We start from the raw sequence: 115,343 nt of genomic DNA, 5'->3' as shown, positions 1-115,343 counted from the left end.
CGATGGACGTTGTGGGTGAGATGGTCAAGATAGAACAGGCCGGCGCCATGCGGCTTGGGATCGCGCGCGCCCAGCCATTCAAACTCGGCGTCATAGGCCGAGCCCTTGGCACCGTAACGATCGACCAGATAAAGCAGGCTGCCGCCGATGCCCTTGATCGCGGGCACATCGAGCGTCTTCTGCGCCGACGACACATCGGCCGGCTCGGCGCCGAGCGCAATCGCGCGGTCATAGGCCGCCTTGGCATCGACGACGCGAAAGGCCATGGACGGCGCACAAGGGCCGTGGGCGGCGACGAACTCATAGCCGTGCGTGCCGGGCTCCTCGTTGACGAGATAGTTGATGTCGCCCTGGCGATAGACCGTGATCTTCTTGGTTCTGTGGCGCGCGACCGGCGCATAGCCCATCAGCTTGAACAAAGCGTGCAAGTCTTGCGGATTGGGATGGGCGTATTCGACGAACTCGAAGCCGTCGGTGCCCATCGGGTTGTCGGCAGTGATCGTGGCCGGCGGTGCATCGTGCGGAAACGGTCCCATGGTGTTCTCCCGAATGGCTGCTGACAGGGAACTATCCTTCATGGGCCATGCAATGAGCGTGCAAACGAGACGGGCTTTGGCTATTCTATGCACGATCCGCGCATGAAACGGATGAAAGACGCATGATTTCTGTTGACGCCTTCGACCTCAGGATTCTCGGCGCGCTCCAGGACGATGGCCGCCTCACCAACCAGGAGCTCGCCGAGCTCGCGGGCCTGTCAGCCTCGCAATGCTCGCGGCGGCGGATGCGGCTGGAGGAGGAGAAGGTGATCGCGGGCTACCACGCCGACCTCTCCAGCGAGGCGCTCGGCTTCGGCGTGATCGCCTTCATCCAGGTGGGACTGGCGACACATTCGCCGGACAATTCCAAGCGTTTTCGCGCGCTGGTGAACCGGATCGATGAGATCCAGGAGGCGTATTCGCTGACGGGCGATGCCGACTATGTGCTCAAGGCCGTGCTGCGCGATCTCAAGGGCCTGTCCAACCTCGTCAATGACGTGCTGATGCCGCACCAGAGCGTGGCGCATGTGCGCTCCTCGATCGTGCTTGATAGGCTGAAGGAGAGCTCGAAGCTGCCGCTGAAGGAGATCAAGCCCGGCTGAAATCGAGGGAACTATGGCATTCGCGCTGGCAACGCGATCTGCGATGATCGCAGCTCCAGTTGCGGAGATTCAACATGGCGCTCCAGCTGCGACCGAACTGCGAATATTGCGATTGCGACCTGCCGCCCGACGCGACCAATGCGCGGATCTGCTCCTATGAATGCACGTTCTGCGCGGACTGCGTCGAGACTAAGCTGTTCAATGTCTGCCCGAATTGCGGCGGCGGCTTCGCTCCGCGGCCGATCAGGCCGGCGCAGGAATGGCGGCCGGGCGTATGCATCACCAAGCAGGCGCCGTCCGACAAGCGGGTGCATCTGAAGTACAGCGTCGAGGATGTCGCGGCGCATTGCGCGCGGCTGCGCGACGTGCCGCCGGAGAAACGGTGATTTGGCCCGCTACTCCGCCGCCAATATCGTTCCTTCGACCTCGCCGAACCCGACGCGATAGCCGTTGCCCTTGCACCAGCCGCGCATGACGAGGCTGTCGCCGTCCTCCAGAAACGAGCGCCTGGCGCCGCCGGGCAGTTCGACCGGCTCGGTGCCGTTCCAGCTGATCTCGAGCAGGCTGCCGCGCTGGTTCTTCTCCGGGCCGGAGATGGTGCCGCTCCCTAAGAGATCGCCGACATTCATGGCGCAGCCCGAGGAGGCGTGGTGCATCAATTGCTGCACCGACGACCAGTACATGTACTTGAAATTGGTGCGGCTGATGCTGGCGGGCGCATTGGCACCCGCAGCGCGCAAGGAGACGTCGAGCTCGACATCGTAGTTCTGCGGCTTGGTCTGCTTGAGATAATCGAGCGGCACCGGCTGCTGCTCCGGCCCATTCAGGCGGAACGGCTCCAGCGCCTCGCGCGTCACCACCCAGGGGCTGATCGAGGTCGCGAACGCCTTTGCAAGGAACGGACCGAGCGGCACATATTCCCATTGCTGGATATCGCGCGCGCTCCAGTCGTTGAGCAGCACGAAGCCGAAGATCATCTCCTCGGCCTGTTGCTCGCTCAGCATGCCGCCCATCGGCGACGGCTGACCGATGACGACACCCATCTCCAGCTCGAAATCGAGCCGCTTGCACGGCGCAAAGCTCGGCAGCTCCACGTTCGGCGGCTTCAGCTGCCCGCGCGGCCGCTTCACCCTGGTGCCGGAGACCACGACGGTGGAGGCGCGGCCGTTATACGCGATCGGCATATGCAGCCAGTTCGGCTGCAGCGCATTGTCCTTGCCGCGGAACATCACGCCGACATTGGTGGCGTGCTCCTTCGACGAATAGAAATCGGTGTAGCCGGAGACGGCGAAGGGCAGGTGGAGCTTCGCGTCGCGCATGAGAACGAAAGCGCGCGAGCGCAACTGCTCGTTATCGCGAAGCTCCGGATTGTCGTGCCGCAAGAGCTCGCTGATGCGCGCGCGGGTTTTCGACCAAACCTTTGGACCCAGATGCATCAGGGCGTTCAGTCCTCCTGCAAATGTGCCCGGATCGCCCGCACTGATCAGGCCATCTTGCTCGAGCTCCCAGAGATCGAGCACGTAGTCGCCGATCGCTACGCCGAGGCGCGGGGCACGGCCATCCTTGGTCGAGAACACGCCATAGGGCAGATTTTGGATCGGGAAGTCCGAGGCCGGATCGACGGCGATGAAGGAGCGGAGGCTGGGGTCGTTGGGGTGGGGCATTGGTTCCTACCGAATGTTTATTCACAGTTTCTCCGCCGTCATTCCGGGGCGCGCGGAGCGCGAGCCCGGAATCCATATTCACAATCGTGGTTATGGATTCCGGGCCTGCGCCTTCGGCGCATCCCGGAATGACCAAGTAACTACGGCTTGCCCGGATCGAACCGCTTCTCCAACCCCTTCCAACAATCCGCGTAATCGGCCTGGAGTGTGGCGGCGTTCGCCGCGTGTGCCGTGACGCGCTGCGGGTAGCGGGTCTCGAACATGAAGGCCATGGTGCCGGTCAGCTTCACCGGCTTCAATTCGCCGTTGCTGGCGTGCTCGAAGGCGTCGCGGTCGGGGCCGTGCGGCAGCATGCAATTGTGCAAGGAGATGCCGCCGGGGACGAAGCCCTGCGGCTTGGCGTCGTAGACGCCGTAGATCAGGCCCATGAACTCGCTCATGATGTTCATGTGATACCAGGGCGGCCGGAAGGTATTTTCCGCGACCATCCAGCGTTCGGGAAAGATGACGAAATCGATATTCGCGGTGCCCGCCGTCTCCGACGGCGAGGTCAACACCGTGAAGATCGAGGGATCGGGATGGTCGAAGCCGATCGCGCCGACGGGAGAGAAGGTACGCAGATCATACTTGTACGGCGCGTAATTGCCGTGCCAGGCCACGACGTCGATCGGCGAATGCGGCAACGTGGTCTTGAACAGCGAGCCGCCCCATTTCACGTAGAGCTCGGTCGGCGTGTCCTTGTCCTCGTAGTTTGCCACCGGCGTCAGGAAGTCACGCGCATTGGCGAGGCAATTGGCGCCAATCGGCCCGCGCTCCGGCAGCGTGAAGGCGCCGCCATAATTTTCGCAGAGATAGCCGCGCGCCGGGCCGTTCGGAATCTCGACGCGGAACTTGACGCCGCGCGGGATCACCACGATCTCGCCAGGCTCGGCATCGATACGGCCGAACTCAGTGACAAGGCGCAGATTGCCCTGCTGCAGCACGAACATCAGCTCGCCGTCGGCATCGTAGAAATGCTGATCCACCATCGACTTGGTGATGAGGTAGACATGCGCGGCCATGCCGGCCTGCGTATTCACATCCCCCGCCGTCGTCATGGTCTGCACGCCCTGAATGAAGGTGACATCCTCCTTCGGCAGCGGTGTCGGATCCCAGCGCAGCTGCGCGATCGGCAGGTCGTACTCATGGCACGGCGCCGAACGCCACAAGCCGGCATCGACCTTCTCGAAGCGGCCGGAATGCTTCACTGAAGGCCGGATGCGATAGAGCCAGGAGCGCTCATTGCTGCCGCGCGGCGCGGTGAAGGGCGAGCCCGAGAGCTGCTCGGCATAGAGCCCGTAGGCGCAGCGCTGCGGCGAGTTGCGCCCGATCGGCAACGCGCCCGGCAGCGCCTCGGTCTCGAAAGAGTTGCCGAAGCCGGACATGTAACCCGGCGTCACCTGGGCCGAACTGCGGATGATCTGGTCAGGCGAGGTATTGATGTTCATGACTATCCTCCTCCTTGCAAGGCGGCCCACATTTCCTGATCGCGCTTGTCGGTCCAGATCACGGGGTCGTCGATACCGGACGCTTCGTCGTAAGCGCGCGACACGTTGAACGGCAGACAGTGCTCGTAAATGGCAAAGCTCGAGAATTTCGGATCCATCACCTCGCGCGTCGCCGCCATCGATTCCTTTAAGCTGCGGCCCTTGGCGACCGAGATTTCGGCGGCACCATAGAGCGAGGTGACGAAGTCGCGCGTCATCGCGATGGCCTCGCGCACCGTGGCGGTGCCCTTCAGCGCATCGCCGCGGCCCGGCGCGATCGCCTTCGGATTGAAGTTGCGGATCTCGTTCAGCGTCATCGGCCATTCGCGCAAATGCGCATCGCCGCAATAGCAGGCCGAGTGATATTCGATGAGGTCGCCCGAGAACATCACCTCCGCATCCGGCACCCAGCCGACGATGTCGCCCGAGGTGTGGCCGGCGCCCAGCTGCATCAGGCGCACCTCGCGCTTGCCGAGATAGATCGTCATCTCGCCTTCGAAGGTCAGCGTCGGCCAGGTCAGGCCGGGAATGCTCTGCGCATCCTGGAACAGGCGCGGAAAGCGGCCGTACTCGGAATCCCAATCCTGCTGGCCGCGCTCCGCAATCAGCCGATGAGTTTCCTGCGAGGCGACGATACCTTGGGCGTGATAGGCGGAGGCGCCCAGCACGCGCACGGCGTGATAATGCGACAGCACGACATATTTGATCGGCTTGTCGGTCACCGTGCGGACCCGCTCGATCACCTTGTTCGCCATGGCCGGCGTCGCCTGCGCGTCGAACACGAGGCAGCCATCGTCGCCGACGATCACGCCGGTGTTGGGATCGCCCTCGGCGGTGAAGGCATAGAGATCGGTGCCGATCTCGGAGAAGGTGATCTTCTTCTCGGAGAGATCGCCGGTGGATGCGAAGTTCTTCGCCATCAATTCGTCCTTCAGGTCAGGGTTATTGTTGTTGCTGTTGCTGCTGCTGGCCGTCGATCATGCGGCGCTTGGCGAGTCCGATCGCCTCCCGCAGCACGTCGATGTCGCCGATATGGTTGGCGAGGATGAGCACCAGAGCCGCGTCGAAATCGGCGCTCTGCTCCTCGGTCAGGCCGCGATGCGCCTCGACGATGGCGCGGAAGGCATCGTCAGGGCGCGCGAAGTTCGAACTGGTGGAGAGCGGCATGCCAGACCTCAATACAAACCTTCGGCTCGCGCCAGCGCCGCCGCGATCGCCGAACGCGTCGGATGACGGAAGCGCGCCGCGACATAACCGTCGGGCCTCAGCAGGTAGGCGGCACCCGGCACGGCGCCGTAGCGCTTTGCGATTAGGCCCGAGGGATCGGCAAATTCACCGTCGCCGCCAATGCGGATGCCCTTGATACCATCAGGCGCATCGATCGGCGCGCCATTGCTGAACGACAGCAAGGTGAAATCCGTTCCACCCTTGCGGAAGGCATCCGTCAGATAGATCGGCTCGCCGGCGGACGTTGCGGCGGGCGCGTCGAGCATCGAACCGCCGGGCGGCGGTCCACCCCGCCACGTATCCGCATCAAGCGAGGACAGCGGCGTATCGTAGCTGCACGGCACCGACAGCCGACCGCCATTGACCATGCGCTTGCCGAACTCGGTTTCCTTGGCCAGCGACAGCACCGCCTTGCGCAACCGCGCCTCCTGATGCGAGTTCGGTGCCATGAAGTCGGTCGAGCGGGTGGATTCGCGGATGTTCTCGTCGGCCGCCATGCTGCGCTCGAGATGGTAGCTCTCCAGCAGGCTCGCAGGCGATTTGCCGCGCAGCACGCGATCGAGCTTCCAGGACAGATTCTCCGCGTCTTCGAGTCCCGAGTTCGCGCCACGCGCACCGAAGGGCGAGACCTGGTGCGCGGAATCGCCGGCAAAAATGACGCGGCCATGGATGAAGCGGTCCATCCGCCGGCACTGGAATTTGTAGAGCGAAATCCACTCGAACTCGAACTTGTCATGGCCGAGCATGCGCGCGATCCGCGGCCGCACGTTTTCCGGCTTCTTCTCGAGCACCGGATCGGCATAGCGATTGAGCTGGAGATCGATGCGCCAGACATCGTCGGGCTGCCGGTGTAGCAGCGCCGAACGCCCGGCATGGAACGGCGGATCGAACCAGAACCAGCGCTCGGTCGGAAATTCCGCGGTCATCTTGACGTCGGCGATCAGGAACTGATCCTCGAAGACCTGGCCGGCGAATTCCGCCCCGACCATCTGCCGCAGCGAGGAGCGCGCGCCGTCGCAGGCGACGACATAGCGCGCATTCAGGCGGTAGGCGCCCTCGGGCGTCTCGATCGTCAGCAGCGCGGATTCGTTGCGCTGCTCGAGCGCTGTCACCTTGTTGCGCCAGCGCAGGTCAATCTCCGGCAGCTCGTTGATGCGATCAACCAGATAGGCCTCGGCGTAATATTGCTGGAGATTGATGAAGGCCGGCCGCTTGTGACCGTCTTCGGGCAGGAGATTGAACTGGTAGAGCTGCGACTCGCCATGGAAGATCCGCCCCACACTCCACACCACGCCCTTCTCGACCATGCGGTCGCCGACGCCGAGCCGGTCCCAATATTCCAGCGACCGTTTCGAGAAGCAGATCGCGCGCGAGCCCTCGCCGATGCGGTCGGCATCATCCAGCAGCACGACGCGCTGGCCGCGCTGGGCAAGATCGATCGCCAGCGACAGCCCGACCGGGCCCGCGCCGACGATCACGACCGGATGCGCCGCGGGGCTCGAGCCGGGGCGGTCCTGATCGGGGTGACGGCGATAGCCGAACTGGGTCTTGGCTTGAGCGGTCTTGGCGTTCAGGGTTTTGGCGTGAGGGGTATTGGCCGGCGCCATACACGAACCTCGGCTCTGGTCAGGACAGGATCGATCTGCTAGATAGTCTCACGTGCAACTATTTTGGACCGGAGCCGGCCGGCCGTCAACTGGAATTCGGAGGCGCTCTCCTTGGCGAGGACATCCAGCGACATCGCGCTCAAAGCGCGCGCGGCCGACGAGGCGTCGGCGGGGCCAAAGCTGCGGCTCGATCTGTTCAAGTTCGTGCCGTTCCGCCTCAATCGGCTCGCCGCGGAGGTCAGTTCCGCGCTGTCGGTCGAGTATCAGGAACGCCACGGCCTCGACATTCCGGCCTGGCGCGTCATCGCCACGCTCGGCTTCCGCAATGATGCCTGCAGCGCGCAATACATTTCGCAATGCACCCGCACGCACAAATCCACCATCAGCCGCGCAGTGACGGCGCTGCTCAGCGACGGCCTGATCGAGCGGGTCGAGAACGAAGCCGACCGCCGCGAATTCCGCCTGCAACTGACCAGGAAGGGCCGCGCGCTCTACGAGGAGCTGTTCCCGCAATTGCTGCGGCGAGAGGACGAGATCCTCGCCTGCCTCTCGGCGCAGGAGCGCAAGCAGCTCTCGGCCCTGCTCGGCAAGATCGAGCAGAGCCTCGATCTGATCCAGACCAGCGAAGAGGCGGATGCGAAGCAGGCGTATTAGGGCGCCCCCCATAAGGCGCAGACGTCAGCTTTTGGGAGCCCGGTTGAGAAAGCTTGGTAGGACCGTGACGGCAGCGAGGTATATAGCGATGCTCCTTGTGGCGTTTGCCGCAACTCGCGCATACGCCGCTGACATAGGTTATCTGGCTCCCCCTGGAGTCGCGGCAAACGAGTTTCCCTCACCGCAGCGTCCTGTCGCACGGATCGTCAGCCCGCGCCGCTCCGCCGAAGAGCGCCGCGACGCCCTGGATGAGGCCGGTCAAATCGCACGCGCTCTTGAACTGAAACCAGGGATGACTGTCGGCGACATTGGAGCAGGCAGTGGCTATCACACGGTCAGGCTCTCGCACCTCGTCGGATCCGCCGGCTCTGTCGTTGCCCAGGACGTCACGCGGGACTATCTCGTCGAACTCGCCAGGCGAACAAAACTTCTGAAGTTGACAAACGTGCAATTCGCGCTCGGCGAACCACACGACCCGCGTCTGCCCGCTTCCTCGCTGGACGCCGCAATCCTTGTGCATATGTATCACGAGATAGCCCAACCCTATGCCTTTCTCTACAATCTTGCGTCCGCCTTGAAGCAAGGTGCGCGGGTCGGAATTGTCGATCTTGAGCTTCCGACGTCGAAGCATGGCACGCCAATTGAGCTCTTGCGCTGCGAGTTGACCGCCGTCGACTATCGCGAGATAGCCACATATAAGCTCGCAGGGGGCGGAGGATACCTGGCGGTATTCTCTCCTCCGGAGCTAGCGGCTCGAAAATCTCCCCACGATATCGTTGCTTGCGGGGATCCTGCCGGTGCTCGTTGACATCGCGCCCGCCTCCCGTCTCAACCCATCCGACGAACTCTACGAGGAGCTGTTCCCGCAATTGCTGCGGCGAGAGGACGAGATCCTCGCCTGCCTCTCGGCGCAGGAGCGCAAGCAGCTCTCGGCCCTGCTCGGCAAGATCGAGCAGAGCCTCGATCTGATCCAGACCAGCGAAGAGGCGGATGCGAAGCAGGCGTATTAGCCACCGCTGTCATTCCGGGGCGCCGCGCAGCGGTGAGCCCGGAATCCATCGCGACATCAGCTGCGTCGACAGATGGATTCCGGGTTCGCGCTTCGCGCGCCCCGGAATGACGCTACGGTGTCACTTTACAAACGACCGCGTCGGCGGCAGATGCAGCGCCCAGGCATCGACCTCATCGCTGGCGCGCGGATAGATCTCGGTCACGATCGGATCGTGGCCGGGGATGAACCTGTCGGGATGGCCGGCGAGGCGCTCGATCGTGTCCCAGCCTTGCGCCATGTCGCCGACATTATAAACGATCGGGAACGGGCTCTTGCGCTGCAGATTGGCGTAATAATGCGCGGCATCGGAGGCCAGCACCACGGCGCCGCGCGCGGTCTCGACCTTCACCACCTGCAAGCCGTCGGAATGGCCGCCGACGCGGTGCACGGTCACGCCGGGAGCAACCTCGCCATCGCCGGAATAGAAGGTGACGCGCTCGCCATAGACGTGGCGCACCATCAGCGTCACATGCTCGACCGAGAACGGATGGCGCAGCAGGCCGTTGCACATGCAGCGCCCGGTCGCGTAGGCCATCTCGCGCTCCTGCAGATGGAAGCGCGCGTTGGGAAAGCGGTCGAGATTGCCGGCATGGTCGTAATGCAGATGTGTCACGATGACGTCACGAATGGCTGACGCCGAAACGCCGAAACGCTCCAGCGCATCGACAGGATTGAGCGTGAGCTTGCGCGCCCGCGCGCTCGCCTCCTCGGCGTTGAAGCCGGTATCGACCAGAATGTCGCGGCCGTGCCCTCGAATCAGCCAGACGAAATAATCGAGGTCCTGCGCCGCGCTGTCATGCGGGTCGGGCACGAGGAAGTTCATGTGGGGGGTGCGCGGCGACATCGTCGCATAGCGCAGGGCGTAGATCTCGTAGACGTTTCCCATGGGGCTCGCTTTTTTTAGAGTTGGATCTTGGACGATCGCGCACACCAAGCCACCACCGGCAGGAAAGGTCAAACCCGGAGGCGAGGCTGCAATGTGAGATCGATCACGTCTTCACCCGCCCTGGCTGCGCTAAGGTCCGCCGGACAGCATCGAGGTACCGAGGACCGTCATGATAACCCCATCCATTCCTCTCGCGGCATGCCCATCCGCTGCGGTCCATCATCGGGATAAGGTCGAATCTCCAAGCGGTTGACGCCCTCCGTCCCCGGTTTGATAATGAGGTAAGCGTAAGTTAAGGTCGCCGCGGCGCAAGCTGGAACGGCGCCTTTTGGCTGGACCGCGCTGATTATGAAAATTCGCTTCTTTTTTCTTCTGCCCTTGCTGATCTCGCTCGTCCCGACGGCCCCCTCGCTTGCGGCCGGCGACCGTTTTGCGCTGGTCATCGGCAACGCCAAATATCCGGATGCGGATGCCCCGCTGAAGGAACCGATCAACGATGCGCGCGCCGTCGCCGACGAGCTCAAGCGCGACGGCTTTTCGGTCGAACTCGGCGAGAATCTGACCGGCGACGCCATGCGCCGCGCCTTCGACAAGCTCTACGGCAAGATCAAGCCGGGCTCGGTCGCGCTGGTGTTCTTCTCGGGTTTCGGCATCCAGTCCGCGCGCCAGAGCTACCTGCTGCCGGTGGATGCGCAGATCTGGACCGAGTCCGACGTGCGCCGCGATGGTTTCAGCCTCGAGACGGTCCTCGGCGAGCTCAACACCCGCGGCGCCGGCGTCAAGATCGCGCTGGTCGATGCGTCCAGGCGCAACCCGTTCGAGCGCCGGTTCCGCAGCTTCTCAGCGGGCCTGACCCCGGTGATCGCCCCGAACGGCACGCTGGTGATGTACTCGGCGGCGCTGGCCTCGGTGGTTTCGGACGCCGGCGGCGACCGCAGCCTGTTCGTCCAGGAGCTGCTGAAGGAAATCCGCGTTCCCGACCTGATGGCCGAGGAGACGCTGAACCGCACCAAGATGGGCGTCACCCGCGCCTCGCGCGGCGAGCAGGTGCCGTGGATTTCCTCGTCATTGGCCGAAGATTTCTCGTTCATTCCGGGCGCCGGCGGATCGCGTCCGGCAACGCCGCCGCCCGCGCCTCCCGCCGCGCCGGCCGTCGTCGCCAACAACCCGCCGCCCGCCCCTCCCGCACCGCCGACACCACCGCCGCCGCCGAAGCCGGCCGACAGCGCGGCTGCAGCTCCCGCTCCTGCGCCTCCGCCACCTGCGGCTCCAGTCGCGGCGCCGGCACCGGCGCCCGCGCCTGCTCCCACCCCGAGGCCGCAGATCGAGGCCGCCCTGCCCCCGCCGCCACCGCCGGTGAAGCCGGTTGATCCCGTTCCTGCGCCGAGCACGGACGGTGGGCCGAGCGCTGCCGCCCTGGCTGACGATCCCACGATCAAGAGCCTGACTGCCAAGATTGCCGCCAACCCTGACGACGTGAACGCGCTGTACCGCCGCGGCCAGGTTTATGCCAGCAAGGGCGCCTACAGCCTCGCCATCAAGGATTTCGACGACACCCTCCGGATCAATTCGAAGGACGTCGAGGCCCTCAACAACCGCTGCTGGACCCGCACCGTGGTCGGCGACCTCCAGGCCGCGCTGAAGGATTGCAACGAGGCGCTGCGGCTGCGGCCGAACTTCGTCGATGCACTGGACAGCCGCGGGCTCGTCAATCTGAAGTCAGGCGCGGTGAAGAATGCGATCGCCGATTTCGACGCGGCCCTGAAGATCAACCCGCGCCTGACGTCCTCGCTCTACGGACGCGGCCTTGCCAAGCAACGCAACGGCTCGGCCCAGGAGGGGGCGCTGGACATCGCCAATGCCAAGGCGATGGATCCGAACATCGTTCAGGAATTCGCAAGCTACGGAGTGCGCTAGTATTTTTTTGAGTCGGACCCCCGTCCAAGGCTCGAACCTTGAACAGCCCTGGGAAGACCAATGGGCGGATGCCGCAACAGGCTTTTTCGGGGGCGTGTTGCTTGAATTTTGAGAGCACGTGAGCTGGCTGCGCAGGAGGGACTGGGAATGAGATCGGCTGCAAATTGGCTTACCGCGATTCTGTCCATCATCACCGTCGGCGCCGCGCTGTCGCTGCCGACCTCGGCCGCATATGCGGGCGATGACGGCAACAGCAAGAATATCACCGAGGACGAGATCGTCCGCGCGCTGGCGCCGGCGCCGAAGAAGCCCTTGACGCGCGGCCTCTCGATCGGTCCGCAGACCGCCCCTGCACCGAGCGCGACCGACTCCAAGCTGATCCAGTCGGTGCGCGGCCGCTCGACGCGTTCGCTGTCGTCGACCGAGCGCGAGGAAATCGCCTTGGCCGCCAAGGACAAGCCGAACATCGATCTCGAGATCACGTTCGACTACAACTCCGCCAATATCAGCGCCAAGTCGCTGCCCTCGGTGCAGGCGCTCGGCCGCGCCTTGACCAGCCCGGACCTGAAGGGCTCGACCTTCGTGGTCGCCGGTCATACCGACGCCGCCGGCGGCGAAGCCTACAACCAGGACCTCTCGGAGCGTCGCGCCGATTCGATCAAGCGCTACCTGGTCGAGAAGTACAGCATCTCCGCGACCGATCTCGTCACCGTCGGCTACGGCAAGAGCAAGCTCAAGGACCCGAACCAGCCGCTGGCGGAGGCCAACCGGCGCGTGCAGGTCGTCAACATGGAAAACAAGACCACCGCATCGAAGTGAGCACGACGAATCCATTGCCAGTGACAAGTCGTGATGTCGTGTAAGGTCTCGTTTCCAAAGCGCGTCCCGCAGCCTTGCGGGACGCCGCTTCATGTCAAAAAAGCGCTCCGTTTGGGCCTCGCGCCGATGGCCGTGAGCCAGGTCAGGATGATCCGGCGATGAATTTGACTGAATACCTCAAGCCGGCCGGAACCGTGCTGTTCGTCGCCGCGCTCGGCATCGGCTATTATCTGTTCGAGCATCGCAAGCGTCCCGAGCCGAAGGAGACGCAAAGCGAGGCGCTCGTCATCGTGACGAAGTCAACCAATGCCTGCTTCTCCGATCTGGTGCGGGTGACCGGCTTCTTCGTACCGCGCCGCGAGGCGGTGGTCGTTGCCGATCAGGAAGGCTCCAGGGTCACCGACCTCCTGGTCACCGAGGGCACGATCGTCGCCGACAATCAGGAGCTAGCGCGCCTGACCGCGCCGCCGCAGATTCCGGGCCAGCCGCAGCGGCCCGGCCCGCAAGGCCCGATCTCGCTGAAAGCCCCCGCGCCGGGCCTTGTCACCGAAGTCCGCACCATCGTCGGCGCGCCGGCCTCGCCGCAGGCCGGTCCGATGTTCCGCATCGCCGTCAACAACGAGATCGAGCTCGACGCCCAGGTTCCGGCGGTGCACATGTCCAAGCTCACCTCCGGCGCCACCGTGCGGATCAGCCGCGACGATGCGCCCGACCTGATCGGGCGGGTCCGGCTGGTTGCACCCGAGATCGACCGCGCCACGCAACTCGGGCGGGTCCGCATCAGCGTCGCCAACAACCCCTCGCTCAAGGTCGGCGTGTTCGCTCGCGCCTCGATCGACGCCAAGCGAAGCTGCGGCGTCTCGATCCCGAAGACCGCGATCGATCACCTCACGGTGCAGGTCGTCAAGGGCAATGTCGTCGAGACACGCAAGGTGCGGGTCGGATTGTCGTCCGACAGCGCGACGGAAATCCTGGAAGGGCTGCAGGTCGGCGAAATCGTCGTGGCCGACGCCGGCTCTTCGCTCCATGACGGCGACCAGATCAAGACCATGTTCGCCGATGAACTCGATCGCACGCGGGTACGCTGATGGCTCTCAATATCTCGGCATGGTCGATCCGTAATCCGCTGCCGTCGGTCGTCTTCTCCATCATCCTGCTGGTGCTGGGTTGGGTGTCCTTCACCAAGCTTGCGATCACACGGCTGCCCTCGGCCGACATCCCCGTGATCTCGGTGGCGGTGTCGCAGTTCGGCGCCGCACCGGCCGAACTGGAATCCCAGGTCACCAAGACGGTTGAAGACGCGGTCTCCGGCGTCGAGGGCGTCAGGCACATCACCTCGTCGATCACCGATGGCCTGTCGGTCACCACGATCCAGTTCGCGCTCGAGACCAACACCGATCGCGCGCTAAACGACGTCAAGGACGCGGTGACGCGCGTGCGCTCCAACCTGCCGCAGAACGTCACCGAGCCGCTGATCCAGCGCGTCGACGTCATCGGCCTGCCGATCGTGACTTATGCCGCGATCTCGCCCGGCAAGACGCCGGAGCAGCTCTCCTATTTCGTCGACGACGTGGTCAAGCGCGCGCTGCAGGGCGTGCGCGGCGTCGCCCAGGTCGAGCGCATCGGCGGCGTCGAGCGCGAGATCCTGGTCTCGCTGGATCCCGATCGCCTGCAGGCGATGGGCCTGACCGCGGTCAATGTCAGCCAGAGCCTGCGCGGCACCAATGTCGACGTCGCCGGCGGCCGCGCCGAGATCGGCAAGAACGATCAGGCGATCCGCACGCTCGCCGGCGCCAAGACGCTTGGCGATCTCGCCGGCACCATGATCCCGCTGTTCGGCGGCGGCGAGGTCCGGCTCGACGATCTCGGCACCGTCACCGACACCATCGCCGACCGCCGCACCTTCGCCCGCTTCAACGGCGAGCCGGTGGTCGCGCTCGGCATCAAGCGCTCCAAGGGCGCCAGCGACGTGAAGGTGGCCGAGGCCGTGCAGAAGCGCATCGATGCGCTGAAAGCCGCCTATCCCGACGTCGACCTGAAGGTGATCGACACCTCGGTCGAATACACCAACGGCAATTACCACGCGGCGATCTCGACCCTGTTCGAAGGCGCGATCCTCGCCGTGATCATCGTGCTCTTGTTCCTGCGCGACCTGCGCGCCACCATCATCGCCGCGATCTCGCTGCCGCTGTCGATCTTCCCGGCGTTCTGGGCGATGGACCTGCTCGGCTTCTCGCTGAACCTCGTCAGCTTCCTCGCCATCACGCTCTCGACCGGCATTCTTGTCGACGATGCCATCGTCGAGATCGAGAACATCGTCCGGCACATGAACATGGGCAAGTCGCCCTACCGGGCCGCGCTCGAGGCCGCCGACGAGATCGGCCTCGCCGTCATCGCGATCTCGCTGACCATCATCGCCATCTTCGCGCCTGCGAGCTTCATGTCGGGCATTGCCGGACAGTTCTTCAAGCAGTTCGGCATCACCGTCTCGGTGCAGGTGTTCTTCTCGCTGCTCGCCGCGCGCTTCGTCACGCCGGTGCTGGCCGCCTATTTCCTCAAGCACAGCACGCACGAGGAGCCGCCGCCCGGCCTCATCCTGCGCTCCTATCACCGCATCGTGGCCTGGTCGGTGAAGCACTATTTCGTCACGGTGCTGATCGGCCTCGGCGTCTTCGCCGCCTCGATCTGGAGCATCACGCTGCTGCCGCAGGGCTTCCTGCCGGCCCAGGACAGCGCGCGCTCGCTGCTTGCGCTCGAGCTGCCGCCGGGCACCCAGCTCGCCTACACCGAGAAGGTCACCGAGGACATCGTCGCGCGCCTGCGCAAGCGGCCCGAGGTCAAGAGCATCTTCGTCGACGGCGGCCGCGTCCCGCCGGGCACCCAGGAGGTGCGCCGCGCCGCCCTGATCATCAATTACACGCCCAAGGACAGCCGCGACATCACCCAGCGCGAGCTCGAATTCTCCATCAGCCAGGAGCTGGAGAACGTTCCCGATATCCGCTTCTGGTTCCTGGACGAGAACGGCCTGCGCGCGATCTCGCTGGTGGTGACCGGCGTCGACCCCAACATCGTCAACAACGTCGCGAGCGAGCTTGCGACGCAGATGAAGCGCATTCCCACCATCGCCAACGTCATCTCAGAAACTTCGCTGGAGCGCCCCGAACTGCGCATCGAGCCGCGCGCCGATCTCGCCGCACGGCTCGGCGTCTCCACCGAAAGCCTGTCGCAGACCATCCGTGTCGCCACCATCGGCGACGTCGGACCGGCACTCGCCAAGTTCGACGTCGGCGACCGCCTGGTGCCGATCCGCGTGCAGCTCGAGGACGCCGCCCGCGGCGATCTGAAGACGCTGGAGCAGCTCCGCGTGCCGCTCGGCGAGCGCGGCGAGAAGGGCGGCGTGCCGCTTTCGGTCATCGCCGACGTCAAGCTCGACCAGGGTCCGACCAGCATCGGCCGCTACGATCGCGAACGGCAGGCGACCGTTGCCGCCGACCTCGTCGGCTCCGCCGCGCTCGGCGATGCCACCAAGAAGATCTACGACCTGCCGGTCATGAAGACCCTGCCGAAGGGCGTGAAGGTCTCGCCCTCGGGTGACGCCGAAAGCCTGAACGAATTGTCCGAGGGTTTTGCGACCGCCATCACGGCGGGGCTGATGATGGTCTATGCGGTGCTGGTGCTGCTGTTCGGCACCTTCCTGCAGCCGATCACCATCCTGTTCTCGCTGCCGCTCTCGATCGGCGGCGCGATCGCGGCCCTGCTCGTCACCGGCAAGCAGCTCACCACGCCGGTGTGGATCGGCATCCTGATGCTGATGGGCATCGTCACCAAGAACGCGATCATGCTGGTGGAATTCGCCATCGAGTCCATCAAGGCCGGCACGCCGCGCGAGGAGGCCATGATCGATGCCGGCATGAAGCGCGCCCGTCCGATCGTGATGACCACGATCGCCATGGCCGCGGGCATGATGCCGAGCGCCCTGGCCGTCGGTGCCGGCGGCGAATTCCGCTCGCCGATGGCGCTCGCGGTGATCGGCGGCCTGATCTTCTCGACCCTCCTGTCGCTGGTGTTCGTGCCCGCGATGTTCATGGTGATGGACGATTTCGGCGCCCTGATCTGGCGCTTCGCCAAGCGGCTGATCGTGCACAGCGAGGATGCGGAGACGGACCATCATGGGGCTGCGCCGGCGGAAGCCAGGCCGGCGGCGACGAGCATCGCACGACCCGCGGCGGAGTAGGGTCCACGCCAGCTTGGAAGCCCACGGTGGCGCAAGTCGTTTGCGCCCGCTAGCCTATGGCATGGCCTTCGCGCGCATCACGATGGACCCTGCCGTCTGCACTGGCAAAGCTTGCATTCGCGGGCTGCGTTTTCCGGTTGCGCGGCTGCTCGGCCTGCTGGCGGCCGGCGAGACGCGCGAATCGATCCTCAATGAATATCGGTATTTCGAGCGCGAAGACATCGATGAGGCATTGCGATACGCGGCGTTCCTCGCCGAGGATCTAGCCGTCGATCTGTCTCCACCCGCCGAGCAAGAGTGAAACTGCTCGCCCTACTCGTTTCGCGCGATCGCGGTCAGCTTGGTCATGTTCCGCAGCAGGATCCGGCCGCGCTGGAGATCGAGGATCGCTTCCTTGCGCCAGGCCTGGAGCTGGCGGTTGACGCTTTCGCGGGCGGCGCCGACGAAGACGCCGAGTTGCTCCTGCGAGATATGGACCTCGGAACCGAAATCGGCGGCGAGCGCGCAGAGCCGCCGCGCCAGCCGCACCGGCAGCGGCTGCAGCATGGATTCTTCCATGCGCTCGCTCTGCCAGCGGATGCGCTGGCACAGCAGCGCGATGATTTTGATCGCGACCTTGGGCTCGCGCTCGAGGAAGCCGAGGAAGTCTTCGCGCCGCAGCACGAACAATTCGCTGGCCTCGCCCGCGGTCGCATCCGCCGTCCGGTTCTGGCCGTCCAGCACCGCGACCTCGCCGAACAGGTCGCCCGGCCCCATGAAGTTCAGCGTCAGCCGGCTGCCGTCGGCGGCGCCGGTCTCGATGCGGACCTGGCCGCGGCGCACGCCGAACAGCGCATTGCCGGGATCGCCCTTCTGGAACAGCACCTCGCCGCTGGCCAAATGCTGGGTGTGGCAGAGATTAGACAGCCGCTGGAGCTCGTCTGCGCCAAGATCGGCGAACATCGGATTCATCTTCAGGATGACCGCAAATTCGGCCTGCTTGCTCATGTCAATGTCCTTGTGAACGTCCTGGTCATCGTCTCTTGGCAAATCGTCTTGGCAAATCGCTTGAAACCATCAACTTCAGGATCGCGTAAAACAGCGCCGGAGAAGTGTGTCATAAGTCACATAACTTTGCAGCACCCCCTGACTATTTTTACGCGCTTGGAGCCGCTTCCCGTCCGGGGATAAACTCCGGGCGCAAAGGACGGGTGATCGGCCGGGTTCGGCGCGGATTGTCCGTCGCTGGAAAGTCGACATGAGAGCATTGAAATTCGTCGGCGGGGCTTTGGCCGCCGTCATCGTCGTGATCGCACTTCTGCTCGTGGTCGGGATCCCCTCGGGCTTCCTGACCTCGACGATCGCCTCGCGCCTCGAGAGTGCGACCGGCTATCGGCTGTCGATCGACGGCACCACCAAGATCAGCCTATGGCCGACGCTGAACGTCACGCTGAACGACCTCACGCTGGCCGACCCCAAGGACCGCAGCGGCATCACGCGCCTGACGATCGATCGCGTGCAGGCCGACATGTCGCTCGCGAGCGTGTGGTCCGGCAGGCCCGAGATCAGCGAGCTCGTCGTCACCCGTCCCGTGCTCTACCAGCCGCTGCTCCGCGAACGCCTGCCGAATGCAGCCGCGCCTGCGAAGCCGCTCGCGCTCGACACCAAAGGCGCCACCATCGACCGCATCAAGGTCACCGACGGCGAAGTGGCATTCTCGCGCCTGCGCGACCGTGTCGAGGGCCGCATCAGCGCCATCAACGCCGACGCGACCCTGGACCGCGACCGCAAGGTCAATATCACCGGCACCGCGCGCGTCGGCGATCACCCGACCAAGTTCGACATCAAGGCGGCCTCGCCGGCCGAACGGCCGGCGTTTCATGTGGATTTCGCCATCGATATGCCCAGCGTGCTGAAGTCCCAGCTCACCGGCCAGGCCGAGATGCGGCTGAGCGGCAATGTCGTGATGATCAACGGCGTGAACGGCAGGCTCGGCGATGGCGCCTTCAATGGCTGGGCTTCCGTCGACATCGCGAGCAAGCCGCTGGTCAAGGTCGATCTCGACTTCCAGCGGCTCGCCATGCCGCTGGCGAAATCGCCGGAAAGCGTGTCCGGGCAGCCCTGGAGCAACGCGCCGATCGACGTGGCCGGGCTCAACTATGTCGATGCGCAAGTGCGGATCTCCGCCAACGAGGCCGTGATCGGCGATGCGCGCATTGCGCCGCTGGCGCTCGACGCCAAGCTCGCCGGCGGCGTGCTGAAGGCCGGCACGGCCAATCTCGGCGCCTATGGCGGCCAGGTCTCGGGCGAGGTGATCCTGGACGCGACGACCGGCGCGCCGAGCTTTGCCATGCATTCCGACCTCGTCGGCGTGCGCGCGCTGCCGCTGCTCCAGGGCCTTGCCGAGTTCGATCGCATCGACGGCAAGCTGCAGGCCAAGCTCGCCCTGCGCAGCGCCGGCAACAGCCAGCGCGCGCTGATGGCGAACATGCAAGGGACGGCCTTCGTCAATTTCCAGGACGGCGCGATCCGCGGCATCAATGTCGCGCAGATGATCCGCTCGCTGACGACGAGCACGCTCTCCGGCTGGCAAGGAAACCAGAATGGAAACCAGAACGGAAACCAGGACCCGAGCCAGGAGCAGAGCACGGATCTGTCGCAGCTCTCGGCCTCCTTCCGCATCGACAAGGGTCAGGCGGTGACGACCGATCTCAACCTGATCGGGCCGCTGGTGCGCGTCACCGGCGCCGGCACCATCGCGCTCGACACCAAGATGATGGGCTTTCGCGTCGAGCCGAAGCTCGTGATGACGACCGAAGGCCAGGGCCGCACCTCCGAGCCGGTCGGCTTCGGCATTCCCGTGATGATCCAGGGCTCCTGGTCGCAGCCGCGGATCTATCCCGACATGGCCGGCATGCTGGACAATCCCGACGCCGCCTATGCCAAGCTGCGCGAGATGGGCAAGGGCCTGTTCGGCCCCGACGGCGCCGGGCTCGGCAACATCCTGGGCAGCCTCGGCCTTGGTGGCACCGTCGCGCCGGGCGGCAATGCCAATCCGCAAGGCCAGCAACCGGGGCAGAACAATCTGCTTGGCGGCCCGCTCGGGGAGGCGATCGGCAATCTGATCCAGCAGGGTCTCTCCAGCGGCGCGGGGAGCGGCACTGGCACCGGCACCGGGCGCAACCGCAGCCTGCCGGCAACGCCCTCGACGCCGGCGCCGCAGGCCTCCCCTGCGGCCCCCGCCCTGGAGGATCCGCCGGCCGCGCAGCAGGACAGTCAGCCAATGAACGACGTGCTGCGGCAGCTCTTCAACCGCTAAGCTCCCTCCTTCGAACGGATCGGGCTGCGACCATCGCCGCCCGTCCACCTGCCCAGGAGGCCACAGGGGGTAACCACACCGGCCGGTCCCCGGCCGCGCGACGGCCCTTCGGTCCAAATTGTGGTAGAACGGCTTGGAAGGGCCTGTACGGCCCATAGCGCGCAGCGTCAGTGGCGGCGCGAGAGGATCGGGATGGCAGGAGCGAACGACAAGACACGATCTCTGCGCGAGGGCCTGTTCGCCAAATACGTCGTCTCTCTCGTCGGCCTCGTCGTGTTCGTCCTTGCCGTCAACGGGGCGATGGAGACCTGGATCTCCTACCGCGCGACGCGGACACAGCTGACCGACGGCCTGGAGGACAAGGCGCAGGCGGCCGCCCGGCGCATCGAGCAGGCGATTTCCGAGCTCGACCGCCAGATCAGCTGGGTGACGCGCGCGAGCCAGGACACGCTGGAGAAGCGCCGCGCCGACTATGCCTCTCTGCTGCACCAGGTCTCGGTCGTCAACCAGCTGTTCCAGCTCAACGGCGACGGCCGCGAGGTGCTGCGCGTCTCCAGGCAATCGACCACGACCGGCGGCAATGCCGACCTCTCCCGCGACGTGCGCTTCACCGACGCCGTCGCCCGCGGCGTCACCTACGCGCCGGCCTGGTTCGCCGACCAGACGCCGTTGATGTCGATCTCGGTGGCGCATTCCGGCTTCAATGCCGGCGTCACCGTGGCCGAGATCGACCTCGGTTTCCTCTCCGACTTCCTGTCCGACGCGCAAGTAGGCAAGGCCGCCTTCGCCTATGTCGTCGATCCGCGCGGCCGGGTGCTGGCGACGTCATCGAAAGGGCCCGAGATCGGCAAGGACCTCTCCAAACTGCCGCAGGTGGCGGCCGCGATCGCGCCCGGCCACGAAGCCGAGACGTCGGGCACCGACTTCAACGGCCATGCGGTGATGAGCGCCGCGAGCATCGTGCCGAAGCTCGGCTGGAGCGTGCTGTTCGAGCAGCCGACCACGCAGGCCCTGATGCCGATCCGCGACCAGCTGGTGCGCATCGCGCTTCTGATCGGCATGGGCCTGATGGTCGCGATCCTCGCCGGCACGCTGCTCGCCCGCCGCATGATCATCCCGATCACGGCGCTGCGCGACGGTGCGCATAAGCTCGGCGAAGGCGATTTCAGCCACCGCATCGACGTGCACACCTCCGACGAGCTGGAAGACCTCGCCGGGCAGTTCAACCGCATGGCCGACCAGATCCAGGAGACCTATTCGAACCTGGAGAGCAAGGTCGAGGAGCGCACCCGCGATCTCGCGCAGTCGATCCACGAGCTCAAGGTGCTGGAGGAGGTCGGCCGCGCGGTGGCCTCCTCGCTCGATCTCAACGCGGTGCTTGCAACCATCGCCGCCCGCGCCATCGAGATCACCCGTGCCGACGCGGTGCTGATCTACGGCTTCGACGCCGAAGCGCGCCGCTTCAACCTGGTCGAGGCCAACGGCATCGACAAATCCGCCGAGGGCGCGCATGTCACCATCGCGCAAGGCGGCAACATCCTGAGCGATGCCGCCGACAGCGGCGCGCCGATCGCGCTGGCCGAGCTTGGCGATGCCGCCGAGCAGCCGCTGCGCGAGGCCGCGCTCGCGGCCGGCTTCAACTCGGTGCTGGTGGTGCCGCTGATCGACCAGCAGGGCACGCTGGGCTCGCTCGTGGTGCTGCGCCGCGCCACCGGGGCGTTCGCGCCCAGCATCATCGGCCTGATGCGCACCTTCGCCAACCAGGCCGTGCTGGCGATGCGCAATGCGCAGCTGTTTACCGAGGTCGACCACAAGAGCCACGCGCTGGAGGCGGCGAACACGACCGTGCGCGCGCAAGCCGACAAGCTCCGCGAGCAGACCGAGCAGCTCAAGGACTGGAACAAGTCGCTGGAGGAGCGAGTCAGGACCCAGCTCGGCGAGATCGAGCGCATCCGCAAGCTCGAGCGTTTCCTGGCGCCGCAGGTGGCGCAGCTGATCGCCTCCTCCGACAGCCCCGAGGGGTTGCTCACCAGCCAACGCCGCGAGGTCACGGTGGTGTTCTGCGACCTGCGCGGCTTCACCGCGTTCACGGAAGCGACCGAGCCGGAAGAGGCGATGAACGTGCTGCGCGAATATCACGCCGCGCTCGGCCAGCTGATCTTCAAGTACGAGGGCACGCTCGACAAATATGCCGGCGACGGCGTGATGATCCTGTTCAACGCGCCGATCCAGTTCGAGGACCACACCAAGCGCGCTGTGAAGATGGCGGTGGAGATGCGCGACACGATCGGCCCCCTGACCGAGCGCTGGCGCAACCGCGGTCATAGCCTCGGCTTCGGCATCGGCGTCGCGCTCGGCTATGCCACGCTCGGCCAGGTCGGCTTCGAGCAGCGGCTGGAATATGCCGCGATCGGCAGCGTCACCAACCTCGCCTCCCGCCTCTGCAGCGAAGCCAAGCCCAACCAGATCGTGGTCAGCCGCCGCGTCTACGGCATGGTCGAGCCTTTCGTCGAAGCCCGCGCCCTCGACGATCTCCATCTCAAGGGCTTCAATCACCCCGTGCTGGCGATGGAGATCCTGAGCTGGCGCGAGGAGGTGGAGAACGTGGTGGATGCGGCGGCGGTGCGGCGAAGGGGGTAGCCGCAAACAAAACTGCGAAAACAACCCCATGCACAGTAGGCAGGGGCTTTGGGATCAATGACTTACGGCAGGCCTCGGCCGCGTGCCGCGCAATTTGACACGTCGGGCAAAACACCGACAGATTGGCAGCATCCCAGCCCCCTCTCACGAACCACATCCCTCCTCCCCGCGACCAACCCTCGCCTCAACGGCGAGGCTGATTTCGTGGGAGACACCCCGTGACGCTTGCCCTGCCTTCGCGTGCCTATGATTTGCAGATGCTGGACCGGCCCGCGGATCGCGCGCGTGATCAGGGCTGGGTGTTTGGGCTGCCGCCGGGCATTGCATCCGAGCAATGGCCGCTCGATCCCGTCACCGGCTATCCCTTGATGCACGGCTTCACGCTAAAGCTGCCGGAGGATTACCGGGTGCATGGCGCGGACATCGTCGCGTTGTCGTTCTTCGCCACGGCGCCCGATCACAATGACGGCGGCGCGCCCGACGATCCCGAGATTCGCGAGGCGGTGCTGGCGCGGCCGTCGCATCCGCGCCTGTCGCGCATGACCGACATTCTCGACTACGCCTATGCCGCGCTGCTCTTGACGAAGGCCGAATATGACGGCGCGTTCGCCGCGCCGCCGGCGCCGCTTGCGCTGGCAACGGTGGAGCGGCCGCGCTGGCTCGATGTCGGCGGTGCCAGCGCCTTCTTCGAGGCCGCACCTAGCTACGCCAAGAAGATGTTTGCAGCCCCGCCGCGTGCCGATCTCAGCGAGACGCGCGCGATCGCGCTGTCGCCGCGCGCTGATGATCCCAACGCCGGCAAGGGCCCGCAGGATGAGCACGTGCGCGAAAATCCGCCGACCGGCTATCAGCCATATTACTACTATGTCGGCGGCAAGCCGGGCCGCGACAATTTCCGCCTGCACGACTGGGCCAAGGATCACGCCCACAACCACCTAGGCGGCACCATGCGGCCCTGCCAGGCCGTGCCGGAGATGAGCCCGTTCTATATCGAGTTCGAGGAATATTTCGGCGGCTACAATTTCGGCGGCGGCAACGCGCAGCTCGACTTCAAGGACATGAAGTTCGACTGGGCGTGCGGGTGATCATGGAAGCCGCGCAAGGATCCGGACTTTGCGATGATGCGAGCGTTCACGGAGCCATGCCGAGGAACGGATTGACGATGGTGAGCCCGCCGATGCTGCGGCCGTGCTGAAGGTCCCAGAATCACCGCTGTCAAAGAACGCGATCACCGCTCGTTCGCCTCGTCCCGATCGAATTTGTAGCCGGCGGGCAAGGCCGCCCAATTGCGCGCCTCCATGTTCTCGATCGCACGCCGACGCTGCTCCGCCTTGGTCTCGATTTCGATCGCGCCTTTGCGAGTGGCCACGATATCGATTTCGTCGCCCTCCTTGAGGCCGAGTTCATCAACTAGCGCTTTGGGCAGGCGCACTGCGAGGCTGTTGCCCCATTTGGAAACCAGCACCAGCACCCTCCGTGATGTGCATCCCTATCTGCATATCATAGGGAGATATGATGGCATTCCAAGCTGGCGTCCCCTCACGCCCCTCGCTTTGGCCCGATCGCCTCGAATCCGGCCTTTTGCTCGTCGCTGAGATCGGCCTGGAAATCGTCGAGCGCGTCGGCGATGGCGCCGACGGCTTGCAGCATGGTCTGCAGCCGCGTCTTCACGGCGGCGAGGCGGGCCTGCGGGGTTGCGGCCGGCTCGGTCGGGCAGGCGCTGAGCGTCTGCATGGTGCGGAGCGTGGTGTCCTGCAGCACCTCGAAGCGGGCGCGGGCGACCTCGTCGAGTTGGAGCGTGGTGGCGATGTCGGCGGCGGGCCATTGCTGCTGGAGCAGCTGCTCGTATTGGCGCTGGGCGTTCTCGTCGGAAACAGGATCGTAGTCCGCCTGGCAGGCCTTGGCCGCCTGCGCGTCCTTGGAAGCGTTCTTATCAGCGTTCTTGCTCGCGTTCTTGATATCGTTCTTGTCAGCGTTTTTGGACTGGTAGGACGCCAGCGCGGCGCGACGCTCATTGGCTAAGGCGTTGAGCCGGGCTTTCTGGTCGTCATTGAGCAGGCCGACGAATTTCGACAGCGGCACTTCCATGGTGTCGATGGCCTTGATCATGGCCTCGACACGCTCGCGCATCAGGCCGAGGCGCTCCGCCGCATTCCCTGGCGTTTGCGCCGGGCAGGCGGTGCGGATGGTGTCGCGCGCGGCATTCCAGGCGGATGAGAGCTCGTCGAGCGCGGTGCGCTGAGCTTCGTTCGGTGCAACGGCGCTCGCGATGCGCTCGACCGGCAGGCCGCCGGTGTCGCTGGCCTCGCACAGCGTCTCCGCGGTCGGGACCTTTCGCGCGCGACGGCCTTGCGGCACGGTGTAGGCGGCAAGCTCGGTGGCGGCATAGGGCGTGAACAGCGCGGCATAGATATCGCCGTAGCCGTAGAGCGAGAGGCTGGTGGTGTCGCCGAAGACGATCGCATTGGTGAGATCGTCATGGGCGAACGGCCAGAACACCGGGCCGACCCAGCCATAGCTGCCATCGGGATGACGCCACCAGCCCTGCGGGCGGCGGCCGCCTTGCCAGCCCGCCAGCGCAGCCTGCGCCGTGAGGGCCGCACGCATCACGTAAGGGTTCGACAGCTGGCTGCGGTCGGCCCCGCGCGGGTCCTGCGACCTCAGCGCCGCGGAGCGGTAGCGGCCGCCGCGCACCGCCATGCGGGAATGGCGCAGGCGCGACAGGCCGATCACGTGGCCGACGGCGAAGCGCGCAACCCCGACCGGACCGCCGCGCAAGCCGAACTGCGCCTCGGCTCTGTCAGGCAGCAGCACTGCTGCAACCACCAGGATCGCGCCAGCCAGCGCCAATCCCATGCGTCCCGGCATGATCGTTGACCTGACGACCAATTTGGCCAGGTCTTGTTTGGCCAGGTCTTGTTTGGCCAGGTCTTGTTTGGCCACGTCTTGTTTGGCCACGACTTGTACGGCCACGTCTTGGCCCTCCCACCCGCGCCAAGTGCGCAATGCGTCGCATCACGAAGACGCGCGAGGGAACCGAATGTTCCAGAGAGACACAGGACAATGCGTCGCAACGCGCCGGCCGTGCCGTGTCACTCCGCCTTTTGCGGCATCACGAAGGTCTGGCCGGGATAGATCAAGTTGGGATTCTGGATCTTGTCGCGGTTAGCGTTGAAGATCACGGCGTAGCGGGAACCGTCGCCGTAAGCGAGCCGGCTGAGCGCCCACAGGCTATCGCCGCGGGCGATGATCCGGCTGCCGCCGGCCTCGGCCGGCGCGGCGGTGAGCGCCTCCGCCGGCGAGGCCGATGCAACCACGGTGGCCCTCGGCGCCTGCGCGAAGGCCTTGGGTTTCGGCGCGCCGATCAGTTTCGGCCGGGCCGCTTGCTTCTCAGGCACCGACGCCAGCCGCGGCGAGGCCGACGGCAGCGCGGCGACGACATCCGATTTGTCGTCGGGCTTCTCGGCCGGCTTGGCCTCCTGCTTCGCAACCGGCGGCATGCGCACGGGCGGCGGCGCCGCCGCGGCGATTGTGACCGGCATGGTCCGGCCGGATTCGGTGACCGTGCCGTCCGGCGCCCTGGCGCGGAGCGTCAGGTCATATGAGCCGGCCGGCAGCTGCGGCGGGGTCATCACGAATTGGCCCGAGGCGTCGGCGACCACGCTGTCGAGCGGCTTGCCGTCGCGCAGCAGCTCGACCCGCGCACCCGGCGTGGCGCGGCCGGCAATCACCGCCGCCTCGCCGTGATCGTCGATGCGGGCGACGTCGAAACGGGGGCCGGCATCTGCAGCCGGCGCCGGCGGCTTGACCGGCACGAGGTCACCGAGCGCGGCCACCTGCTTCTGGGTCTCGGCCAGCGCGCCCGCCTTCGGCTCGGGTGCAGGCGGCGCGCTGTCGACGAGCTTCGGCTGTTCCGGCTTCAGCTCTGGCTTGGATTCAGGCTTGAACTCCACCTTGGGCTCGACCTTGGCTTCAAGCTTGGGCTCGACCTTGGCTCCGACCTGGGGTTCGACCTTGGCCTCCGGCTTGGCGGCGACGGTGACCTTCGTCCCATCAGGCAGCAGGCGGCGCAGCTCGGTCGGGCCGATCACCAGCGCGGTGCCGACCAGCGCGAGCAGACAGAAGGCAATGAAGGCCTTGGAGGCGGTGATCATTTGAAAAGGACCTTGGGTGGCAAATCAGCCGAGGCCGGCAAGGTGCGCCGATTTGGCTGCCGCAGCAAGACTGTCGATAGGATTATGCTTCCGTCCAGGCGCGCGGGATGAACCGGCGCGACCACGCGGGTGTCCAAGTATCAAGGCCGCCTGGCGGCATTCTTCAAGGGAATTCCTCCCGTGACCGTATTCTCCCGTGCCGCGGGATCCCTAGCGGTTGCTCTGACGCTGGCCGCTGCACCCGCTTTGGCCGCCTCCGGCCCGCCGCCCGGCTTCACGCTTTCCGACGATGCCGATCTCGCCTTCACCTCGCCCGACGGCGCCACCAGGCTCGAGCAGTATATGAAGGAGGACGAGGATTTCGACATCAAGTGGCAGGTCTGGGCGCGACGCGGCGGGGAGATGCGCGAGTTGAAGCCCGAGCAAGGCTATCCGGCCGGCTTCCGTTTCACGGCCGACTCGCAATGGCTGGTGCGGATGCAGAAGACCGGCTCGGGCGAGCAGGACCTCTTCCTCTATCATTTCGAGAACGGCAGCTTCGTCAACGCGACCAAGACGTCGCTCGGCGATCTGGCCTGGGCCTACTTCCGCAGCCGGCCCGACACCAAGAGCATGAAGCTCGACTATCACATCACGGCGAATCTGGTGAAGGGCACCGAAGATGCGTATCGCTGGCTCGGCGTCGACTGGACCAACAACCGCTATCTCCTGATCTCGCTGTCGGGCGAGACGGACAAGCATCCGAAGAACGTCGCGGTGAAGGGCCTTGCGGATTGGAAATGCCGCTATGATCTCGAGACCGGCAAATTCGATGTGCCGAAGATGTTCGCCAAGGGCAACGCGGAAGCCTTGAAGTGGAAAATCAGGCGCTGAAGGTCCTGCGGTCTCGCCGCGGTCTCCTGTACGATGGAACCAACCCTCTGATTCCATTCCGATTCATATTTTCCTAACCGTCAATGGTAACGGGGTCTTGTCGGTTTTGCTGCATCTTGCATCCCACGGGAGGGCTGGATGGGCGCATCGATCCGATGGACCGCGCGAACGCGCGCGTTGCTCCGCCGTTGGCGCGGAGCGCCGCTGACGTGGCTGATCGCCGGCGGCTTCGTGCTGATGCTTGCGACCGCCATCGGCACCGCGCTCACGGTCGACCGTTTCCGGCAGAATGCCATCGAGAGCGGTCGCGACAGCCTTGAAAACGCCGTCCGCATGCTCGCCCGGCATTTCGACCGGCAGTTCGAGGACTTTGCGGTGCTGCAGAAGAGCATCATCGCCGAGCTCGAGAGCCACGGCATCCAGTCCGCCGAAATCTTCCGCAGCGAGATGGGCACGCTCGCCGTGCATGAGGTGCTGCGCGCGAAAGCCAGCGGCTGGTCCGACGTCGCCGGCGCCAATGTGTTCGATTCCGGGGGCGTGCTGATCAACTCGTCGCGGCAATGGCCGGTCGCCGATATCTCGATCGCCGATCGCGGCTATTTCAACCGTCTCAAGGACGATCCGGCCGCACAGGAGGAGGTGGAGGTCGTGCCCGGCCGGTTCGGCAACGGACCGGCGATCGTGTTCGCGCGGCGCATCTCCGGCCCGCATGGCGAATTCCTCGGGCTGGTCTCGCGCGCGATCACGCCCGAGCAGCTCGAATCCTTCTTCGCCTCGACCGGGCTCGGCGAGGATTCCTCGATCGCGATGCACCACCAGAACGGCCAGCTGCTCGCCCGCATTCCACACGTCGAAGCGATGATCGGGCAGAACTTCCGCACCGGCACGCCGGAGCAAATGGCGGTGTTCGAGCGCACCTTCGTCACCACCCAGCTCGCAAGCCCGATCGACGGCAAGGACCGCATCGTCGCCTCGCGCCTGCTCACCGGCGAGCCGCTGGTCGTGGTCGCGACCAAGTCGCTCGATGCGACGCTGGCGACCTGGCGCACGCAGACGAAATTCTTCGTCACCATTGCCGCGCTGTCGATCGGCCTGTTGGTGCTCACGCTGTTTCTGATCTTCCGCCAGGTGACGCACCGCCTGTCGCTCGAGAAGCAGCGGCTCGACATCGCGATGAACACGATGACGCAGGGCCTGTTGATGTTCGATCAGGACGAGCGGCTGATCGTCTGCAACCGCCGCTACATCGAGATGTATGGGCTCTCGGTCGCCGTGGTGAAGCCCGGCGTCCACTTCCGCGACGTGATCCGGCACCGCCGGGACACCGGCTCGTTCGAGGGCGACATCGATGCCTATTGCGACGACATCCTGAGCAATGTCGGCCGCACCAAGAGCGCGATCGTCGAAACCGCCGACGGCCGCCTGATCGAGATCAAGAACCAGCCGGCCGCTGCCGGCGGCTGGCTCGCCACCCATGACGACGTCACCGAGCGTATCCGCGCCGACGAGCGCATCGCCCATCTGGCGCATTACGACGCCCTCACCGACCTGCCCAACCGCGTGCTGCTGCGCGGACATCTGGAACGCCGCGTCGCCGAGCTCGCGCAAGGCAAGCCGTTCGCGATCCTCTATATCGACGTCGACGAGTTCAAGGGTGTCAACGATTCGCTCGGACACGAGGTCGGCGACGAACTGCTGCGCCAGGTGGCGAACCGCCTGCGCGCCTGCGTCAGCGGCAACGACATGGTCGCGCGGCTGGGCGGCGACGAATTCGCCATCGTCAAGGCCGGCACCTCCGATCCGGCCGAGCTGACGGCACTGGCGGAAACCATCCTCAAGGCGTTGCGCGCACCGGTGGATTGCAGGGGGCACGAGGTTCCGACCGATGCCAGCATCGGCATCGCCGTCGCGCCCGATCACGGCGACAATCTCGACGATCTGCTCAAGCGCGCCGATCTGGCGATGTATGCGGCGAAGTCGGAAGGCCGCCGCACCTTCCGCCTGTTCGTGCCCGAATACGACGCCAAGGCGCGGCAGCGCCGCCAGCTCGAGCTCGATCTGCGCCAGGCGCTCGCACGCGGCGAGTTCGAGGTGCACTACCAGCCGCTGGTCGACCTCACCGCCAATGTCGTCACCGGCTGCGAGGCCTTGCTGCGCTGGCGCCATCCCGAGCGCGGCATGGTTTCGCCGGCGGAGTTCATCCCGGTCGCCGAAGACACCGGCCTGATCGGCGAGATCGGCGAATGGGTGCTGAAGCAGGCCTGCGTCGAGGCTGCCTCGTGGCCGGGCCGGATTCACATCGCGGTCAACGTGTCGCCGGTCCAGTTCCGCTCGCGCACGCTGGCGCTCAAGGTCGCCGCCGCCCTCGCGGAGTCCGGGCTCGCGCCGGGCCGGCTCGAGCTCGAGATCACCGAGACGGTGCTGATCCGCGACGACGAGGAGGCGCTGGCGATCCTGCAGCAGCTGCGCGAGCTCGGCGTGCGCATCGCGCTCGACGATTTCGGCACCGGCTATTCCTCGCTCAGCTATCTGCACCGCTTCCCGTTCGACAAGATCAAGATCGACCGCAGCTTCATCAGCGACATCGGTCAGTCCGAGGACTCCTCGCCGATCGTGCAGGCCGTGGTGCGCATGGCCGCCGCGCGCCATATGGCGACCACCGCCGAAGGCGTCGAGACCGAAGCGCAAGCCGAGGTGCTGCGCCAGCTCGGCTGCAGCCAGATGCAGGGCTGGCTGTTCAGCCCGGCGGTACCGGCGGCGAAGCTGAAGCAGCTGCTGGCGGCGCAGGCGGTCGCGGCCTAGCCGGCGACGCCACGTCTGGCCCGGATGTCCGCTGCCAGGAAAGCGGCGCCGCTGAGTGTTTGGTTCGAGGTCGTGCGGCGATTTGACAATCAGCGACCGACAGCTATCAATTCATTGAATTCTGCGCACCTGGCTCGTCGAAATGGTGAGCCGCCGATCCGCCTCATTTTCGGGACGCGGGCAAGAAACGCTCCAAATGCCGATGATTTGCCTCCATTGGCCGCCGCAACGAAGAGTCGCATCGAGTCCCATCCAAGCGCAAACCACAGGCATTTCCGAGCCGCTCGGCGCAATTTGAACCAGGGATTTCCGCATGCCGAATGATGAGTCGAGGACGGGGACGGAGCGTCTGAGACACTGGCTTGAAAGCGTTGGGCTCAGCCAATACACGGACCTCTTCGTCCGCCATCGCATCGATCTCGACATCCTGCCCCACCTGACCGAACCGGATCTGGCACAGATTGGACTGCCGCTCGGAGACCGCAAGCGGCTTCAGCGTGCAACGGCGTCCCTTTCCGGAATGGCCGCGCCAGCCGCGGGCCACACATTGCCCGCTACGGCAATCGTTGCGGAACGTCGCCAGCTCACCACGATGTTCTGCGACATGGTCGATTCCACCGCGCTCTCCGCACAGTTCGATCCCGAGGACGTGCGTGACATGATCGCGAGCTTTCGCGAAACCTGCGTGGGTGTGGTCAAACACTATGAAGGATTTGCCGCCCGCTTCGTCGGCGACGGCATCCTGGTCTATTTCGGCTACCCGAAGGCGCATGAGGACGATGCCGAGCGAGCGGTGCGGGCTGGTCTCGAGATCGTGCGGACATTGTCGACCGCGCCTGCGATCGAGCCGCTGGGTGCACTCAGCCATGCGCCCGCCGTCCGGATCGGCATCGCGACGGGACTGGTGGTCGTGGGCGACTTGGTCGGCCAGGGGACCGAGGAGCGCGATTCCGCGGTCGGCGGGACCGTCAATCTGGCGGCGCGATTGCAGGGCCTGGCGCCGCCGAACGGGGTGGTCATCTCGTCGTCGACGCAGTCGCTGTTGAAGGGAAAGTTCGACTATCGCAATCTCGGGGTCCATGCACTCAAGGGCATAGCCGGGAGAACACAGGCGTGGCATGTGGTTCGGCCGTCGCGCGTGGAGACCCGCTTTGCCGCAGCCATCGGCTCCCGGCTGACGCCACTCGTCAATCGCGACGACGAGATCACGGTTCTGCTCGGCCGCTGGGAGCAGGCCAAGGCGGGCGACGGCCAGGTCGTGGTGCTGTTCGGGGAGCCGGGCATTGGCAAGTCGCGCATCGTCCAGGAAATCTTCGTGCGGATTGCGGGGGATCGGCACGGGCATGTCTCGTTCCAGTGTTCGCCCTACTACAGCTCGACGGCGTTCCATCCCTTCATCGAGCAGCTCAAATTTTCCCTGGGCCTCGACCGCGACGATGCTTCGGCCTCGTCTCTGTCGAGTCTCGAGCGGACCGTTGCGGCCGCGCACGGCGACATCGAGCGGATGACGCCGCTCTTTGCGGCGCTGCTGTCGATCCCGACCGGAGGTCGCTATCCTCGGCTCGATCTGTCGCCGCAGCAGCAAAAGGACGCCATCGTCTCCGCCCTCATCAATCATCTCCTGGGCCTCGCGCACGATCAGCCGCTGGTGATCGCCTTCGAGGACGCCCATTGGATCGATCCGACATCCCGGGAGGTCATCGATCTGCTGGTGGAGCGGGTCCAGTACACGCCCATTCTCGTCGTCATCACCTGCCGTTCCGAATTCAAGCCGAGCTGGAGCGCTCACTCTCACATCACGACGCTGGTGCTGAACAGGCTGAGCCGGCAGCAGCGGACAACCTTGGTCGAGCGGGTTGCCGGCAGCCGCAAAATGCCGAAGGAGGTCGTCGAGGACATCATCGTCAAGACCGACGGCGTGCCGCTGTTCGTCGAGGAGCTGACCAAAGCCGTTCTCGAAAGCGACCTTCTGACCGAGGAACGCGGAAACTATGTGCTCTCCGGTTCGTGGCGACCGCTGGCAATCCCGGCGACGCTGATGGATTCGCTGATGGCGCGTCTGGATCGGCTGGGCCCGTTCAAAAGGGTCGCACAGATCGGAGCCACCATCGGCCGGCAGTTCTCCTACGAGATGCTGAACGCTGTCGCCTCCGTACCAGCCGACCAGATCGAGGCGGCGCTCGATCGCCTGGAGGAGGCAGGGCTGATCGTCCGGCTGGGCCATCCGCCGGATGCGCTCTACTCGTTCAAGCACGTGATGATCCAGGATGCAGCGCATGCGAGCCTGTTGCGCAGCGAGAGGAGACGGCTCCACGCGCGGATCGCGTCGGTGCTGGCTCAGAACTATCCGGAAAAGACCGAGCGCGAGCCGGAGCTGCTCGCCTATCATCTGACCGAATCCGATCAAAGCCAGCCGGCTGCAGCTTCCTGGATCAAGGCCGGCAGGCACGCCGCAAGGTTGGGAGCCTATTTGGAAGCGATCGGCCACCTGCGCCGTGGCCTAGCGGTCGTCCTCGGCAGTCCCGAGATGCCCGACCGCGATGAAATGGAGCTGGAGCTTCGCATTGCGCTGGGTAACGCGCTGATCGCTGCCAAAGGTTACGGCACACAGGAGGTGGAAGACAATTTTGCCCGAGGCCTCGAGCTCGGACGGCAGCTCGATGATGAAGACAAGGTGCTAGCGGCGATAAGAGGCCTTTGGATGCACCACTTCATTCGGGCTGACCTGACCAAGGCGCACGGTCTGAGTGCCGCACTCCTGAAATTCGCCAAACGGGAACGTCCGAGCGAGTTGCTGTCGAAGCAGACCCTGTACCTGGTGGAGGCCCACAGGTCGATCGCGGCCACCATGCTTTACCGCGGGCGGTTTCTGGCGGCGCAACATCATCTTCGTCGCTCCATCGAACTCGATGATCCGGTTCTGCATCGCGGTTCGGCGGAAAGGCTCCTCAATCCAGGCGTCATGTCGATGTCGTACCTCGGATACCTGCTATGGTTCCTGGGGCAGCCCGACACCGCGCGGCAGCACAGCGAGCAGGCGATTTCCGATGCCGAGCAAATGCGCCATCCTTTTACGCTGGCATTCGCGCAAGTGTTTGGCGCGTACCTTTGTCAGCATCTGCGCGACGTCACGGGCACCAGAGATTATGCCAGCCGCGCGATGACCATTTCATCGCAACACGGCTTTCTGCATTGGAAGCAACAGGCCACCATTCTGCATGGATGGGCGCTGACCGAGCTCGGGGACATGGATGCAGGTCTGAGCGAAATGCGCACGGGCGTCGAGGGTTATGAGGCGCAGAATTCCTGGCTCGCCAGTTGCTGGTTCAGATGCCTCCTCGCGCAAGGCTATGCGAGGGCCGGTCTGTCGGAAGCGGCCTTGCGCGCGCTCGATGGTGCCTTGACGGTCGCGAAGAGGACGGGCGATCACTTCTATCTGGCGGAGATCTACCGCCTGCAAGGGGAGTTCATCCGGGCCCATGCCGGACCAGCGGCCGACTCCGAGGAATTGTTCGTGCAGTCGCTGGAAGTCGCGCGCGGACAAAATGCCCGCTCGTGGGAGCTGCGGACAGCCGTCAGCCTGGCCCGCCTCTGGCGAGATTCCGACAAGCTTGAGCAGGCGGTGGACCTGCTTGTGCCTGTTGTCGGCAGGCTCCGTGAAGGGCTCGTCACGCCGGACGTGAAAGAAGCCATCGCGCTCGCAAGCGAGCTCGATATGCTGTCATCCAGAGATCAGCCATGGATCGCGCGAATCAATTCGATCCGACAGTGCCCGTGACCGGCATCGACATGCGACATCGCACGCCGCCCGGTTCGAAGGCGAGATCGAACTCGCCGCCGAGGTCCGCCTCGACACAGCGCTCCATCAGCCGCGTGCCGAAGCCGCGGCGCATGGGCGGCGTGACTTTCGGGCCGCCGGATTCCACCCATTCATAATCGAGAATGGTGCCGTGCCCGGCATTCCGCAGGCTCCATCGCATCAAGAGCGTCCCATCCGGCGCCGACAAGGCACCGTACTTCGTCGCGTTGGTCAGGAGCTCGTTGAGAACCATCGTAAAGCTGAGCGCCGAGCGCGCATTGAGCGCGACGGGTGGACCTTCCATCCTGATCCGGCCATCCTCCGCAACAGCCGCCGTGATGTCCTCGACGAGCCGCTGGAGCGGAGCGTCCTGCCACTTGCGCTCGGTCAAGAGATCATGCGCACGAGAGAGCGCCAGCAACCGGCCCTCGAAGGTTCGATTGAAGTCGTCCAGACTGCTGGTATGGCGCGCGGTCTGGCCGGCGAGCGATTGCACCATCGCCAGGGTATTCTTGACGCGATGATTGAGCTCATCAATCAGGAGGGTTTGCGCCATTTCCGCGCGCTTGCGTTCGGTGATGTCGACCAGCATGTTGACTGCACCGATCAGCCTGCCCCCCGAATCGAATAGCGGCGTCGGATAGGGAATGAACGGCACGCGCGTGCCGTCCGGTCGCTCCGCGACAGCCTCCACTCCACGCACGGGCCGACCCTCCCGGAGCGCGATCGCCATCGGACATTGGTCGTGCGGCAGAGGCGTGCCGTCGGGCCAATAGAGCTTCCAGGTCACGCACCATTCGTCGCCGGGCAGCGGCGTGCGCCCGGCCATCTCGACGGCGGTCTTGTTGTAGAAGGTGATGCGGCCGTTTGCGTCGGTGGTGTAGAGTGCGGCGGGCAGCGCCTCGAGCAGATCGCGCATATGCTGCTCGCTCTCGCGAATCCGATCCTGCAATCGCTTGGCTTCCGTGACGTCGTGACTGACGCGAACGCCGTAGCGGAAGCGTCCCGCGCTGTCCGTGACCGAAGAGCTGAAGATCTCGAGATAACGCACGCTGCCGTCGGGGCGCAGGGCGCGCTTGCGGCAGGTGTAGCTTGGAATCTCGCCACGGACCTGTTGCTCATAGAGGGCAAGATCCGCGGCGCAATCTTCGGGATGAGTATAGTCGGAAAAGCTCATCCCCAGCAGCTCCTCACGGGATCTCCCGGTGATCTCGCTCAGATAATCGTTGACCCGGAGCAGCCGCCCATGTTCATCGGCCTCGGCGATGCCGACCTTGGCCGCTTGGTAGGTTGCAGCGAGGCGAGTCTCGCTCGCCTCGCGCGCCAGCTCGGCCACGCGCAGCCCGGTGACGTCAGTTGTAAAGCAGCGCGTGCTGACGAACTTGCCGTCCTCGACACGACTGTTGGAGGTGATCAGTACGTGCTTGATCGAGCCGTCCTTCGCGCGCAGGCGGGCAGGATAACGGTCCAGCCTTTCGCCGCAGGACAGTCGGTGGAGAATGTCGCCGATGACGGGGGCGTCCGCGTGAAATTCGGCCACATGGTGACCGATATACTCTTCGGCGCTGTAGCCCAGCAGATCGAGCTCGGCCTGATTGGCCCTGCGAATGATGCCGTCGCCACCCACGATATGGAGCCCGACCGCACTGTTCTCGAAGAAGTCCTCGAGATCCTTGGTCTTTGCACGAACCTCTTCCTCGATCTTCTTGCGATCTGAAACGTCCTGAAAGCAGTTGATTGCGCCCTGGATGCGCCCGGCGTGATCGCGCAGGGGACGGATGTTGACGAGCGCTGTGATCCGCGAGCCGTTCGGCCGTTCGATGGTGACCTCCGTGTTGCGCGTGGGAAGACCGAGCCGGACCGCATTGGCCATGGGGCACTCCGAATGCGGAAGCACGGTGCCGTCCATCCTGTAGAGACGATGGGACCCGCAGAACTTCTCGACGGAACCAAGCTCTGGAGTTCTGCCCCACAACTCCGCGGCTTCGCGGTTGTAGGTCACGAGCCCGCCTTCGCTATCGCAGACATAGACCGCGCCCGGAATGGCCTCGAGCGCACCCGGAGCCGCCGCCACCAGGGCCTCGAACTCGGTCAGCTTGCGGGCAGAGAGCGGAAATTCCTCGACATTCGACATACTTAGCCCCGACGTGCCGCAGGCGGGCGCCTACGCAATCAGCTTGAACGCATCGAAGCCCAGAGCGTTCCAAGGCCCGCCAACCGCTGGTTGAGACTTGGCGGCGCCGAGTGCGGTCAAAGCGTCCGCGAGCGGCGCTTCGACAGTCGGGCCTCACCCCTGTTGTGCCGACGCCGACGGCACGGCGCTCGACGACGGACGCACCATGGTCTGGCCCTATTACGTCAACGGCCGCCCCAAGATCCGCTGCTTCATGCCCGGCAGCATGACGTGATCCGGAACGGGCTCGGCAAGGTAAGAGAAGCTCACATCGATTGTCGGGCCGCCCGCACTTCGGCGAATTCGGCGTCGGGGTGGCTGACGATGGTGGCGACCATGATGCCGCTGATGATCAGCGACCAGGCGGTGTTCCAACAGATCCAAAACACGAGCCAGCCTCCCTTTTCCCTCTCTCACGCCCCGAGCTAACGGCAGAGCGATGCCGCCGTTCCCGGCGCGGGGCCTGCCGCGAGGGCGGCGGCAAGGAACTATTTTGGTTTGGTCGGCGGCGCCGCCCGATCGGTTTGGCCGGTGTGGCGCTTTGCCACGACATCCGCATCGCGCTCGCCCTCGCGCGGGCGCGGCGGAAGCTTGGGCTGGCCGGCTTGGCCGCCATGCTTGCCGCCCATGTCGGGCTTGCCTTCGAGATCGTTTGCGCGGGACATGTCGGTTCAATGCGTTCGCAGCGCATTGGTTCGCGACAGCATCGGCCGTTTTCGCCCTGTGAACGGCCTCATAGAACCGCCGCTCTTTGCAGTGCAGGATCGCTGACGCGGCCCTTGGCCTCGCGGCTTGCACCGATGGATTGGCCTGATGCGAAAACGACTCATCCTCTGGACCCTCATGACCTCCGCCCTGGTCGCGATCACCGTGTGGACTATGCTCGGGCCGCCGGACCAGCCGTCCGGGTTGCGTCTGCCCTCCCGAACCGCAGCGGCGCGCTGACCCGGCATCCCGCGACCGATGCGATTTCGGCATCGATCGATCCCCATTGGATTTTGGTGCGGCGTCGCTCCGCCCGCTATGCTCGCGGCAAAAACGATAATACCGCGAGCCAGCTTTCAGGAGGAGCCCATGTCGAGACCGATCCGACGCATCGCATCGCGCGCGCCACGCGCTGCGATCGCCGCCGCCCTGTTCGCTTCGCTTACCCTCATTTCTGGAGTCCGTGCCGGTATGGCCGAAACCTTCGCCTATGTCGGCAATGCCGACAGCAACGACATCAGCGTGTTCAAGATGAGCGAGAGCGGCGAGATGACGCTCGTGCAGACGGCCGCCTTCAAGGGCGTCGAAAAGCCGGGCTCCTCGACACCGCTCGCGATCACGCCCGATCACCGTACGCTGATTGCCGGAATCCGATCGCAGCCCACTCTCGCGGTGAGCTTTGCGATCGATCCCAGGACGGGCGAGCTCGACCATCTCGGCAACGGACCGCTCGCCGACAGCATGGCCCATATCGCCATCGACCGCAGCGGCAAGTTCCTGCTCAGCGCCTCCTATGGCGGCAACAAGGTCGCGCTGAATCCGCTGCTTGGCAACGGCCTCGCCGGCGAGCCCAAGCAGGTGATCCCGACCGGGCTGAACGCCCACGCCTTCCTGCCCTCGCCCGACAACCGCTTCGCGTTCGCGACCAATCTCGGCTCCGATCAGGTGCTGGCCTTCGCATTCGATGCCACGACCGGCACGCTGACGCCGAACGACCCGCCGGGGCGCAAGGTGCCGGAGAAATCGGGGCCGCGGCACTTCGTGTTTCATCCCGGCGGCAAGTTCGTCTATCTCCTCCACGAGCTGAACGGCGACGTCGCGGCCTTCACTTATGAAGCCAGGAGCGGCGCGTGGGACGAGATCCAGCGCACCACCGCGCTGCCGGAAGGGTTTTCGGGAAAAGAGCCTAATAAGAAACCTTGGGCGGCCGACATCCACATCACGCCGGACGGCCGCTTCCTCTACGCTTCCGAGCGCACCACCAGCACGCTCACCGCCTACAGGGTCGATGGCTCGAGCGGCAAGCTGACCACGATCGGCAGCGTGCCGACCGAGAAGCAACCGCGCGGCTTTCAGGTCGATCCCAGCGGCCGCTATCTCGCCGCGGTCGGCGAGCTCTCCGACAGCATGACGGTTCATGCCATCGACCAGGGCAGCGGCGCGCTGACCAAGCTGAAATCCTACCCCACCGGCAAGAAACCGAACTGGGTCGAGTTCCTGAAACTGCCGTGAGGAGCCGTCGCCGACCTACGTAAACATCCGTAATTTCGCGAGGCCCGGCTTGGCGTCATATCTCGGTCATGGACCGGCAGATTGTCTTCAAATGCCCCCAGACGGGCCTGAACGTGCAGCATCGGCTTACCGACGAGCCGAGCGATCGCACGCACGTGTCGGTGTCGTGTCCGGCCTGCACGCGGCTGCATCTGATCGAGCGGGCCAGCGGCAAGCCGGTGGGTGAGCGGCGCCGCTGACGCCCGCCGCGCGCGACTCGAGCTCTTCGGAGCGAACCTGTTCTCCAATCCCGCGACTCATCAAAGACTTGCTTGTCAAAGACTTGCTTGCCGCGACTGCCGGCGGCGGCACGGCGCGTCCTGATTCGGGACGACGCGGCCGTAGTGCGGGCGGCGGCCATCTGCTATCGATTGGAGGCATAGCCCAAGTGGAATTTACCCAATTGGAATTTCCGATGCGTCATTTGCCCCGCGCCGTTGTTCGAAACCTGTGCCCCGCAGCCGTCGCCGGCCTGCTCGTCCTCAGCCCCCATCCGGCCGGTGCCGCCGATGACGACGCGCCGAAGGGGCCGGCGGTCACGGTGCTGAAGGTCGCGAAATCCTGCTTCTCCGACGTCGTCGAAGCCACCGGCACGATCATCGCGCGTGAGGAAACCTCGGTGCGGCCCGAGCGGCCCGGCCTGAAGGTCACGGACGTGCTGGCGGAAGCCGGCGACACCACCACCGCCGGCCAGGTGCTGGCCCGGCTGGCGCTGCCCGAAGGCGGCACGCTTCAGGTCACCGCGCCCGTGGCGGGGGTGATCGCGACCTCGACCGCGCAGATCGGCAACTTCGCCTCGGCCAAGGGCGAGGCGCTGTTCACGATCGTGGCGCGCAGCGAGTACGACCTCGTCGGCCTCGTGGCCACCACCGATGTGCGCAAGCTCGCGGTCAATCAGCAGGCCACCGTGCGGATCCCAGGTGGCGGCGACATCAGCGGCAAGGTGCGCCGCATCGGACCGACCGTCGAGCCGAACATCCAGCAGGGCATGGTCTACATCGGCATCTCCTCGCAGAAGCGGCTGCTGCTGAATGGGAGCGGGCGCGCGCTGATCAAGACCGGGCAGAGCTGCAACGTGGCGGTGCCGCTGACCGCCGTGCAATATTCGTCCGCCGGCACCGTGGTGCAGGTGATCCGCCGCAACCGCGTCGAGACCAAGCGTGTCGAGGTCGGCTTGATGTCCGGCGGCAATATCGAGGTCCGCGACGGCCTCAGCGAGGGCGACGTCGTCGTCGCCCGCGCCGGTGCCTTGCTGCGCGAAGGCGATCCGGTGCGTCCCGTGATGGCGAGCGCGGAAGCGGCGAAGTAGGAGCAACGTCGTAGGGTGGGTTAGCCGAAGGCGTAACCCACCTCTTTGCTTTCCAAGCTGACGCGAGAGAAGCGGTGGATTACGCCTTCGGCTAATCCACCCTACAAGAGCCGCGAACTAACCGCCGGCTTCGCCGAAACGGACGTCTTCGAGCAGCGACGACGATACGGTCGGGACCTGGTCGCCTTCGCTGGCGCGGGAGATGGCGAGGCGGGTCTTGTTGAAGACGCTCTCGGCGCTGCCGGGCTTGCTGAGGTTGTTGAGGAACTCGCTGACCAGCACGCTGTGCTCGCCCTTCCCGTCGTCGACGACCTTGCCGGGCGAGGCGGAGGTGAGGATGAGCGCATTGTCGGACGCGCTGATCGGCGCGAGACCGTGGCTGTAGGAGCGGAAGCGGCGCTCGTAGGGATTGCGGCGGGAGGCGTCGACCACGACGAGCTTGGCCTTGGCGCCCTGCTCCTTCATCATCTCGAGCACGCCCTCGATCGACACGCCTTGGCGGCGGACGTCCTTTTCCTTCCAGATCACGGCATCGACCGGCAGCATGTAGCTCTCGCGGCCGGCCTGCACGCCGTAGCCGCCGAAGAACAGCATGACGACGCTGTCGCGGGTGATCCGCGACTTCAGGCGGCTCACGGCGCGGACCATGTCGTCGCGGGTCGCATCTTCCACCATGTCGACGTCGAAGCCGTTCTTGCGCAGGGACGAGGACAGCGCACGGGCGTCGTTGATCGACTGCGTCAGCGGCGCGCTGGCGTCGGGGTAATGTCCATTGCCGATGACGAGCGCGAGGCGCGAGCTCTGGCCGATCGAACCAGTGATCTGGTCGGTCGAGACCGCCTTGGCGGCATCGATCGCACGCATGTTGAGAGCAGCATGGGCGCCGATCACCAGCGACACCGTGCCGATGAGGGCCGCGGCGAGGGCGATCGTACGTCTGGAAAGGTCGAGCTGCTTTAGATTCATCTCGCTTCGTTTCCTGTGCCAAAGACCTAACAAGCGCGCGCACACTGTTTGAGTAGCGCGATAGCGTCTTTAGGTTTGAGGGATTGGCCGGGGATGTGACCCCGAATTGCGCGCAATTTGCGGCGCCGCACCAAACAAACCCTTAACCGGATATAGGCCCTGGGGCAATAGATTGCTCAAAATTTGAACTAAGCGTCTGAATATACTTGATAATTCTCCGATACAAATTGCCGCCTTTACGGCTTCCCCGTAGCCTTCCGGGGAGCGATCATGCAGCCTTCGTGCCGGCTTTTCCGTGACTTCCATCACATTTGTTTTTCCCGCGAATCCGGGTAGCTTTTTCAACGACTTGCAGGGGGTGGCGCGCAGATGGCAGCGTGCCTGATGTCCCCGACCAAGGCCCCCGCGACCAGGTATTTCATGAGCTTTCATTATTTTGCCGGCGCCGCCTGCCGGGCGCTGACGGCGCGGAAGGACGGCCCCTCGCTTTACGACGTCTGCGATCCCGTATTGTCGGATACGGCCAGCGGCGATCCGCATCTCGCCAAATTCTACAGGACCGCCCTCGGCAATCCCGCGCTGCGGATCCTGCTCCGCCGCGCCGGCCTGCCCGAGCTGCGCGACGAGGGGATGCTGACGCGGCTGCGCGCGGCCCTCGCCCAGGCCCGCGACGAGGCCGAGCCCGACTGGGCGGCGGTCGGGCAGCCGATCGCCGATCTCGTCGACAGCATCGCGCTCGACCACCCCAAGCCGCCGCCGGTGCCGTTCACCGCCACCATGCCGCAGAGCGCTGAGATCGACGGCGTGATCCGCGATTGCGCGCAGCATCTGCTCGGCTCGTACCGCCGCAACGGCTTCCTGCCGACCTACGCCGCCTTCAACCTGATCGGCGATGCTGATGTCCGCGGCCGCGAGCTGATCATGGCGCTCACGGGCCTCAACGCGCGCGGCTACAAGAATTCCTCGCTGCTGTTCAACCTCGCCCGCGTCTTCATTGCGCGCTCGCCCGCGCGCGCCGTGGTCAATCCGCCCTGGAAAGGCATTGCCGAGCCGATGTGGGAGCCGGTGCAGATCCGCCACCGCTCGGCCTATTACGACGCGTTCTTCATCGAGGCCCTGCTCAGCTTCGTCGAGACCGGGCTCGCCTCCCCGGCCGACAAGGTCGCGGCGGAGCGCGCGATCGCCGACATGGTCGATTTCTGCGTCAACATCAGTCGCGAGGAGGTCGAGGGCTTGGGCGGCGCGCGCTTCAACGTCGTCACCGCACTGGCGCCGGCGCCGCATCCGCGCTTCTCCCGTTACTTCGCGCAGATCAAGCAGGACCTCGGTTTCGGCATCTACGTGCCGGATTGCGACACCACGGCCTGCTCGATCTCCGCGGCGACGCAGGCCGGCTGTACCGACGCGATCATCGACCAGCCGCTCCTGGACTTCTATGCGGGCTATCAGGTGCGCGCCGGCGTCAACGAACCGCGCGTGACCGTGCCGCTCAACGACAATATCGACTATGAGGGCGGGGTTGCGACCTGGATCGACAATCTCAAGGGCGAGCGCCCTTACGGCAACGATCTCGATCCGACGCTCAATCTCGACATTCTCGAGGTAAGCTTCCGCAACCTTGAGCGCTGGAAGGTGCTGGAGACGCCGTCGCGGCTTGCAACATTGCACCGGATCATCGGCTTTCAGAAGCGGCTGGCCGCCAGCGGCGCCTTCGCCAATCCGCGCTCGCACATCTATTATCTGCCGGAGCTCTACAGCGCCTATTTCGGCCGCTGCTATGCCGCCTTCCTGGCGCTGCCGCTGGCGGCGCAGGCCGCGATCGATCCCGCCGGCGATTTCGATTTCATCCGCCATCGCGTGCTGTCCTACGTCAAGGGCGAGCTGATGGCGGCCGAGATGAACGTGTTCGACGCCGCGCTGGCGCTGATCGCGCTCGGCCATCTCGGCGCCGACCCGCGCGCCTTCGCACCGGCGCTGAACGTGATCGTCGCCGGGCTCGGTGAAGGCGGCCGCCGCGGCCCGTTCCGCGCCTATGAATGGAACAAGATGAAGACGCCGACGCGGATCCTGGTCGGTGGCCCGGAGGTGACCTCGGCGTTCGTGCTGATGGGGCTGGCGGTGGCGAAGCGGGCGATGGCGCGAGGGTGAGGGGTCTCGTAGGGTGGATTAGCGAAGCGTAATCCACCATCTAACCTCCGCGGATACGAACAGTGGTGGGTTACGCCTTCGGCTAACCCACCCTACGAGACTGTCGCAAAATGACAGGAAGTTGAAAGCCTATCTGTTCGGCATGCGCTGGCCGCGCGGCCAAAAGCCGACCACAATTGCGCCGTCTATCGAGATTTTCATCACAACTGGACGGGCATGTTGCGAAAGGTCCTGATTGCGCTGTCTTTGTTCGCCATCCCTTCGCTGGCGGATGCCGCCGAGATCACCGGCACGGCAAAGGTCCGCGCTGGCGATGCGGTGGTGATCGGCACCACGCGGATCCGGCTCGGCGGCATCGACGCGCCTGCAATCGACCAGCTCTGCCTTAACACCAAGTCCGAGCGCTGGACTTGCGGCGTCGCGGCCCGCGATGAGCTCGCCAGATACGCCGAGGGCAAGACTTGGGTCTGCCGCCCGAGATCGGTCGACCGGCGCGGCCGCACCGTGGCGCGCTGCGAGGTCGGCGGCGAGGACATCCAGAAATGGCTGGTGCGCAACGGCTGGGCGCTGGCCTACGCCCACATGTCCCGCGACTATGAAGCCGATGAAAAGGCCGCGCGGGAGGCCAAGGCAGGGATGTGGCAGGGCGCCTTCATCGCGCCGTGGGACTGGCGCGTCCGCAACAAGAAGACCGCGATCCTCGGCGCGACCAAGCCGCCTGACGGCGCGCACGCGGTGCTGCTCGCTTCGGCCTCGGGGCCGGTCGCGCCGTCGCCGGACTGCACCATCAAGGGCAACGTCAACAGCTCCGGGGAGTGCATCTTTCACCAGCCGACCAGCCGCTGGTACACGCAGATCAGGATGAAGATCAGCAAGGGCACCCGCTGGTTCTGCTCGGTCGAGGAGGCCGAAGCGGCCGGTTGCCGGGAGACGAAGCGATAACCCAGCCCTGCATTTTGCGCGCTTTTCTCGGGACGCGCCGGCACGTAAAAGCATGATTCAGCGACCCACCATCCTGTTCTCAGGCAATAAGGACCGACAGCAATGACCGTTCGCGCGGGCCGGGAGTTTCTGGCCATCCCCGGGCCCACCACGATGCCCGACGAGGTGCTGCGGGCGATGCACCGTCCGGCGATCGACATCTACTCCCAGGAGATGCTGGATCTCACCGAGAGCCTGCTCAGCGACATCTCCAAGCTGTTCGCGACCAAGGGCAAGTCCTACATCTACATCGCCAACGGTCACGGCGCCTGGGAAGCGGCGCTGAGCAACGTCCTGTCGCGCGGTGACAAGGTGCTGGTGCTGGAGAGCGGTCGGTTCGCGATCGGGTGGGGCAACGCGGCGGCGCTGATGGGCGCCGAGGTCGAGGTGCTCAAGGGCGATTGGCGCCGCGCGGTGCGGCCGCACGAGGTCGAGGAACGCCTGCGCCGCGACAAGGAGCACAGCATCAAGGCCGTCGTCGTGGTCCAGGTCGACACGGCCTCCGGCGTGCAGAACGACATCGAGGCGATCGGCAAGGCGATCAAGGCGAGCGGCCATCCCGCGCTCTACATGGTCGATACCGTCGCCTCGCTCGGCTGCATGCCGTTCGAGATGGACAAATGGGGCATCGACGTTGCGATGTCCGGCTCGCAGAAGGGCCTGATGACGCCGCCCGGCCTCGGCTTCGTCGCCGCCAATGCGCGCGCGCTCGAGGTGCACAAGAAGGCCAACATGTCGACGCCCTATTGGAGCTGGAGCGAGCGCGAGGGCACCGAGAATTATCGCAAATATGCCGGCACCGCGCCGGTGCATCTGCTGTTCGCGTTGCGCAAAGCGATCGACATGCTGCACGAGGAAGGCCTGGAGAACGCCTTCCGCCGCCACAGCCTGCTCGGCGAAGCCGCCCGCCGCGCGGTCTCGGTCTGGTCGGAAGGCCAGGTACTCGGATTCAACGTGGCCGAAGCCAGCGAGCGCTCCAACACCGTGACCACGGTGACGATGAGCAACGGCCACGATCCGGCGGTGCTGCAACGCTATTGCAAGGACAAGTGCGGCGTCGTGCTCGGCACCGGCATCGGCGATCTCTCCGGCCAAGCCTTCCGCATCGCCCATATGGGCCATGTCAATGCGCCGATGCTGCTCGGCACGCTCGGGGTGATTGAGGTCGGGCTGAACGCGCTGAAGATCCCGCACGGCAAGGGCGGGCTGGAGGCGGCGGTCGCGTATCTCGGGGAAGAGGTGGCGGTGTAAGTCGCGCGCGCGCCTCTTCCTTCTCCCCTTGTGGGAGAAGGTGGCGCGAAGCGCCGGATGAGGGGTTCTATCCGCGATTCCCGACTGCCAGGACTCGCGGATAGAACCCCTCACCCGTCTCGCCGCTATGCGGCGAGCCACCCTCTCCCGCAAGGGGAGAGGGGAAGATCAGCGCTCCACCCGATACGCCTCCACCTGTGCCTTCAGCTCATTCAGCGGCGCGAGCGGCGCTTTCGGGTCGACGCGGTGCTCCCCGCTTGCCAGCCACTTCAGCACCATCGCGTCCACGACCGGCGAGTGGTGGATGACGTCGCTGTAATTGTTAAGATCGTGCGTGACCGCCGCGACCGCGCGGAAATCGTGCAGCCGGACGTTGGGCATTTGCGTCAGACGCCGCGCAATGTGCGCCGTGAGTGCGGTGACGATCTTCAATGTCTCCGGCGAGGCATCGCGCATCGCGACGAATTGCAGGATCGAATAGGGCGGGAAGTAGATGTCGAAGGTCACGTCAGGGTGGCGCGCGATCAGGCCGACGGCGTCCTGTTCGAAATGCCGGACCATGGCTTCGTAGCTGTAGCCTTCGCCGAGGAAGCGACGGCGCACGGGATCAGTGATGTAGGTGAAGGCGGCGAGCGTCTTTCTGGTGTTGTAGTCGCGCGCGACGTCGAAATCACGCGGCAGGGCGTAGATGTCGTCGATGTCCGCCAGCGCGAACTTGACCGGCAGATAAGGCGACGCCCGGGTCAGCGGCTCCCGCAGCAGCGGGACGGACCGCACCAGCGCGAACACCGATTCCTTCGCCATCGCCGCGCTGAACAGATAGGAGGCGATGCCCTTGGCGGTTCGGCGATAAAGATCGACGGACAAATAAGGGTCGGTCTCGATGTCCGCGGCATCGATGAAGATGAAATCGTCCATTTCCCAGATCACGCGCCTTGCGCCGCGGTCGATCGCCTGCTCCAGCACGAAGGCCTGCTGACGCGAGTTGGAGCCGGTCATCGCTAGCTTGAGCGAGCGGACACGAAGCGCGCGATCGATGTCGCTCTGGCGGAAATGGATCGCAAGCGAGGTGCCCATGAAGGCGGTGTCGAACGGCTGGCTGTTGATCAGCCCGGCATTCTGCACGCGCGTGTCCTCCGAGTAGAAGGCCGGGACAAGGCGCGAGGGGCGGAACAGCTGCAGGGGATCGACGATGAAGGTGAGCGCCGCGGCGCTCAGTACGCAGGCCACGCTCGCCAGCAGAAGACGCCCGAGATTGGTGAATGCGCCCTGCATCAGAATCGGAAATAGATGAATTCGCTGTGGCTCTGGATGCCCAGGAAGCCGAAGGCGAGCAGCAGCGAGGCCGCATAGAGCACCAACGGCCGCGTGCGCCCTGCCCGCAAGGCCGCGCCGACCTCGCGGTTGCCGTGGTCGTATTCCATCAGCGCTTGTGTGTTCGGCGCCAGCCACACCAGCGCCGCATAGATCGCGACTTGCACCAGGGCCGCGATCTCCTCGCGGCCGAGCACGAGGTTCGAAGGGGCAGCCATGGCGTGGAGCACCCGCAATGCCCAGGCGACGCTCTCGGCACGGAAGAACACCCAGGCGATGACGACAGCGAGGAAGGTCAGCACGGCGCCGGCGATGCGAGCTGGGCGTGCAATCAGCGGCGGACCGTTCGGCACCAAGGCATTGAAGGCATGATTGACGCAGAGATAGGCGCCATGCAGCGCGCCCCAAATGACAAAAGTCCAGGCCGCGCCGTGCCAGAGCCCGCCGAACAGCATCGTGATCATCAGATTGACGTAGCGCAGCACGCGGCCGCGGCGGTTGCCGCCGAGCGGGATGTAGAGATAGTCGCGCAGGAATTGCGACAGCGTCATGTGCCAGCGCCGCCAGAATTCGACGATGCTGGTGGCCTTGTACGGCGAGTTGAAATTGACGGGCAGGAAGATGCCGAACAGCAGCGAGATGCCGATCGCCATGTCGGAATAGCCGGAGAAGTCGAAATAGAGCTGGAAGGTGTAGGCGAGTGCGCCGAGCCAGGCCTGGTCGAAGCTCGGCGAGCGCGCCTCGAAGGCGAGCGCGACCAGCGGCTGGATGCCGTGGGCAAGGCAGGTCTTCTTGAACAGGCCGATCGCGAAGATGATGATTCCGCACAACATGAGATGCCCGTCCGGGCGCTTGGTCTCCTCGTGCTCGAATTGCGGGATCATGTCCTTGTGATGGAGGATGGGCCCCGCGATCAGATGCGGGAAGTACGTCACGAACAGCGCGTAATGCGGCAGCGCATAGGCCGCGACCTGGCCGCGATAAGCGTCGACCAGAAACGCGATCTGGGTGAAGGTGTAGAAGGAGATGCCGACCGGCAGCAGGATGTGGAGCGCGACATCCGTGCCGAGCAGCGCGTTGACGTTCTCCGCGACGAAGCCGGCATATTTGAAGATGCCGAGCATGAGGAGATCGCCGACGACGCCGAGCGCGAGTGCGGCCTTTCGTTGCGGGTGCGTGAGCTCCGCCACGATGAGAAGATGGCCGACGCCGTAGTTGAAGGCGATCGAGAGCAGCAGAAGGGCGACGAACTGCCAGCTGCCGATTGCGTAGAAGGTGATCGAAGCCAGCGCCAGCCAGACCACCGGAGCCAGATTGCTGCGCCGGCCGAGCCGGAAATAGCCGGCGAGCACGACCGGCAGGAACAGCAGGATGAACGCATAGGAATTGAACAGCATCGGGCTGGACCGGCGGCGGGATATTGCCCCTCAAAGCACACAAGGGGCCGATCAACAACCCGGCAGCATGGGCGGTCGTGCTGGCAATCCGCGGAATCGGAACGATATAAGGTGGGACACGGCGAGCCGCTTTTTCTTCTCCCTCTCCCCGTTCTTAAGGGGAGAGGGTCGGGGTGAGGGGCTCTCTCCACAGATGAGACCATAGCGAGACCTGTACCCCCTCACCCGGAATTTGCTGTCGCAAATTCCGACCTCTCCCCGCAGGCGGGGAGAGGTGAAGGAGGCCGCGCCACGTATTTGAACGAGGACCGAGTGACCCAAGCCAAGACGCCTTCGAAGCCCCCCGTCGCCCCGCGCCGGCCGCATTCCTTCACGCGGCACGGCATCACCGTGACTGACGATTATGCCTGGCTGAAGGACGCGAACTGGCAGGAGGTGCTGCGCGATCCCGCCGTGCTCGATCCTGACATCCGCAAATATCTCGACGAGGAGAACGCCTACACCGAGAGCCTGCTCGGCCACACCTCGGGCCTGCAGAAGACGCTGGTGCGCGAGATGCGCGGGCGGATCAAGGAGGACGATTCCAGCGTCCCGTCACCGGATGGGCCGTTCTCCTATTTCCGCAGGTTTCGCGAGGGCGGGCAGCACGAGCTGTTCGGCCGCATGCCGCGCGACGGCGGCGACGGCCAGATCGTGCTCGATGGCGACGCGCTCGCCAAGGACCACCAATATTTCAAGTTCGGCGGCAGCCGCCACTCCTACGATCACAAGCTGCAGGCCTGGAGCGCCGACACCAAGGGCTCGGAATATTTTTCGATCCGCGTCCGCGACTGGGCGACGGGAAAGGACCTCGACGATCTCGTCGAGGAGACCGACGGCGGCGTGGTCTGGGCTGCGGACTGCAAGAGCTTCTTCTATGTGAAGCTCGACGACAATCACCGCCCGATGCAGGTTTGGCGGCACAAGCTCGGCACCAAGCAAGCCGACGACACGCTGGTCTATGAGGAGCAGGATGCCGGCTGGTTCACCCACCTGCATGAAAGCACCAGCGGCCGCTTCTGCGTCATCGCCGGCGGCGATCACGAGACTAGCGAGCAGCGGCTGATCGATCTCGCCAATCCCGAGGCGCCGCCGCGCCTGGTCGCTACGCGCGAGGAGGGCGTGCAATATTCGCTGGCCGACCGCGGCGACGAGCTGTTCATCCTCACCAATGCCGACGACGCCATCGACTTCAAGATCGTCACCGCGCCGCTTCACGCGCCCGAGCGCAAGAACTGGCGCGATTTGATTGCGTATCGGCCCGGCATCTACATCATCGACCTCGATCTCTATGCCGGCCATCTGGTGCGGCTGGAGCGCGCCAATGCGCTGCCCTCGGTCGTGATCCGCGACCTCGCTAGCGGGGAGGAGCATGCCATCGCCTTCGACGAGGCCGCCTATTCGCTCGATACGATGGGCTCCTACGAATTCGACACGACGACACTGCGCTTTGCCTATTCGTCGATGACGACGCCGTCGGAAGTCTATGATTACCACATGGTCAAGCGCACGCGCGTCTTGCGCAAGCGGCAGGAGATTCCGTCAGGCCATGACCCGGCCGACTACGTCACGACCCGCATCATGGCGAAATCGTATGACGGCGCCGAGGTGCCGGTCTCGATCCTCTATCGCCGCGGACTGAAGCTCGACGGCGCAGCGCCACTGTTGCTCTACGGCTACGGCTCCTACGGCATGGCCATGCCGGCCTCGTTCAGCGCCAACCGCCTGTCGCTGGTCGACCGCGGCTTCGTCTATGCCATCGCCCATATCCGCGGCGGCGCCGACAAGGGCTGGGGCTGGTATCTCGACGGCAAGCGCGAGAAGAAGACCAACTCGTTCGACGATTTCGCCGCCAGCGCCCGCGCGCTGATCGATGCGAAATACACCAGCGCCAAGCGCATCGTCGGCCATGGCGGCTCGGCCGGCGGCATGCTGATGGGTGCGGTCGCCAACCGCGCCGGCGAATTGTTCGCCGGTATCGTCGCAGAGGTGCCGTTCGTCGACGTGCTCAACACCATGCTCGACGACACGCTGCCGCTGACGCCGCCGGAATGGCCGGAATGGGGCAACCCGATCGAGAGCGAGAAGGATTTCCGCACCATCCTGTCGTATTCGCCTTACGACAACGTCGCGGCAAAGGACTATCCGGCGATCCTGGCGATGGGCGGACTGACTGATCCCCGGGTCACTTACTGGGAGCCCGCCAAATGGATCGCGCGCCTGCGCGCCACCATGCGCGGCGGCGGCCCGGTCCTGCTCCGCACCAACATGGGCGCCGGCCACGGCGGCGCCTCGGGCCGCTTCGACCGGCTCGACGAAGTCGCGATCGTGTACGCGTTCGCGCTGTGGGCAGCGGGGATGGCGGAGGCGTGACGTCGTAGCCCGGATGGAGCGGAGCGCAATCCGGGATTCGCGCAGAGATCAACACTGTTCCCGGATTACGCTCCGCTCCATCCAGGCTACGAGAGCGCTACCTCCCGTTCTTCTTGCGCCATTCCGCGAAATCGGTGAGCGTCCGCGGATCGGTGGCGGGATAGAGACCGAAGATGCCGCGGCCCTTGCCGACTTCCTCGGTGACGAAATCTTCGAACGCGGTCATCTCGAAGGTTTCGTTGGCGATCTCGTCTGCCAAATGCGCGGGGATCACGATGACGCCGTCGGCGTCGCCAAGGATGACGTCGCCGGGAAACACCGGCGCATCGCCGCAGCCGATGGGCACGTTGATCTCGATCGCCTGATGCAGCGTCAGATTGGTCGGCGCCGAGGGACGGTGGTGGAAGGCGGGAAAACCGAGCCTTGCGATCTCGGCGGAGTCGCGAAAGCCGCCGTCGGTGACGACGCCGGCGACGCCGCGCTTCATCAGCCGCGTCACCAGGATCGCGCCGGCCGAAGCCGCGCGCGCATCCTTGCGGCTGTCCATCACCAGCACCGCGCCCGGCGGGCAATCCTCGACCGCCTTGCGCTGCGGATGGGAGCGGTCCCTGAACACGTCGATGGTGTTGAGATCCTCGCGCGCCGGCATGTAGCGCAGCGTGAAGGCCTCGCCGACCATGGCCGGCTGATCCGGGCTCAAGGGACGGACATCCTGGATCATCTGGATGCGCAGACCGCGCTTGAACAGCGCGGTGGCGACGGTGGCGGTAGAGACGGATTTGAGTTTGTTGCGGGTGGCTTCGGTGAGTTTCGTCATGTCGTGCTCTCTCTCGTTCGTCATTCCGGGGCGCGCCACTTGGCGCGAGCCCGGAATCCATACTCCCTATCGTGGTTATGGATTCCGGGCCCATCGCTTCGCGATGTCCCGGAATGACAGGTGCTAGTAGATGGACGGCTCGCCGATCGGCGCGCCGAAATCGGTCTCCAGGAAGTCGAAGTCGCAGCCGTCATTGGCCTGCTTGATGTGCTTGGTGAACATCCAGCCATAGCCGCGCTCGAAGCGGCGCGCGGGCTGCTTCCAGGCGGCGCGGCGTTTTGCGAGCTCGGCCTCGCTCACATCGAGATTGATGGTGCGCGCAGCGACATCGAGCGTGATGCGGTCGCCGTTCTGCACCAGCGCCAGCGGGCCACCGATATAGGATTCCGGCGAGACGTGCAGGATGCAGGCGCCGTAGCTGGTGCCGCTCATGCGTGCATCCGAGATGCGCACCATGTCGCGCACGCCCTGCTTCACGAGCTTGGTCGGGATCGGCAGCATGCCCCATTCCGGCATGCCCGGTCCGCCCTGCGGCCCCGCATTGCGCAGGATGAGGATGTGATCCTCGGTGACGTCGAGATCGGGATCGTCGACCGCCCTCTTCATGGAGGGATAATCGTCGAACACCAGCGCGGGGCCGGTGTGCTTGAGGAACCGCGGCGCGCAGGCGGAGGGCTTTATGACGCAGCCGTCGGGCGCGAGATTGCCCTTGAGCACGGCGAGCGCGCCCTCCTTGTAGATAGGATTGTCGATACCGCGGATCACGTCGGCATTGTAGACCTCGGCGCCCTCGATGTTCTCGCCCAGCGTCTTGCCTGTGACCGTGACGCAGTCGAGATGCAGATGCGGCTTGATCTGGCCCATCAGCGCCGGCAGGCCGCCGGCGTAGAAGAAGTCCTCCATCAGGTACGCATCGCCGCTCGGGCGGACATTGGCGATGACGGGCACCTTGCGGCTGGCCGTCTCGAAATCGTCGAGGCCGATGTCCTGGCCGGCGCGGCGGGCCTGCGCGATCAGATGGATGATGGCGTTGGTGGAGCAGCCCATCGCCATCGCGACCGCAATGGCATTCTCGAACGCTTTGCGGGTCTGGATCACCTTCGGCGTCAGATCCTCCCACACCATCTCGACGATGCGGCGGCCGCATTCGCTGGCCATGCGGATATGGTTGGCGTCCGCGGCGGGGATCGAGGAAGCGCCCGGCAGCGTCATGCCGATCGCTTCCGCAATGGCGGTCATGGTCGAGGCGGTGCCCATGGTCATGCAGGTGCCGTAGCTGCGGGCGATGCCGGCCTCGATGTCGAGCCAGTCCTTGTCGGAGATCTTTCCGGCGCGGCGCTCGTCCCAATATTTCCAGCCGTCGGAGCCGGAACCCAGCGTCTTGCCCTTCCAATTGCCGCGCAGCATCGGGCCTGCCGGCAGATAGATCGCCGGAATGTTCATCGAGGTTGCTCCCAGGAGCAGCGCCGGCGTGGTCTTGTCGCAGCCGCCCATCAGCACCACGCCGTCGACGGGATGGCTGCGGAGCAGCTCCTCGGCGTCCATCGCCAGCAGGTTGCGATAGAGCATGGTGGTGGGCTTGAGCAGCGATTCCGAGAGCGACAGCGCCGGCAGCTCCAGCGGCAGGCCCCCCGCCATCAGGATGCCGCGCTTCACGTCCTCGACGCGCGACTTGAAGTGCATGTGACAGGGCTGCGCGTCAGACCAGGTGTTGAGGATCGCAATGATCGGACGGTCCTTCCACTCCTCCGGCGCGTAACCCATCTGCATGGCGCGGGAGCGATGGCCGAACGAGCGCAGATCGTCGGGCGCGAACCAACGCGCGCTGCGGAGCTGGTTGGGCGTCTTCTTCTTCATGATGGGGCCCCGTTTCTGGATGGTATTCCGCTCGATCACGCGGAAGATCAGGGCTCGACAAAGAGCCGGATGATGATCTCGGTCAAGAGGCCTGTGAAGACTGCAGGTATGCCGAGGAGGGCAAGGGGAGCTTTGGGCGCTGGCGTGCAGCCGCAGCGGGTAGATCGACCGGCTGCGCCGGCTACATCTGCCCTCACCCGGGTGCGGAAGGCGGCCTACGCCGCTCCCGCGACGATCGAATTAGCCGGAGCCATTCCCTTTTTAGGCCGCGTTGCGGCCGCTGCGCCGTTCCGGCCCGTGGTAATCGGCATCGCCGCTCTTGCGGCGGTCCATCGGACCGGTGCGCAGCCTGACGAAGAAGGCCTGGACCTCGGCGGCGAGGCGTTCGGCCGCCCCCGCGACGTGGTTCGCGGCACCCATCACCTCGTCGGCCGAGCGATTGGTTTCCGCGATGGCGCCGGAGACGGTGCCGATGCTGGTCGCCAACGTCTGTGTCCCCGACGCCGCCATCTGAACGTTCTGCGAGATCTCGCGCGTGGCGGCCCCCTGCTCTTCCACGGCGCTTGCGATCGCCGCGGTCACTTCGTCGATCCGGCGCATGGCGGTCGCGACCTCCTTGACGGAGGCGACCGCGCTGCCGGTCGCGTTCTGAATCGCGACAATGTGCTGCGCGATCTCCTGCGTCGCTTTGCGGGTCTGCTCGGCCAGCGCCTTGACCTCGGACGCCACCACGGCAAAACCGCGACCGGCCTCGCCGGCGCGCGCGGCCTCGATGGTGGCGTTGAGCGCCAGGAGGTTGGTCTGGGCCGCGATCGCCTGGATCAGGTCGACCACCGAGCTGATGCTCTGTGCGGCGTGCGCGAGCCCTTCGATCTCACTCTCCGAACGCGCGGTCACCTCGCCCGCGGAGCGCACGGTCGTGTTTGACAGCTCGATCTGGCGGCCGATCTCGACGATGGAGCCCGCGAGCTGCTCGGCCGCCGCGGCGACGGTCTGGACGTTGCCCGCGGTCTGTTCGGAGGTGGTCGCTGCGGACGCGGCCTGGCTCGTCGCATGATTGGCGATGCCGCTGAGGCTCTCTGCGGTCTGCCGCATGGTGCCCGCATTCTCGCCGACCAGCGCGAGCAGGTCGCGCGAGGTCGCGCGAAATTCCTCGACCGCCCCCTCCATGTTGCGGTTGGCCGCTTCGCGTGCCTCCGCCTCGCGCGCTAGGGACGCCGCCGCCCGTTGCTGGGCAATCACATTGTCGCGGAATTTGGCTACCGCCTGCGACACCACGCCGATCTCGTCGCCGCGCTCGGCCGTCCTGAATTCGACGCTGGTGTCGCCGCCGGACAGGCGCGCGGAATCGCCCACCAACTCGATGATCGGACGGGTTATGGAGCGTGCAACCAGGATCGCAATCGTTGCCCCGAGCGCAAGCGCTGCGGCGAGCAGGATCCATTGGAGCAGGAGCAATCTCTCGACTGCGTCGGCCACACTGCGGGCGTCGTCGGCGAGCTTCGATTGTTGATCACTCTTGAGACCGCCCGAGCGCTTGCCATCGGTATCCTTGCGACCGTCGAGCAGGTCGAGGATCCGGGCGGCGCGCGGCGCGGCCTCGGTCGACAGGATGAAGACCGGCATATTCCATTGCGGCGTCTGGCGGATGGCGAAGATCTTCTGCGGCAGCGGTATGAACGCCTCGTTCGCCTTGACGATGGCCCGATAAGCGGTCGCCTGCCGTGCGGTGAGCAGATCGGTCTGGGTACCGACCGACGCAAGCGCGGCCCTGAAGGTCGCCAGCGGCTTTTCGAACTTGTCACGATCGGCCGCCTCGCCCGAGGCAACGTACAGGCGCAATTGAGATCCCGCGGCGGCAAGATTGCCACGCACATCGGCAAACGTCTTGAGCAGGCGCTTGCGCGGCGGCGTCGCCTCCAGCGCCTCTTCCTCGTCGATCATGCCGGTGATCTCGGCGAACATGGCCGAGATCAGCGGCGCGGCTTCCTTCGCCAGCAATTCGCTCGCCGGATAGGCCGAAGGCGTGAAGGCGGCCGCTTCGGCCTTGTCCTGGGCCTTGCGGAATTCCGCCATCAACGTTCTGGCCTCGCTCCAATTGGTCTTGTTCTGGGGGCTGGAAAAGCCCTCTGCCATGCGGTCGACTGCAGCGGCCGTGCGATCCAGCTCGGCCCAGACCGCGGCCCGGTCGCGCTTGCCCTGCGCATCGCCAGTCAGCAGATAGCCGCGCAGCGTCGAAAGCGTGGAATAGAGATTGCCGACGAGCTCCGTGCTCGCGATCGCGACCGGCGCGCGTTGATCCACGACTGTCCTGATCCGCGACGAAATGTCCGACACGGCGGCGACGGTGTAGATGACGGTCGCTGCGAGCAGGCCGCAGATCAACGCGAAGCCGCCGAGCAGCCGGGTGCGAATTCCGGTGTTCGCGATCGATTTGAACATGAGAGATCTCGAACTGATGGCCGGTTGGGGCAACCGGCTTCGTCGGGTAAAGGAATGCCGAAATTGAAATACGCGAGGTACCGAGATGGAACTCGCGGAGATAGTAGTTCGCCCTCTTTTATTCGCGGTGAAGATCGGGTTCCGTACAACTACGGCGAGAAGAATATCTCCTGTCTTTGAAACGACTTATTGCGTTCGGACCGGATCGCATATGCACGCAAGCGTGCGTACCGGCCACAGCGCCTCGTCTGTCGCCACGCCAGGAAGGCATTCGCGGCAAACGCGAGGTGCTTGCAGCGCGGCCAGAATCCGCGCAACAATTTCGCATTTGTTGCTTTGATTTGGGGCCGCTGGAACGCCCAATGCGGCCGGAGGATTTTAGGCGTGGCCAACATCCTGATCGTGGATGACGATCCGGCCGTCCAGTTCACCATCCGGCTGCTGCTGGAACGGGCTGGTCATCACGTGACGGTCGCCGAGGATGGCCGCAAGGGGCTGGCGCTGTTCGAGGCCAGCCGGTTCGACCTGCTGTTTCTCGACATCTTCATGCCCGGTATGGACGGACTGGAGACGATGCGTCACATTCGGATGCTGGCCCCAGCCGTTCCTATCGTCGTCATCTCCGGCCGTTCGATCACGCCGGATGCCTATGCGGAGCCGGACTTCCTGAAGATGGCGACCAAGCTCGGCGCCGTGGCCAGCCTGCAAAAGCCGTTCCGGCCCGATGCACTGCTTGCAGTGGTCGCAGATTGCCTGAAGGCCGACGCGCCAGAGGGGTCCGATGTCCGCTCCGGCCGCCGATGACAAGAACGCCTCTGCTGCAAGCCAAAAATGGCGCAGCGCTGCGGCAGGTCCGGCGAAACTCCCCATGCGAGCAGCAACGACGCTGGCCACGCGGCTGGCCCTCGCGATGATCCTGCTGGTTGCGGTCACCGTGGCCGCAGTCGGATGGTTGGGCTATCGCAACACCACACAGGCCGTCATTCCGCGGGTGCTGGAGCGGGTCGAAGCCCAATCCCGCCTGCTTGCAACCAATCTTGAATCCTACGTTGCCGGCGTACGCGGCGATCTGGTCGGCTATCGCGCCGCAGCGGCAATCAACGGCCTGATCCGCGCTCATGCCGGCGGCGGGATCGATCCGGCGGACGGCGTTTCGGAGCAGACCTGGCGCGAGCGTATCGCGGCGCGGCTCGCGGCCGAGATCGACGCCAAGCCCATCTACGGGCAGTTCAGGATCATTGGCGTCGACGACCAGCGCGAGCTGGTCCACGTCGATCGTTCGGGTCCCAACGGAGCAGCCCGGATCGCTCCGGACAGCGAATTGGAGCGCAAGAGTGGCCGCGCCTACTTCCAGGAAACCATACGGCTCGGGCCCGGCGAGATCTATGTGTCTCCCATCGAGCTCGCGACCCGTCAGGGGGGAACGACGGCGCCTCACGCGCCGACTTTGCGCGTGGCGATGCCGCTGTTTACGGCCGACGACAAGCCGTTCGGCATCATCGTGGCCAATATCGACATGCGCCCGGCACTCGAGCGGGTCCGCGCGGCGACAACCTCGGGCGGAGATATCTACGTCGTGAATGCGCGCGGCGACTATCTCGTCCATCCCGACCGGACGCGGGAGTTCGGGTCATCGCGGGGCCATCCGACCGATTGGCGCAAAGACCTTCCGTTCTTGTCAGAACTGGCCGGCACGTCGGACGTGGCCACGCGGGTCACGACCGACGAGGCGGGCCGGACGAGCGGCGCGGCATTCGTGCCGATATCGCTTGCGAGCAAGGAATGGGTCGCCATCGTCGCGACTGTTCCCCCGTCCGTGTTCGGCCGCGTGCCGGCCGCCATTCAAAAAACGTCCCTGCTCGTCGGCGTGCTGGCTGTTCTCGCCGCGGCTGCGCTCGCGGTGCTGCTGGCGCGCTCGTTGACCCGCCCGATCGGGCGTCTGACGGAGGCGGTGCAGGCCATCGGCAGCGGACGTCCCGCGGAGATCCCCGTCGATGCTAGCGGCGAGACCGGCGTGCTGGCCCGGGCCTTTGCGCGGATGGTGGAGGAGATGCGCGCGAAAACGGCCGCGCTCGAACGCGAGATCGAGGAGCATCGCCTCACCGAGGCCGCGCGGAGCCATCACGCGGCGCGCGAGAACCTGTTCAGTGCCGCGGTGGAATCGTCCGACGATGCGATCGTCATGCAGACGCTCGATGCCATCATCACCGGCTGGAATCCGGCCGCCGAACGCCTTTACGGCTATACGGCGGAGGAGGCGATCGGCAAGCCCACCTCGATCATCGTCCCGTCCGACCGCCGCGAACAGGGCAAGGACTATCTGCGGCGGATCGCGCGGGGCGAGCCGATCGAACGCTTCGAGACGGTCCGCCTGCGCAAGGACGGCACGCCGGTCGAGATTTCGCTCGGCCTGTCGCCGATCAAGGGACCGTCGGGCGAGATCATCGGCGCGTCCGGAAGCGCGCGCAGCCTGACCGAGGCGCGGCGCGCCGAGCGGGCGCTGCAGCACCAACTCGAGGAGCGGCGTCAGATCTTCGAGACGTCGCAGGATCTGATCATGGTCATGGACGCGCGGGGTCATGTCGCGCAGATCAGCCCGAGCAGCGAGACCATTCTCGGCTATCGGCCGGACGAGATGATCGGCCGCAGCGGCGCCGACTTCATCCATCCCGATCACCTGGAGCAGTCCCGTGCCGAGATGCGGGCGATGCGACACGGCGAGCGCGTCAGGCTGGCCGACACCCGCTGCTACCACAAGAACGGGCACGAGGTCTGGCTGTCCTGGCTCGGCAGTTGGTCCGAGCGCGCCAAGCGCTTCTTCTTCGTCGGGCGCGACATGACGGAAGCGCGGCTCGCGCAGGAATCGCTGCTCGAGAGCGAGCGGCTCGCCCGCAACATCGTCGAGACCTCCCTCGACGCCTTCGTCCAGACCGACGAGACCGGAAGCATCCTGAACTGGAACTCGCAGGCGGAACAGCTGTTCGGCTGGCGCCGCGACGAGGTGCTCGGCAAGAGCACGATCGACCTCATTGTCGCCGAGAGCGAACGTGGCCGGGTCCGAGCCGGCCTGAAACGCTTCCTCGAAGACGAGGGTGGCCGGACGCTGAACCGCCGCCGCGAGCTGATGTGCTGCCGCCGCGACGGCAAGGAATTCAGGGCCGAGCTGAGCGTCACCGCGCTGAAGCGGCGCGAGGGCCTGCTGTTCAACGTCTTCTACCGCGACCTCACCGACAAGATCGCCGCCGAGGAGCGCATCCGCCATGCCGAGAAGATGGAGGCCGTCGGCCAGCTGACCGGCGGCGTGGCGCATGACTTCAACAACATTCTCACCGTCATCACCGGGACCATCGAGATTCTCGCGGAGGCGGTCGCCAAGGAGCCGCAGCTCGCGGCAATCACCAAGATGATCGACGAGGCCGCCGCGCGCGGCGCCGACCTGACCCAGCACCTGCTCGCCTTCGCGCGCAAGCAGCCGCTCCAGCCGCGCGAGATCGACATCAACTCGCTGATCGTCGACACCGCAAAGTTATTGCGTCCGACGCTCGGCGAGCAGATCCAGATCGAATCGGTGTTCGAGGACGAGAATTGCGTCGCCATCGTCGATCCCAACCAGCTCACCACCGCGATCCTCAACCTCGCGCTCAATGCGCGCGACGCCATGCCCGGCGGCGGCAAGCTGATCGTGGAGACTGGCGCCGCCTATCTCGACGAGGTTTATGCCAGCGCCAACGACGTACCGCCGGGGCACTACGTGCTGATCGCCGTGAGCGACACCGGCACCGGAATCCCTGCGCACATGCTGCCACGGGTGTTCGATCCCTTCTTCACCTCGAAGGGACCCGGCAAGGGCACCGGACTCGGGCTTTCGATGGTCTACGGCTTCATCAAGCAGTCCGCAGGTCACATCAAGATCTACAGCGAGGAGGGGCACGGCACCACGATCAAGATGTATCTGCCGCCCGGCAAGACGCCGACGGCGGTCGGCGAGGGCGTGACGCCGGCGACGATCGAGGGCGGACACGAGACGATCCTGGTGGTCGAGGACGACCGGCTGGTGCGCGACTACGTGCTGGCGCAGTTGCATTCGCTGGGTTACGTCACGTTGCAGGCCGCGAACGCCGCGGAGGCGCTCGCGATCGTCGCGGCCGGCAAGCCGTTCGACCTTCTGTTCACCGACGTCATCATGCCAGGCAAGATGAACGGACGGCAGCTTGCGGACGAGCTGATGAAGACGCGCCCGGATCTCAAGGTGGTCTACACGTCAGGCTATACGGAGAACGCGATCATCCATCACGGCCGGCTGGATGCCGGCGTGGTGTTGCTGGCCAAGCCCTATCGCAAATCGGATCTGGCGCGGATCATCCGCAAGGCGTTGAGCGGGTGAAGGCCCGTGGCCCGGATGGAGCGCAGCGCAATCCGGGAACAATCGTGCGCGCGCGAAATCCCGGATTACGCTTGCGCTCCATCCGGGCTACGAAACCGTCGGTGAGGAGAGATGGACCCGGCTCAGCAACGCATCATTGCATGATGCGCTGCTGAGCCGTGGCACGAGACCATGTTACGACGCGCGCTGGGCCGCGGTCATCACGATGCGGATCAGGTCGGCGGCATTGCGCGCGCCGAGCTTCTTCATGATGTTGGCACGGTGGTCCTCGATGGTGCGCGGACTGATGCCGAGCGTGCGGCCAGCCTCCTTGTTGGAGGCGCCGGAGGCGAACTGCTCCAACACCTCGCGCTCCCTGCGCGTCAGCGGCTCGCGGCCGGGGAAATGCAACGAGCCGAATTTCGGCGACGCGTTCTCCGCCTGCCTGCGTGCATAGGCACCGATCGCCTCGTCGAGACGGCCGACGATCTCGCTGCCGCGGAACGGCTTCTCGATGAAGTCGAGCGCGCCGCTCTTGATCGCGCCCACCGCCATCGCGATGTCGCCCTGCCCGGAGATCATGAAGATCGGCGCAGGATAATCCTCGCCGTGCAGCTCCTTCAGGATGTCGAGACCCGACTTCCCGGGAATATTCACGTCGAGCAGGATTGCAGCCGGCGTGCGGTTTCGCGCGACGGAGAGCAGCGCTGCACCGTCCGCAAAACAGATCACTTCATAGCCCGCCGCCTTCAACACCATCGACAAGGTGTCGCGAACGGCAGGGTCGTCATCGACCACGAAGATTTCACCGCGAGAGCTTTGTTCGGCCATGTGCCACATCCGGTTGGCATGAAGGACTCGCGTCCGCGCCATTCGTTATGGCGCTCGGCGCGGATTCGGCCCACCCGTATTTGTACGGGACATGGACTTAACGCACAAGTAGCGGCATGGCGCCTAATTGCATTGGACGGAGAATATCCATGCTAAATTTGGCCGACACGCCGCCTCCTGTCGCAACGTCCGAAGTCGAGAGCCGTGAGCTGATTGCGGCGGACCTTCGTTTACTGATCGCACAGATCGAGACCAGCATGCGCCGGATCGCCGCAGCCATGGATCAAGAACACGGCAGCGATCCGGAAGGTTCCGCAGATGTCGTTTTGCTCGACGACGTCACGCCCCGCTACGCCAGCGCGAGCGCGGCCCTCAATGTCTGCCGGGCGGGCCTCGGCCACGCCCTGCAATGTCTATCGGAATCCGGCAACGCGGCCGGAAGCCGCGTCTGACCGTATGGCGGCTCCGCAAGCTCAGGCGCGGTGCCGTTCCACGATCGCGTCGGTGGCGACACCACCCCAGGTGTGAATCGCCGGCAGGCCCATCGCGGTCTTGCCGAGATTGGCGAGGCTGATGCGCAGCGCCGCGAGATCCAGCGGCTTCGGCAGGCTCTGGAGCTCGATGCCGACCGAACGGGCGAAGCTGCGGGCGGCACTGCGGCGCTTGCCGTCCATGCCGCTGATGACGATCACGGAGCCTGCAAACTTCGCGCTCGCCATCTCGCGCAGCACGTCGACGCCGTCGCCATCCTCCAGCACGAGATCGAGCGTCACGCAGTCGAAGCGCGCGGCGCGCAGCTTCTCGATCGCGTCCGCCACCGATGGCGCCACAGTGACCTCGTGGCCCGCCTGCTTGGCCGCGACCGTGATCAGGCGGCGCTGCGTGGCGTCGTCATCGACCACCAGGAGCTGAAGTGCACGCCGCTCGGCGCCGTCGGGCAGGTTTGACGAGATCGGGGAAAGAGAACTTCTGGGCATTGCCGTATCCTGGGATTGAGAGCGTCAATGGATACACGGCTCGCGCTGAAGCCGCGTAAAGCTGCCGCGAGCAATTGACTCGGAAACGTTCAGCAAATGTGAAGCAAAGTGCCGGAAAGCGCAGCGACGGCGGCGGCGAGATCAGGCCGCGGCGTCGTGGCCACCGGCCGCACCGCGCTTCTTCCGGTTCTTGCCGCGCAGGAACTGGATGTCCATTTCGGCGCCGTTGACACGGACCAGCTCGCAGCGACGATAGGCGAGACCCGTGGACGACAGCAGCAGAAAGAACTCCTTCAGGTTCAAGCCCTGGATCGAGCCCTCCACCGTGAGAACCGCGTCGGTGTCGGAGATCGCGTTGAGCTTGCAGTCGCGCCGCCAGGTGCCGTCGATCGCCATGATGCAGACATCATAGCCGCGGCTGAAGGTCACACGCTCCGCGCCCTTGCCATCCTCGGCCATGATTATCGTCCCGCCATCGCCGCCATGCGCGGCGCCGCACCGGCGAGAACCGGCTTGGCCGCGGCCGCGCGCGGATCATTCGGCTTGTAGAGGCCGCGCCGCTCCGGAATCGGCCGGAACGTGTCGGTCAGTCCAACCACGGTCTCGGCGGCGCCGAGCACCAGGAAGCCGTCGGGCTCGATCTGGCGCGCCAGGCGGTTGAAGATATTGATTTTGGTATCCTGATCGAAATAGATCAGCACGTTGCGGCAGAAGATGACGTCGAAGGTGCCGAGCTGGGCGAAATCGTGCAGCAGGTTGAGCTGGCGGTGCTGGATCATCGCCCGCAATTCGGGATTGATCTGCCAGGTCTCGCCGGTCTGCCTGAAATATTTCACCAGCATCTGGATCGGCAGGCCGCGCTGCACCTCGAACTGGCTGTAGACGCCGGCCTTGGCCTTCTCCAGCACCTCTTGCGACAGGTCGGTCGCGATGATCTCGACGCGCCAGCCGGTGAGGGCTGCGCCCATCTCCTTCAGGCACATCGCCAGCGAATAGGGCTCCTGCCCGGTCGAGCCCGCGGCACACCAGATGCGCACGCTGCGCTTGGCCGCACGCGCCTTGATGACCTCCGGCATGATGTGGTCGCGGAAATGATCGAACGGGACCTTGTCGCGGAAGAAGAAGGTCTCGTTGGTGGTCATGGCCTCGACCACGTCGGTGATCAGCTGGCGCGAGCCGCCTTGCAGCTTCTGCACGAGTTCGGCGATGCCGGAGAGCCCGGCCTTGCGAGCCAGCGGCAATAGGCGGCTTTCGATCAGATATTGCTTGTCTGCGGACAGGTCGAGACCGGAATTATCCTTCAGGAACTTACGCAGGTACTCATACTCGGTCGGGGTCACGGATGGCCTCTCGAAAGCTGTACTGGAACACTCTGGCCCAAGCGCTTTGGGCCTGACACACTCAGACCATGACTTGTCCGACCGGGATCAAACCAACTTCAGCGAACTTGTCGGCGATGATGTCTTTGTCGAAGGGCTTCATGATGTACTCGTTGGCACCGCCGCTGAGCGCCTGAGCGATATGAGCCACGTTGTTCTCAGTGGTGCAGAACACCACTTTCGGCTGGTCGCCGCCTGGCAGGCGGCGCATGTGGCCCATGAACTCGAAGCCGTCCATGACCGGCATGTTCCAGTCGAGCAGCACCGCGTCGGGCAGCTGCCGCTGGCAGATCTCGAGCGCCTTCGAGCCGTCTTCGGCCTCGGTGACCTCGAACTCCAGACCTTCCAGGATCCGGCGCGCGATCTTGCGCACCACGCTGGAATCATCGACCACCAAACACGTCTTCATTTCTGTTCTCCGGCTTCGATGTTTCGTTGGCTCAGGCGGCCATTTGCGTCTTGGTTTCGAGCTCGAGGACGCGGTCGACGTCGAGGACGACCATGAGCTGTCCGTCGAGGCGGTGGACGCCGCCGGCGAGCTTGGCCATGCGGGGGTCGAGGTTGACGGGGTTTTCTTCCTTACCGTCCTCGGGCAGGCGCAGCACCTCGCCGATCTGGTCGATCAGGAGGCCATAGGATTCGCCGCGCAGGTCGACGCCGACCGCCATCGCGGTCTTGCCGTCCTCGTCCTTGGGCAGGCCGAGGCGCGAGCGCATGTCGACCACGGTGACGATGCGGCCGCGCAGGTTCAAAACGCCTGCGATCTCACGCGAGGCCAGCGGCACGCGGGTGACGCGCTCGGGCATGAACACGTCCTGGACGCGGGAGATCGGCAGGCCGAACAGCTGGCCACCGATCATCGCGGTGACGTACTCGACCATGGCGCCTTCGCTGGACTGGGTCTTCTTGCTCATTTCAGGGTCTCCTGGTCCATGCCGCTCAAGGTTTAAGCCGCGGCCGCCCGGCTCAGCTCGGAGGCGCCGGCGGCACCCGCGGTCTGCTCCTTCAGCGCCGCGATCAGGCCGGGACGGTCGAACTTGGCGACGTAATCGTGGAAGCCGGCCTGACGGCCGCGCTCGATCGCCGCCGGCGACACCAGCGCCGACAGGCCGATGATCGGCGTCGCAGCGAGGTTGTTGTCGGAGCGGACGACTTCCGCGAACTCGAACCCGTTCATGTCGGGCATCTCGATGTCGGTCAGGATCACGTCGAAGCTTTGGGCGCGCAGTGCCGCGAGGCCCTCCTGCGCGGTCGGCGCGGTGCGGACGCGGTAGCCGGCGGCCTTCAGCACCGGCGCCAGCATGTTGCGGAAGAAGGCCGAGTCGTCGACCAGCAGCACCGACTGCGAATGCAGCGACGGCTTCATCTCCTTGCGGGTGAACCAGTCGGCGAACGCCATCGGCAGGAAGTGGCCGACGTCGATCACCTCGGTGGCCTGGCCCTTGATCACGGCCGAGCCGAGAACGCCGGAGGAGGAGCCGCCGACCTCGATGTTGAGGCGTTCCTCGACGATGTCGATGATCTCGTCGACGACGAGGCCCATGGAGCGGCCGTCGTCGGCGAACACCAGGATCGGCTGGGCGCCCTGGGAAGCAATGGTGACGCCTTCCATGGCCACCAGCGGCATCAGCTGCTCGCGGTACTGCACCATGTAGCGGCCGTTCGAGAACTCGATCTTGTCGGCCGGCAGCTCTTCCAGGCGCGTGACGAGGCCGAGCGGAACCGCCTTAGGCTGCGACGAGCCGGCGCGGAACACCAGCAGCGAGGTGGTCTGCTCGCCACTTCCGATGTGATGGCCGGCCGCTTCGTCACCCATGCCATGGGCCGAGGAGCCGGCGGCGCCGAGCGCCTTGGCGATGCCGTTGGGATCGATGATCATGATGACCGCGCCATCACCCAGAATGGTGTTGCCGGAGAACATGTCGATGTGACGCAGTTTTGTCGACATCGGCTTGACCACGATTTCTTCGGTGTGGAACACGCCATCGACGACGATGCCAAAGGTCTGGCTGCCGACTTGCGTCACCACGATGAAGCCGTTCTCGGGATCGCTGGCCGCGCCGTCGTCGATCTTCAGGAGCTTCTTCAGATGGATCAGCGGCAGCAGCTTGTTGCGCAACCTGAGCACCGCGGTGTCCTTGATGCGCTCGATGCGGTGCTCGGAGTTGGCGCGGGCGCGGACCAATTCCACCACCGAGAGCTGCGGGATCGCAAAGCGGTCGCCGGCGGCTTCGACGATCAGCGCCGAGACGATGGCGAGCGTCAGCGGGATCTTGATGGTGACGGAGCTTCCTTCGCCGGCCACGCTCTTGATGTCGATGGTGCCGCCGATCTGGTCGATATTGGTGCGGACCACGTCCATGCCGACGCCGCGGCCCGAGACCGAGGTGATGGCAGCGGCAGTGGAGAAGCCCGGCGCGAAGATGAACTTGTGGATCTGGGCTTCGCTCATCTTCTCGAGCTCGGCCTCGGTGACGAGACCGGACGAGAGCGCCTTGGCCTTGATCTTCTCGGTGTTGAGGCCGCGGCCGTTGTCGGCGATGCAGATGATGATGTGGCCGCCCTCGTGATAGGCGGACAGGCGAATGGTGCCCTGCTCGCCCTTGCCGCTGGCGAGGCGCTCGGCGGGGGTCTCCAGGCCATGATCGGCGGAGTTGCGCACCATGTGGGTGAGCGGGTCCTTGATCAGATCGAGCACCTGGCGGTCGAGCTCGGTGTCGGCGCCGTGCATCTCGAGCTCGATCTGCTTGCCGAGTTCGGATGAGAGGTCGCGGACGATGCGGGGCAGCTTCTGCCAGGCATTGCCGATCGGCTGCATGCGCGTCTTCATGACGCCTTCCTGCAGCTCGGCGGTGACGTTGGAGAGGCGCTGCAGCGGCACCTTGAACTCGGTGTCCTCGTTGCGGCGGGAGATCTCCAAGAGCTGGTTGCGGGTCAGGACCAGCTCGGAGACCATGGTCATCAGGTGCTCCAGCGTATCCACGTTGACGCGGATCGACTGGTTGGCGATGCGGTCGCCCTCGCCCGCCATCTCGTCGGCCATCGACTTCTTCGGCGCGGCCTTTTCCTTGGCGGGCTTTGCGGCTTCAGCAGCCGGCTCGGCCTTAACCTCAGCCTTGGCCACGGGCGCGGGCACCGGCGCTTCGATCGCGGTCTCGCGGAAGGCGCGCTCGAGCTCGTCGAGCGAGACCTCGCCCGGACGCAGCGGACGCTCCAGGGTCTGATCGACCAGCGTGCCCATGGTCATCTCCTTGGCGGGGGCGGCTGCAGCGGCGGGCGCTTCCGGCACCAGCGGCGGCGCATCGGCAACGGGAGCAGCAGTGCCGGCTGTCGGCATCGGCTCCGCCGAGCCTGACATGGCCGCCATGCCCTGCTCGACCATTGCTTCCAGCTTGTCGATGAGATCGCGGTCGTTCCCCTCAGGCTCGGCCTCGGTCGCCTCCAAGCCAGCCAAAATCTCCTTGATGCGGTCGATCGAGGACAGGATCACCGTCACCGCCTCGGCGGTCACAGGCATGCCGTCACGGAATTTGCCCATCAGGGTCTCGCCGGCATGCGCCAGCGCTTCCAGCCGCGGCAGGCCGAGGAAGCCGCAGGTGCCCTTGATGGTGTGGACCAGGCGGAAGATGTTATCCAGGATCTTGGCGTTGTTCGGCTCCTGCTCGAACTTCACCAGCTGATTGTCCACGGTGTCCAGGCTCTCGCTGGTCTCCGTCAGAAACTCCCGCAACAGATCATCCATGAGCTACGCCTTACTGACCCGGGCCGCAAACGCGACGTCCGAGCCACCCTTGGCACGGACGGACGCCCTATTTTGGATCGTTAGACATCCCCTTTCACAGTCCCGTTAATTTCATCCTCCGTGCTACTACGGATTTTGAAGAGAAGTTTGCGGTTCTGCCGCGTGTTGCAGCGCTTTTCGGCAAAACCATCCCCGCGCCGCGACGGCGGGAGCCGCGCGGTAAACGAGCCACTATCGCGCGACGCGGCGTGCGAGAAAGTCCTGCTCGTGAAGAACGATAGAGGCGGTCGAGGCAAGCCGGCCGCGCCCTCGTCGCGCGAGTGCTTGGGCGTTGCCGGATCTAGGCGGTCCACGCTCGAGGTAAACGAAGCGTTACCCCGCGGGGAAAGCGGCTCGTGTCGCGCTAACCGAGCTGCACGGCCGTGGCAATGTCGGAGCGGGGGCGAGGCTCTGCCAGACAATCGTCGATGGCGGCGAGCAGCGCGTGCGGCGTGAACGGCTTGCGCAGACAGCGCGCGGCGCCGAGCTCCAGCGCCATCCGCAGGAAGTCCGGCGCGGGCGAGTCCAAATTCGCGAAGGCGTAGCCGGACATCGCGATCAGCGGAATGACCGGAGCCCGCTCGTGGAAAATCCGGATCGATTCGAACCCGCGCATGTGCGGCATGAAGATGTCGATGATCATCAGATCGAATTGCTTGTGCTCGAGGGCGCGCAGTCCGGCTTCACCACCCTCGGCGATCGTCACCCGAAAATTGTTGCGCTGGAGGTAAACCTCGATGGCCATGCACACCATCGGGTCATCGTCGACGACGAGAATATGGCGCAGATCGTCTCGCCCGGATTGAGCTTCCCGTTCCGGCGATTCAACAATCGAACCGTGGGGCACGCCTTTCTCCTTTGCTTTCGATGAGAGATGAAACTAACATTTTTGCGGACGCGGTCGAGGCGACGCGAGCCGGCCCGATGGCCAGCGCGATTGCAATGCCTTCCGGCTCCTGAGGCCCCCTTGCCGCTTTTTCCCTGCGCAATCGTTGCAGGACGGCCGCCTCGTCAACGAATCAGCGTGCGCTACTTAATTCCGCCGCAAATGAGACAGGCTGTCTGCCCTCTAACGGGTATATGGACGACACCACAACCTTTAGATTAGTATTTGCGCGCCGTGCAACTGAGTGACGAAGGCCGCCGCGCCCAACGTCCATCGAACCCGCCGGATTAACCTGCATGACCGTGAGCGGCCGCCCGCCCAACCAGCTGCTGCAACTGCTCGATGCCGCGGATTTCGATCTGCTGCGTCCGCACCTCGCGCCGGTTGAAATGGTCAGCAAATCTGTCGTGGGCGAGATCGGCACTGCACCGAGACATGTCTACCTCCCGCATGGTGGATGCGTTTCGATCAGGGTGAGCCTGTCCGAAGGACAGACGATCGAAATTGCGATGCTGGGCCGCGACAGCGTCGTGGGGGCCGGTGCGGCCCTTGCCGACGGCATCTCGCCGATGGACGCGGTTGTGCTGTTCCCAGGAGCTGCTTCCGTGATCGAAATCGGAGTTTTCCGCGCGGTCGCGACCGCAAGCGCTCGCCTCCGCAAGCTGATGGTCCGCCACGAGCAAGTCATGCTCGCGCATGTGCAGCAATCGCTGCTCTGCAATACGCTGCATCCGGTCGAGGCTCGGCTCACGCGTTGGCTGCTCCGCGCCCACGACCTGTCCGACGACCAAATCCTGCCGCTGACCCAAGAGGCGCTGGCGCAGATGATCGGCGCCCGCCGCAACGCGATCTCGCTGGTCGCGCATGCGCTGCAGCGCGCCGGCATCATTCGCTACAGCCGCGGCCAGATCGAGATCATCGATCCCAAGGCGCTGCTGGCGACGTCCTGCGGCTGCTATTCGGCGGTGAAGACCCATCACCTGCGCCTGATGGGAGTCGTGGCGTGACGGGAGCACGATGCGATCTCTGTGTTCCGACGTGCACGCAGCGTCGGTGCATCGCCAGGGCCGGACAACTTGTCTCAATTGCCAATATATCCCGCCGCGAGGATGATGGAACTTACCCGCGCACCGCGTGAGTGCAGGCGTGCGATTCCCAGGTGCAAGGGTACGGAGGAGGCAGCTTTGGAAAGCATGGCGCGTCCGTCCAACGGTTTCCTGTCCGCACTGTCGGCAGACGATTATGAGTTGATCCGCCCGCACCTGCGAACTGTGGATCTGCCCCACGGGGCGGTGCTGGTCGAGACCGGCGAGACGCTCATGCGCGCCTATTTTCCTCACCGCGGCGTCATCTCGCTGGTGGTTGAACTGGCCAAAGGCGAGCATGTGCAGGTCGCCATGATCGGCCGTGGTAGCCTGCTCGGAACGCTCGCCATCGAGGGTGATGCGTGTGCGTTGAACACCGCCATCGTGCTGGTTCCCGGCGCCGCCTCGGTGGTGGATCTGGACCGCCTGCGCATGGCCGCCGATCAGAGCAGCGCCCTGCGTACGCAGCTTGCGCGTCACGGGCTGGCGGTCTACGCCCAGGTGCAGCAAACCGCGGGCTGCAACGCCGCTCATCCGGTGGAGTCGCGGCTGTCGCGCTGCCTGCTGCACACGCATGACATGTCGGGCGAGTCGCGTCTGCTGCTGACACAGGAGACCATGGCTCAGATGATCGGGGCCCGGCGCAACAGCGTGTCGCTGGTCGCCAACTCCCTGCAGCAGGCCAATTTCATCCACTACAGCCGCGGACACATCCAGATCACCAACCTGGACGGGCTGCGCCAGACGGCGTGCGAATGCTACGCCGCCGTGAAGGCCCAGTACGACCGGCTGCTCGGCCCGCCCTGAACGCCGCGGTCCTTGGTAAACCGCGGGCTAATGCCGGCCTGCAAACACCAGCCATCCTGCTACCAGAACTGAAATTCGAAGGGCGTACACACGCGACATGCCTCGCGCGGCGGCGTGCCGCGCGACACGAACCGGGATCAGGGCAGGCAAGACATGTTTGACGTCACCGTCGGGCTTGCGAACGCGATCGATGCCGAACCCGCGCGCGAGCCGCGCGCGTACGAAGCGCTGGTGCGCGAGATCGGCGAGGACGGTGCCGGCGAAGTGCGCGACGTGTTCTGGAGCGAGACCTGCGCGCGCCTGCAATCGTTCCGAACGCTCTCGCCTGCGCAGCACCACGCCAGGATCGCGCGCGAAGCACATTCTTTGAAGAGCGCGGCCGGAACGTTCGGCTATCTCAGGCTGGCAGCGCTGGCGCTCCGGCTGGAGAAAACCGCGGAAAGCCTCGGCGAGACCGAATTCCGCGCGCTGCTGGACCTGATGGATGCGGCCTACGCCGCCGCGCATGCGCAGGAGCCGCAAGGCTAGCTGGCTTGGGATGCGCGCTCGTCGCGCTGCTTCGCGTGAAAACGCTCCGGACTACTCGCGCGTGCATTCCCGCCGTACTTCTACGGTTTGCGATTTTCACAGATGGCTAATCATAGCTGGCGATAGTCCCGGAAAACCAGGAGGGTTTTCCATGTTCACCTACGAGACCGCAGACCAGAAGGAGGTTCGTCGCTTCCGGATCGCACAGTTCAACGGCCGGATGGCGACGGTGAAGGCCGGCGGCTCGACCGTGACCGGTTTCGTGCGCTCGGTGCTGGAGCAGGAATCGAGCATGCCCCCCCGCTGGACCATCACGATCATTCCGAGCGCGCCGAAGGAAGAGATCAAGCCGTTGCGTCCCACCTCGCGCGCACGTCCCTTCGCCGAAGACTATTTCTGAGCGCCACGGATTTCCCAACTTTCGAGATAGGCGTCGGGTCTCGCCCGACGGCGGGCGACGGGCCCGGCCTCAGTCGATCGAATGCAGCAGCGCCGCACGGACGAGGTCCGCGGTGTTGCGCGCACCGAGCTTGCGCATCGCCTCGGCGCGATGGCTCTCGAAAGTGCGCGGACTGATCTGCATGCGAAGCGCACCCTGCTTGTTCGAGTAGCCTTCGCTGATCAGCCTCAGCACCTCGCGCTCGCGCCTGGTCAGCCGCTTCTGGCCCGACGGGCCGATCAGATTGGCGCTCGGCGGCCGCGGCGGTTGCAGCACGCGGACGGCCTTCGATTCCGCTTCTTCGGACGGGCTCGGCAAGCCGCCCTTGGAGCCGCTCTTGGGCGGGCCGGCGAGCTGCTTGACCAGGCCGCAAACGCGCTCGGTCTGGGCCAGCGCGTTCTCCACCACCCGCTGCAAATAGGCGCGATCGCCGGTCGCGGGGACGAGCTGATCGCTGTGGTGCTTGATCTCGCCCATGTAGAGCAGCAGCGCGGTCAGGGGGCCATTGAGCTCGCGGGCGATGGCAGCCGCCATTTCGTCGGCCGCCTTGGCACGCAAGGCGCTCAGGCGGGCGAAATCGAGCTCTTCAGCTGAAGCAGCGCTGCTCTCGTGCCATGCCGACGGCCGCGAATCGGTGGCCGTATCATTCTGTGACCCCATGTCACTCGTTTAGCGGAACCGGGGCGGGTCTGTGATTAACTTTTTGCCCCGTATGACTACGGTGATTTAGACGGTTTTACGCTGAAATGACGACTTCGGCACAATTTGTGCTTGCGCGGTGCCGCACGCGACCATGCAGCGGTTGAGTTTTCTGCCGAAATCCTGGGCTGGGAACGGGAAAAGCTCCTCGGCGAACGCCTTGCTCCGACATCCACCCCCCGGATTTTACGGATTAATTAACGGCGACTTGCTTCTCTAGGGAGGTTGAGAGCGCGCAAATGCCTCCACGCATTGGGCCCGCAAGCCCGCGGGCCACGCTGCGAAAGATTGCGTGCCATGGACGAGATCGACCGGCTATCGGAATTTCTGCAGAGGTTGACGCCGCTGTCGCGCAGCTGTCTGCTCAGCGAGCTCGAACGGCTCGAGCTGTGCGGCATCGACATGCCGGGTTCGGCCGACATCCAGGCCCGCTTGCGCGCCGAATTCCGCAAGGACGGATCGACCCAGGCGCGCGCCACCAGCCCGTCGCGCTATTTCTTCGCGCCGCTCGAGCTGCTGCTGATCGATGGCGCGCCCGAGCATGCCAACATGGGGCGGATCTCGCGCAATACCCTCACCCCGATCTGGGAATGGATCTGCCGCGACCTGCTGCCGACCATGGCGCGCGACTACATCAAGGCGATCGGCGACCAGGTCGCGGCCAACAACCCGAAGGAAGTCCAGAAGATCGCCTCGACCTTCCAGATCAAGGTCGTCAAGGTCCTCGAGAGCACCCTCGCCTCGCCCGAGAGCGCCGAATCCGCGCGCGCCAAGCTCGGGCAATATACGGCCTCGCGCACCGCCTTCGACGACGTCGTGAAGATGCTGCACGTGTTGCGCGCCGGCGATGCACTGCCGAAGTTCAACGAGAAGCTGCCCGAGAAGATCGCGAAGTTCGACGACGGCCAGGTCGCTCAGATCACCGCGCAGCTCGACGCCTTCAAGAAGGCCCATCCCCAGGCGCTGCCCTTCGCGCTGGCACTGGTGGCGCGACGCCTGAGGACGTCCTGGCAATTGGTGCGGCTTGCGACCCGAGCCGCTGCGAGCAAGGCCGCCGCAGACGTCGCCGCCACGCCCTATGCCTGCGTCGTTCCCATGGTTCTCGACCGGCTCGACGACAAGCGTCTCGCGCTTCGCGTCGCGCTCCGGCACAACCGGGTGCTGATCGCTCGCGACCTGCTCGCCGAAATCTACGACACCGAATATGCGCTCAAGGTCCGGATCGACGGCATCGAGCAATGCGAATGGGGCGTCCGCCTCCAGCAATTGATGGACGCGATCGCGGCGCTGGTCTCCGCCGAGGTGAGCCGCTTTCCTGCCAATGTCGGCCACATTCTCGGCTCGCGGCGGCTGCGCAGCCACGACACGCTCGGCGGCAAGCTGTCCTATCTGGCCTGGAAGGGACGCGACGCGATGCAGGACGGTGCGGCGGCGTTCCGCAAATTGATCGGGCAAACCTAGACCCGGTTCGGCCGCGAAAAACCGTGTGCCGCGCGGCTAGCGCGGCAGGCACAGGAAGCGATCCATGAATCGCCCTGACAGCACGAACCTGAACCACCAATAGATCATTCGCCGCATCGACATAGCTGTAATCCTCGACAGCCCTCCACCGGCTCGGGGGAGCTTTAGCGCGAGTGCGGCAATGCGCGTGTGATGTGCTTCACATTCTTGGCCGCCGACGCGGACCCGTTGTCGCAGAACTGTCGCGAGCGAAAGGCGGCGGTGCGCGCATCGCGGGAAGACGCAAGCGTGAAAGCCGCCGCCGATTTCACGTTGCGCCGGCTTCATCGCCGCCTCGGGACAACCGCGCGCGTGTACCCAAAGATTTCGTCGACAAATTAGCTCGAATTGCAGGGCTTAACGTTACTCAGATAATTCAAGAACGATGTGAAGCTCTCCTTATTTGAACCCACGCTCCGCGTTTAAGAAACCGTCACGGAACGGGAGTGGTGTACGATGAACGATGGGATGATTGAACTCGTCGGACGAAGGCCTGTGACCTTCGGACGGCGAAAGGTGACGCCGCGCGCCTGCGTGGCCGACAGCAAGCGTCACTTGCGCGCGTTCCTCAGCGAGATCCTCGAGGATCTCGGCTTCGTCACCTGCGAATGTGCCAGCGCCGACGAGCTGAAGACGGTGCTCGCGAGCGAATTGCCGGACCTGATCCTGCTCGGCGTCGCCGCCGACGGCATCGAGCCGGGACGATTCCTCGAAGTCCTGGTGCGTGAGGCATTTGCCGGCAAGGTTCTCGCCGTCGGCGCCCGCGATTCGATCATCGTCAAAGCCGTGCGGCAGGTCGGCGACGAATATGGCCTTGCGATGCTGCCGCCGCTGACAACGCCTTTCGCCGCGGAGACGCTGCGCGAGCGCGTTGCGATGCTGCTGCCGGAGGAGCCGGCGCCGAGCCCGGCCGTGCATGTCGGCGAGGCCTTGCATGCCGGCTGGCTCGAGCTCTGGTACCAGCCCAAGATTGACGCGCGCACGCTGGTCCGCAACGGCGCCGAGGCCTTGGTGCGGATGCGGCATCCGACCTGGGGCGTGGTGCCGCCGGCCTATTTCATCCCGGAGCCGCACGATCCGCATTTTCGCGAGCTGTCGGAGTTCGTGATCGATCGCGCCATGCAGGACTGGCACTATCTTCTGGAGCAACAAAGTCCGGTCGACCTGTCGATCAATCTTCCCGCCTCCTATCTCAGGGAGCCGCAGGCGGTGCGCGATCTCTGCCGCCGCGTGCCGACGCATCCGGCCTTCGGCGGACTGACGGTCGAGATCGACAGCGAGGAGGCGATCCGCGAGCTCGATTTCCTCGCCGAGGTCGCGCGCGAGGTCGGCCTGCACAATATCGGCCTGTCGATCGACAATCTCGGCGCCAACTGGCCGTCGCTGATGGAGCTGGACAAGATTCCCTTCGTCAAGCTGAAGGCCGATCGGCAGTTCGTCACCGGCAGCGGTGGCGATCGGCTGAAGCGCACGGTGTGCCGTCACATCGTCGAGCTGGCGCAGACCTTTGGCGCGCGCGCTGTGGCGCAAGGGGTCGAGAGCCGCGCCGACCTCATCGCGGCGAGCGAGATCGGCTTCGATGTCGTTCAGGGCTTTCTGTTCGGCAAGCCGATGCCGCTGAAGAAGTTCGCGAAGGCCGCGCTGACGCGCACCGTGATGGGATGACCGCGTTCGCTACGCCGTTTCCTCGCGGAGATCTGCCGTTGACCGCATCGCTCCTGGCTTGTTCGGCGCGCCGCCTTCGTGAGCGGAATCGAGGTGGAGCGCGAAACCGCGCGCTCCGGGAGACTCGAGCCCGGCGCGGAGCTGCATGCTCGGAATGATGTAATCGCCGCCATTCTGGCGCCGATAGGGAATCGGCAAAGTCGTCGCGAGCGTTCTCATCCGCTCGCGCAGGCGTTCGGCCGTCGCGCCGAAAGCGGCTTCATCGAACCTGTCGGCCTGATAGGCCACGAACGGCCGCAGGACATCATAGCCGGGATAATAGAGAATGCCGTGATTGATCGGAAACAGCAGGTCCTCGATCGGCCCGTTGACCCCGCGGGCGGAATAATGGTCCTGCCAGCCGCCGGCCGTCACCATCAGCATCGCGCGTTTGCCCGCCAAGGTCCCTTCGCCGTAACGGTCGCCCCAGCGCTTGTCGCTGTGCTCGCCGACACCATAGCCGAAGCCGTAGGCGAACACGCGGTCGACCCAGCCCTTGAGGATCGCAGGCATGCTGAACCACCAGAGCGGAAACTGCAGAATCAGAGCATCCGCCCACAGCAGCTTCTCGATCTCGCCCTTGACGTCGGCGGTCAGCGTGCCCGCCTCGAACGCCTGCTTGGATGCCGCGGCGACTGAGAGACGCGCATCGACCGGCAGCGACGGAAAGTCGCCGCGGTCGACCTCGGACTTCCAGCCTTCGGCATAGAGGTCAGAGACCCGCACCTCGTGCCCCTGCGCCTCGAGCTCTCTGACGGCGACATCCCGGAGCGAGCCGTTGAGCGAGCGCTGTTCAGGATGGGCATAGACGATCAACACTTTCATGTTCGGGCACCGTTGGATTGAGGATTGTGGCTCGGCAGATAGCGCGGTGGCCCGCGATCCGGTAGACGTAGCCGATGGATAAGATTGTGCCGGAAAATGGATAGGCCGGAGGTTACGCTCGAGCGCATGCGCAGCTTCGTGCGCGTCGCCGAGCGCGGAAGCCTGTCCGCGGTCGCGCGCGAGCTCGGGATCGGCCAATCCACAGTGACGCGGCACATTCGGGAGCTGGAGCAGGCGGTCGGCGTGCCGCTGCTCACCAGGACCACGCGCAGGGTCACCGTGACGGAGGAGGGCCGCAATTACTACGCCGACTGCGTGCATGTCCTGCGTCTCGTCGAGCAGGCCGGCGACGAGGCGCGCTCGACGCGCGGCGCGCCGGCCGGAACGGTGCGGGTCTCCTGCACCGCGGCGTTCGGCGTGCTCCACGTCAGCCGCTTGATCTTCGCCTTCCAGGACGCTTATCCGGAGGTCTCGGTCGACCTCAGCCTGACCGACGAGCGGATCGACCTCGTCAGAGAGGGCGTCGACGTCGCGCTGCGTTTGGGGCCGCTCGCCGAAAGCACGATGAAGCTGAAGTCGCTCGGCCAGTCGCGGCGAGTGCTCGTGGCCGCACCCGATTATCTTGCCGCGCGTGGCCGGCCCGCGCGCCCGCAAGACCTCGCTCATCACGAGGGCGTTCGGATGTCCAACATCGCCGGCAGCGATGTCCTCGTGCTGCAGGGGCGCCGCGGCGGCCGCCACGCGATACCCTTCAACGGGCGGCTGCGCCTCGATCACGGGCTTGCCGCGCGTGAGGCGCTCGCGGCCGGCCGCGGCATTGCGCCGGCGCATCTGTGGCTGGTCAGCGACCTGCTCGCGGGCGGCAGGCTCGAACGCGTGCTGCCGGACTATTCGCCGCCGCCGGTGCCGCTGAACATGCTGATCGTGCCGGAGCGGTCCGGCATTGCGCGCGTGCGCCTCCTGGTCGATTTCCTCGCCGGAGAGATCGCGCGATTACCGGGGATCGAAAGGCCTCAATCAGGGCTTTCTGTCCGGCAAGCCGATGCCGCTGAAGAAGTTCGCACGGAGCGCGCTGATGCGCACCGTGATGGGGCAGCAGTGAGGCGAAGGCCTCACGCTAGCGGCAGACCCAGACGCCGTTGACCAGCACGCGGACGCAGGCTGGCGCCACGACGGCGGCTCCTGCGGCTGCTGCACCGACGGCGGCGCCACCGACCACGGCACGACGCGTCGTTCGACGTGCGACGCCCGCAACACTCGCCGGCGTCGCCGGCCGCCCGACGCGGGCTTCCGCGCTCTGGATCGCGAGTGAAAGACCGTCCTCTGCCGACCACTGCACCGAGCCCAATGCTGCGCAGACAACAACGGCGCCGGCCAACCACAATTTCGTTCGCTGTCGCATCACGTCCTCCCTCGCTTGTCATGCATTAAAGGCAGGCACCGCGCCGAGACAGGCATTGATCTAGATCAAGGTTTGGCGTCGCCGCCTCACGCAAACCGCCGCGCGAAGAAGACGCAGGCGACCACGATTGCCGTCGCGGCGATCATGCTGCCTGCGACCGGCTCGCCGAGCAGAAGGCCGGCGAGCGCCAGGCCAAAGAACGGCTGCAGCTGCTGGAGCTGGCCGATTCGGGCAATGCCGCCGATGGCGAGCCCGCGGTACCAGAAGATGAAGCCGACGAACATGCTGAAGACGGAGACGTAGGCGAGCCCGATCCAGGCGGGCACACCGATGCCGCTCCAGACCGGCGGCCACGTCAGCACCGCGAGCACCAGCATCAAGGGCAGCGCGAGCAGCAGCGCCCAGGAGATCACCTGCCAGCCGCCGAGGCGGCGCGACAGCGCAGCGCCCTCGGCATAGCCGAGGCCGCACAGCACGATCGCGGCGACCATCAGGAGATCGCCTTGAAGCGAGGCCGCGCCGTCAGCGGTGAGGGCAAAGCCGGCCACCGTGGCGCTGCCGAGACCCGCGAACAGCCAGAACGGCGGCCGCGGCCGCTCGCCGCCGCGCAGCACGCCGAAGATCGCGGTCGACAGCGGCAACAGGCCGATGAAGACGATGGAGCGCGCGGACGTGATGTGCTGGAGCGCGAGCGCCGTCAGCAGGGGAAAGCCGATCACGACGCCGATGGCGACGACGGTGAGCGAGGCGAGATCACGGCGCTGCGGCCGCGCCTGCCGGAGCAGGCCGAGCACCGCCGCCCCGATCAGCGCCGCGATGACCGCGCGCGCCGAGGTCAGAAACAGCGCCGAGAAGCCGCCGACCGCCACGCGCGTCGCCGGCAGCGAGCCGCTGAAAATGATGACGCCGAGAAGCCCGTTGCCCCAGCCGCTGACGGAAGAGTGCATGTTGGTCTCGCTTGGGGTGGGGCGGCTGGCCTGGTGCCGTGGCGGTTGAACGCGACGCGTGATGGCATGGAACAACAAAGGTGCGAAATCAACCCCATGCACAGTAGACGGGGGTTGCAAGATCAATGGGTTAGGCGGGGAGCTGCAAGCGGTGCGGGTCGGACGGGGTTTCGGGAGCCGAAAAGCCGGCGGAACGTGGTTTGACGTGCCTCTCCGGCGCTCCATGCGAGCCAACGAGAACTGGCCGCGAGCGGTGCGACCCATTCCGAATGACATCTGCCGTCATTTGCTTCGTCGGGCAAAACAGTGGCATAGTGGCATCATCGCAAGGTGCGTGGCAGGCAGGGCTTTGGACCGGGCCTCGTGAAGGCGTCTGCCGCCGGGTCGGTTGCGCGTTTTGTGCACTGTCACCGCAACATCCAGCATCCGCTCAGGCGAATTGAGAATAGCGCGAAAGCTGAAAGAACGGTTCTGCCTGGTAGGTGGGATCGGTGGCAAGGCGAGCAAGCCTTTGCCCTATGGCGGGCGCGAATTTCGCACCATGGCCTGAACACGCGGAGCAGACGATCAGGCGGGACTCCGGCCAGCGATCGATGATGAATTCCTCGCCCGCGTCTAGCCTGATGTCGGCGGGCGCGGTGTTGGTGTAGAGGCAGACGTCGCGATCGATGATGGGCCCGGCCGCGCCCGGGACGAGGGCGGCCAACGCTTCGCCGATCGGGCGGAGTTCACCATCGCTGGCCTGCGGACTCCAGTCGTCAGGGCCGACCACGGGCCCGTGGTTGTGAGGCGCAGCTTTGACGCCGCGCTGTTCGAAGTCCGGAAAGCCGTAGACCGTGTCGTTCGGCCCTCGGTCCAGAATGAAGATCGGGAAACGACCGAGCGCCACGCTGTCGGGGCTAGCAGGCACGAACCAGCCGACCGCCTGTCGGGTCACGTTGAGCAGCGCGCCTAGCCGCGGGAGTGCGCGACCGAGCCACGGGCCCAGCGCCAGAATCGCGCGCTCGGCGAAGAACTCTTCGGTATCAGTGCGGATCGACACGCCGTCCCGGTGCGGCGTGAAGCTCGCGCGTTCCGGAATCACGCGCTTTCCGGCGCGTGAGCGCATCAGTGTCATGACGACCTCGGTCCGCAGGATCGCGCCGCCGTCCTGCACGACGACGTCCCAGTCGCCGGGCAGGCTGAAAGCCGGAAATTCCTTGTTCGCTTGAGCCGCGGTCAGCATCGGATCCGGGCGCCCTTTCGCGATCGCGGCCGCGCGCGAGGACGCCACCATGGCGGAGCCGGGGCGGCCGGCCTCCAAAATGGGGGTTTCCGTTAGAACCGTTTGACCGCTTTCGCTCTGCAGCCGGATCCAGCCGGCATGAGCCTCGTCGCTCAGGCTGGTGTAATTGGGGTTTTCGAAATTGAAGCGACGGAAAATGCGACATGAACCATGTGACGAGCCTCGATCCGAACCTGCTGCGACCGGATCGAAGCCGAGCGCATCGACGCCGGCATCCAGCAATGCGCCCAGCGCTGCTCCGCCCATGAGCCCCAAACCCAGCACGGCAACTTCGCATTTTCGCATGAAGGCCTCGCGAGCGATGCTACGACGCGGTGATCATCGTGATGATTTCGCGGGTTGACAAGGTCTACGAGAGGGCGACTACGGCACGACGGCCTGCTCGCGGCAACCGCGTTGATGCACAATCTGACGCTGGTGACGCGCAATGATCGCGGTGTTGCGGGACGGGGGCGAGGGTGATGGATCCGTTTGGGGACGGTGGGGATTGGGATTGATCTTGGTCTCGGCTTACTACGAATGACGTCGCGCGGCCTCTGACCCGAACGGGCAAAACAGGAGCATGATGGCATCATCGCCGGAGGGCCCGATAGGCACTGTTCCGGCGGGCCCTTCCAAGGCGATCGAGTCGCGCGATGGACGCTGGTTCGGACTTCTGTTTGCTTCCGGACGGTGGACGTTTTGTGCACTGTCACCGTACATCGGACTTTCTTTTCTCCGACGTTCGCTCTGGACAGCCGGAGTTAAGTTCACTGTCACCGTAGCGGAACAGTTACGCTGGGCTTGCAAGCGTGGTTGCCAAAGGTGGCGATAGAGGCTGAACGCGCCTCTATGATCCACCTTGCACTTGAGACGACGAAGCGGCAGCATTTGTGAAATATAATCTATGAGTTATCTGCGCCATGTCTGCGAGCGAACTCGCGTGCCAATCGACGCCAAGACGATCCTTCGAGCGCTCATAAACGTGGTAAGGCTCAAGCTCATCTCTGGACCAAAGGATTACACGCTTCCGATACTCGCTGTTCAAGGACTTGGCTAGCGCAAGCTCAGCATCTGAGAACGTCCCAGTTTTGCTGAATATGATATAAGTTACCGCCAATGTACTAGGGACCGCGTCGGCGAGCGCTCGCAATTTCCTCACATCTTCTTCATTGAACGGCATCTCCGTCTTGCATTCCCCAAACGCGATCTCAACGGACGAATCTCCATCAAGACTCGTCCCGGCGACGACGGCTACTAGATCGGATTCGCACTGTTCAATCGCCCCCGTCGGCGACGTAAACTTTATGGCAGTTGAGTACATCATCAGACGATCATGTAGAGAAGTGTCCAGCTGCTGAAGTGTCAACGCCACGGTGACGCCGCCGAGCTGATTGTCATTGCGTCCAAATATCCCGGACCGCCGATAGCGCCAGTCGCGATCCTTCAGCTGTGGCGACACATCATAGGTGTGGTCGCAATAGCTACACGATATATTCGTCTTCACCTCGTCTAAATGAGTCCAGCTTGGCAGTTGACAATTTGGGCATGTGAATTCCAAACCGGCACGGAAAACACGCCGTTCCAGGAGATATCGAAATACGTCATCTGCTTTCAGGTCTCCGCTCTCCCGGTACTCGATAAAAAGATGCTTAAAAAGTTCCAGGCTGGAAGATGAGTTAGCCGCGTCCACGTCGCGAATTTTGGTGATAGCAGCGCTACGCGTGAAATGTTCATCGACTCCATAAGCTCGGAGCAGCAACCGCGCGCCGCGGACCTTCAGGACACGGCACGATTGTATCCCGCCAAGTTGCGCGATAATCCTAGAACACCTCAGTCCTGGCTCCGATCGCTCAATCTTCAATTTCGATATTTCGAAAAACTCCTTCAGCCAATGGAAAACACGAAACGCTTGGATTTCCAGCCGCTGGGTCGAAATGGACGTGATGATGCCGATTGAACCCTTGTCGAAACGTCCTGCCTGGCATCGCGCGGCGTCATATTCGAAATAGAAGTTGCGCCCATAGAATTCGTTAAGTGCCGGAACGTGAGGGGTCTCGAATGTGAGCTCCGCATCTGGCGAGCCGTGCTGGGTGGCATCGACAACGACGACAAACTTCTGGCGTAGAGCCTGCGTGTCATCATCGTTGAAAGGGCGACCTGGTAGGGAGAACGAAGCAGACGCCTTCCCCGATCCCTCAACGTAGGAGGGCACGACATCTCGATGCCATGCGGAAAACTTCGGTGAACTCGGCTCGACGTTTAGTCCGTTCCAGATGATATCACCTCTTCCATCGGATAGCGCGATTGGGAGGTCGCTTAAGTCTAGATCGGGCTTCCAAGAATCGTCTGTTGAATAATCGCGGCGTATCCAAAACGTCACACGCTCACTTGGACTCAGCCGTTTTCCCCGGAATGGAGAAAGAAATGCCTCCGCGTATGGCTTCAGCCGCGTGCTATGTGCTTGGTCATAGAAAATCAATGGTGCGCCTGCAGCACGCAAATTCCAAAACATTACGAGCGCATCGAAGTCAGTTGCCGAGCCAAGAACTACTCCGGGCCCGCGTCGCCCTCGAAACGATCGCTCGTGGAATAGATCGTAAGCAGTCAACTTTAGAGGAGTGACTTGTTCGAGCAACGCAACCGGAAGCGGCCCATCGAGTGGAATTGCAGTTGCGGACGATTTCAGCGCGTTTTCGATTGCGCCGCGGTAGTCTGCGATGTTTGTGTCCGGCGCCGGATAACAACCGAACTGAAGCGTCAAAAGAAACTTGAGCGGATCGCTACTTTCCCAGGTCGGCACAGTGAAGAACTCTGCAGGCTCTTTCTCCTGTCGGTCAACGATTCTCCGTACCGGGTGTCGGATGTCGGCGAATTCACAACCGCCTTGAGCAAAGATTCCTTTGCGCCATTGATGATACTCCAAGTGCGGGAATCTTGAAATGAAGGCGGCGCTAGCGTCGCTTTGCTCCACGGCGATCAACACGTCCACGCCGAAACAGGACACGATCCTATCTGCCAAAGCTTCATCGTTTGCGGGCACTACGCAATTGTAGCGCCCTCCCCACAGGCAAGTATTCCACCCGGCGGCAGTAGCTAGCTGGCTGGTATCCTGCCCGGTAACTACCCAGCCAATTCGAACAGGTCGATAGTCGAGCCAAATGCGCGGCGGGGTTGTCATCGGTTCTCTGAAGTAGCTTCGCACTCGATTGATTGGATGGCACGACGAGTTGCACAATCTTTTTGATGTGCCAACCCTACGCGGGCTCGATCTATCGCTGCGATACCAAACTGTCGCAATCGACCACTCGAGCTCTTCCCCTTAGACAGAAAGCCTGTCCGAAAGTGGGCACCAGCGAACTCAAAAAGAAAGGAAACGCCGTTTACGGACGTTTCTCATGAGCAAACAGTGGCGGTAGGATTCAACAGATGGCGGAGAGGGAGGGATTCGAACCCCCGATAGGCTTGCACCTATGCCGCATTTCGAGTGCGGTGCATTCAACCGCTCTGCCACCTCTCCTGAAAGGCGCCATCGAGAGGGTGCGGCCATACCGGAAGCGTGAGATGTGAACAAGCGCCGCGGCAATCGATCTGTCCGAGCACCATCCCGCCCTAATACAGCGGCTCCTCGTACACCGGCTCCCCCTCGAGCAGCAGCCGCTTGATCGCCGCGCGGCCTGAGGGCAGCACGGCGGCGACGATGCGCAGCTTCTGCTGGTTGCGGGCATCCTCGAGCTTCTTGCCCTCGCCTTCGGGCACGAAATAGCTTTCCAGGCCATATTTGATCGGCAGCTTGTCGCAGAACCTTCGCCGGTCGTCGCCGCAGGAGCCGCCGTAATTGCCGACGCGGCCGCGGATCAGCACTTCGGGCGCGGTGACCTTGACCGGCTCGGCATGCACCGAGACCGCCTGATAGACGCCGCCGGCATTGGGCGCGAGCTTGACGAACACGAGTGGGTGGCGCGCGTCGGCTACCTTGCCTTTGAGCGCGCCGGCCGGCAGTTGCGAGATGTCGTAGCTGAGGACGACATAGTCGCCGCGCAGGAGATCGCGGGGGTCGACCGGCTGGGTCTGCAGGGTCACCTCGACGCCGTTACGCAGGATCTGCATGCGGTCGGCCACCATCAGCGTCAGCAGCGCGCATTGCAGCAGGACGGCGACACCGAACAAAACTGCTTTCGGGATGCGCCGGCAGAATGCGATGAGGGGTGCGGTCATCTCGTTCATCGCGCGGCCCTCGGCAGCATGCGGTTGAGCACGGTGGCAAAGACGACGGCCGCGATGCCCGCCACTGCCAGGAAAGCCGAGCGGCGCAGCAGCGAGCCCTTCACCGCCCAAGTGATGCCGGCGATCACCCCGGCGATCCCGAGCCAGCCGGCGACGATGCGCGGACGCACGTCGTCGAGCATGCCGGAGACGACGAGGCACAGCATGGCCGAGAGCAGCGCGGCATAGGCAAGCCAGGATTCGCCGGCCATGGAGGCCGGCCAGACCGGCGCCGCGAGCAGGACCAGGGCGATCGCAGCTGCTGCGAGCAGTTCTCCCGCGCGCCTGGTGATCGCAGCCGAGGCCAGCGCGAGGATCACGCCGGCATTTCCGCACGCGATCGCCCAAAGCGGCTGGCCCGCAATCGACCCTTCGCGAAAGCGGACGAGATCGTCGACCGTCGTCACCTCCAGGAACGCGGCGATGGCCAGTGAAAACGCGCCGTAAACCGACAAGACGTTGCCGAGCCGGAGCGCGCGCGGCGACGGCGCGGCGGCGATCGCGAGCCCGGCGCCGAACAGCAGCGCCGCACCGCTCGCGAGCACGAAGGACGGCTGGGTGCCCTCGAATTCGAAGCGGAGCGAGGTCGCGATCCACCACGGAAGCAGCGCCAGCGCGACGAGATGGGCGGCGACGCGGGAATTCCAGGCGAAGGCGAGTGCGGCGGCGATGAGCCAGACCGAGACGTACGGAAGATGCAGCACGTCGGACGCGTCGGTGATCCGCATGCAGGTCCAGATCGAGGCGGCAACGAGACCGACGGCAAGCGCGCCGCGCGAGCCGGTCAGCAGGGCCGCGGCGAACGCGCCGATCGACCACAGCAGCATGCCGCCGGCAAAGTCGTCGCCGAGGTGATACATCTGCCCGACCAGCGCGATGCCGGCGCCGAAGATGATCGCACCGATGCTGGCGCAGAGATCGGCGAGAATTGTGCGCTCCCGCGCGGCGAACCAGGCGCCGAGACCGCCGGCGACAGTCATGCCCGCGATCAGGATCGCAAACCGCGCGAGGCGCGCGATCTCGGTCCAGTGCGCCGCCACGAAGGCGAGGAACGCGGCGGCAATCAGCAGGCCGCCGACGATGGCGACGACCACGGCGATGTTGATGCCGGCCGGAAGCGGCGGCAGCGCGCTGCGGATCGCGACGGCCGCCGCCGGCGCAATCACGCCGTCGGCCTCCCATCGCGCAAGATCGGCTTCGAGGCGCTGCCGGTAGGTTTTGTCGAACATCGTCCTGGGATCACCTGGCCGCCGGATGGCGGGACCTTGCTAGGTCGGATCGTACGGGCGATGGGTTCAAGCTCCTGCTCGCGGTGGGGCTTTCGCATATGGCTCTTGGCGCGAGCTGAGCGCGCGCCTCGTCCTTCGAGACGGCGCTTACGCGCCTCCTCAGGATGAGGCTCAGCGGCATCGGAGCCCGCTGAAACCAGTGCCACGCACGCGGTCCTCATCCTGAGGGCTCGCCAACGGCGGGCGTCTCGAAGGATGGGCACAAGCGATATCACTCTTATGTGCGGCCTATTGCGCAGGCAAAGGAATGCGCCGCAGGACGTCGTCATAGGGTGCGAGGTCGAGATAGGCCGTGACCTCCGCCGCCTTGCCATCCTGCATGAGCAGGATCCACGCGTAGCTGTTGGCGTAGGGCTTGCCGTCACGCGCCACGCCGCTGCCTTCCCAATGCGCGATGACGTGGTCGCCGTCAGCGAAGACCCTCACGGCTGTGGGGCGGACCGGGGTCGACAACCGGCTGGCAAACGGGCGGACCGCGCGATCAATGAAGACATCGCGGCCTCTGAACTCGCCGGCGCTTGGACCGGATCCCCTAATGCGCCAGACCACGCTCTCGTGCAGCAGGTCATTAAAGAAAGTGGTGCCTCCCGCCGCCCAGCGATCGAACGCATCGGTGACGATGCGCTTGTTGTCGTCCGGCAGGGAATTGGCCTGTCCGCAGGGTGCGGCCGTCGTCAGGGTGGAAGCGGTGACGATGACCGCGTAGACGCAGGACGCAAGCGCGCGATTGAGCATGGTTGCCATTGGTGTCTCCCTTTCTGGTGCAAGATGTCGTCTGCCCCGAAGTGATGCACGCGCGGTCGGTCGCGTTGTTGCTCGACCTACCCGCGCCGCGCGACGGTGGCGCCGCCAAAGATGAGTTGCTCCACCATCGGACGGCGCAAGAAGCGGCCTGGAAAAATGGGATCGGGCGCGGTCGCCTGGTCGAGGCGCGCCATCTGCTCAGGCGACAGCGATATCCCGACCGCACCGAAATTGTCTTCCGCCTGCTCCAGCGTGCGGGCCCCGATCACCGGCGCGGTGACCGCGGGATTGGCCAGCGTCCAGGCAATCGCCACCTGCGAGGACGTCGCGCCGAGCTCCCAGGCGACGGATCGCACCGTCTCGGCCGCATCCAGCGACCGCTCGTTGAGAAGGCCTGATGACGCGATGATCGAGGCGCGTGTCGTTCCGACGGCGCGGTCCTGGGAATCCCTGAGATCGGCGCGGGTGTACTTGCCGGCGAGCACGCCGCCGCCGAGAGGCGACCAGGGCAGCACGCCCAGGCCGAGGCTCGCCGCGAGCGGAATGAGCTCATGCTCGACGGTGCGCTCGACCAGATTATATTCGATCTGCAGGGCGACGAAGGGCGACCAGCCGCGCAGATCTGCGATCGTCTGCAGCTGTGCAATGCGCCAGGCCGGCGTGTTGCAAATGCCGACATACAGAACCTTTCCGCTGCGCACGAGATCGTCGAGGCCGCGCATCACCTCGTCCGGCTGCGTGGTCGCATCCCAGCTGTGGAGGTAAAGCAGGTCGATGCGATCGGTCTCGAGCTGCCGCAGGCTCTGCTCCACGGAACGAAGCATGTTGAGCCGGTGGTTGCCGCCCGAATTGGGGTTGCCGGGATCGCGCGCCATGGTGAATTTGGTTGCGAGCACGAGGCGATCGCGCTTGCCGCGGGCAAACTCGCCGACCATGCGCTCGGACGCGCCGTTGGTGTAGTTCACCGCGGTGTCGATGAAGTTGCCGCCGCGGTCGACGTAGAGGTCGAAGATCCGCCGTGCCTCGCCGGGATCGGATCCCCATCCCCACTCGGTCCCGAAAGTCATCGTACCCAGGGCAAGGGGGGAAATGCGCAGGCCGGAACGGCCAAGCAGGCGGTATTGATCGAGCGACGTCATCAGAGCCTCCTTCGTATGGGTCGGAGATAGCCCCCGGCGAGAGGTGAGAGAAGTTGGCCAATGATGACTGGGGTGGTAAGCCTAGCTAACCAATGACCACGGACCTGAACCTCGTTGCCGTTTTCATCGCGGTCGCGGAAGCCAAGAGCTTCCGTGGCGCCGCCGAGCGGCTCGGGGTGACCCGATCCGCCGTGAGCCAGGCTATCCGACGCATGGAAGACCAGCTGGGCGTGGCTCTCGTGCAGCGAACGACGCGCAGCGTCAGTCTGACCGAAGCCGGCCTGCGCCTGCACGAGCGCGTGACCCCGGCGCTCGCCGAAGTCGAACAGGCGATCAATGGCGCCCGCGACCGTGACGCGCAGCCGACGGGGCAGCTGCGTCTTGCCGTCTCATCGATCGCCGAGCGATTCATTCGCGGTCCGTTGCTGGCCGAATTCACGCAGGCTCATCCCGGCGTGCAGGTCGACGTGACCGTGACCGACGAGGAATTCGACATCGTGGCCGAGGGCTTTGATGCCGGCGTCCGGCTCGGCGAAGTGATCGAGCAGGACATGATCGCCGTGCCTGTTTCGGGCGATCAGCGCCAGCTGGTCGTGGCAGCTCCCGCCTATCTGGAGCGGTTCGGCTCGCCTTCGCACCCGCGCGAGCTCTCACAGCATTGCTGCATCGGCTGGCGGCCGGCGCCGCACGTCGCTCCCTACCGCTGGGAATTTGCGGAAGGGGGGCGCGAGTTCGACGTCGCGGTGGAGCCGAGGATCACGACGAACGACATGTGGGTCATGGTGCGGACCGCCTGCGCGGGCGGCGGCCTGACATTCGGCATGGAAGAGACGTTCAAGCCGTATATCGAGCGCGGAGAATTGGTGCCCCTGCTGGAGGAATACTGCCCGTTCTTCCCCGGCTTCTTCCTCTACTTTCCGGATCGGCGGAATCTTCCGCCGAAGCTGCGCGCGCTGGTCGATCACGTGCGTTATCGTGGAAGCGGAAAGCGCTAAAGCGGAATGGCTTTAGATCGAATCGATCCGCTCTAGTTTGCCTTGATGCCGGCCTCGCTGATCAGCTTGCCCCATTTCGCGCTTTCGTCCTGAATGAAGCGGCCGAACTGCTCGGGCGAGGTCGGCGCCGGCTCCGCGCCGAGGGTGCGGATCTTCTCCGCCACGGCAGGGTCCTTCAGCGCCTTGGCGAAGGCCTCGTTCAGCCGGGCGATGACGTCCGCAGGCGTGCCGGCGGGAGCAACGAGCCCGAACCAGCCGACGGATTCGAAACCGGCAAGGCCGCTCTCGGCCAGCGTCGGCACGTCGGGCAAGGACGCAAGGCGGCGCGCCGAGGACACGCCGATCGCGTTGAGCTTACCGTCGAGGATCAATTGTCGCGATGCCGGAATATCCAGCACCGCGAACGGGACATGGCCTGCGAGAACATCGACCGCCGCCGGCGCCGTCCCGCGATACGGGACCAGCTCCATCGCGATCCCGCTTCTCTGCGTGAACAGCGCGGCGGTCAAATGCATCGCGGTCGAGTTGCCGCCATGCCCGATCGAGAGCCCACCCGGCTTCGCCTTGGCGAGCGCGATGGTCTCCGCAGGTGTGCGCGCCGGAATATTCGCGGACGCGACCAGTACAAAGGGAATTTCCGCGAGCAGGGTGATGGGCGCGAGATCCTTCAGCGCGAACGGCATCGAGGCATTGAGGTGCGGATTCACGGTCAACGCACCCGCCGGCGCCACCCCAAGCGTGTAGCCGTCGGGCTTTGCCTGTGCCACCGCGGCCATGCCGATGTTGCCGCCGGCGCCGGCGCGGTTCTCGATGACGAGGCCCTGCTTGAGCTCGGCGGTGACCAGCGGCTCGAGCGCGCGGATGACGGTGTCGGCGCTGCCGCCGGGCGGGAAGGTCACGATGATCTTGATCAATTGCTCGGGATAGGCGGCTCGGGCCGCCGCCGGCGGCAACAGTGCGAAAGCGGCGACCGTCAGCGCGGCCAGGATGCGGCGTCTTGCAACGTGAAACACGGTCTCCTCCTCCATGCGTTCCTGTTTTTGAAACCAACCTGGCGAGCTACGTCGCCAGGCCGTCCGCTCGATGTCGTCCTACGCCGCAGCGCCAGTGATACGGGCCAGAAGGCCCTGCGGATTGTCCGGCGCGGACTGCCCGCGCCAGGCGATGTGCTGGTCGGGCCGCGCCAGCACGAGCTTCTCGGCATAGGCGCCGTTCGCCTCCTCCGGCGCGACGTCGACCAGCGCGAGCGGCACGCCGCCCGCCTTTGCAGCGTCCTGCAGCCGCGTCACATCGATCGCCGGATCGAACCGCAGCAATGTGTAGCCGGGGCCGAAGGCGTCGTAGAGCGAGCGTCCGTCGCGCAGGAACAAATGCGGCGCGCGGGCGCCCGGCACGGTGGAGGGCGTGAAGCTGCCCATCGCGTAAGGCGGCGGCGTCTCGCCGTCATAGGCGATAATCGGCGAGGCGTCGTAATAGTAGCCGAAGTTGAGGCCGGCGCAGCAATATTGCTGCACGTTGAGATCGTAGGCGGCTTTCGCCAGCGCCGCGCGCGCCGCGTGGCCGCGCGGCGTGTCATCCTCGATCTCGGCGGACACGCCGCCGCGCTGCGCCATCATCTTCATCGCATGGTCCATCGCAAAGCGCGACACCTGCTCGGTGATGGGCTGCCGCTCCGCCTCATAGGCATCGAGGATCGCAGCCGGCGCCCAGCCGTTCAAATGCGCCGCCAATTGCCAGCAGAGGTCGACGGCATCCGCAATGCCGGCATTCATGCCGTAGCCGGCATAGGGCATCCACAGATGTGCGGCGTCGCCGCAGATGAAGACCCTGCGGTCGCGGAAGCGGTCGGCCACCAGGCGCCGTCCGACCCAATCCTCCTTGCTGAGCACGCGGTATTCGAAGCGCTCGTCGACGCCGAGGATGGCACGGATGGCCCAGTCGCGATCGACCGAGTCGAACTCGGGCTCGTCGGGCTTCAGGTGATTGTGGATCAGCCAGCGGTCGTGGCCGTCGATCGCAACAACGGTGCCGGAGCGGCGCGGATTGAGCGAGAGCACCATCCAGGCCGGCTTGTGCGCCCCCATCAGCTCCTTCAGTTGCGGCGCTTCGATGAAGGTCGACTGCACGCGCTGGATCACCGGCGTGCCGGACAGGCTGGCACCAATTGCTTTTCTGACGAGGGATCGGCTGCCGTCGCAGCCGATCACGAAGCCGGCTTCGATGCGGAGCGAATGTCCGCTGTCGAGATCGCGCGCCAGCGCGACGACATGGTCGTCGTGCTGCTCGATGTCGGTGATTTCCGTGCGCGCAAGGATCTTGATGCGTGATTGCGCCGCGGCATGGCTGAACAGGATCGGCTCGAGATAGACCTGGTTGATCCGGTGCGGCGGCTCGGGCGTCGGCCACCAGGTGTCGGGGCCACCGGTCGCGCTATAGCGGCGTGCGCGGGAGGGAATGTCGATGCGGCAAAGCTCGATCCCGGTCGCCGTGGTCCTATAGGAGCAATCGTTGGGAAAGTCCGCAGGGAGCCCCGCATCGCGCAAGCGGGCGGCTATTCCGAGCCGTCGAAAAATCTCCATCGAGCGCGCCGACACGTGATTGCACTTGACGCTGGGCGGATCGCCGGCGTGGCGGATCTCCGCGACGACGACGTCGATTCCGCGCGAAGCGAGATCCATCGCCGCGGTCAATCCGACCGGCCCGGCGCCCACCACCAGCACTTGTGCTCTCATGCTCGCTCCAATCCTTGCCGCGGATTCTTTCCGTCCGCACAGCATGCATTTTATTGCAGGTCCGTTTATGCGATAAGTCGGAAAGAACTCATCAATTCATGAGATTTCGCCATGAATGTCACATTGCGCCAGTTGCGGGTCTTCACCGGCGTGTACCGGACGCGCAGCATCACGCGGGCCGCCCGCGAGCTCGGCATCACGCAATCGGCGGCGAGCCTGTTGATCCAGCAGCTCGAGGCCCAGCTCGGCGTCAAGCTGTTCGACCGCTCCACGCGCTCGGTGCAGCCGACGCTGGCCGCCGACGAGGCGTTCGCCGCCGCCGAGCGCATGCTGAGCGATGCGCAAGGCCTGTCGCGCCGCATGCGTGACCTCGCGCAGGCCCGCGCAGGCCGGGTCGTGTTTCTCGCCTCCGCCGGCACGGCATCGGCGCTGCTGCCCATGGTGCTGGCGAAATTCCGCACTGGTCATCCCGACATCGAGATCGACATGCGCGATGTCGCCGCCGACGATCTCGTGCCACGGCTGAGCACGACCGACGCCGAGTTCGCGATCGGCAGCGTGGAGGGCGAATTCGCGGACATGACGATCGAGACGCTGACGAGCGGCCGCCTGAGCGCAATCGGCCGTCGCACCGCGGACTTCGCCGCGCGGCGTTCCCTGACCTGGGACGAGCTGGTGCAACTGCCGACCATTGCGATGCGCAGCGAGACACGCATCCGCATGCAGATCGATCAGGCCCTGAGCGCGCAGGGCAAGCGCCTCGATCCGACCTATGAAGTGACCCTGATCAACACCGCGCTCGCCATGACGGCGCAGGGCCTCGGCCTCGCCATCCTTCCCGCGACGATGCTGCCGGCCGACCAGTTCCCGACACTGATCGCAAGACCGCTGGTGCGCCCCGCCCTCACCCGCCCCGTGTCGCTGCTGCAGCGCCAAGGCCGGACGCTGTCGCCGGCGGCGCAGGCCTTCGTGGCGACGGCGCGGATGGTGCTCGCGGGGCGAACGGCACCGGCATCAGGCTGATTTCGCGGAGCTATTGAGAGGGGGGTCGCTGAGCTGGCGGAGAGGGAGGGATTCGAACCCCCGATAGGCTTGCACCTATGCCGCATTTCGAGTGCGGTGCATTCAACCACTCTGCCACCTCTCCTGAAGGCGCCATATTAGGAGCTGGGCCCCTGTGGTTGGGGGCGTTAATAGGCGAGGATGGCGGGCCAGACAAGGCGCGAAAGGGGAAAATCCGCTGCCTCTTTTCGCCCACTATCCCGCTTTGGGAAGGAACTGCCATGGAGCATCTGACGGTCACCGCCAATGGCGCCAAATTCCACGTGGCTCGTGCCGGAAGCGGCAAACCGCTGCTTTTGCTGCATGGCTGGCCGGAATTCTGGCTGACCTGGGAGCCGGTGATATCGAGGCTTTCGGACCGATTCACGCTTGTCGCGCCTGACCTCCGCGGCTTCGGCGACAGCGACAAGCCAGGTGGACCTTACGGACCGGGCGGGCCATGCCGCCGATATGCTGGCGCTGATGGACCGGCTCGGCATCGACCGATTCGGCGTCGTCGGCCACGATGTCGGCGGCGCTGTCATGCAGCCGCTGGCCCGGCAGGCGCCCGAGCGGATGGCGGGCCTCTTCTTCTTCGATTTCGTCTATCCCGGGATCGGGCCGCGCATGGCCGCGCCCGATAGGCTCAACCACATCTGGTACCAGTCCTTTCACCAGATGGAGATGGCGCCACAGCTCATCGGTGCGAGCCGGGAGAGCTGCCGGCTCTACATCAGCCATTTCCTCAAGGGCTGGGCGCACCGGACAAACGCCTTCGACGACGTGCTGGACGCCTTCACGGACAATTTCCTGAAAGCCGGCAACCTCGCCGGCGGCTTTGCGCATTACCGCGCCTCGCATGCCGGGCGCGTGGCGATGATGAAGGGCGAAGCGCCGCCACTTCCGCCGATCGCGGTGCCGACCTGCGTGCGCTGGGCCGAGCACGATCCGCTGTTTCCCTTTGGCTGGACCGACCGGCTGTCCGAGACCTTCAGCGATCTCGACCTCGAGATGTTTCCCGACGTCGGCCACTTCCCGCATCGGGAAAATCCGGATCGCGCGGCACGCGAGATCGCCGCGTTCTTTGCGCGCATCGGCTGGAGCTGAGGAGAAAAACGGGGTGGGACCGCCAGACGCGGTAAACACTGGCGGTCCCGTGCCGCTTATTGAAATACTGGCCGTGAAGGGCGGCTTCGCCGGCCGAGTGGAAGCGACGATTCGACCCTAGCGTGCGACGGGCGGTCCGCAATGCAATCCGGTCCTTAACCTAACCGGTCAAGGTTACTCCTTGTCCGCTTTACCTTTTTTCTTCCCGTTCTCCGTGGAATCCCGGTCCTTGCCGTTGCCTTCCTTGCGGCGATTGGTGAAGCGCGCATTGCCAAGTCCGGTGCCGATGGTGAGCACGCCCCAGCGGTCAACGTCCTGCATGAACGGTACTTCCGAGAGCCCCTGCACCACGCCGTCATTGTGCATCAGGATCGCGGTGTCGTGCTCGCCAATGGCGGGGATGCCCTCGATCAGGCTCGCCGGCAGGTTGAACTTGCTGCTCTCCCAATTGCCCGGCAGATTCTGCGCGCCCTTCTCGATCGAGCCGTCCGGGTTGATCACACCGGGACAGGCGATGCCGATGAACGGCGCTAGCTTGTAGCCTTCGGCCTCGGCTTCCGTGATCAGCCCTTTCAGCATCTTGGTCAGCCGCTTCACCGCGCCTTCGCGCGTCGGCTCGTCGTCGGCGTGACGCCACAGCTCCGCATGCACCACCTTGGCCTTGGACAGATCCTTGGCTTTCTTCCAGCCGGTTTCCACCACGCCGCAGCGGATGTTGGTGCCGCCGATGTCGACGGCGAGAATGCTGTCATGAGCCTCGAAGATCCAGGACGGCGCCAGGTGCAGCGCGCCGATCAGGCCGGCCTCGTCAGGATGATGGCGGATCGGCTGCAGGTCGATCTTGAAGCCCTCGGATTTCAGGATGATCTCGGCGCGGGCGATCACGAGCTCGCCGAGCCTTGAATCGCGAAAGCCGCCGCCGACGACGATGCGCTCGGTCTTGGCCCAGGCCTTGGTCTTGAGGAATCGGCGCGTGACATAAGCGAGCTCCTGGGAGAAATCCTCGATCGCGCTGTGCACCACGGCCGAGGCCTCGGTGTCGTCGCCGATCAGGATGGCGTCCAGCGTCTTCTTGTTGATCTCCTCGGTCGGCACCTTCCCGAACGGGTCCTCCCCCGTCTTGCGCAGCGGCTTGCGCCAGCGCTCGAGCACCTCCCGGAACGCGCCCTTGCTGGCGCGGTCGCCGAGAAAGCCGTCCTCGTCCTTGATCTCGATGTTGAAGCTGTCGACATCGACCGATGGCAGCCGTTCGGCGCCATGCTGGGCAATGCCCGTTGTTTTGACCAATTCGTCTGTTGCCATGAGAGCCCTTGCCCCGCTTTCCTGTTCCGGCCGGGACAACTGCGGGGGAACCCGTTTGTTGCAAAGCCCACCCGAGATTCGGCTGCGCGCTTTCAGCGCGGCCAAAGCCTTCAAATCCGGGCGGTTTTCGCCCAGTTTTCCTTGACTTGGCGCGCTCGGCCGCTATAAGTCCCACAGCCGGCGCGGGGCGTTTCTCGCGCCGCTTGTTTTTGCTTGGGTTTTCAAAGGGATAATTCCCGCCCACGCAGACTCGCATAAACCATAGCGACTGACAAAAAGCCGGCCCGGACGACGCTCGTCCCGAGGCCGGGATTGAACACGGAGAAAGAACGATGTTCGCAGTCATCAAAACCGGCGGCAAGCAATACCGCGTCGTGCCGGATGATGTTCTCGAAGTAGGCAAGATCGAAGGCGAAGTCGGCTCGATCGTGCAGCTGAATGAAGTGCTCGTGGTCGGCGGCGACACGCCGGTGCTGGGCGTCCCGACGGTCGCAGGCGCGTCCGTCGCGGTCGAGGTGCTCGACCACAAGCGCGGACCGAAGGTCATCGCGTTCAAGAAGCGCCGCCGCAAGAACTCGCGCCGCAAGCGCGGCTATCGCGACGAGATCACGGTTCTGCGCATCAGCGAGATTCTGACGGACGGCGCCAAGCCCACCAAGGGCCCGCGTCCGAAGAAGGAAAAGGTGACGAATGAGCCGGCAGCGGAAGCCGCCGAGTAACGCAAAACCGATCACGCCAATTCACGAATTGATGCGTGCGACGTTTTGAAATGATTCCGTCAAGGAATTGACCTAGAACTACGCAGGATTTCGGAGACGAGCCATGGCTCACAAAAAAGCAGGCGGTTCATCGCGCAACGGTCGCGATTCCAAGGGCAAGCGCCTCGGTATCAAGGCGTTCGGCGGCGAGATCGTCACGCCCGGCAACATCATTGCGCGTCAGCGCGGCACGACCTGGCACCCCGGCCTCAATGTCGGCATGGGTACGGACCACACTCTGTTCGCCAAGATCGAGGGCCGCGTTGCGTTCCAAGCCAAAGCCAACGGCCGCACCTTCGTATCGGTGCTCCCGCTTGCCGAGGCTGCTGAATAGACGGTGGACAAAAACGGAGTCCGCCGGTCCCGACTGAACCGGCGGAGTCCTAGAGATCGCAAGAGATCGAAGGCTCCAAGGGGAGGCGGGAAACCGGCCTCCCCTTTTCTTTGCTCACTTTGTTCTTTGCACTTTGACTTAGTGACTTTCACGGAGCCGGACATGTTGCAGGATTTCTCGAGCGTGACCTTGGCCGAGGCGAGACCCAGCGTCGTCGCCACCGAGCGGCTGACCTTGCGGCGGCCGACGCTGGCCGACGTCAGGACCATCGCCCGGCTCGCCAACGACCGCCGTGTCGCCGAGAACACGCGCCGCCTGCCGCATCCCTACTCGCAGGACGACGCCGCCGAATTCATCCGCGCCACCGCCGAACTCGGCAGCGAGACCGTATTCCTGATCGAGCACGACAGCGGGCCGGTCGGCATGGTCGGCATCGATTGCTCCAAGCCCGGCAATGCCGAGCTCGGCTACTGGCTCGGCGTCGAGCATTGGGGCCGGGGCTTTGCCACCGAGGCGGCGCGCGGCGCGATCGATTTCTTCTTCGAGGAGTTCGAGGACGAGCATCTCTATGCCGGCGCGCGCGTCACCAATCCGGCCTCGCGCAAGGTGCTGGAGAAGTGCGGCTTCCAGTGGAGCGGCGTGCAGCTGCACCGCTTCCTGGCGCTCGGCTCCTCGACCCCCGTCGACTGCTTCCGCCTCTCGCGCGGCGTGTGGGCCTCGCTGAAGAGCTGGAGCAGTGCGAGGCGGGTGCGGTAGGGCGAGGCGCCGCACTTACAATTGTCATCCCGGGGCGCGCGTAGCGCGAGCCCGGGATCCATAATCCCGGAGCGCAGTGTGGGGCAAAGCGCCCACTCCGGGTCGTCGTCCAATTGCTCTCTGGGGCTATGGGTCCCGGGCTCGCGCTGCGCGCGCCCGGGACGACGTCGTGGCTACGCCGGCGGATTGACCTCGTCGCTCTCACGCCCCAAATCGCGCTCCCGAAGATAAATGTAGAACCCGGCGCCGATGATGATTGCGGCGCCGACGAGTGTTGCGATGGACGGGACGTCGCCGAACACGACGAAGCCGAAGATCACCGCCCAGACGATCATCGAATATTGATAGGGCACCACGACGCTGGCCGGCGCCAGCTTGAGCGAACGGTTGACGCAGAACAGCGCGGTGACCGAAACCAGCCCGGCAGCGGCGAAGATCGCGAGGCTGCCCGGCGTCGGCGGCACCCAGTTGAACGCCGACAGCACCGCGCCCAGCGAAAACGTGCCGACGAATTGCGAGGACGCCATCACGATGTCGGGCGTCTTGCGCAGGCTGCGCGTGATCAGCATCAGGGTTGCAAAGGAGAGGCTGCCGCCGAGCGCGATCAACGCCGGCAGGCTGACGGTCTGCGCCGACGGCCGCAGCGCGACCAAGACGCCGCAGAAGCCGATCAGGATCGCGGTCCAGCGCCGCCAGCCGACCTTCTCGCCCAGAAAGATCGCCGACATCGCGGTGACGAAGATCGGGCCGGCGAGATAATAGGTGATGACGTCGGCGAGCGGCAGATAGACGGTTGCGAGAAAGAAGGCCGCGACTTCCAGCGTCGACAGCACGACGCGAACCAGCTGCAGGCCCGGCCGCTCCAGATGCAGAAACTGGTGACGCTGCTTCCAGATCAGCGGCGACAGCAGGAGCAGTGCCGCGCAGGCGCGCAGGAATAGCAGCTGCCCCACCGAATAGGTCCCGACCAGGAACTTGCCCATGGCGTCGCCGAACGAGAACATGAAGATCGACAGCACCATGAGCCCGATGCCGGCCAGGCGCGCGGAGCGATCGTCATAGGCGGAGAGATTCTTGAACAGGGGCATTGCGACGAATTGCAGGTTCGGGGGCTCGTCATTGCGAGGAGCTCTTGCGACGAAGCAATCCAGAATCTTTCCGCGGAGGGATTCTGGATTGCTTCGCTGCGCTCGCAATGACGGGGAGAGAGCGTCAGGAATCGGCTGGTAGTGGTGCTTGCCGTCGTTTTAATGACGTGAGCCGCCGGGACAAGCCCACAACGCCGAATTGAACGGATTGTCGCACTCTTCGCATCGCGGTAGCGATACAGGCCACGCGACGAGAGAGCCAAGAAGAGAGCTAAGCCATGACCGATTTCGATCCGGCCCGGCATCGCATGATCCCGACGCAACGCTGGTTTGAGGATTTCGTCGTCGGCGAACGCTTCGTGCTGCCGAGCCGCACCCAAACCTCGGCATTGTTCGCCGCATTCCAGACCGCGAGCGGCGACACCCACCCCGTGCATTACGACGTGGAATATTGCCGCGCCCGCGGCATGCCGCACCTGCTCGCCCACGGCTTCCAGACCCTGATCCACACCGCGCCCGGCGCCGGCCTGTTTCCGTTCATGGTCGAGGACTCCCTGGTCGGCTTCCTCGAGCAGTCGAGCCGGTTCCTCAAGCCGGTGTTCGCCGACGACACCATCTATCCCGCGCTCGAAGTCACCGAGCTGGTGCCGGGGCGCACCACCGGCGTGGTGACGCTGCGCAGCACCGTGTTCAACCAGCGCAAGGAGCTGGTGCTGGACGGCGTGCAGAAATTCCTGATCCGGCGGCGACCGACCGGTTAAGCAAGGGCAGCAGTCGGCGGAATTTCAGCCGGTTTGCGGACCGATCCGGGTTGCCGCAGGGGGCCGGCTGGCCTACCTATGGCCCATGAAATTCCTTGACGAAGCAAAGGTCTATATCCGCTCCGGTGACGGCGGGAACGGCTGCGTGGCGTTCCGCCGCGAGAAGTTCATCGAATTCGGCGGTCCCTCCGGCGGCAATGGCGGCCGCGGCGGCAATGTCATCATCGAGGTCGCCGACGGCCTCAACACGCTGATCGACTACCGCTACCAGCAGCATTTCAAGGCGCAGAAGGGCGAGAACGGTTCGGGCTCGGACCGCCACGGCGCCAACGGCAAGAACATCGTGCTGAAGGTGCCGGTCGGCACGCAGATCTTCGACGAGGATCGCGAGACCTTGATCCACGACTTCACCAAGGTCGGCGAAAAGTTCGTGCTGGCCGAAGGCGGCAATGGCGGCTTCGGCAATGCGCATTTCAAGTCCTCGACCAACCGCGCGCCGCGCAACGCCAATCCCGGCCAGCCCGGCGAGGAGCGCTGGATCTGGCTGCGGCTGAAGCTGATCGCGGACGCCGGCCTCGTCGGCATGCCCAATGCGGGCAAGTCAACGTTCCTCTCCAAGGTCAGCGCGGCAAAGCCGAAGATCGCCGATTATCCCTTCACCACGCTGCATCCCCAGCTCGGCGTCGTGAATGCCGACGGCCGCGAATTCGTGCTGGCCGACATTCCCGGCCTGATCGAGGGCGCGCATGAAGGCACCGGCCTCGGCGACCGCTTCCTCGGCCATGTCGAGCGCTGCCGCGTGCTGCTGCACCTGATCGACGCCACCTGCGAGCACGCCGGCAAGGCCTACAAGACCGTTCGCAAGGAGCTCGACGCCTATGGCGGCCAGCTCACCGACAAGTTCGAAATCGTCGCGCTGAACAAGATCGATGCGGTCGAGCCGGACGAGCTGAAGAAGCAGAAGGACCGCCTGAAGCGCGCCGCCAAGAAGACGCCGCTGCTGCTGTCGGGCGCCACCGGCCAGGGCGTCAAGGAGGCGTTGCGCGCGCTGGCCGATGTGATCGGCGAAAGCCCGGTCTCCGCCAAAGCCAAGAGCGCGGCCGAAGCGGAGCCGTGGTCGGCTTAAACTCTCTCCCCAACGTCGTCCCCGCGAAGGCGGGGACCCATCCCGCGTGATCTATCTGTTGCGAAGGGTCGAAGTACCGAACGACGAGTCTTCGCCAAACGACTCCCTGTGGTTATGGGTCCCCGCCTTCGCGGGGACGACAGCGGAGTCTATCGCTGCGAGCGCGCGCATCACCGGCTTGTCTTCGCGCCCGCGATAGCGCAGCATCGAACAATCAAGAAACGGCAGGGATGACGCATGGCGCGCGCGAAGAACGTTCTCTGGATCATGTGCGACCAGCTTCGCTATGACTATCTCGGCTGCACCGGCCATCCCACGCTGAAGACACCGAACATCGACGCCATGGCCAAGCGCGGCGTGCTGTTCACGAAGGCCTATGTGCAATCGCCGATCTGCGGCCCGTCGCGGATGTCGTTCTACACCGGCCGCTACATGCGCTCGCACGGCTCGCACTGGAACGGCTGGCCGCTGCGCGTCGGCGAGCCCACGCTCGGCGATCACCTCAACAAGATCGGCGTGCGCAACGTGCTGGTCGGCAAGACCCACATGGCGCCTGACATCGAAGGCATGAAGGCGCTCGGCATCCCGCCGGAATCGATGATCGGCGTGCATGTCGCCGAATGCGGCTTCGAGCCTTATGAGCGCGACGACGGCCTGCATCCGACCGGACGGCCACGCCCGAAATACGACGAATATCTGCGAAAGCACGGTTTTGAAGCCACTAATCCCTGGGAGCACTGGGCCAATTCCGGCGCTGCTGACGACGGCTCGCTGCACAACGGCTGGCTGCTGGTGCACGCCGACAAGGCCGCGCGCGTGCCAGAAGAGCATTCCGAGACGCCCTACATGACGCGGCGCGCGATTGACTTCATCAGCGAGGCGGAAACGGACGGCCGCCCGTGGTGTTTGCATCTGTCCTACATCAAGCCGCACTGGCCCTATATCGCGCCGGAGCCCTATGCCAGCATGTATTCGACGGATGACATGATCCCGGTGATCCGCTCGGAGCGCGAACGGCAGAATCCGCATCCGGTGTTCGGCGCCTACATGGACATGCGCTACTCCCGCAACATGGCGCGCGATGATGCACGCGAGAAGGTGATCCCGACCTATATGGGCCTGATCACCCAGATCGACGACCAGATGGGCGTGCTGATGAAGTTTCTGGAGGCGCGCGGCCTGCTCGACACCACCATGATCGTGTTCACCTCCGATCATGGCGATTATCTCGGCGATCACTGGATGGGCGAGAAGGACCTGTTCCACGAGCAGTCGGCGAAGATCCCGCTGATCATCATCGATCCCTCGAAGGAAGCCGACGCCACGCGCGGCACGCGCAGCGACGCGCTGGTCGAGGGAATCGATCTCGCGCCGACCTTCGTCGATTATTTCGGCGGCAAGGTGCCGGGCCACATCCTCGAAGGGCGGTCATTGCTGCCGCTGCTGCGCGGGCCCACGCCATCAGATTGGCGCAAGGTGGCGTTCTCCGAATATGACTATTCCATGCAGGACGTGCGGCTGAAGCTGAACCAGCCGATCGAGCGCTGCCGCCTGTTCATGGTGTTCGACGGGCGCTGGAAATACATCCACACCTCCGGCTTCCGCCCGATGCTGTACGACCTCGAAACCGATCCGGACGAATATCTGGATCGCGGCGACGATCCGGAATGCGCCGGCATCATCGCGCGGCTCCAGGCCGAGCTGTTCGACTGGGCGCTGCATCCGAACGATCATATCACCACACCACGCGAGAAGATCGCCGCCTATGCGGATAGTCAGCTCCAGGTGAAGGGTGGCATCCTGATCGGCATCTGGGACGAGAAAGAGCTCGCGGCGATCAAGGACGGCATCGCCCAGCGCGCGAAGATGTGAAGCAGCCTCTCCCCGCTTGCGGGGAGAGGCCGGAATTTGCGAGAGCAAATTCCGGATGAGGGGGACTCTCCGCGAGTTCAATTGCCAGCGCTTTCGCGGAGACAGCCCCTCACCCCAACCCTCTCCCCGTAAGAACGGGGAGAGGGAGAAGAGGCAGCCTTCAATTCGTGATCTTGTAGCCCGTCGCCTTCACGATCGGCTGCCACAGCGCGGTGTTCGCGGCGAGCTCCTTGGATAGCGCGTCCGCATTGCTGCCGATCGGAATCAGCCCGATCGCCGTCAACTTCTCCTTCACCTCCGGCTTGGCAAGCGCCGCGCTCGCCGCCGCCCCGAGCTTGCTCGCGAACTCCGGCGGGCTGCCGGCGGGAAGCCACATGCCATACCAGGCGTCGGCGACGAGATCGATGCCGCTCTCCTTGAGCGTCGGAACGTCAGGTGCGAATGGCGAGCGCTCGGCACTCGAGACCGCTATGATCTTCACGCCCTTGGCGCGATGCTGCGGCAGCGCGTCCGCCAGTGTCGTGATCCCGAACGAGATATGACCGCCGACGAGATCGTTGAGGATCGGCGCGCTGCCGCGATAGGGCACGCGGGTCAGGGGAATACCGAGATCCTTCTCGAGCTTGGAGCCGGTGAAATGCGGAATGGTGCCGTTGCTCGGCACTCCGAACGAGGTCTTGTCCGGATGCGATTTCAGCCACGCTACGAACGCTTTGAAATCGACAGCATCGATGCCCGGGCCGATCACCAGCGCAAACTCGAAGCGCGCCAGCAGCGACACCGGCATGAAATCCCTGGCCGTGTCGAAGCTCGGCGTCGCCTCGACCATCGGCAGCAGATACATGGTCGGCCCTGTCGTCACCAGCACCATGCTGCCGTCGGGGCTCGCGCCTTTCACCGCCTTGATGCCGATCAGGCCGTCGCCGCCGGTGCGGTTCTCGACCACGACGGTCCGCTGCAGCAGCGGAGCCATCTCCTGCGCGAGCAGCCGGCACAGCGTGTCGCCGCCGGCTCCGGCCGCAAACGGGAAGATGATCTTCGTCAGCCCGGCCTGCGCCCGCGCACCACCCGCCTGCGCGAACAGCGGCAGGCCGAGGCATCCGGCCATGAATTTGCGGCGATCCATTCGTTTCCTCTTTCGGCCCGTTTATCGTTGATCGCCATTAGAGCCAGACGGACGGCTGACACAAGGCCGACATGCGTCGTTTACCATCCCGGCTGACTTGCGCCGGTCACCGTCCTGCTGCAAAAGCAGGGCTCATCGGCGCCGCCTGTCGCTCCGCCGTCATTCGCATCCAGCGCCAGCACACAAGAGACATGGCCAGCCCCGAACTCAGCCAATTCCGCCGCATCGTCGTCAAGGTCGGCTCAGCGCTGCTGGTGGATTCCGACAGGGGCGAGGTGCGTGCGTCCTGGCTGGCTGCACTGGCCGACGACCTGGCCAAGCTGCACAAGGAAGGGCGCGACGTGCTGGTCGTCTCCTCCGGCTCGATCGCACTCGGCCGCAGCCGGCTGAAATTGCCGCGCGGCCCGCTGAAGCTGGAAGAGAGCCAGGCCGCGGCCGCCGTCGGTCAGATCGCGCTGGCGCGAATCTGGTCGGAGGTGCTTGGCGCCCACGGTATCGGCGCCGGCCAGATCCTGGTGACGCTGCAGGACACCGAGGAGCGCCGCCGCTATCTCAACGCGCGCTCCACCATCGGCAAGCTGCTGGAATGGCGCGCGATCCCCGTGATCAACGAGAACGACACGGTGGCGACCACCGAGATCCGCTACGGCGACAACGATCGCCTCGCCGCGCGCGTCGCGACCATGGCGAGCGCCGACTTGCTGGTGCTGCTGTCCGACATCGACGGGCTCTACGATGCCCCGCCGAAGAACAATCCGAACGCAAAACTCATTCCCGTCGTCGACAGCATCTCCTCGGAGATCGAGGCGGTGGCGGGCGATGCCGAGTCCGAGCTGTCGCGCGGTGGCATGCGCACCAAGGTCGAGGCCGCCAAGATCGCGACGACCGGAGGCACGCATATGCTGATCGCCTCCGGCAAGATCGAGCATCCCTTGCAGGCGATCGCCGATGGCGGCCGCTGCACCTGGTTCCTGACGCCAGCCAATCCCATCACCTCGCGAAAGCGCTGGATCGCGGGCACGCTGGAGCCGAAGGGCACGCTGACCATCGACGCCGGCGCGGTGACCGCGCTACGGGCCGGGGCCAGCCTGCTGCCGGCCGGCGTGAACAAGGTCGAGGGCCAGTTCGCCCGCGGCGATGCCGTGATCGTGCGCGGCCCCGACGGCAGCGAGGTCGGCCGCGGCCTGATCGCCTATGACGCCGATGATGCCGAGCGGATCAAGGGCCGCTCCTCCCCCGACGTGATGACCATCCTCGGCATCAGCGGCCGCGCGGAGATGATCCACCGGGATGATCTGGTGGTGGGCGGGTAAGGGCCCCGCCCCGCTCGCCGCCGGGAGACCAGCCATACCCTCCCCGCCCTTCGCAAAAGCGGGATTTCCGTGCTAGGACACCGCCTTAGCAGAAGGTTTTGACCCCATGGCCGCCCCCCTCAAAGCCGTTGACGGCAATGCCGATCTTCAGGCGCTGATGTCCGATCTCGGAACCCGTGCCCGCGCTGCCGCGCGCGTGCTGGCGCTGGCGCCGCCGGAGCAGAAGAACCGCGCGCTGGAAGCCATGGAGCGGGCAATCCGCGCCAACTCGGCCGCGATCCTCGCCGCCAATGCGGAGGACGTCGCGGAGGCCCGTGCCGCCGGCAATGCCACCTCCTCCTTCATCGATCGCCTGACGCTGACGCCGGCGCGCATCGAGGGCATGGCCGAAGGCATCGGCATTGTGCGCGGCATCGCCGATCCCATCGGCGTCGTCACCGAGCGCTGGCAGCGGCCGAACGGCATGTCCATCGAGCGCGTGCGCGTGCCGCTCGGCGTCGTCGGCGTGATTTTTGAGAGCCGGCCCAATGTCGCGGCCGATGCCGGCGTGCTGTGCCTGAAGTCGGGCAATGCCGTGATCCTGCGCGGCGGCTCCGACAGTTTCCGCTCGTGCCGCGCCATCCATGAGTGCCTGGTGCAGGGCCTGCGCGAAGCCGGCCTGCCGGAAGCTGCGATCACGCTGGTGCCGACGCGCGACCGCGCAGCGGTCGGCATGATGCTGTCGGGCCTCAACGGCGCCATCGACGTGATCGTGCCGCGCGGGGGCAAGAGCCTCGTCGCGCGGGTCGAGCAGGAGGCGCGCGTGCCTGTCTTCGCGCATCTCGAAGGCGTCAACCACGTCTATATCGATGGCAGCGCAGACCTCGCCATGGCGAAGTCGATCGTGCTCAATGCCAAGATGCGACGCACCGGCGTCTGCGGCGCGGCCGAGACGCTGCTGGTCGATCGTGCCGCCGCTGGCAAGAACCTGAAGCCGCTGGTGGAGATGCTGCTCGATGCCGGCTGCGAGGTGCGCGGTGACGAGGCCGTGCAGAAGGCCGATGCGCGCGTCAAGCCGGCGAGCGAGGAGGATTGGGACACCGAATATCTCGACGCGATCATCGCGGCGAAGGTGGTGGACGGCGTCGACGGCGCGATCGCGCACATCCAGGACCACGGCTCGCATCACACCGATGCCATCGTGAGCGCGGATGAGGCTGCGGCGAGCAAGTTCCTGAGCGAGGTCGATTCCGCGATCGTGCTCCACAACGCCTCGACGCAGTTTGCCGATGGCGGCGAGTTCGGGTTCGGCGCCGAGATCGGGATTGCCACCGGCCGCTTCCACGCCCGCGGCCCGGTCGGCGCTGAGCAATTGACGAGCTTCAAATATCGCGTCCGCGGCACCGGACAGACTCGGCCGTAGACGTCGCGGGGCGCGGGCATTGAGCAACAATCTCGTCGTGCCGCGCTTCGTGGCGCAAGCGGTTCCGCCCTCGACGCCGGGCATGCGCATCGGCCTGCTCGGCGGCTCGTTCAACCCGCCGCATCAGGCGCACCGCGCGATCAGCCGCTTCGCGCTGAAGCGATTGCAGCTCGATCGCGTCTGGTGGCTGGTTACGCCGGGCAATCCGCTCAAGGAGAACGGCACGCTGCACGAGCTCGGCGAGCGCATGCAGGCCGCGCGCGAGGTCGCCGATGATCCGCGCATCGAGGTGAGCTGTCTCGAATCCGTCATTCGCACCCGCTATACTATCGACACGATCAACACCTTGCGCCGCCGCTTTCCTGGCTTGCGCTTCGTCTGGATCATGGGCGCCGACAATCTCGCTCAATTCCATCGTTGGCAGGACTGGCGGCGCATCGCCGCCCAGGTGCCGATGGCCGTGATCGATCGCCCCCCGCAGAGTTTTCGCGCGCTCGGCTCGCCCGCGGCCCAGGCGTTATCGCGCTACCGTCTGCCCGAGAACAAGGCTGTCCAGCTTGCAGATCGGCCGGCACCGGCCTGGGTGTTCCTGACCGGATTGAAGCTGAATCTGTCCTCGACCGGCCTACGGAACCCGGACGGGAGCTGGAAAGGTACGAAGTGAGACGAAGTGTGCCGACCTGGTGGGGATTTCGGTCTCTCTGGCATATTGAAACCCTTAACCCCACATGATGTAGTGTAACCAGTGGGCGCCCGGATTCGGCGTTCGCGATACAGTGAAAGGAATGGTCCCTGACCGCATCTGTATTGTCCAAGTCTGTTTTACCCAAGGTTGCCAAGCCTACGCGTAAAACATCGACCAAAGCTGCGGCCTTGAAGGCGCAACCCGACGCCGACAAGACGCTGAGCCTGATCCTCTCCCGCCTCGAGGACATGAAGGCGGAAGAGACGGTCACCATCGACCTTCGCGGCAAATCGGCGTACTCCGACTACATGATCGTCACCACCGGCCGGGTGAACCGGCACGTCGGCGCGATCGCGGAAAACGTCACCAAGAGCCTCAAGGAAAACGGCATCAAAAACATCCATGTCGAGGGCTTGCCCAATTGCGACTGGGTGCTGATCGATTCCGGCGACGTGATCGTGCACGTGTTCAGACCCGAGGTCCGCGAGTTCTACAACCTCGAGCGGTTGTACACGCAGGGCCCAGGGGCGGCGAAGGCGATCTAGGCTCGAAGGCCGATTTCGAATCGGCTGACGCGCATGCTAGCGTCGTGCGCGCGCTTGTTGCGCGCGGTCTCGTCAACGCGACTCAAGAATCATGCGTGTTGCTGTCATTGCGGTGGGCCGGCTGAAGCAGGGCCCCGAACGGGAGCTTGCAGACCGCTATTTCGAGCGGTTCGAGGAGGCTGGCCGCAAGCTTGGATTCCGCGAGCTCGGCATCCACGAAATTCCCGAAAGCCGCGCGCGCGACGCCGCGACACGGATGGCCGAAGAGGCCGCGGCGATCTCGGCGCATATTCCTGACAAGGCGATCCTAGTGGCGCTGGACGAGCGCGGCCAGAATCTCGAGTCCACCGTATTCGCACGGCATCTGGCGCGCTGGCGCGACGAGGGCGCCGGACATACTATTTTCGTGATCGGAGGGGCGGACGGACTTTCGCCCGAATTGCGCCGTAAGGCCAAGCTCGCGATCGCGTTCGGCTCTGCGACTTGGCCGCACCAAATGATCCGCGTCATGCTTCTGGAACAGCTGTATCGGGCCGCCACCATCCTGGCCGGCCATCCCTATCACCGCGCGTGATGCGCGCCACAACGAGCACCTTTGCCGACACGATGCGAGCGCCGCTCCTCAACCTGCTGCTGATCACCGGCCTTGCCGGCGCAAGCCTCTTCGCCGAAGAAAGCCTCGCGCAAGCCCAGACGCAAGGTCAGACAGTTGAGCCGTCGCCGCAGACTGCCGCCGTCTCGCCCGACGCGATCAAGCAGCGCGAGCAGGAGCTGGAGGCCGCGCGCGCGAGGCAACGAAGCGCGGAAGAAGCGCAGGCCAAGCTGAAGGCCGAGATCACTGCGCTCGGCCAGGACCGCACCCAGCTCAATCAGCAGCTGATCGACACCGCCGCCAATGTGCGCGCCGTGGAAACCAAGATCGACGAGGCCGAGGCGCGGCTGCGAACGCTGAACGGCCGCGAGCAGCAGATGCGCGCTTCGCTGGATTCGCGCCGTGCCGACATCGTCGAGGTGCTGGCGGCCTTGCAGCGCGCCGGCCGGCGCACGCCGCCGGCGCTGCTGGTGCGGCCCGAAGATGCGCTGCAATCCTTGCGCACCGCGATGCTGCTTGGCGCCGTCGTGCCGGAATTGCGCGGCCGCGCCGAGAAGATCGCAAGCGAGCTCGGCGAGCTCGTGGCCTTGCGCAAGACCATAGCCACCGAGCGCGATCAGCTCGCCTCCGACCGCGACAAGGTCAGGAGCGACCAGACCCGGCTCACCGCCCTGATCGAGGAACGGCAGCGTCAGCAGTCCGCGCGGGAAAAAGACCTCGACGCCGAAAGCGCGCGCGCGATCGCACTGTCAAGGCAGGTCGGCGATCTCCAGGGGCTGATCGCCAAGATGGAGCAGGATCTGCAAACCGCCGCCAGGGCGGCCGAGAAGGCCGCCGAGGCCGCAAGGCAGGCCGAGGCCAAGGAGGCCAAACTGGCGGCGGCAAACGCGGCCGCCAGCGCCAAACAGGGCCCGGGCGCGTTCAAGGACAAGTCTCGCACCACCCCGGCGATCGCCTTCGCTTCGGCCAAGGGCCTCCTGCCGTTTCCGGTTAACGGTAACAAGATCAGGGACTTTGGCGGTTCCGACGGGGTCGGCGGCGTCCAGAAGGGCATTTCGCTGGCGACCAAGCCCGGCGCCCAGGTCACGACGCCGTGTGATGGCTGGGTTGTGTATGCCGGCCCATTCCGCAGCTATGGACAACTCTTGATCCTAAACGCCGGGGGCGGGTATCATGTCCTGATCGCCGGGATGGAGCGCATTTCGGTCAACATCGGCCAGTTTGTGCTCACGGGGGAGCCGGTCGCGACCATGGGGTCGACCTCTCAGGTCGCTTCCATTCTCGCCACCAATGCGAGTCAACCTGTGCTGTATGTCGAGTTCCGTAAAGACGGCACTCCAATCGATCCAGGCCCATGGTGGGCCGCAAATGAAGGCGAGAAGGTTCGCGGATGATGCGCAAGACTTCAGTAATCCTCCTCAGCGCCGCCACCGGTGCGGCGCTGACGCTGTTCGTGACCCAGCCGCGCGCGGTGTTCATGGGCTCCAGCGCGCGAGCCGCCACCGCGGACACCTATCGCCAGCTCAACCTGTTCGGCGATGTGTTCGAGCGCGTGCGCTCCGACTATGTCGAGAAGCCCGATGACACCAAGCTGATCGAATCCGCCATCAGCGGCATGCTTACCGGCCTCGATCCGCACTCGAGCTACATGGACGCGAAGAGCTTCCGCGACATGCAGGTGCAGACCCGCGGCGAGTTCGGCGGCCTCGGCATCGAGGTCACGATGGAGGACGGCCTGATCAAGGTGGTCTCGCCGATCGACGACACGCCCGCCTCGCGCGCCGGCGTCATGGCCAACGACATCATCACCAATCTCGACGACGAGGCGGTGCAGGGCCTGACCCTGAACCAGGCGGTCGAGAAGATGCGCGGTCCAGTCAACACCAAGATCAAGCTCAAGATCATCCGCAAGGGCCAGGACAATCCGCTCGACGTCACGTTGGTGCGCGACAACATCCGCGTCCGCTCGGTGCGCGCGCGCGTCGAGCAGGATGACATCGGCTATATCCGCATCACCACCTTCAACGAGCAGACCACCGAAGGCCTGAAGCGCGAGATCGGCAACCTCACGAACCAGATCGGCGGCGACAAGCTCAAGGGCTTCATCATCGACCTCCGCAACAATCCGGGCGGCCTGCTCGAGGAAGCGGTCACCGTCTCCGACTCGTTCCTCGAGAAGGGCGAGATCGTCTCGACCCGCGGCCGCAATGCCGAGGAGACCCAGCGCCGCGCCGCGCATACGGGCGACCTGACCAAGGGCAGGCCGGTCATCGTGCTGGTCAATGGCGGCTCGGCCTCGGCGTCGGAAATCGTCGCCGGCGCGCTGCAGGACCACAAGCGCGCGACCATCGTCGGCACGCGCTCGTTCGGCAAGGGCTCGGTGCAGACCATCATTCCGCTCGGCAGCGGCAACGGCGCGCTGCGGCTGACCACCGCGCGCTATTACACGCCGTCGGGCAAGTCGATCCAGGCCAAGGGCATCGTGCCCGATATCGAAGTGCTCCAGGACGTGCCGGACGAGCTGAAGTCGCGCACCGACACCAAGGGCGAGGCTTCGCTGCGCGGCCACCTCAAGAACGACGGCGACGAGAAGACCGGCTCGCAGTCCTACGTCCCGCCGGACGCAAAGGACGACAAGGCGCTCAAGCTCGCCGGCGACCTGCTCCACGGCATCAAGAACAGCGCCTCCGCGGCGCCGACGCCCGGCAACGACAACAAGGCCGCGACCGACAAGGCCAAAGCGGCGAACTAGGTCGGCGTATCACGCGATCCAGCGAAAGGGCGGCTTCCCGAAGCCGCCCTTTTTGCTTGGGAACTGCTGCTGCCTCCGGCCTATCCCGGCCTGCCGCCGCTTGACCTCGGCGTGGTATCGTCGGCTGGAGTGATTCGGGATCGCGCATGACTGAAACGGCCGATGATCTGAGCGCCCCGCTCGGACAGGATAAGCCGCGCCGCAAACGGCGGCTGCGGCTGCCGTTCACGTCTATGCAGCTGCTGGCTGTTCTGCTCGGCCTGTTCCTGGTTACCTTTGCCGGCTTCGCCATCTTCAACAAGGACCCGCTCGGCGGTGAGCCGATGAGCCGGATCGCGATCAACCAGCTCAGGCCGGCCGAGAAGGCCACGGACGACAAGTCTGCCATCGGCCAAGGCCAGGAAACCAAGCACGAGACCAAGGAAACGCCGAAGCAGGCCGCGCCCGGCGAGCAGAAGACCATCACCATGATCGATGGCTCCACCGGCGCCCGCCGCGACGTGGTGATCGGCGGGGGCGATGCCGCCGACAAGGGCGAGGCTGCATCCGCCCCGCCGCCCGTCATGACCGGGATCAATCCGAAGCTGCTGGAGAAATCGCGCTACGGCATGATCCCGGTGGTCGCCGACGGGCTGAGGCCGTTCAACGTCTATGCGGCGGACGCCGACCGCGCCAAGGCCGCCAAGATGCCGGTGGTCGCGATCGTGATCGGCGGCCTCGGCGTCGGCGCCGCCAAGACCCTGGACGCCATCATGAAGCTGCCGCCGGCGGTGACGCTGGCCTTCACGCCCTACGGCTCCGACCCCGGCAAGCTCGCCGAGCGGGCGCGGGCGCAGCGCCACGAGATCTTCCTCCAGATCCCGATGGAGCCCTACGACTTCCCCGACAACGATCCGGGGCCGCAGACGCTGCTGACCTCGCTCAGCCCCGACCAGAACATGGACCGCCTGTACTGGCACCTCAGCCGGATGCAGGGCTATGCCGGCCTCACCAATTTCATGGGCGCCCGCTTCATCGCCACGGAGCCGGCGATGCAGCCGATCATCCGCGAGGCGGCCAAGCGCGGGCTCGGCTTCTTCGACGACGGCTCCTCGCCCCGCAGCATCGCGCCCCAGGCCGCGGCGAACCAGGCCGTGCCGTTCGGCAAGGGCGATATCGCCATCGACGCGGTGCCGACAGCGACCGAGATCGACCGCGCCCTCAACAAGCTGGAATCGGCGGCGCGCGAGCGCGGCATCGCCGTCGGCACGGCCTCCGCCCTGCCCGTCTCGATCGAGCGCATCAGCGCCTGGACCAAGACATTGGGCGACCGAGGTATCCTTTTGGTGCCATTGACAACCGCGATGCTGAAATCAAAATCCAGCTAAATCAACGAATTGGTTCGGCGCGGGTCTCGCGGGGCCGGCATGCCTTCCCAAGAAGCAGGCAAGAGGTCTGGCGGAATGGCGCGTTACGAGGATCTGCCCTACCGGACCTGCGTCGGCGTGATGCTGATCAATCCAAAAGGACTGGTGTTCATCGGCCGCCGCGCCGGCGGCATCGAGCATGTCGACGACACCCATGTCTGGCAGATGCCGCAGGGCGGGGTCGATCCCGGCGAGGACACCTGGGAAGCGGCCAAGCGCGAGCTCTACGAGGAGACCAGCGTGCGCTCGGTCGAGCGGCTCGGCGAGGTCCCGGACTGGCTCACCTATGACATTCCGCGCACCGTTGCCGGGCGCGCCTGGAAGGGCCGCTACCGCGGCCAGCGCCAGAAATGGTACGCGGTGCGCTTCACCGGCAAGGACAGCGAGATCAACGTCGAGCATCCCGGCGGCGGCGGCCACAAGGCGGAATTCGTGAGCTGGCGCTGGGAGTCGATGAAGAATCTCCCTGAGTTGATCATCCCGTTCAAGCGCCCAGTCTATGAGCGCGTGGTGCAGGAATTTTCTGCGCTGGCGGAGGGATAGCGACGCTCCCGCCTAAAGCTCCGCTCGTCACCCCCGCGAAGGCGGGGGTCCATAGCCCCAGGCAGAAGTTGTGCGAAGGATAGCAGCCACGGCCTTTCAACCCATTGTGGCCTGTGGTTATGGATTCTCAGGTGCGCAATTGCGCACCAGAGCTCGCGCTTCGCGCGCCCGGAATGACGAGAGAAGGTTACGCGTGACGACCCACAAACCCTACCGCCCGAACGTCGGCATCGCGCTGTTCAACGCCGACGGTCGCGTGCTGATCGGCCATCGCTTCAAGGGTGACGGACCCGAGATCATCCTGCCGGGGCTCGACTGGCAGATGCCGCAGGGCGGCGTCGACGAGGGCGAGAACCTGCGTGATGCGGCGATGCGCGAGCTGTGGGAGGAGACCAACGTCGTCAGTGCCGACTATCTCGGCGAGACCGACTGGTTCACCTATGAATTCCCGCCTTACGACGGACCGCAGACGCACCGGCTGGCGAAATTTCGCGGCCAGCGCCAGAAATGGTTCGCGCTGCGCTTCACCGGCACGGACGACGAGATCGATCCGCTGACGCCGCGCAACGGCCAGCCCGCCGAGTTCGACGCCTGGCGCTGGGAGCGCCTCGGCCGTGTCGCCGACCTCGTGGTGCCGTTCCGCCGCGAGGTCTACCGCGCGGTGGCACAGGAGTTTGCGCACCTCGCCGACTGAACTCTCGAAAACAACCCCATGCACAGTAGCGAAGTGACTGACGCGCCGCGATAAAATAGGCGACAGCGCCAGCGATAGCGCAATAAAGTTTCAGCGCCCGCCACGACCGTGACGAGCGCTGAAACTGTTCAGGAATTTGGAGATCGAGCCCCGGAGCGGTGCCCCGGGGCTTAGTGCATAGCCGTGGCGTTGAGCTGATGCTGGATGCTCTTGAAGTGGTCGAGCCGCTCGATGGCCTGATCGAGCTCGGTGCCTTCGTGCTCCTTCAAGTTCTCTTCCATCTCCGCGATCGTCTCGGCGAACTGGACACGGTCGAGCTCGTCCAGCGAGGTCGCGACGTCGGCGAGCACGGTGAGGCCCTTTTCGGAGACTTCGGCAAGGCCGCCGAGCACGATGATCTTCTCGTGGCGGCCGCCGGTGGTGACGGTGAGGATGCCGGGCCGGATCGCAGCCACGACCGGCGCATGCCCCGCCAGCACGCCGAAATCACCCTCGGCGCCGGGGATGTCGACCTGATCGACCTCACCCGAGAAGGCGAGCTTTTCCGGAGAGACGAGATCGAAATGGAAGGTGGCCATGGGAAACCTTGCGAATGGTGAGTAGCGAATGGCGAGTGGCGAAGAGAGCAGCGCGTCTATTCGCTACTCCCTATTCGCCATTCGCACCTTAGGCCGCTTCCGCCGCCAGCTTCTTGCCCTTCTCGACGGCTTCTTCGATGGTGCCGACCATGTAGAAGGCAGCTTCCGGCAGGTGGTCGTACTTGCCTTCCACCAGGCCCTTGAAGCCCTTGATGGTGTCGGCGAGGTCCACGAACTTGCCCGGCGAACCCGTGAAGATTTCGGCGACGTGGAACGGCTGCGACAGGAAGCGCTCGATCTTGCGGGCGCGGGCCACCGTTAGCTTGTCCTCTTCCGAAAGCTCGTCCATGCCGAGAATGGCGATGATGTCCTGGAGCGACTTGTAGCGCTGCAGCACCTGCTGGACCTGACGGGCGACGGTGTAGTGCTCCTCGCCGACGACCAGCGGCGAGAGCATGCGCGAGGTCGAGTCGAGCGGGTCCACCGCCGGATAGATGCCCTTTTCCGAGATCGCGCGCGACAGCACCGTGGTGGCGTCCAAGTGCGCGAACGAGGTCGCGGGCGCCGGGTCGGTCAAGTCGTCGGCCGGCACGTAGATGGCCTGCACCGAGGTGATCGAGCCCTTTTGCGTGGTGGTGATGCGCTCCTGCAGCGCGCCCATATCGGTCGCGAGCGTCGGCTGATAACCCACCGCCGAAGGAATACGGCCGAGCAGCGCCGACACTTCCGAACCCGCTTGCGTGAAGCGGAAGATGTTGTCGACGAAGAACAGCACGTCCTGGCCCTGGTCGCGGAAGTGCTCGGCAACGGTCAGACCGGTCAGGCCGACGCGGGCGCGGGCGCCCGGCGGCTCGTTCATCTGACCGAACACGAGAGCGCATTTCGACTTCACGCTCGGATCCGGATTGTGCGGATCGGCGTTGACCTTGGACTCGATGAACTCGTGGTAGAGGTCGTTGCCCTCGCGGGTACGCTCGCCGACGCCGGCGAACACGGAGTAACCGCCGTGCGCCTTGGCGACGTTGTTGATCAGCTCCTGAATCAGCACGGTCTTGCCGACGCCGGCGCCGCCGAACAGGCCGATCTTGCCGCCCTTCGCATACGGAGCGAGCAGATCGACGACCTTGATGCCGGTGACGAGAATTTCGGCTTCGGTCGACTGGTCGGTGTAGGTCGGCGCTTCCTGGTGGATGGCGCGCGTGCCTTCCGACTTGATCGGGCCGGCCTCGTCGATCGGCTCGCCGATGACGTTCATGATGCGGCCCAGCGTACCGTCACCCACGGGAACCGAAATCGGCTGACCGGTGTCGGTCACTTCCTGGCCGCGCACCAGACCTTCGGTGGCGTCCATCGCGATGGTGCGGACGGTCGACTCGCCGAGATGCTGCGCGACTTCCAGCACCAGGCGGTTGTTGCCGTTCTTGGTCTCGAGCGAGTTGAGAATGGCCGGCAGGTGGCCTTCGAACTGCACGTCGACGACAGCGCCCATGACCTGGGTAACGCGACCGATCTGTGTGGCTACTGTAGCCATTTACTGTCTCCTTCGATCCGAATTTCGTGTCCGGTCAGACTGCTTCTGCGCCGGAGATGATTTCGATGAGTTCCTTGGTGATCTGAGCCTGACGCGTGCGGTTGTAGACCAGCGTCTGCTTGCGGATCATTTCGCCGGCGTTGCGCGTGGCGTTGTCCATCGCGCTCATCTGCGCGCCGTAGAACGAGGCGTTGTTCTCGAGCAGGGCGCGGAAGATCTGCACGGCGAGATTGCGCGGCAACAGCCGCGTGAGGATCTCGTCCTCTTCCGGCTCGTATTCGTACGACGTCGTGTTGGCGGCACCGCCCTCCTCGATGACCAGCGGGATGACCTGCTGGGCGGTCGGGATCTGCGCGATCACCGACTTGAATTGCGAGTAGAACAGCGTGCAGACGTCGAATTCGCCGTTGTCGAAGCGCGCCAGAACCTTCTTGGCGATCTCCTCGGCGTTGACGAAGCCGAGCTGGCGGACGCTGCGCAGGTCCATGTGCTCGACGATCTGCTTGTCGAACTGGCGGCGGAGCTGCTCGTAACCCTTGCGGCCGACGCAGAAGAATTTCACCTCCTTGCCCTGCGCAGCGAGCGCCAGAGCGCGCTCGCGGGCGAGACGCACGATCGAGGAGTTGAAGGCGCCGGACAGGCCGCGCTCGCCGGTGCAGACCAGCAGCAGATGAACCTGGTCCCGGCCGGTGCCGGCCAGCAGCACCGGTGCGCCGGGCGAGCCGACCGCGGCGCTGGCGATGTTGGAGATCACCGCGCTCATCTTGTCGGCATAGGGACGCGCCGCTTCCGCGGCGGTCTGCGCGCGGCGCAGCTTGGAGGCCGCGACCATCTGCATGGCCTTGGTGATCTTTTGCGTCGCCTTGGTGGAGGCGATGCGGACGCGCATGTCTTTAAGTGACGCCATTCTTCGTCCCCAGCGATCAGCCTGCGGCTCGACCGCGACCCTATCCTTTCGTCATACCCGGGCGTGTCCCGGGCATCCACGTTCTCCGTCTTCCACGCACAAGACGTGGATGGCCGGGACTTCAGTTGCGAAGACGCGCTTCGCGCTTTGGCCCGGCCATGACGGCCTTCTTACGAGAAAGACTTCGCGAAGCCCTCGACCACCGACTTCAGCTTGGCAGCGGTATCGTCGGAGAGATCGCGGCTGTCGCGAATCGCGTTGAGGATGTCGGCGTGCTTGCCGCGCAGCAGCGAGAGCAGGCCGTCCTCGAACGCGCGCACCTTGTTGAGCGGGAGCGGATCGAGATAGCCGTTGGTGCCGGCCCAGATCACGCAGACCTGCTCTTCCATCTTCAGCGGCGAGAACTGCGGCTGCTTGAGCAGCTCGGTGAGGCGCGAGCCGCGGTTGAGCAGGCGCTGGGTCGAGGCGTCGAGGTCGGAGCCGAACTGCGCGAACGCCGCCATTTCGCGGTACTGCGCGAGCTCGCCCTTGATCTTGCCGGCGACCTTCTTGGTGGCCTTGGTCTGCGCCGACGAACCGACGCGCGACACCGACAGACCGACGTTCACGGCAGGACGGATGCCCTGGAAGAACAGGTCGGTTTCCAGGAAGATCTGGCCGTCGGTGATCGAGATGACGTTGGTCGGGATGTAAGCCGACACGTCGTTGGCCTGGGTTTCGATGACAGGCAGCGCCGTCAGCGAGCCCGAGCCCATGTCCTTGTTCAGCTTCGCCGCGCGCTCGAGCAGGCGGGAGTGCAGATAGAACACGTCGCCGGGATAGGCTTCGCGGCCCGGCGGGCGGCGCAGCAGCAGCGACATCTGACGGTAGGCGACGGCCTGCTTGGACAGATCGTCATAGATGATGACCGCGTGCATGCCGTTGTCGCGG

Annotated in this window: 98 protein-coding genes, 2 tRNA genes and 3 pseudogenes (2 of these 103 cut by a window edge); 54 read left to right on the top strand and 49 right to left on the bottom strand. The window is 65.1% G+C overall.

Annotated features, from left to right (window positions below; translation table 11 throughout):
• Positions 1-536, bottom strand: the start of a protein-coding gene (hppD, locus tag N2605_RS36330) for a 4-hydroxyphenylpyruvate dioxygenase (protein WP_260345481.1). 583 nt of this gene lie to the left of the window's left edge; only the first 536 of its 1,119 coding nucleotides appear in the window; it begins with the start codon at positions 534-536; its stop codon lies off the left edge, out of view.
• A 122-nt stretch (positions 537-658) separates the two neighbouring features.
• On the opposite strand from hppD, the gene N2605_RS36325 reads away from it, so the two are divergent.
• Together N2605_RS36325 and N2605_RS36320 are read left to right on the top strand one after the other, a co-directional pair.
• Positions 659-1,138, top strand: a complete 480-nt coding sequence (locus N2605_RS36325; RefSeq protein ID WP_036016121.1) for an Lrp/AsnC family transcriptional regulator — start codon at positions 659-661, stop codon at positions 1,136-1,138.
• A gap of 74 nt (positions 1,139-1,212) precedes the next feature.
• Positions 1,213-1,524 carry a DUF1272 domain-containing protein gene (locus N2605_RS36320; RefSeq protein ID WP_036016119.1) on the top strand — a complete coding sequence of 104 codons (312 nt, stop codon included), beginning with the start codon at positions 1,213-1,215 and terminating at the stop codon, positions 1,522-1,524.
• Between the two features lie 9 nt (positions 1,525-1,533).
• Here the strand turns inward: N2605_RS36320 and fahA are convergent, their stop codons facing one another.
• From fahA to N2605_RS36295, 5 genes are all read right to left on the bottom strand, one after another.
• Entirely contained in the window at positions 1,534-2,802 is a 1,269-nt protein-coding gene (fahA, locus tag N2605_RS36315; protein ID WP_260345480.1) for a fumarylacetoacetase, read from the bottom strand.
• A gap of 140 nt (positions 2,803-2,942) precedes the next feature.
• A complete protein-coding gene (gene hmgA / locus N2605_RS36310) occupies positions 2,943-4,289 on the bottom strand; it encodes a homogentisate 1,2-dioxygenase (protein WP_225129946.1) in 1,347 nt (448 codons plus the stop codon).
• Positions 4,290-4,291: 2 nt separating this feature from the next.
• Complete coding sequence (locus N2605_RS36305; RefSeq protein ID WP_260345479.1) at positions 4,292-5,248, bottom strand: MBL fold metallo-hydrolase; 957 nt, start codon at positions 5,246-5,248, stop codon at positions 4,292-4,294.
• A 22-nt stretch (positions 5,249-5,270) separates the two neighbouring features.
• Entirely contained in the window at positions 5,271-5,495 is a 225-nt protein-coding gene (locus N2605_RS36300; protein WP_025032749.1) for a DUF2783 domain-containing protein, read from the bottom strand.
• A gap of 8 nt (positions 5,496-5,503) precedes the next feature.
• On the bottom strand, positions 5,504-7,162 hold the full coding sequence (locus tag N2605_RS36295; RefSeq protein WP_260345477.1) for an FAD-dependent oxidoreductase: 1,659 nt from the start codon (positions 7,160-7,162) through the stop codon (positions 5,504-5,506).
• Positions 7,163-7,273: 111 nt separating this feature from the next.
• Here N2605_RS36295 and N2605_RS36290 point away from each other — a divergent pair, with 111 nt between their 5' ends.
• From N2605_RS36290 to N2605_RS36280, 3 genes and pseudogenes are all read left to right on the top strand, one after another.
• Entirely contained in the window at positions 7,274-7,816 is a 543-nt protein-coding gene (locus tag N2605_RS36290) for a MarR family winged helix-turn-helix transcriptional regulator (protein WP_260345475.1), read from the top strand.
• Positions 7,817-7,904: 88 nt separating this feature from the next.
• Positions 7,905-8,624: a class I SAM-dependent methyltransferase gene (locus tag N2605_RS36285; RefSeq protein WP_260345473.1), complete on the top strand. Its 720-nt coding sequence runs from the start codon at positions 7,905-7,907 to the stop codon at positions 8,622-8,624.
• A 37-nt stretch (positions 8,625-8,661) separates the two neighbouring features.
• Positions 8,662-8,826: pseudogene (locus tag N2605_RS36280) on the top strand (MarR family winged helix-turn-helix transcriptional regulator); the annotation flags it as partial.
• Between the two features lie 120 nt (positions 8,827-8,946).
• Here the strand turns inward: N2605_RS36280 and N2605_RS36275 are convergent.
• Positions 8,947-9,753 (bottom strand): N-acyl homoserine lactonase family protein, encoded by an 807-nt coding sequence (locus N2605_RS36275; RefSeq protein ID WP_260345471.1) that lies wholly within the window; start codon positions 9,751-9,753, stop codon positions 8,947-8,949.
• 348 nt (positions 9,754-10,101) lie between these two features.
• Between N2605_RS36275 and N2605_RS36270 the strand changes: the two genes are divergently transcribed.
• From N2605_RS36270 to N2605_RS36250, 5 genes are all read left to right on the top strand, one after another.
• Positions 10,102-11,670 carry a caspase family protein gene (locus N2605_RS36270; protein WP_074448076.1) on the top strand — a complete coding sequence of 523 codons (1,569 nt, stop codon included), beginning with the start codon at positions 10,102-10,104 and terminating at the stop codon, positions 11,668-11,670.
• Between the two features lie 147 nt (positions 11,671-11,817).
• Positions 11,818-12,489 (top strand): OmpA family protein, encoded by a 672-nt coding sequence (locus N2605_RS36265; RefSeq protein ID WP_225137381.1) that lies wholly within the window; start codon positions 11,818-11,820, stop codon positions 12,487-12,489.
• A 158-nt stretch (positions 12,490-12,647) separates the two neighbouring features.
• Positions 12,648-13,577 (top strand): RND family efflux transporter, encoded by a 930-nt coding sequence (locus N2605_RS36260; RefSeq protein ID WP_036015974.1) that lies wholly within the window; start codon positions 12,648-12,650, stop codon positions 13,575-13,577.
• Entirely contained in the window at positions 13,577-16,723 is a 3,147-nt protein-coding gene (locus N2605_RS36255; RefSeq protein WP_057030270.1) for an efflux RND transporter permease subunit, read from the top strand. The genes N2605_RS36260 and N2605_RS36255 overlap by 1 nt, the downstream gene beginning before the upstream one ends.
• Before the next feature lie 61 nt (positions 16,724-16,784).
• Positions 16,785-17,024, top strand: coding sequence for a DUF433 domain-containing protein (locus N2605_RS36250; protein WP_036030630.1), 240 nt, complete (start codon positions 16,785-16,787; stop codon positions 17,022-17,024).
• A gap of 11 nt (positions 17,025-17,035) precedes the next feature.
• On the opposite strand, the gene N2605_RS36245 is transcribed toward N2605_RS36250, so the two are convergent.
• On the bottom strand, positions 17,036-17,710 hold the full coding sequence (locus tag N2605_RS36245; RefSeq protein WP_036044931.1) for a Crp/Fnr family transcriptional regulator: 675 nt from the start codon (positions 17,708-17,710) through the stop codon (positions 17,036-17,038).
• A 250-nt stretch (positions 17,711-17,960) separates the two neighbouring features.
• Between N2605_RS36245 and N2605_RS36240 the strand changes: the two genes are divergently transcribed.
• The 3 genes from N2605_RS36240 to N2605_RS36230 all read left to right on the top strand — a co-directional run bounded on the left by N2605_RS36240 (position 17,961) and on the right by N2605_RS36230 (position 23,746).
• On the top strand, positions 17,961-20,021 hold the full coding sequence (locus N2605_RS36240) for an AsmA family protein (protein WP_036030615.1): 2,061 nt from the start codon (positions 17,961-17,963) through the stop codon (positions 20,019-20,021).
• A 192-nt stretch (positions 20,022-20,213) separates the two neighbouring features.
• The gene (locus N2605_RS36235; RefSeq protein WP_260345462.1) at positions 20,214-22,661 is read left to right on the top strand and encodes an adenylate/guanylate cyclase domain-containing protein; all 2,448 of its coding nucleotides are present in this window, start codon (positions 20,214-20,216) and stop codon (positions 22,659-22,661) included.
• A gap of 218 nt (positions 22,662-22,879) precedes the next feature.
• Positions 22,880-23,746, top strand: coding sequence for a hypothetical protein (locus tag N2605_RS36230; RefSeq protein WP_036015956.1), 867 nt, complete (start codon positions 22,880-22,882; stop codon positions 23,744-23,746).
• A 143-nt stretch (positions 23,747-23,889) separates the two neighbouring features.
• Here N2605_RS36230 and N2605_RS36225 read toward each other — a convergent pair whose 3' ends face one another.
• From N2605_RS36225 to N2605_RS36215, 3 genes are all read right to left on the bottom strand, one after another.
• Positions 23,890-24,126, bottom strand: a complete 237-nt coding sequence (locus N2605_RS36225) for an AbrB/MazE/SpoVT family DNA-binding domain-containing protein (RefSeq protein WP_036015962.1) — start codon at positions 24,124-24,126, stop codon at positions 23,890-23,892.
• Positions 24,127-24,200: 74 nt separating this feature from the next.
• Positions 24,201-25,529: a Spy/CpxP family protein refolding chaperone gene (locus tag N2605_RS36220; protein WP_260345460.1), complete on the bottom strand. Its 1,329-nt coding sequence runs from the start codon at positions 25,527-25,529 to the stop codon at positions 24,201-24,203.
• 224 nt (positions 25,530-25,753) lie between these two features.
• Complete coding sequence (locus tag N2605_RS36215) at positions 25,754-26,815, bottom strand: LysM peptidoglycan-binding domain-containing protein (protein WP_260345458.1); 1,062 nt, start codon at positions 26,813-26,815, stop codon at positions 25,754-25,756.
• A 180-nt stretch (positions 26,816-26,995) separates the two neighbouring features.
• On the opposite strand from N2605_RS36215, the gene N2605_RS36210 reads away from it, so the two are divergent.
• The 3 genes from N2605_RS36210 to N2605_RS36200 all read left to right on the top strand — a co-directional run bounded on the left by N2605_RS36210 (position 26,996) and on the right by N2605_RS36200 (position 34,268).
• Positions 26,996-27,688, top strand: a complete 693-nt coding sequence (locus N2605_RS36210; RefSeq protein ID WP_260345457.1) for a TolB-like translocation protein — start codon at positions 26,996-26,998, stop codon at positions 27,686-27,688.
• 138 nt (positions 27,689-27,826) lie between these two features.
• Positions 27,827-30,490: a bifunctional diguanylate cyclase/phosphodiesterase gene (locus N2605_RS36205; protein WP_260345455.1), complete on the top strand. Its 2,664-nt coding sequence runs from the start codon at positions 27,827-27,829 to the stop codon at positions 30,488-30,490.
• Positions 30,491-30,803: 313 nt separating this feature from the next.
• Positions 30,804-34,268: an ATP-binding protein gene (locus N2605_RS36200; protein ID WP_260345453.1), complete on the top strand. Its 3,465-nt coding sequence runs from the start codon at positions 30,804-30,806 to the stop codon at positions 34,266-34,268.
• Here N2605_RS36200 and N2605_RS36195 read toward each other — a convergent pair.
• Positions 34,243-36,423, bottom strand: a complete 2,181-nt coding sequence (locus tag N2605_RS36195) for a PAS domain-containing sensor histidine kinase (RefSeq protein ID WP_260345451.1) — start codon at positions 36,421-36,423, stop codon at positions 34,243-34,245. The genes N2605_RS36200 and N2605_RS36195 overlap by 26 nt on opposite strands.
• A 97-nt stretch (positions 36,424-36,520) precedes the next feature.
• Between N2605_RS36195 and N2605_RS36190 the strand changes: the two genes are divergently transcribed.
• Entirely contained in the window at positions 36,521-36,697 is a 177-nt protein-coding gene (locus N2605_RS36190) for a hypothetical protein (protein ID WP_225114568.1), read from the top strand.
• 31 nt (positions 36,698-36,728) lie between these two features.
• Here N2605_RS36190 and N2605_RS36185 read toward each other — a convergent pair whose 3' ends face one another.
• Both N2605_RS36185 and N2605_RS36180 read right to left on the bottom strand, forming a co-directional pair.
• The gene (locus N2605_RS36185) at positions 36,729-36,851 is read right to left on the bottom strand and encodes a hypothetical protein (protein WP_260345449.1); all 123 of its coding nucleotides are present in this window, start codon (positions 36,849-36,851) and stop codon (positions 36,729-36,731) included.
• Between the two features lie 99 nt (positions 36,852-36,950).
• Positions 36,951-37,127, bottom strand: coding sequence for a hypothetical protein (locus N2605_RS36180; protein ID WP_225184207.1), 177 nt, complete (start codon positions 37,125-37,127; stop codon positions 36,951-36,953).
• Between the two features lie 148 nt (positions 37,128-37,275).
• Here N2605_RS36180 and N2605_RS36175 point away from each other — a divergent pair, with 148 nt between their 5' ends.
• From N2605_RS36175 to N2605_RS36160, 4 genes are all read left to right on the top strand, one after another.
• Positions 37,276-37,407, top strand: coding sequence for a hypothetical protein (locus tag N2605_RS36175; RefSeq protein ID WP_260345447.1), 132 nt, complete (start codon positions 37,276-37,278; stop codon positions 37,405-37,407).
• A gap of 129 nt (positions 37,408-37,536) precedes the next feature.
• Complete coding sequence (locus tag N2605_RS36170; RefSeq protein ID WP_260345445.1) at positions 37,537-38,679, top strand: lactonase family protein; 1,143 nt, start codon at positions 37,537-37,539, stop codon at positions 38,677-38,679.
• A 68-nt stretch (positions 38,680-38,747) separates the two neighbouring features.
• Entirely contained in the window at positions 38,748-38,918 is a 171-nt protein-coding gene (locus N2605_RS36165) for a hypothetical protein (RefSeq protein WP_167361671.1), read from the top strand.
• 215 nt (positions 38,919-39,133) lie between these two features.
• A complete protein-coding gene (locus tag N2605_RS36160; protein WP_036015950.1) occupies positions 39,134-40,027 on the top strand; it encodes an efflux RND transporter periplasmic adaptor subunit in 894 nt (297 codons plus the stop codon).
• Positions 40,028-40,144: 117 nt separating this feature from the next.
• Here the strand turns inward: N2605_RS36160 and N2605_RS36155 are convergent, their stop codons facing one another.
• Positions 40,145-40,993 (bottom strand): caspase family protein, encoded by an 849-nt coding sequence (locus N2605_RS36155; RefSeq protein ID WP_036015927.1) that lies wholly within the window; start codon positions 40,991-40,993, stop codon positions 40,145-40,147.
• A gap of 420 nt (positions 40,994-41,413) precedes the next feature.
• On the opposite strand from N2605_RS36155, the gene N2605_RS36150 reads away from it, so the two are divergent.
• From N2605_RS36150 to N2605_RS36140, 3 genes are all read left to right on the top strand, one after another.
• Positions 41,414-43,141 carry a hypothetical protein gene (locus N2605_RS36150; RefSeq protein ID WP_260347540.1) on the top strand — a complete coding sequence of 576 codons (1,728 nt, stop codon included), beginning with the start codon at positions 41,414-41,416 and terminating at the stop codon, positions 43,139-43,141.
• A 216-nt stretch (positions 43,142-43,357) separates the two neighbouring features.
• The gene (locus tag N2605_RS36145) at positions 43,358-44,083 is read left to right on the top strand and encodes a thermonuclease family protein (protein WP_036015924.1); all 726 of its coding nucleotides are present in this window, start codon (positions 43,358-43,360) and stop codon (positions 44,081-44,083) included.
• A gap of 102 nt (positions 44,084-44,185) precedes the next feature.
• Positions 44,186-45,373, top strand: a complete 1,188-nt coding sequence (locus tag N2605_RS36140) for a pyridoxal-phosphate-dependent aminotransferase family protein (RefSeq protein WP_036015923.1) — start codon at positions 44,186-44,188, stop codon at positions 45,371-45,373.
• 168 nt (positions 45,374-45,541) lie between these two features.
• Here the strand turns inward: N2605_RS36140 and N2605_RS36135 are convergent, their stop codons facing one another.
• Together N2605_RS36135 and N2605_RS36130 are read right to left on the bottom strand one after the other, a co-directional pair.
• The gene (locus tag N2605_RS36135; protein ID WP_225190145.1) at positions 45,542-46,648 is read right to left on the bottom strand and encodes a hypothetical protein; all 1,107 of its coding nucleotides are present in this window, start codon (positions 46,646-46,648) and stop codon (positions 45,542-45,544) included.
• Positions 46,648-48,084: an MBOAT family O-acyltransferase gene (locus N2605_RS36130; RefSeq protein WP_260345440.1), complete on the bottom strand. Its 1,437-nt coding sequence runs from the start codon at positions 48,082-48,084 to the stop codon at positions 46,648-46,650. The genes N2605_RS36135 and N2605_RS36130 overlap by 1 nt, the downstream gene beginning before the upstream one ends.
• Positions 48,085-48,396: 312 nt before the next feature.
• On the opposite strand from N2605_RS36130, the gene N2605_RS36125 reads away from it, so the two are divergent.
• Entirely contained in the window at positions 48,397-50,496 is a 2,100-nt protein-coding gene (locus N2605_RS36125; protein WP_260345439.1) for a S9 family peptidase, read from the top strand.
• Between the two features lie 97 nt (positions 50,497-50,593).
• Here N2605_RS36125 and N2605_RS36120 read toward each other — a convergent pair whose 3' ends face one another.
• The 3 genes from N2605_RS36120 to N2605_RS36110 all read right to left on the bottom strand — a co-directional run bounded on the left by N2605_RS36120 (position 50,594) and on the right by N2605_RS36110 (position 55,612).
• Complete coding sequence (locus N2605_RS36120) at positions 50,594-51,313, bottom strand: ribonuclease activity regulator RraA (protein ID WP_260345437.1); 720 nt, start codon at positions 51,311-51,313, stop codon at positions 50,594-50,596.
• Between the two features lie 123 nt (positions 51,314-51,436).
• On the bottom strand, positions 51,437-53,170 hold the full coding sequence (araD, locus tag N2605_RS36115; protein ID WP_260345435.1) for an L-arabinonate dehydratase: 1,734 nt from the start codon (positions 53,168-53,170) through the stop codon (positions 51,437-51,439).
• A gap of 261 nt (positions 53,171-53,431) precedes the next feature.
• On the bottom strand, positions 53,432-55,612 hold the full coding sequence (locus N2605_RS36110) for a HAMP domain-containing methyl-accepting chemotaxis protein (RefSeq protein WP_260345433.1): 2,181 nt from the start codon (positions 55,610-55,612) through the stop codon (positions 53,432-53,434).
• Between the two features lie 384 nt (positions 55,613-55,996).
• Between N2605_RS36110 and N2605_RS36105 the strand changes: the two genes are divergently transcribed.
• The gene (locus N2605_RS36105) at positions 55,997-56,416 is read left to right on the top strand and encodes a response regulator (protein WP_036015915.1); all 420 of its coding nucleotides are present in this window, start codon (positions 55,997-55,999) and stop codon (positions 56,414-56,416) included.
• Between the two features lie 64 nt (positions 56,417-56,480).
• Positions 56,481-59,996, top strand: coding sequence for a PAS domain S-box protein (locus N2605_RS36100; RefSeq protein ID WP_425248831.1), 3,516 nt, complete (start codon positions 56,481-56,483; stop codon positions 59,994-59,996).
• Positions 59,997-60,170: 174 nt separating this feature from the next.
• On the opposite strand, the gene N2605_RS36095 is transcribed toward N2605_RS36100, so the two are convergent.
• Complete coding sequence (locus N2605_RS36095) at positions 60,171-60,806, bottom strand: response regulator transcription factor (RefSeq protein WP_026202588.1); 636 nt, start codon at positions 60,804-60,806, stop codon at positions 60,171-60,173.
• Positions 60,807-60,955: 149 nt separating this feature from the next.
• Between N2605_RS36095 and N2605_RS36090 the strand changes: the two genes are divergently transcribed.
• Positions 60,956-61,258 (top strand): hypothetical protein, encoded by a 303-nt coding sequence (locus N2605_RS36090; RefSeq protein WP_036015912.1) that lies wholly within the window; start codon positions 60,956-60,958, stop codon positions 61,256-61,258.
• Positions 61,259-61,279: 21 nt separating this feature from the next.
• Here the strand turns inward: N2605_RS36090 and N2605_RS36085 are convergent, their stop codons facing one another.
• The 7 genes from N2605_RS36085 to N2605_RS36055 all read right to left on the bottom strand — a co-directional run bounded on the left by N2605_RS36085 (position 61,280) and on the right by N2605_RS36055 (position 67,790).
• Positions 61,280-61,783 carry a response regulator gene (locus tag N2605_RS36085; RefSeq protein ID WP_036015910.1) on the bottom strand — a complete coding sequence of 168 codons (504 nt, stop codon included), beginning with the start codon at positions 61,781-61,783 and terminating at the stop codon, positions 61,280-61,282.
• 141 nt (positions 61,784-61,924) lie between these two features.
• Entirely contained in the window at positions 61,925-62,242 is a 318-nt protein-coding gene (locus N2605_RS36080; protein WP_036015908.1) for a hypothetical protein, read from the bottom strand.
• Between the two features lie 2 nt (positions 62,243-62,244).
• A complete protein-coding gene (locus N2605_RS36075; RefSeq protein ID WP_036015907.1) occupies positions 62,245-63,123 on the bottom strand; it encodes a CheR family methyltransferase in 879 nt (292 codons plus the stop codon).
• 61 nt (positions 63,124-63,184) lie between these two features.
• Positions 63,185-63,571 (bottom strand): response regulator, encoded by a 387-nt coding sequence (locus N2605_RS36070; RefSeq protein WP_036015905.1) that lies wholly within the window; start codon positions 63,569-63,571, stop codon positions 63,185-63,187.
• Between the two features lie 31 nt (positions 63,572-63,602).
• A complete protein-coding gene (locus N2605_RS36065) occupies positions 63,603-64,076 on the bottom strand; it encodes a chemotaxis protein CheW (RefSeq protein ID WP_225137425.1) in 474 nt (157 codons plus the stop codon).
• A 32-nt stretch (positions 64,077-64,108) separates the two neighbouring features.
• Positions 64,109-66,904: a hybrid sensor histidine kinase/response regulator gene (locus tag N2605_RS36060; protein ID WP_225174750.1), complete on the bottom strand. Its 2,796-nt coding sequence runs from the start codon at positions 66,902-66,904 to the stop codon at positions 64,109-64,111.
• A gap of 403 nt (positions 66,905-67,307) precedes the next feature.
• On the bottom strand, positions 67,308-67,790 hold the full coding sequence (locus N2605_RS36055; protein WP_425248830.1) for a response regulator: 483 nt from the start codon (positions 67,788-67,790) through the stop codon (positions 67,308-67,310).
• Between the two features lie 335 nt (positions 67,791-68,125).
• On the opposite strand from N2605_RS36055, the gene N2605_RS36050 reads away from it, so the two are divergent.
• The 4 genes from N2605_RS36050 to N2605_RS36035 all read left to right on the top strand — a co-directional run bounded on the left by N2605_RS36050 (position 68,126) and on the right by N2605_RS36035 (position 70,649).
• On the top strand, positions 68,126-68,836 hold the full coding sequence (locus N2605_RS36050) for a Crp/Fnr family transcriptional regulator (protein WP_260345414.1): 711 nt from the start codon (positions 68,126-68,128) through the stop codon (positions 68,834-68,836).
• Between the two features lie 186 nt (positions 68,837-69,022).
• Positions 69,023-69,721: a Crp/Fnr family transcriptional regulator gene (locus N2605_RS36045; protein WP_192893380.1), complete on the top strand. Its 699-nt coding sequence runs from the start codon at positions 69,023-69,025 to the stop codon at positions 69,719-69,721.
• A 153-nt stretch (positions 69,722-69,874) separates the two neighbouring features.
• Positions 69,875-70,249 (top strand): Hpt domain-containing protein, encoded by a 375-nt coding sequence (locus tag N2605_RS36040; protein ID WP_057026528.1) that lies wholly within the window; start codon positions 69,875-69,877, stop codon positions 70,247-70,249.
• Positions 70,250-70,400: 151 nt separating this feature from the next.
• Positions 70,401-70,649: a hypothetical protein gene (locus tag N2605_RS36035; RefSeq protein ID WP_225184296.1), complete on the top strand. Its 249-nt coding sequence runs from the start codon at positions 70,401-70,403 to the stop codon at positions 70,647-70,649.
• A 69-nt stretch (positions 70,650-70,718) separates the two neighbouring features.
• Here the strand turns inward: N2605_RS36035 and N2605_RS36030 are convergent, their stop codons facing one another.
• Positions 70,719-71,348 carry a response regulator transcription factor gene (locus N2605_RS36030; RefSeq protein WP_225184297.1) on the bottom strand — a complete coding sequence of 210 codons (630 nt, stop codon included), beginning with the start codon at positions 71,346-71,348 and terminating at the stop codon, positions 70,719-70,721.
• 336 nt (positions 71,349-71,684) lie between these two features.
• Here N2605_RS36030 and N2605_RS36025 point away from each other — a divergent pair, with 336 nt between their 5' ends.
• Positions 71,685-72,848, top strand: coding sequence for a hypothetical protein (locus N2605_RS36025; protein ID WP_260345410.1), 1,164 nt, complete (start codon positions 71,685-71,687; stop codon positions 72,846-72,848).
• A gap of 495 nt (positions 72,849-73,343) precedes the next feature.
• On the top strand, positions 73,344-74,552 hold the full coding sequence (locus N2605_RS36020) for an EAL domain-containing response regulator (protein WP_260345408.1): 1,209 nt from the start codon (positions 73,344-73,346) through the stop codon (positions 74,550-74,552).
• Positions 74,553-74,561: 9 nt separating this feature from the next.
• Here N2605_RS36020 and N2605_RS36015 read toward each other — a convergent pair whose 3' ends face one another.
• Positions 74,562-75,416 (bottom strand): NAD(P)H-dependent oxidoreductase, encoded by an 855-nt coding sequence (locus N2605_RS36015; RefSeq protein WP_260345407.1) that lies wholly within the window; start codon positions 75,414-75,416, stop codon positions 74,562-74,564.
• A gap of 96 nt (positions 75,417-75,512) precedes the next feature.
• On the opposite strand from N2605_RS36015, the pseudogene N2605_RS36010 reads away from it, so the two are divergent.
• Positions 75,513-76,439 (top strand): annotated as a pseudogene (locus tag N2605_RS36010) (LysR family transcriptional regulator); the annotation flags it as partial.
• Between the two features lie 94 nt (positions 76,440-76,533).
• On the opposite strand, the gene N2605_RS36005 reads toward N2605_RS36010, so the two are convergent.
• From N2605_RS36005 to N2605_RS35965, 9 genes are all read right to left on the bottom strand, one after another.
• Positions 76,534-76,818, bottom strand: a complete 285-nt coding sequence (locus N2605_RS36005; RefSeq protein ID WP_109141799.1) for a hypothetical protein — start codon at positions 76,816-76,818, stop codon at positions 76,534-76,536.
• An 86-nt stretch (positions 76,819-76,904) separates the two neighbouring features.
• Positions 76,905-77,765 (bottom strand): DMT family transporter, encoded by an 861-nt coding sequence (locus N2605_RS36000; RefSeq protein ID WP_260345404.1) that lies wholly within the window; start codon positions 77,763-77,765, stop codon positions 76,905-76,907.
• Between the two features lie 430 nt (positions 77,766-78,195).
• A complete protein-coding gene (locus tag N2605_RS35995) occupies positions 78,196-79,335 on the bottom strand; it encodes an FAD-dependent oxidoreductase (protein WP_260345403.1) in 1,140 nt (379 codons plus the stop codon).
• Positions 79,336-79,879: 544 nt separating this feature from the next.
• Positions 79,880-82,210, bottom strand: coding sequence for a hypothetical protein (locus tag N2605_RS35990; RefSeq protein WP_260345402.1), 2,331 nt, complete (start codon positions 82,208-82,210; stop codon positions 79,880-79,882).
• 249 nt (positions 82,211-82,459) lie between these two features.
• Positions 82,460-82,549 (bottom strand) — tRNA-Ser (locus tag N2605_RS35985).
• Between the two features lie 92 nt (positions 82,550-82,641).
• Entirely contained in the window at positions 82,642-83,256 is a 615-nt protein-coding gene (locus N2605_RS35980; RefSeq protein ID WP_260345401.1) for a GDYXXLXY domain-containing protein, read from the bottom strand.
• Positions 83,253-84,524 carry a DUF2157 domain-containing protein gene (locus N2605_RS35975; protein ID WP_260345400.1) on the bottom strand — a complete coding sequence of 424 codons (1,272 nt, stop codon included), beginning with the start codon at positions 84,522-84,524 and terminating at the stop codon, positions 83,253-83,255. The genes N2605_RS35980 and N2605_RS35975 overlap by 4 nt, the downstream gene beginning before the upstream one ends.
• A gap of 288 nt (positions 84,525-84,812) precedes the next feature.
• Complete coding sequence (locus tag N2605_RS35970; protein ID WP_225175269.1) at positions 84,813-85,328, bottom strand: nuclear transport factor 2 family protein; 516 nt, start codon at positions 85,326-85,328, stop codon at positions 84,813-84,815.
• A 77-nt stretch (positions 85,329-85,405) separates the two neighbouring features.
• Positions 85,406-86,467 carry an aldo/keto reductase gene (locus N2605_RS35965; protein WP_260345398.1) on the bottom strand — a complete coding sequence of 354 codons (1,062 nt, stop codon included), beginning with the start codon at positions 86,465-86,467 and terminating at the stop codon, positions 85,406-85,408.
• Positions 86,468-86,559: 92 nt separating this feature from the next.
• Between N2605_RS35965 and N2605_RS35960 the strand changes: the two genes are divergently transcribed.
• Positions 86,560-87,462 (top strand): LysR family transcriptional regulator, encoded by a 903-nt coding sequence (locus N2605_RS35960; protein ID WP_260345396.1) that lies wholly within the window; start codon positions 86,560-86,562, stop codon positions 87,460-87,462.
• A gap of 32 nt (positions 87,463-87,494) precedes the next feature.
• Here N2605_RS35960 and N2605_RS35955 read toward each other — a convergent pair whose 3' ends face one another.
• The gene (locus N2605_RS35955) at positions 87,495-88,475 is read right to left on the bottom strand and encodes a Bug family tripartite tricarboxylate transporter substrate binding protein (protein ID WP_260345394.1); all 981 of its coding nucleotides are present in this window, start codon (positions 88,473-88,475) and stop codon (positions 87,495-87,497) included.
• A gap of 78 nt (positions 88,476-88,553) precedes the next feature.
• Entirely contained in the window at positions 88,554-90,194 is a 1,641-nt protein-coding gene (locus N2605_RS35950; RefSeq protein WP_260345392.1) for an FAD-dependent oxidoreductase, read from the bottom strand.
• A gap of 111 nt (positions 90,195-90,305) precedes the next feature.
• On the opposite strand from N2605_RS35950, the gene N2605_RS35945 reads away from it, so the two are divergent.
• The gene (locus N2605_RS35945) at positions 90,306-91,217 is read left to right on the top strand and encodes a LysR family transcriptional regulator (RefSeq protein ID WP_260345390.1); all 912 of its coding nucleotides are present in this window, start codon (positions 90,306-90,308) and stop codon (positions 91,215-91,217) included.
• A 34-nt stretch (positions 91,218-91,251) separates the two neighbouring features.
• Here the strand turns inward: N2605_RS35945 and N2605_RS35940 are convergent.
• Positions 91,252-91,341: transfer RNA gene (locus tag N2605_RS35940), tRNA-Ser, on the bottom strand.
• Between the two features lie 136 nt (positions 91,342-91,477).
• Between N2605_RS35940 and N2605_RS35935 the strand changes: the two are divergent.
• Positions 91,478-92,342 (top strand): annotated as a pseudogene (locus N2605_RS35935) (alpha/beta fold hydrolase).
• Between the two features lie 174 nt (positions 92,343-92,516).
• Here N2605_RS35935 and N2605_RS35930 read toward each other — a convergent pair.
• Positions 92,517-93,644 (bottom strand): ROK family protein, encoded by a 1,128-nt coding sequence (locus N2605_RS35930; protein ID WP_036008710.1) that lies wholly within the window; start codon positions 93,642-93,644, stop codon positions 92,517-92,519.
• Positions 93,645-93,976: 332 nt separating this feature from the next.
• Here N2605_RS35930 and rplU point away from each other — a divergent pair, with 332 nt between their 5' ends.
• The 3 genes from rplU (at position 93,977) to N2605_RS35915 (ending at position 95,492) form a co-directional block, all read left to right on the top strand.
• On the top strand, positions 93,977-94,363 hold the full coding sequence (gene rplU, locus N2605_RS35925; RefSeq protein WP_260345387.1) for a 50S ribosomal protein L21: 387 nt from the start codon (positions 93,977-93,979) through the stop codon (positions 94,361-94,363).
• Between the two features lie 103 nt (positions 94,364-94,466).
• Complete coding sequence (gene rpmA, locus N2605_RS35920; RefSeq protein WP_025032812.1) at positions 94,467-94,736, top strand: 50S ribosomal protein L27; 270 nt, start codon at positions 94,467-94,469, stop codon at positions 94,734-94,736.
• Positions 94,737-94,898: 162 nt separating this feature from the next.
• Positions 94,899-95,492: a GNAT family N-acetyltransferase gene (locus tag N2605_RS35915; RefSeq protein WP_036024657.1), complete on the top strand. Its 594-nt coding sequence runs from the start codon at positions 94,899-94,901 to the stop codon at positions 95,490-95,492.
• Between the two features lie 173 nt (positions 95,493-95,665).
• Here N2605_RS35915 and N2605_RS35910 read toward each other — a convergent pair whose 3' ends face one another.
• Positions 95,666-96,580, bottom strand: coding sequence for a DMT family transporter (locus N2605_RS35910; protein WP_225154055.1), 915 nt, complete (start codon positions 96,578-96,580; stop codon positions 95,666-95,668).
• 278 nt (positions 96,581-96,858) lie between these two features.
• Between N2605_RS35910 and N2605_RS35905 the strand changes: the two genes are divergently transcribed.
• The 3 genes from N2605_RS35905 (at position 96,859) to N2605_RS35895 (ending at position 100,339) form a co-directional block, all read left to right on the top strand.
• Positions 96,859-97,341 carry a MaoC family dehydratase gene (locus tag N2605_RS35905; RefSeq protein WP_260345384.1) on the top strand — a complete coding sequence of 161 codons (483 nt, stop codon included), beginning with the start codon at positions 96,859-96,861 and terminating at the stop codon, positions 97,339-97,341.
• Positions 97,342-97,426: 85 nt separating this feature from the next.
• Positions 97,427-98,467 (top strand): GTPase ObgE, encoded by a 1,041-nt coding sequence (obgE, locus tag N2605_RS35900; protein ID WP_260345383.1) that lies wholly within the window; start codon positions 97,427-97,429, stop codon positions 98,465-98,467.
• Positions 98,468-98,704: 237 nt separating this feature from the next.
• The gene (locus tag N2605_RS35895; RefSeq protein WP_260345382.1) at positions 98,705-100,339 is read left to right on the top strand and encodes an alkaline phosphatase family protein; all 1,635 of its coding nucleotides are present in this window, start codon (positions 98,705-98,707) and stop codon (positions 100,337-100,339) included.
• Positions 100,340-100,499: 160 nt separating this feature from the next.
• Here N2605_RS35895 and N2605_RS35890 read toward each other — a convergent pair whose 3' ends face one another.
• The gene (locus N2605_RS35890; RefSeq protein WP_260345381.1) at positions 100,500-101,465 is read right to left on the bottom strand and encodes a Bug family tripartite tricarboxylate transporter substrate binding protein; all 966 of its coding nucleotides are present in this window, start codon (positions 101,463-101,465) and stop codon (positions 100,500-100,502) included.
• Positions 101,466-101,656: 191 nt separating this feature from the next.
• Between N2605_RS35890 and proB the strand changes: the two genes are divergently transcribed.
• The 10 genes from proB (at position 101,657) to N2605_RS35840 (ending at position 111,397) form a co-directional block, all read left to right on the top strand.
• Entirely contained in the window at positions 101,657-102,778 is a 1,122-nt protein-coding gene (proB, locus tag N2605_RS35885) for a glutamate 5-kinase (RefSeq protein WP_260345380.1), read from the top strand.
• Positions 102,779-102,884: 106 nt separating this feature from the next.
• The gene (locus N2605_RS35880; RefSeq protein WP_225148668.1) at positions 102,885-104,180 is read left to right on the top strand and encodes a glutamate-5-semialdehyde dehydrogenase; all 1,296 of its coding nucleotides are present in this window, start codon (positions 102,885-102,887) and stop codon (positions 104,178-104,180) included.
• Positions 104,181-104,199: 19 nt separating this feature from the next.
• Positions 104,200-104,844 (top strand): nicotinate-nucleotide adenylyltransferase, encoded by a 645-nt coding sequence (locus tag N2605_RS35875; RefSeq protein ID WP_036024650.1) that lies wholly within the window; start codon positions 104,200-104,202, stop codon positions 104,842-104,844.
• A 209-nt stretch (positions 104,845-105,053) separates the two neighbouring features.
• On the top strand, positions 105,054-105,410 hold the full coding sequence (gene rsfS, locus N2605_RS35870; protein ID WP_024338888.1) for a ribosome silencing factor: 357 nt from the start codon (positions 105,054-105,056) through the stop codon (positions 105,408-105,410).
• A 91-nt stretch (positions 105,411-105,501) separates the two neighbouring features.
• Positions 105,502-105,984 (top strand): 23S rRNA (pseudouridine(1915)-N(3))-methyltransferase RlmH, encoded by a 483-nt coding sequence (rlmH, locus tag N2605_RS35865; RefSeq protein WP_057026550.1) that lies wholly within the window; start codon positions 105,502-105,504, stop codon positions 105,982-105,984.
• A gap of 32 nt (positions 105,985-106,016) precedes the next feature.
• A complete protein-coding gene (locus N2605_RS35860; protein WP_260347538.1) occupies positions 106,017-107,396 on the top strand; it encodes a murein hydrolase activator EnvC family protein in 1,380 nt (459 codons plus the stop codon).
• Entirely contained in the window at positions 107,393-108,754 is a 1,362-nt protein-coding gene (locus N2605_RS35855) for a S41 family peptidase (protein ID WP_036008736.1), read from the top strand. The genes N2605_RS35860 and N2605_RS35855 overlap by 4 nt, the downstream gene beginning before the upstream one ends.
• 146 nt (positions 108,755-108,900) lie before the next feature.
• The gene (locus N2605_RS35850; RefSeq protein ID WP_128265204.1) at positions 108,901-110,121 is read left to right on the top strand and encodes a divergent polysaccharide deacetylase family protein; all 1,221 of its coding nucleotides are present in this window, start codon (positions 108,901-108,903) and stop codon (positions 110,119-110,121) included.
• A gap of 75 nt (positions 110,122-110,196) precedes the next feature.
• Positions 110,197-110,703, top strand: a complete 507-nt coding sequence (locus N2605_RS35845) for an RNA pyrophosphohydrolase (protein WP_036024645.1) — start codon at positions 110,197-110,199, stop codon at positions 110,701-110,703.
• A 193-nt stretch (positions 110,704-110,896) separates the two neighbouring features.
• Complete coding sequence (locus N2605_RS35840) at positions 110,897-111,397, top strand: RNA pyrophosphohydrolase (RefSeq protein ID WP_036024643.1); 501 nt, start codon at positions 110,897-110,899, stop codon at positions 111,395-111,397.
• Positions 111,398-111,567: 170 nt separating this feature from the next.
• On the opposite strand, the gene N2605_RS35835 is transcribed toward N2605_RS35840, so the two are convergent.
• The 4 genes from N2605_RS35835 to atpA form a co-directional block, all read right to left on the bottom strand.
• Complete coding sequence (locus tag N2605_RS35835) at positions 111,568-111,975, bottom strand: F0F1 ATP synthase subunit epsilon (protein ID WP_036008748.1); 408 nt, start codon at positions 111,973-111,975, stop codon at positions 111,568-111,570.
• 88 nt (positions 111,976-112,063) lie between these two features.
• Positions 112,064-113,506, bottom strand: coding sequence for a F0F1 ATP synthase subunit beta (atpD, locus tag N2605_RS35830; protein WP_225130761.1), 1,443 nt, complete (start codon positions 113,504-113,506; stop codon positions 112,064-112,066).
• A 34-nt stretch (positions 113,507-113,540) separates the two neighbouring features.
• On the bottom strand, positions 113,541-114,413 hold the full coding sequence (locus N2605_RS35825; protein WP_225114554.1) for a F0F1 ATP synthase subunit gamma: 873 nt from the start codon (positions 114,411-114,413) through the stop codon (positions 113,541-113,543).
• A gap of 170 nt (positions 114,414-114,583) precedes the next feature.
• Positions 114,584-115,343, bottom strand: the 3' end of a protein-coding gene (gene atpA, locus N2605_RS35820; protein WP_036008755.1) for a F0F1 ATP synthase subunit alpha. Its footprint extends 770 nt past the window's final position; the window shows 760 of its 1,530 coding nt (coding positions 771-1,530); the start codon falls outside the window, past its right edge; the stop codon is at positions 114,584-114,586.

Origin of the sequence: Bradyrhizobium yuanmingense, from assembly GCF_025200905.1 — a bacterium.
Lineage (GTDB): Bacteria > Pseudomonadota > Alphaproteobacteria > Rhizobiales > Xanthobacteraceae > Bradyrhizobium > Bradyrhizobium yuanmingense.
Note: the sequence above shows the minus strand (reverse complement) of the source record. Positions and strands in the feature narration are given on the sequence as shown.

Bases quoted from the DNA above. Each gene is read 5' to 3' on its own strand.
- N2605_RS36325 (WP_036016121.1), top strand. From the start codon at position 659: ATGATTTCTGTTGACGCCTTCGACCTCAGGATTCTCGGCGCGCTCCAG.
- N2605_RS36320 (WP_036016119.1), top strand. From the start codon at position 1,213: ATGGCGCTCCAGCTGCGACCGAACTGCGAATATTGCGATTGCGACCTG.
- fahA (WP_260345480.1), bottom strand. From the start codon at position 2,802: ATGCCCCACCCCAACGACCCCAGCCTCCGCTCCTTCATCGCCGTCGAT.
- hmgA (WP_225129946.1), bottom strand. From the start codon at position 4,289: ATGAACATCAATACCTCGCCTGACCAGATCATCCGCAGTTCGGCCCAG.
- N2605_RS36305 (WP_260345479.1), bottom strand. From the start codon at position 5,248: ATGGCGAAGAACTTCGCATCCACCGGCGATCTCTCCGAGAAGAAGATC.
- N2605_RS36300 (WP_025032749.1), bottom strand. From the start codon at position 5,495: ATGCCGCTCTCCACCAGTTCGAACTTCGCGCGCCCTGACGATGCCTTC.
- N2605_RS36295 (WP_260345477.1), bottom strand. From the start codon at position 7,162: ATGGCGCCGGCCAATACCCCTCACGCCAAAACCCTGAACGCCAAGACC.
- N2605_RS36285 (WP_260345473.1), top strand. From the start codon at position 7,905: ATGCTCCTTGTGGCGTTTGCCGCAACTCGCGCATACGCCGCTGACATA.
- N2605_RS36275 (WP_260345471.1), bottom strand. From the start codon at position 9,753: ATGGGAAACGTCTACGAGATCTACGCCCTGCGCTATGCGACGATGTCG.
- N2605_RS36270 (WP_074448076.1), top strand. From the start codon at position 10,102: ATGAAAATTCGCTTCTTTTTTCTTCTGCCCTTGCTGATCTCGCTCGTC.
- N2605_RS36265 (WP_225137381.1), top strand. From the start codon at position 11,818: ATGAGATCGGCTGCAAATTGGCTTACCGCGATTCTGTCCATCATCACC.
- N2605_RS36260 (WP_036015974.1), top strand. From the start codon at position 12,648: ATGAATTTGACTGAATACCTCAAGCCGGCCGGAACCGTGCTGTTCGTC.
- N2605_RS36255 (WP_057030270.1), top strand. From the start codon at position 13,577: ATGGCTCTCAATATCTCGGCATGGTCGATCCGTAATCCGCTGCCGTCG.
- N2605_RS36250 (WP_036030630.1), top strand. From the start codon at position 16,785: ATGGCCTTCGCGCGCATCACGATGGACCCTGCCGTCTGCACTGGCAAA.
- N2605_RS36245 (WP_036044931.1), bottom strand. From the start codon at position 17,710: ATGAGCAAGCAGGCCGAATTTGCGGTCATCCTGAAGATGAATCCGATG.
- N2605_RS36240 (WP_036030615.1), top strand. From the start codon at position 17,961: ATGAGAGCATTGAAATTCGTCGGCGGGGCTTTGGCCGCCGTCATCGTC.
- N2605_RS36235 (WP_260345462.1), top strand. From the start codon at position 20,214: ATGGCAGGAGCGAACGACAAGACACGATCTCTGCGCGAGGGCCTGTTC.
- N2605_RS36220 (WP_260345460.1), bottom strand. From the start codon at position 25,529: ATGCCGGGACGCATGGGATTGGCGCTGGCTGGCGCGATCCTGGTGGTT.
- N2605_RS36215 (WP_260345458.1), bottom strand. From the start codon at position 26,815: ATGATCACCGCCTCCAAGGCCTTCATTGCCTTCTGTCTGCTCGCGCTG.
- N2605_RS36205 (WP_260345455.1), top strand. From the start codon at position 27,827: ATGGGCGCATCGATCCGATGGACCGCGCGAACGCGCGCGTTGCTCCGC.
- N2605_RS36200 (WP_260345453.1), top strand. From the start codon at position 30,804: ATGCCGAATGATGAGTCGAGGACGGGGACGGAGCGTCTGAGACACTGG.
- N2605_RS36195 (WP_260345451.1), bottom strand. From the start codon at position 36,423: ATGTCGAATGTCGAGGAATTTCCGCTCTCTGCCCGCAAGCTGACCGAG.
- N2605_RS36180 (WP_225184207.1), bottom strand. From the start codon at position 37,127: ATGTCCCGCGCAAACGATCTCGAAGGCAAGCCCGACATGGGCGGCAAG.
- N2605_RS36175 (WP_260345447.1), top strand. From the start codon at position 37,276: ATGCGAAAACGACTCATCCTCTGGACCCTCATGACCTCCGCCCTGGTC.
- N2605_RS36170 (WP_260345445.1), top strand. From the start codon at position 37,537: ATGTCGAGACCGATCCGACGCATCGCATCGCGCGCGCCACGCGCTGCG.
- N2605_RS36165 (WP_167361671.1), top strand. From the start codon at position 38,748: ATGGACCGGCAGATTGTCTTCAAATGCCCCCAGACGGGCCTGAACGTG.
- N2605_RS36160 (WP_036015950.1), top strand. From the start codon at position 39,134: ATGCGTCATTTGCCCCGCGCCGTTGTTCGAAACCTGTGCCCCGCAGCC.
- N2605_RS36155 (WP_036015927.1), bottom strand. From the start codon at position 40,993: ATGAATCTAAAGCAGCTCGACCTTTCCAGACGTACGATCGCCCTCGCC.
- N2605_RS36150 (WP_260347540.1), top strand. From the start codon at position 41,414: ATGAGCTTTCATTATTTTGCCGGCGCCGCCTGCCGGGCGCTGACGGCG.
- N2605_RS36145 (WP_036015924.1), top strand. From the start codon at position 43,358: ATGTTGCGAAAGGTCCTGATTGCGCTGTCTTTGTTCGCCATCCCTTCG.
- N2605_RS36140 (WP_036015923.1), top strand. From the start codon at position 44,186: ATGACCGTTCGCGCGGGCCGGGAGTTTCTGGCCATCCCCGGGCCCACC.
- N2605_RS36135 (WP_225190145.1), bottom strand. From the start codon at position 46,648: ATGCAGGGCGCATTCACCAATCTCGGGCGTCTTCTGCTGGCGAGCGTG.
- N2605_RS36130 (WP_260345440.1), bottom strand. From the start codon at position 48,084: ATGCTGTTCAATTCCTATGCGTTCATCCTGCTGTTCCTGCCGGTCGTG.
- N2605_RS36120 (WP_260345437.1), bottom strand. From the start codon at position 51,313: ATGACGAAACTCACCGAAGCCACCCGCAACAAACTCAAATCCGTCTCT.
- araD (WP_260345435.1), bottom strand. From the start codon at position 53,170: ATGAAGAAGAAGACGCCCAACCAGCTCCGCAGCGCGCGTTGGTTCGCG.
- N2605_RS36110 (WP_260345433.1), bottom strand. From the start codon at position 55,612: ATGTTCAAATCGATCGCGAACACCGGAATTCGCACCCGGCTGCTCGGC.
- N2605_RS36100 (WP_425248831.1), top strand. From the start codon at position 56,481: ATGCGAGCAGCAACGACGCTGGCCACGCGGCTGGCCCTCGCGATGATC.
- N2605_RS36095 (WP_026202588.1), bottom strand. From the start codon at position 60,806: ATGGCCGAACAAAGCTCTCGCGGTGAAATCTTCGTGGTCGATGACGAC.
- N2605_RS36090 (WP_036015912.1), top strand. From the start codon at position 60,956: ATGCTAAATTTGGCCGACACGCCGCCTCCTGTCGCAACGTCCGAAGTC.
- N2605_RS36085 (WP_036015910.1), bottom strand. From the start codon at position 61,783: ATGCCCAGAAGTTCTCTTTCCCCGATCTCGTCAAACCTGCCCGACGGC.
- N2605_RS36080 (WP_036015908.1), bottom strand. From the start codon at position 62,242: ATGGCCGAGGATGGCAAGGGCGCGGAGCGTGTGACCTTCAGCCGCGGC.
- N2605_RS36070 (WP_036015905.1), bottom strand. From the start codon at position 63,571: ATGAAGACGTGTTTGGTGGTCGATGATTCCAGCGTGGTGCGCAAGATC.
- N2605_RS36065 (WP_225137425.1), bottom strand. From the start codon at position 64,076: ATGAGCAAGAAGACCCAGTCCAGCGAAGGCGCCATGGTCGAGTACGTC.
- N2605_RS36060 (WP_225174750.1), bottom strand. From the start codon at position 66,904: ATGGATGATCTGTTGCGGGAGTTTCTGACGGAGACCAGCGAGAGCCTG.
- N2605_RS36050 (WP_260345414.1), top strand. From the start codon at position 68,126: ATGACCGTGAGCGGCCGCCCGCCCAACCAGCTGCTGCAACTGCTCGAT.
- N2605_RS36045 (WP_192893380.1), top strand. From the start codon at position 69,023: ATGGCGCGTCCGTCCAACGGTTTCCTGTCCGCACTGTCGGCAGACGAT.
- N2605_RS36040 (WP_057026528.1), top strand. From the start codon at position 69,875: ATGTTTGACGTCACCGTCGGGCTTGCGAACGCGATCGATGCCGAACCC.
- N2605_RS36035 (WP_225184296.1), top strand. From the start codon at position 70,401: ATGTTCACCTACGAGACCGCAGACCAGAAGGAGGTTCGTCGCTTCCGG.
- N2605_RS36030 (WP_225184297.1), bottom strand. From the start codon at position 71,348: ATGGGGTCACAGAATGATACGGCCACCGATTCGCGGCCGTCGGCATGG.
- N2605_RS36025 (WP_260345410.1), top strand. From the start codon at position 71,685: ATGGACGAGATCGACCGGCTATCGGAATTTCTGCAGAGGTTGACGCCG.
- N2605_RS36020 (WP_260345408.1), top strand. From the start codon at position 73,344: ATGAACGATGGGATGATTGAACTCGTCGGACGAAGGCCTGTGACCTTC.
- N2605_RS36015 (WP_260345407.1), bottom strand. From the start codon at position 75,416: ATGAAAGTGTTGATCGTCTATGCCCATCCTGAACAGCGCTCGCTCAAC.
- N2605_RS36005 (WP_109141799.1), bottom strand. From the start codon at position 76,818: ATGCGACAGCGAACGAAATTGTGGTTGGCCGGCGCCGTTGTTGTCTGC.
- N2605_RS36000 (WP_260345404.1), bottom strand. From the start codon at position 77,765: ATGCACTCTTCCGTCAGCGGCTGGGGCAACGGGCTTCTCGGCGTCATC.
- N2605_RS35995 (WP_260345403.1), bottom strand. From the start codon at position 79,335: ATGCGAAAATGCGAAGTTGCCGTGCTGGGTTTGGGGCTCATGGGCGGA.
- N2605_RS35990 (WP_260345402.1), bottom strand. From the start codon at position 82,210: ATGACAACCCCGCCGCGCATTTGGCTCGACTATCGACCTGTTCGAATT.
- N2605_RS35980 (WP_260345401.1), bottom strand. From the start codon at position 83,256: ATGAACGAGATGACCGCACCCCTCATCGCATTCTGCCGGCGCATCCCG.
- N2605_RS35975 (WP_260345400.1), bottom strand. From the start codon at position 84,524: ATGTTCGACAAAACCTACCGGCAGCGCCTCGAAGCCGATCTTGCGCGA.
- N2605_RS35970 (WP_225175269.1), bottom strand. From the start codon at position 85,328: ATGGCAACCATGCTCAATCGCGCGCTTGCGTCCTGCGTCTACGCGGTC.
- N2605_RS35965 (WP_260345398.1), bottom strand. From the start codon at position 86,467: ATGACGTCGCTCGATCAATACCGCCTGCTTGGCCGTTCCGGCCTGCGC.
- N2605_RS35960 (WP_260345396.1), top strand. From the start codon at position 86,560: ATGACCACGGACCTGAACCTCGTTGCCGTTTTCATCGCGGTCGCGGAA.
- N2605_RS35950 (WP_260345392.1), bottom strand. From the start codon at position 90,194: ATGAGAGCACAAGTGCTGGTGGTGGGCGCCGGGCCGGTCGGATTGACC.
- N2605_RS35945 (WP_260345390.1), top strand. From the start codon at position 90,306: ATGAATGTCACATTGCGCCAGTTGCGGGTCTTCACCGGCGTGTACCGG.
- N2605_RS35930 (WP_036008710.1), bottom strand. From the start codon at position 93,644: ATGGCAACAGACGAATTGGTCAAAACAACGGGCATTGCCCAGCATGGC.
- rplU (WP_260345387.1), top strand. From the start codon at position 93,977: ATGTTCGCAGTCATCAAAACCGGCGGCAAGCAATACCGCGTCGTGCCG.
- rpmA (WP_025032812.1), top strand. From the start codon at position 94,467: ATGGCTCACAAAAAAGCAGGCGGTTCATCGCGCAACGGTCGCGATTCC.
- N2605_RS35915 (WP_036024657.1), top strand. From the start codon at position 94,899: ATGTTGCAGGATTTCTCGAGCGTGACCTTGGCCGAGGCGAGACCCAGC.
- N2605_RS35910 (WP_225154055.1), bottom strand. From the start codon at position 96,580: ATGCCCCTGTTCAAGAATCTCTCCGCCTATGACGATCGCTCCGCGCGC.
- N2605_RS35905 (WP_260345384.1), top strand. From the start codon at position 96,859: ATGACCGATTTCGATCCGGCCCGGCATCGCATGATCCCGACGCAACGC.
- obgE (WP_260345383.1), top strand. From the start codon at position 97,427: ATGAAATTCCTTGACGAAGCAAAGGTCTATATCCGCTCCGGTGACGGC.
- N2605_RS35895 (WP_260345382.1), top strand. From the start codon at position 98,705: ATGGCGCGCGCGAAGAACGTTCTCTGGATCATGTGCGACCAGCTTCGC.
- N2605_RS35890 (WP_260345381.1), bottom strand. From the start codon at position 101,465: ATGGATCGCCGCAAATTCATGGCCGGATGCCTCGGCCTGCCGCTGTTC.
- proB (WP_260345380.1), top strand. From the start codon at position 101,657: ATGGCCAGCCCCGAACTCAGCCAATTCCGCCGCATCGTCGTCAAGGTC.
- N2605_RS35880 (WP_225148668.1), top strand. From the start codon at position 102,885: ATGGCCGCCCCCCTCAAAGCCGTTGACGGCAATGCCGATCTTCAGGCG.
- rlmH (WP_057026550.1), top strand. From the start codon at position 105,502: ATGCGTGTTGCTGTCATTGCGGTGGGCCGGCTGAAGCAGGGCCCCGAA.
- N2605_RS35860 (WP_260347538.1), top strand. From the start codon at position 106,017: ATGCGAGCGCCGCTCCTCAACCTGCTGCTGATCACCGGCCTTGCCGGC.
- N2605_RS35855 (WP_036008736.1), top strand. From the start codon at position 107,393: ATGATGCGCAAGACTTCAGTAATCCTCCTCAGCGCCGCCACCGGTGCG.
- N2605_RS35850 (WP_128265204.1), top strand. From the start codon at position 108,901: ATGACTGAAACGGCCGATGATCTGAGCGCCCCGCTCGGACAGGATAAG.
- N2605_RS35845 (WP_036024645.1), top strand. From the start codon at position 110,197: ATGGCGCGTTACGAGGATCTGCCCTACCGGACCTGCGTCGGCGTGATG.
- N2605_RS35835 (WP_036008748.1), bottom strand. From the start codon at position 111,975: ATGGCCACCTTCCATTTCGATCTCGTCTCTCCGGAAAAGCTCGCCTTC.
- atpD (WP_225130761.1), bottom strand. From the start codon at position 113,506: ATGGCTACAGTAGCCACACAGATCGGTCGCGTTACCCAGGTCATGGGC.
- N2605_RS35825 (WP_225114554.1), bottom strand. From the start codon at position 114,413: ATGGCGTCACTTAAAGACATGCGCGTCCGCATCGCCTCCACCAAGGCG.